General features: G+C 71.9%; 101 protein-coding genes (2 of these 101 running past the window's edge). 51 read left to right on the top strand and 50 right to left on the bottom strand.

What is annotated here, in order from left to right; translation table 11 throughout:
• The 5 genes in view from AB0B33_RS18855 to AB0B33_RS18835 are tightly spaced (at most 51 nt apart) and all read left to right on the top strand, a layout consistent with a single transcriptional unit that may run on beyond the window.
• Positions 1 to 1,512, top strand: partial view of a carboxyl transferase domain-containing protein gene (locus tag AB0B33_RS18855; RefSeq protein ID WP_360773166.1) — the 3' portion only. It extends 87 nt beyond the left edge of the window; the window shows 1,512 of its 1,599 coding nt (coding positions 88–1,599); its start codon lies beyond the left edge, outside the window; it ends in the stop codon at positions 1,510 to 1,512.
• Positions 1,513 to 1,519: 7 nt separating this feature from the next.
• Complete coding sequence (locus AB0B33_RS18850; RefSeq protein WP_360773163.1) at positions 1,520 to 3,469, top strand: biotin carboxylase N-terminal domain-containing protein; 1,950 nt, start codon at positions 1,520 to 1,522, stop codon at positions 3,467 to 3,469.
• Positions 3,466 to 4,632, top strand: a complete 1,167-nt coding sequence (locus AB0B33_RS18845; RefSeq protein ID WP_247011386.1) for an acyl-CoA dehydrogenase — start codon at positions 3,466 to 3,468, stop codon at positions 4,630 to 4,632. The genes AB0B33_RS18850 and AB0B33_RS18845 overlap by 4 nt, the downstream gene beginning before the upstream one ends.
• A 51-nt stretch (positions 4,633 to 4,683) precedes the next feature.
• Positions 4,684 to 5,520, top strand: a complete 837-nt coding sequence (locus AB0B33_RS18840) for an NAD(P)-dependent oxidoreductase (protein ID WP_360773160.1) — start codon at positions 4,684 to 4,686, stop codon at positions 5,518 to 5,520.
• A complete protein-coding gene (locus AB0B33_RS18835) occupies positions 5,517 to 6,128 on the top strand; it encodes a TetR family transcriptional regulator (protein WP_360773157.1) in 612 nt (203 codons plus the stop codon). The genes AB0B33_RS18840 and AB0B33_RS18835 overlap by 4 nt, the downstream gene beginning before the upstream one ends.
• Here the strand turns inward: AB0B33_RS18835 and AB0B33_RS18830 are convergent.
• From AB0B33_RS18830 to AB0B33_RS18820, 3 genes are read right to left on the bottom strand one after another with little or no spacing between them, the layout of a single operon-like run.
• Complete coding sequence (locus AB0B33_RS18830) at positions 6,112 to 9,267, bottom strand: tetratricopeptide repeat protein (RefSeq protein WP_360773154.1); 3,156 nt, start codon at positions 9,265 to 9,267, stop codon at positions 6,112 to 6,114. The two genes, AB0B33_RS18835 and AB0B33_RS18830, sit on opposite strands and share 17 nt — an antisense overlap.
• On the bottom strand, positions 9,264 to 10,004 hold the full coding sequence (locus AB0B33_RS18825) for a 5'-methylthioadenosine/S-adenosylhomocysteine nucleosidase (protein ID WP_360773151.1): 741 nt from the start codon (positions 10,002 to 10,004) through the stop codon (positions 9,264 to 9,266). Before AB0B33_RS18825 ends, AB0B33_RS18830 begins: the two co-directional genes overlap by 4 nt.
• On the bottom strand, positions 10,001 to 10,738 hold the full coding sequence (locus AB0B33_RS18820; protein WP_360773148.1) for an NUDIX domain-containing protein: 738 nt from the start codon (positions 10,736 to 10,738) through the stop codon (positions 10,001 to 10,003). Before AB0B33_RS18820 ends, AB0B33_RS18825 begins: the two co-directional genes overlap by 4 nt.
• Positions 10,739 to 10,831: 93 nt before the next feature.
• On the opposite strand from AB0B33_RS18820, the gene AB0B33_RS18815 reads away from it, so the two are divergent.
• The 5 genes from AB0B33_RS18815 (at position 10,832) to AB0B33_RS18795 (ending at position 14,325) form a co-directional block, all read left to right on the top strand.
• Complete coding sequence (locus tag AB0B33_RS18815) at positions 10,832 to 10,990, top strand: hypothetical protein (RefSeq protein ID WP_247011379.1); 159 nt, start codon at positions 10,832 to 10,834, stop codon at positions 10,988 to 10,990.
• Positions 10,977 to 12,548, top strand: a complete 1,572-nt coding sequence (locus AB0B33_RS18810; RefSeq protein ID WP_360773144.1) for an AAA family ATPase — start codon at positions 10,977 to 10,979, stop codon at positions 12,546 to 12,548. The genes AB0B33_RS18815 and AB0B33_RS18810 overlap by 14 nt, the downstream gene beginning before the upstream one ends.
• 49 nt (positions 12,549 to 12,597) lie before the next feature.
• Positions 12,598 to 13,038, top strand: a complete 441-nt coding sequence (locus AB0B33_RS18805) for a peptidase inhibitor family I36 protein (RefSeq protein ID WP_247025023.1) — start codon at positions 12,598 to 12,600, stop codon at positions 13,036 to 13,038.
• Positions 13,035 to 13,907 carry a hypothetical protein gene (locus tag AB0B33_RS18800; RefSeq protein WP_360773140.1) on the top strand — a complete coding sequence of 291 codons (873 nt, stop codon included), beginning with the start codon at positions 13,035 to 13,037 and terminating at the stop codon, positions 13,905 to 13,907. Before AB0B33_RS18805 ends, AB0B33_RS18800 begins: the two co-directional genes overlap by 4 nt.
• 160 nt (positions 13,908 to 14,067) lie before the next feature.
• Entirely contained in the window at positions 14,068 to 14,325 is a 258-nt protein-coding gene (locus AB0B33_RS18795; RefSeq protein ID WP_247025021.1) for a hypothetical protein, read from the top strand.
• Between the two features lie 28 nt (positions 14,326 to 14,353).
• On the opposite strand, the gene map is transcribed toward AB0B33_RS18795, so the two are convergent.
• Positions 14,354 to 15,145, bottom strand: coding sequence for a type I methionyl aminopeptidase (map, locus tag AB0B33_RS18790; RefSeq protein WP_247025020.1), 792 nt, complete (start codon positions 15,143 to 15,145; stop codon positions 14,354 to 14,356).
• Positions 15,146 to 15,267: 122 nt separating this feature from the next.
• On the opposite strand from map, the gene murJ reads away from it, so the two are divergent.
• Together murJ and AB0B33_RS18780 are read left to right on the top strand one after the other, a co-directional pair.
• A complete protein-coding gene (murJ, locus tag AB0B33_RS18785; protein WP_360773136.1) occupies positions 15,268 to 17,049 on the top strand; it encodes a murein biosynthesis integral membrane protein MurJ in 1,782 nt (593 codons plus the stop codon).
• Between the two features lie 127 nt (positions 17,050 to 17,176).
• Entirely contained in the window at positions 17,177 to 17,665 is a 489-nt protein-coding gene (locus AB0B33_RS18780; protein WP_247025018.1) for a hypothetical protein, read from the top strand.
• Here the strand turns inward: AB0B33_RS18780 and AB0B33_RS18775 are convergent.
• Complete coding sequence (locus tag AB0B33_RS18775) at positions 17,629 to 19,002, bottom strand: cytosine permease (protein WP_360773132.1); 1,374 nt, start codon at positions 19,000 to 19,002, stop codon at positions 17,629 to 17,631. The genes AB0B33_RS18780 and AB0B33_RS18775 overlap by 37 nt on opposite strands.
• A gap of 467 nt (positions 19,003 to 19,469) precedes the next feature.
• Positions 19,470 to 20,429 (bottom strand): chitinase, encoded by a 960-nt coding sequence (locus tag AB0B33_RS18770; protein ID WP_360773129.1) that lies wholly within the window; start codon positions 20,427 to 20,429, stop codon positions 19,470 to 19,472.
• A 229-nt stretch (positions 20,430 to 20,658) separates the two neighbouring features.
• Here AB0B33_RS18770 and AB0B33_RS18765 point away from each other — a divergent pair, with 229 nt between their 5' ends.
• Positions 20,659 to 21,930 (top strand): GGDEF domain-containing protein, encoded by a 1,272-nt coding sequence (locus AB0B33_RS18765; RefSeq protein WP_360773126.1) that lies wholly within the window; start codon positions 20,659 to 20,661, stop codon positions 21,928 to 21,930.
• Between the two features lie 42 nt (positions 21,931 to 21,972).
• Here AB0B33_RS18765 and AB0B33_RS18760 read toward each other — a convergent pair whose 3' ends face one another.
• Positions 21,973 to 22,935: a 2-oxoglutarate and iron-dependent oxygenase domain-containing protein gene (locus tag AB0B33_RS18760; RefSeq protein WP_360773123.1), complete on the bottom strand. Its 963-nt coding sequence runs from the start codon at positions 22,933 to 22,935 to the stop codon at positions 21,973 to 21,975.
• 25 nt (positions 22,936 to 22,960) lie between these two features.
• The gene (locus AB0B33_RS18755) at positions 22,961 to 23,419 is read right to left on the bottom strand and encodes a nucleoside deaminase (protein ID WP_360773120.1); all 459 of its coding nucleotides are present in this window, start codon (positions 23,417 to 23,419) and stop codon (positions 22,961 to 22,963) included.
• Between the two features lie 111 nt (positions 23,420 to 23,530).
• Between AB0B33_RS18755 and AB0B33_RS18750 the strand changes: the two genes are divergently transcribed.
• Positions 23,531 to 24,487: a YafY family protein gene (locus AB0B33_RS18750; RefSeq protein ID WP_360773117.1), complete on the top strand. Its 957-nt coding sequence runs from the start codon at positions 23,531 to 23,533 to the stop codon at positions 24,485 to 24,487.
• Here the strand turns inward: AB0B33_RS18750 and AB0B33_RS18745 are convergent.
• Together AB0B33_RS18745 and AB0B33_RS18740 are read right to left on the bottom strand one after the other, a co-directional pair.
• On the bottom strand, positions 24,484 to 25,572 hold the full coding sequence (locus AB0B33_RS18745; RefSeq protein ID WP_360773114.1) for a winged helix DNA-binding domain-containing protein: 1,089 nt from the start codon (positions 25,570 to 25,572) through the stop codon (positions 24,484 to 24,486). The two genes, AB0B33_RS18750 and AB0B33_RS18745, sit on opposite strands and share 4 nt — an antisense overlap.
• A complete protein-coding gene (locus AB0B33_RS18740) occupies positions 25,569 to 26,132 on the bottom strand; it encodes a DinB family protein (protein WP_360773111.1) in 564 nt (187 codons plus the stop codon). The genes AB0B33_RS18745 and AB0B33_RS18740 overlap by 4 nt, the downstream gene beginning before the upstream one ends.
• Positions 26,133 to 26,185: 53 nt before the next feature.
• Here AB0B33_RS18740 and AB0B33_RS18735 point away from each other — a divergent pair, with 53 nt between their 5' ends.
• Positions 26,186 to 27,409 (top strand): WYL domain-containing protein, encoded by a 1,224-nt coding sequence (locus tag AB0B33_RS18735; protein WP_360773108.1) that lies wholly within the window; start codon positions 26,186 to 26,188, stop codon positions 27,407 to 27,409.
• Here the strand turns inward: AB0B33_RS18735 and AB0B33_RS18730 are convergent.
• The 3 genes from AB0B33_RS18730 to AB0B33_RS18720 form a co-directional block, all read right to left on the bottom strand.
• Positions 27,399 to 28,019: a TetR/AcrR family transcriptional regulator gene (locus AB0B33_RS18730; RefSeq protein ID WP_247025008.1), complete on the bottom strand. Its 621-nt coding sequence runs from the start codon at positions 28,017 to 28,019 to the stop codon at positions 27,399 to 27,401. The two genes, AB0B33_RS18735 and AB0B33_RS18730, sit on opposite strands and share 11 nt — an antisense overlap.
• A gap of 516 nt (positions 28,020 to 28,535) precedes the next feature.
• A complete protein-coding gene (locus tag AB0B33_RS18725; protein WP_360773104.1) occupies positions 28,536 to 30,044 on the bottom strand; it encodes an MFS transporter in 1,509 nt (502 codons plus the stop codon).
• A gap of 34 nt (positions 30,045 to 30,078) precedes the next feature.
• Complete coding sequence (locus AB0B33_RS18720; RefSeq protein ID WP_360773101.1) at positions 30,079 to 30,522, bottom strand: hypothetical protein; 444 nt, start codon at positions 30,520 to 30,522, stop codon at positions 30,079 to 30,081.
• 169 nt (positions 30,523 to 30,691) lie between these two features.
• Between AB0B33_RS18720 and AB0B33_RS18715 the strand changes: the two genes are divergently transcribed.
• Together AB0B33_RS18715 and AB0B33_RS18710 are read left to right on the top strand one after the other, a co-directional pair.
• Positions 30,692 to 31,054 (top strand): TetR-like C-terminal domain-containing protein, encoded by a 363-nt coding sequence (locus tag AB0B33_RS18715; RefSeq protein WP_360773542.1) that lies wholly within the window; start codon positions 30,692 to 30,694, stop codon positions 31,052 to 31,054.
• Positions 31,055 to 31,083: 29 nt separating this feature from the next.
• On the top strand, positions 31,084 to 31,254 hold the full coding sequence (locus AB0B33_RS18710; protein WP_360773098.1) for a hypothetical protein: 171 nt from the start codon (positions 31,084 to 31,086) through the stop codon (positions 31,252 to 31,254).
• A 241-nt stretch (positions 31,255 to 31,495) separates the two neighbouring features.
• On the opposite strand, the gene AB0B33_RS18705 is transcribed toward AB0B33_RS18710, so the two are convergent.
• Complete coding sequence (locus tag AB0B33_RS18705; RefSeq protein ID WP_360773095.1) at positions 31,496 to 32,581, bottom strand: hypothetical protein; 1,086 nt, start codon at positions 32,579 to 32,581, stop codon at positions 31,496 to 31,498.
• Positions 32,582 to 32,957: 376 nt separating this feature from the next.
• Here AB0B33_RS18705 and AB0B33_RS18700 point away from each other — a divergent pair, with 376 nt between their 5' ends.
• The gene (locus tag AB0B33_RS18700) at positions 32,958 to 34,238 is read left to right on the top strand and encodes a hypothetical protein (RefSeq protein ID WP_360773092.1); all 1,281 of its coding nucleotides are present in this window, start codon (positions 32,958 to 32,960) and stop codon (positions 34,236 to 34,238) included.
• Between the two features lie 454 nt (positions 34,239 to 34,692).
• On the opposite strand, the gene AB0B33_RS18695 is transcribed toward AB0B33_RS18700, so the two are convergent.
• Positions 34,693 to 37,203, bottom strand: a complete 2,511-nt coding sequence (locus tag AB0B33_RS18695) for an FtsX-like permease family protein (protein ID WP_360773089.1) — start codon at positions 37,201 to 37,203, stop codon at positions 34,693 to 34,695.
• Positions 37,203 to 37,949, bottom strand: a complete 747-nt coding sequence (locus AB0B33_RS18690; protein WP_360773539.1) for an ABC transporter ATP-binding protein — start codon at positions 37,947 to 37,949, stop codon at positions 37,203 to 37,205. The genes AB0B33_RS18695 and AB0B33_RS18690 overlap by 1 nt, the downstream gene beginning before the upstream one ends.
• Positions 37,950 to 38,076: 127 nt before the next feature.
• Between AB0B33_RS18690 and AB0B33_RS18685 the strand changes: the two genes are divergently transcribed.
• Positions 38,077 to 38,751 (top strand): response regulator transcription factor, encoded by a 675-nt coding sequence (locus AB0B33_RS18685; protein WP_360773086.1) that lies wholly within the window; start codon positions 38,077 to 38,079, stop codon positions 38,749 to 38,751.
• A 10-nt stretch (positions 38,752 to 38,761) separates the two neighbouring features.
• On the top strand, positions 38,762 to 40,231 hold the full coding sequence (locus AB0B33_RS18680; RefSeq protein ID WP_360773083.1) for an ATP-binding protein: 1,470 nt from the start codon (positions 38,762 to 38,764) through the stop codon (positions 40,229 to 40,231).
• 813 nt (positions 40,232 to 41,044) lie between these two features.
• Here the strand turns inward: AB0B33_RS18680 and AB0B33_RS18675 are convergent.
• Complete coding sequence (locus AB0B33_RS18675) at positions 41,045 to 42,568, bottom strand: S1 family peptidase (RefSeq protein WP_360773080.1); 1,524 nt, start codon at positions 42,566 to 42,568, stop codon at positions 41,045 to 41,047.
• A 770-nt stretch (positions 42,569 to 43,338) separates the two neighbouring features.
• Complete coding sequence (locus tag AB0B33_RS18670; protein ID WP_360773077.1) at positions 43,339 to 44,292, bottom strand: NADP-dependent oxidoreductase; 954 nt, start codon at positions 44,290 to 44,292, stop codon at positions 43,339 to 43,341.
• 93 nt (positions 44,293 to 44,385) lie between these two features.
• On the opposite strand from AB0B33_RS18670, the gene AB0B33_RS18665 reads away from it, so the two are divergent.
• On the top strand, positions 44,386 to 44,961 hold the full coding sequence (locus AB0B33_RS18665) for a helix-turn-helix domain-containing protein (protein WP_360773074.1): 576 nt from the start codon (positions 44,386 to 44,388) through the stop codon (positions 44,959 to 44,961).
• Positions 44,962 to 45,078: 117 nt separating this feature from the next.
• Here AB0B33_RS18665 and AB0B33_RS18660 read toward each other — a convergent pair whose 3' ends face one another.
• Complete coding sequence (locus tag AB0B33_RS18660) at positions 45,079 to 45,264, bottom strand: hypothetical protein (protein WP_360773071.1); 186 nt, start codon at positions 45,262 to 45,264, stop codon at positions 45,079 to 45,081.
• A 214-nt stretch (positions 45,265 to 45,478) separates the two neighbouring features.
• On the opposite strand from AB0B33_RS18660, the gene AB0B33_RS18655 reads away from it, so the two are divergent.
• From AB0B33_RS18655 to AB0B33_RS18645, 3 genes are all read left to right on the top strand, one after another.
• The gene (locus tag AB0B33_RS18655; RefSeq protein WP_360773068.1) at positions 45,479 to 46,057 is read left to right on the top strand and encodes a hypothetical protein; all 579 of its coding nucleotides are present in this window, start codon (positions 45,479 to 45,481) and stop codon (positions 46,055 to 46,057) included.
• Between the two features lie 72 nt (positions 46,058 to 46,129).
• Complete coding sequence (locus AB0B33_RS18650) at positions 46,130 to 46,714, top strand: DM13 domain-containing protein (protein ID WP_360773065.1); 585 nt, start codon at positions 46,130 to 46,132, stop codon at positions 46,712 to 46,714.
• 200 nt (positions 46,715 to 46,914) lie between these two features.
• The gene (locus AB0B33_RS18645; protein ID WP_360773062.1) at positions 46,915 to 47,451 is read left to right on the top strand and encodes an SRPBCC family protein; all 537 of its coding nucleotides are present in this window, start codon (positions 46,915 to 46,917) and stop codon (positions 47,449 to 47,451) included.
• A gap of 395 nt (positions 47,452 to 47,846) precedes the next feature.
• On the opposite strand, the gene AB0B33_RS18640 is transcribed toward AB0B33_RS18645, so the two are convergent.
• Positions 47,847 to 48,212, bottom strand: a complete 366-nt coding sequence (locus AB0B33_RS18640) for a hypothetical protein (RefSeq protein WP_360773059.1) — start codon at positions 48,210 to 48,212, stop codon at positions 47,847 to 47,849.
• A 504-nt stretch (positions 48,213 to 48,716) separates the two neighbouring features.
• Here AB0B33_RS18640 and AB0B33_RS18635 point away from each other — a divergent pair.
• Both AB0B33_RS18635 and AB0B33_RS18630 read left to right on the top strand, forming a co-directional pair.
• Positions 48,717 to 49,322, top strand: coding sequence for a sigma-70 family RNA polymerase sigma factor (locus AB0B33_RS18635; protein WP_360773057.1), 606 nt, complete (start codon positions 48,717 to 48,719; stop codon positions 49,320 to 49,322).
• A complete protein-coding gene (locus AB0B33_RS18630) occupies positions 49,279 to 50,010 on the top strand; it encodes an anti-sigma factor (protein ID WP_360773055.1) in 732 nt (243 codons plus the stop codon). The genes AB0B33_RS18635 and AB0B33_RS18630 overlap by 44 nt, the downstream gene beginning before the upstream one ends.
• A 12-nt stretch (positions 50,011 to 50,022) precedes the next feature.
• On the opposite strand, the gene AB0B33_RS18625 is transcribed toward AB0B33_RS18630, so the two are convergent.
• Positions 50,023 to 51,387 carry a DUF2867 domain-containing protein gene (locus AB0B33_RS18625; RefSeq protein WP_360773052.1) on the bottom strand — a complete coding sequence of 455 codons (1,365 nt, stop codon included), beginning with the start codon at positions 51,385 to 51,387 and terminating at the stop codon, positions 50,023 to 50,025.
• Positions 51,388 to 51,587: 200 nt separating this feature from the next.
• Between AB0B33_RS18625 and AB0B33_RS18620 the strand changes: the two genes are divergently transcribed.
• Entirely contained in the window at positions 51,588 to 52,154 is a 567-nt protein-coding gene (locus tag AB0B33_RS18620) for a hypothetical protein (protein WP_360773049.1), read from the top strand.
• Positions 52,155 to 52,262: 108 nt separating this feature from the next.
• Here the strand turns inward: AB0B33_RS18620 and AB0B33_RS18615 are convergent, their stop codons facing one another.
• On the bottom strand, positions 52,263 to 52,859 hold the full coding sequence (locus AB0B33_RS18615; RefSeq protein WP_360773046.1) for a TetR/AcrR family transcriptional regulator: 597 nt from the start codon (positions 52,857 to 52,859) through the stop codon (positions 52,263 to 52,265).
• A 117-nt stretch (positions 52,860 to 52,976) separates the two neighbouring features.
• On the opposite strand from AB0B33_RS18615, the gene AB0B33_RS18610 reads away from it, so the two are divergent.
• Positions 52,977 to 53,594, top strand: coding sequence for a stage II sporulation protein M (locus tag AB0B33_RS18610; protein ID WP_360773043.1), 618 nt, complete (start codon positions 52,977 to 52,979; stop codon positions 53,592 to 53,594).
• A 2-nt stretch (positions 53,595 to 53,596) separates the two neighbouring features.
• Positions 53,597 to 54,235 carry a hypothetical protein gene (locus tag AB0B33_RS18605; RefSeq protein WP_360773040.1) on the top strand — a complete coding sequence of 213 codons (639 nt, stop codon included), beginning with the start codon at positions 53,597 to 53,599 and terminating at the stop codon, positions 54,233 to 54,235.
• Here the strand turns inward: AB0B33_RS18605 and AB0B33_RS18600 are convergent.
• From AB0B33_RS18600 to AB0B33_RS18580, 5 genes are all read right to left on the bottom strand, one after another.
• On the bottom strand, positions 54,152 to 54,673 hold the full coding sequence (locus AB0B33_RS18600) for an ATP-binding protein (RefSeq protein WP_360773037.1): 522 nt from the start codon (positions 54,671 to 54,673) through the stop codon (positions 54,152 to 54,154). The two genes, AB0B33_RS18605 and AB0B33_RS18600, sit on opposite strands and share 84 nt — an antisense overlap.
• A 110-nt stretch (positions 54,674 to 54,783) precedes the next feature.
• Entirely contained in the window at positions 54,784 to 55,137 is a 354-nt protein-coding gene (locus AB0B33_RS18595) for an STAS domain-containing protein (RefSeq protein ID WP_360773034.1), read from the bottom strand.
• 126 nt (positions 55,138 to 55,263) lie between these two features.
• Positions 55,264 to 57,090, bottom strand: coding sequence for a SpoIIE family protein phosphatase (locus AB0B33_RS18590; RefSeq protein WP_360773031.1), 1,827 nt, complete (start codon positions 57,088 to 57,090; stop codon positions 55,264 to 55,266).
• A gap of 75 nt (positions 57,091 to 57,165) precedes the next feature.
• Entirely contained in the window at positions 57,166 to 59,349 is a 2,184-nt protein-coding gene (locus AB0B33_RS18585; protein WP_360773028.1) for a SpoIIE family protein phosphatase, read from the bottom strand.
• Between the two features lie 241 nt (positions 59,350 to 59,590).
• A complete protein-coding gene (locus tag AB0B33_RS18580; RefSeq protein ID WP_360773025.1) occupies positions 59,591 to 60,463 on the bottom strand; it encodes a LysR family transcriptional regulator in 873 nt (290 codons plus the stop codon).
• A 74-nt stretch (positions 60,464 to 60,537) separates the two neighbouring features.
• Between AB0B33_RS18580 and AB0B33_RS18575 the strand changes: the two genes are divergently transcribed.
• Positions 60,538 to 61,362, top strand: a complete 825-nt coding sequence (locus AB0B33_RS18575) for a TIGR03620 family F420-dependent LLM class oxidoreductase (RefSeq protein WP_360773022.1) — start codon at positions 60,538 to 60,540, stop codon at positions 61,360 to 61,362.
• Positions 61,363 to 61,389: 27 nt separating this feature from the next.
• Here AB0B33_RS18575 and AB0B33_RS18570 read toward each other — a convergent pair whose 3' ends face one another.
• Together AB0B33_RS18570 and AB0B33_RS18565 are read right to left on the bottom strand one after the other, a co-directional pair.
• On the bottom strand, positions 61,390 to 62,127 hold the full coding sequence (locus AB0B33_RS18570) for a GAF and ANTAR domain-containing protein (RefSeq protein ID WP_247024973.1): 738 nt from the start codon (positions 62,125 to 62,127) through the stop codon (positions 61,390 to 61,392).
• Positions 62,128 to 62,170: 43 nt separating this feature from the next.
• Positions 62,171 to 63,370 carry an FAD-dependent monooxygenase gene (locus AB0B33_RS18565; RefSeq protein ID WP_360773019.1) on the bottom strand — a complete coding sequence of 400 codons (1,200 nt, stop codon included), beginning with the start codon at positions 63,368 to 63,370 and terminating at the stop codon, positions 62,171 to 62,173.
• A gap of 56 nt (positions 63,371 to 63,426) precedes the next feature.
• On the opposite strand from AB0B33_RS18565, the gene AB0B33_RS18560 reads away from it, so the two are divergent.
• Positions 63,427 to 63,939, top strand: a complete 513-nt coding sequence (locus tag AB0B33_RS18560) for a MarR family transcriptional regulator (protein ID WP_360773017.1) — start codon at positions 63,427 to 63,429, stop codon at positions 63,937 to 63,939.
• Positions 63,940 to 64,032: 93 nt separating this feature from the next.
• On the opposite strand, the gene AB0B33_RS18555 is transcribed toward AB0B33_RS18560, so the two are convergent.
• The 6 genes from AB0B33_RS18555 to AB0B33_RS18530 all read right to left on the bottom strand — a co-directional run bounded on the left by AB0B33_RS18555 (position 64,033) and on the right by AB0B33_RS18530 (position 69,420).
• A complete protein-coding gene (locus AB0B33_RS18555) occupies positions 64,033 to 64,641 on the bottom strand; it encodes a DUF3618 domain-containing protein (protein ID WP_360773014.1) in 609 nt (202 codons plus the stop codon).
• A complete protein-coding gene (locus AB0B33_RS18550; RefSeq protein WP_360773011.1) occupies positions 64,638 to 65,081 on the bottom strand; it encodes a phage holin family protein in 444 nt (147 codons plus the stop codon). Before AB0B33_RS18550 ends, AB0B33_RS18555 begins: the two co-directional genes overlap by 4 nt.
• Positions 65,081 to 65,845 carry a hypothetical protein gene (locus tag AB0B33_RS18545; protein WP_360773008.1) on the bottom strand — a complete coding sequence of 255 codons (765 nt, stop codon included), beginning with the start codon at positions 65,843 to 65,845 and terminating at the stop codon, positions 65,081 to 65,083. The genes AB0B33_RS18550 and AB0B33_RS18545 overlap by 1 nt, the downstream gene beginning before the upstream one ends.
• A gap of 209 nt (positions 65,846 to 66,054) precedes the next feature.
• Entirely contained in the window at positions 66,055 to 67,353 is a 1,299-nt protein-coding gene (locus AB0B33_RS18540) for an FAD-dependent oxidoreductase (RefSeq protein WP_360773005.1), read from the bottom strand.
• Positions 67,343 to 68,197, bottom strand: coding sequence for an alpha/beta hydrolase-fold protein (locus AB0B33_RS18535; RefSeq protein ID WP_247024964.1), 855 nt, complete (start codon positions 68,195 to 68,197; stop codon positions 67,343 to 67,345). Before AB0B33_RS18535 ends, AB0B33_RS18540 begins: the two co-directional genes overlap by 11 nt.
• Complete coding sequence (locus AB0B33_RS18530; protein ID WP_360773002.1) at positions 68,194 to 69,420, bottom strand: amidohydrolase family protein; 1,227 nt, start codon at positions 69,418 to 69,420, stop codon at positions 68,194 to 68,196. Before AB0B33_RS18530 ends, AB0B33_RS18535 begins: the two co-directional genes overlap by 4 nt.
• Before the next feature lie 51 nt (positions 69,421 to 69,471).
• Between AB0B33_RS18530 and AB0B33_RS18525 the strand changes: the two genes are divergently transcribed.
• Positions 69,472 to 70,038: a TetR/AcrR family transcriptional regulator gene (locus AB0B33_RS18525; protein ID WP_360772999.1), complete on the top strand. Its 567-nt coding sequence runs from the start codon at positions 69,472 to 69,474 to the stop codon at positions 70,036 to 70,038.
• Between the two features lie 194 nt (positions 70,039 to 70,232).
• Here the strand turns inward: AB0B33_RS18525 and AB0B33_RS18520 are convergent, their stop codons facing one another.
• From AB0B33_RS18520 to AB0B33_RS18510, 3 genes are all read right to left on the bottom strand, one after another.
• Positions 70,233 to 72,812 carry a tetratricopeptide repeat protein gene (locus AB0B33_RS18520; RefSeq protein WP_360772996.1) on the bottom strand — a complete coding sequence of 860 codons (2,580 nt, stop codon included), beginning with the start codon at positions 72,810 to 72,812 and terminating at the stop codon, positions 70,233 to 70,235.
• Between the two features lie 310 nt (positions 72,813 to 73,122).
• A complete protein-coding gene (locus tag AB0B33_RS18515; protein ID WP_360772993.1) occupies positions 73,123 to 75,066 on the bottom strand; it encodes an NB-ARC domain-containing protein in 1,944 nt (647 codons plus the stop codon).
• Positions 75,067 to 75,196: 130 nt separating this feature from the next.
• A complete protein-coding gene (locus AB0B33_RS18510) occupies positions 75,197 to 75,691 on the bottom strand; it encodes an SRPBCC family protein (RefSeq protein ID WP_360772991.1) in 495 nt (164 codons plus the stop codon).
• 138 nt (positions 75,692 to 75,829) lie between these two features.
• On the opposite strand from AB0B33_RS18510, the gene AB0B33_RS18505 reads away from it, so the two are divergent.
• Genes AB0B33_RS18505 through AB0B33_RS18485 form a run of 5 tightly spaced genes read left to right on the top strand, consistent with a single transcriptional unit; the run spans position 75,830 to position 80,979 of the window.
• Entirely contained in the window at positions 75,830 to 76,330 is a 501-nt protein-coding gene (locus AB0B33_RS18505) for a helix-turn-helix domain-containing protein (protein ID WP_360772988.1), read from the top strand.
• 15 nt (positions 76,331 to 76,345) lie between these two features.
• Positions 76,346 to 76,696 carry a hypothetical protein gene (locus AB0B33_RS18500; protein WP_247024955.1) on the top strand — a complete coding sequence of 117 codons (351 nt, stop codon included), beginning with the start codon at positions 76,346 to 76,348 and terminating at the stop codon, positions 76,694 to 76,696.
• A gap of 12 nt (positions 76,697 to 76,708) precedes the next feature.
• Positions 76,709 to 77,737 (top strand): alpha/beta hydrolase, encoded by a 1,029-nt coding sequence (locus AB0B33_RS18495; protein ID WP_360772985.1) that lies wholly within the window; start codon positions 76,709 to 76,711, stop codon positions 77,735 to 77,737.
• A gap of 40 nt (positions 77,738 to 77,777) precedes the next feature.
• Positions 77,778 to 79,868 carry an MFS transporter gene (locus AB0B33_RS18490; RefSeq protein ID WP_360772982.1) on the top strand — a complete coding sequence of 697 codons (2,091 nt, stop codon included), beginning with the start codon at positions 77,778 to 77,780 and terminating at the stop codon, positions 79,866 to 79,868.
• Entirely contained in the window at positions 79,810 to 80,979 is a 1,170-nt protein-coding gene (locus AB0B33_RS18485; protein ID WP_360772979.1) for a serine/threonine-protein kinase, read from the top strand. Before AB0B33_RS18490 ends, AB0B33_RS18485 begins: the two co-directional genes overlap by 59 nt.
• Positions 80,980 to 81,327: 348 nt before the next feature.
• Here AB0B33_RS18485 and AB0B33_RS18480 read toward each other — a convergent pair whose 3' ends face one another.
• A complete protein-coding gene (locus AB0B33_RS18480) occupies positions 81,328 to 81,957 on the bottom strand; it encodes a TetR/AcrR family transcriptional regulator (protein WP_360772977.1) in 630 nt (209 codons plus the stop codon).
• 68 nt (positions 81,958 to 82,025) lie between these two features.
• Here AB0B33_RS18480 and AB0B33_RS18475 point away from each other — a divergent pair, with 68 nt between their 5' ends.
• Positions 82,026 to 82,910 carry an NAD(P)H-binding protein gene (locus AB0B33_RS18475; protein WP_360772974.1) on the top strand — a complete coding sequence of 295 codons (885 nt, stop codon included), beginning with the start codon at positions 82,026 to 82,028 and terminating at the stop codon, positions 82,908 to 82,910.
• Positions 82,911 to 83,149: 239 nt separating this feature from the next.
• A complete protein-coding gene (locus tag AB0B33_RS18470; RefSeq protein WP_247024949.1) occupies positions 83,150 to 84,031 on the top strand; it encodes a transporter substrate-binding domain-containing protein in 882 nt (293 codons plus the stop codon).
• Between the two features lie 7 nt (positions 84,032 to 84,038).
• Here the strand turns inward: AB0B33_RS18470 and AB0B33_RS18465 are convergent, their stop codons facing one another.
• Positions 84,039 to 84,767: an FCD domain-containing protein gene (locus tag AB0B33_RS18465; RefSeq protein ID WP_360772970.1), complete on the bottom strand. Its 729-nt coding sequence runs from the start codon at positions 84,765 to 84,767 to the stop codon at positions 84,039 to 84,041.
• 179 nt (positions 84,768 to 84,946) lie between these two features.
• Between AB0B33_RS18465 and AB0B33_RS18460 the strand changes: the two genes are divergently transcribed.
• From AB0B33_RS18460 to AB0B33_RS18445, 4 genes are read left to right on the top strand one after another with little or no spacing between them, the layout of a single operon-like run.
• On the top strand, positions 84,947 to 86,290 hold the full coding sequence (locus tag AB0B33_RS18460; RefSeq protein WP_360772967.1) for an extracellular solute-binding protein: 1,344 nt from the start codon (positions 84,947 to 84,949) through the stop codon (positions 86,288 to 86,290).
• Complete coding sequence (locus AB0B33_RS18455; RefSeq protein WP_360772964.1) at positions 86,287 to 87,165, top strand: sugar ABC transporter permease; 879 nt, start codon at positions 86,287 to 86,289, stop codon at positions 87,163 to 87,165. The genes AB0B33_RS18460 and AB0B33_RS18455 overlap by 4 nt, the downstream gene beginning before the upstream one ends.
• Positions 87,155 to 88,030, top strand: a complete 876-nt coding sequence (locus AB0B33_RS18450; RefSeq protein WP_360772961.1) for a carbohydrate ABC transporter permease — start codon at positions 87,155 to 87,157, stop codon at positions 88,028 to 88,030. Before AB0B33_RS18455 ends, AB0B33_RS18450 begins: the two co-directional genes overlap by 11 nt.
• A gap of 1 nt (position 88,031) precedes the next feature.
• Positions 88,032 to 89,957, top strand: coding sequence for a hypothetical protein (locus AB0B33_RS18445; protein WP_360772958.1), 1,926 nt, complete (start codon positions 88,032 to 88,034; stop codon positions 89,955 to 89,957).
• Positions 89,958 to 90,012: 55 nt separating this feature from the next.
• Here AB0B33_RS18445 and AB0B33_RS18440 read toward each other — a convergent pair whose 3' ends face one another.
• The 3 genes from AB0B33_RS18440 to AB0B33_RS18430 are packed head-to-tail and all read right to left on the bottom strand — an operon-like array spanning position 90,013 to position 92,840.
• Positions 90,013 to 90,765 (bottom strand): ATP-binding cassette domain-containing protein, encoded by a 753-nt coding sequence (locus tag AB0B33_RS18440; RefSeq protein WP_360772955.1) that lies wholly within the window; start codon positions 90,763 to 90,765, stop codon positions 90,013 to 90,015.
• Positions 90,762 to 91,730 carry an ABC transporter permease gene (locus AB0B33_RS18435; RefSeq protein ID WP_360772952.1) on the bottom strand — a complete coding sequence of 323 codons (969 nt, stop codon included), beginning with the start codon at positions 91,728 to 91,730 and terminating at the stop codon, positions 90,762 to 90,764. Before AB0B33_RS18435 ends, AB0B33_RS18440 begins: the two co-directional genes overlap by 4 nt.
• A 12-nt stretch (positions 91,731 to 91,742) precedes the next feature.
• Complete coding sequence (locus AB0B33_RS18430) at positions 91,743 to 92,840, bottom strand: substrate-binding domain-containing protein (RefSeq protein WP_360772950.1); 1,098 nt, start codon at positions 92,838 to 92,840, stop codon at positions 91,743 to 91,745.
• 198 nt (positions 92,841 to 93,038) lie between these two features.
• Here AB0B33_RS18430 and AB0B33_RS18425 point away from each other — a divergent pair, with 198 nt between their 5' ends.
• Genes AB0B33_RS18425 through AB0B33_RS18410 form a run of 4 tightly spaced genes read left to right on the top strand, consistent with a single transcriptional unit; the run spans position 93,039 to position 97,982 of the window.
• A complete protein-coding gene (locus tag AB0B33_RS18425; RefSeq protein WP_360773536.1) occupies positions 93,039 to 94,352 on the top strand; it encodes an enolase C-terminal domain-like protein in 1,314 nt (437 codons plus the stop codon).
• A gap of 46 nt (positions 94,353 to 94,398) precedes the next feature.
• A complete protein-coding gene (locus AB0B33_RS18420; RefSeq protein WP_360772947.1) occupies positions 94,399 to 95,445 on the top strand; it encodes a sugar ABC transporter substrate-binding protein in 1,047 nt (348 codons plus the stop codon).
• Between the two features lie 22 nt (positions 95,446 to 95,467).
• A complete protein-coding gene (locus tag AB0B33_RS18415) occupies positions 95,468 to 96,964 on the top strand; it encodes a sugar ABC transporter ATP-binding protein (protein ID WP_360772944.1) in 1,497 nt (498 codons plus the stop codon).
• Entirely contained in the window at positions 96,957 to 97,982 is a 1,026-nt protein-coding gene (locus AB0B33_RS18410; RefSeq protein ID WP_360772941.1) for an ABC transporter permease, read from the top strand. Before AB0B33_RS18415 ends, AB0B33_RS18410 begins: the two co-directional genes overlap by 8 nt.
• An 18-nt stretch (positions 97,983 to 98,000) precedes the next feature.
• On the opposite strand, the gene AB0B33_RS18405 is transcribed toward AB0B33_RS18410, so the two are convergent.
• The 5 genes from AB0B33_RS18405 to AB0B33_RS18385 all read right to left on the bottom strand — a co-directional run bounded on the left by AB0B33_RS18405 (position 98,001) and on the right by AB0B33_RS18385 (position 103,061).
• A complete protein-coding gene (locus tag AB0B33_RS18405; RefSeq protein WP_360772937.1) occupies positions 98,001 to 98,435 on the bottom strand; it encodes a DUF6228 family protein in 435 nt (144 codons plus the stop codon).
• A gap of 63 nt (positions 98,436 to 98,498) precedes the next feature.
• Positions 98,499 to 99,206 carry a FadR/GntR family transcriptional regulator gene (locus AB0B33_RS18400; protein WP_247024935.1) on the bottom strand — a complete coding sequence of 236 codons (708 nt, stop codon included), beginning with the start codon at positions 99,204 to 99,206 and terminating at the stop codon, positions 98,499 to 98,501.
• Positions 99,207 to 99,361: 155 nt separating this feature from the next.
• Positions 99,362 to 100,285 carry a MerR family transcriptional regulator gene (locus AB0B33_RS18395; protein WP_360772934.1) on the bottom strand — a complete coding sequence of 308 codons (924 nt, stop codon included), beginning with the start codon at positions 100,283 to 100,285 and terminating at the stop codon, positions 99,362 to 99,364.
• A gap of 56 nt (positions 100,286 to 100,341) precedes the next feature.
• Positions 100,342 to 101,706 carry a glycoside hydrolase family 43 protein gene (locus AB0B33_RS18390; protein WP_360772932.1) on the bottom strand — a complete coding sequence of 455 codons (1,365 nt, stop codon included), beginning with the start codon at positions 101,704 to 101,706 and terminating at the stop codon, positions 100,342 to 100,344.
• The gene (locus AB0B33_RS18385) at positions 101,691 to 103,061 is read right to left on the bottom strand and encodes an endo-1,4-beta-xylanase (protein ID WP_247024932.1); all 1,371 of its coding nucleotides are present in this window, start codon (positions 103,059 to 103,061) and stop codon (positions 101,691 to 101,693) included. Before AB0B33_RS18385 ends, AB0B33_RS18390 begins: the two co-directional genes overlap by 16 nt.
• A 378-nt stretch (positions 103,062 to 103,439) precedes the next feature.
• Here AB0B33_RS18385 and AB0B33_RS18380 point away from each other — a divergent pair, with 378 nt between their 5' ends.
• Positions 103,440 to 105,758, top strand: coding sequence for a beta-L-arabinofuranosidase domain-containing protein (locus tag AB0B33_RS18380; RefSeq protein WP_360772928.1), 2,319 nt, complete (start codon positions 103,440 to 103,442; stop codon positions 105,756 to 105,758).
• A gap of 635 nt (positions 105,759 to 106,393) precedes the next feature.
• Here the strand turns inward: AB0B33_RS18380 and AB0B33_RS18375 are convergent.
• Together AB0B33_RS18375 and AB0B33_RS18370 are read right to left on the bottom strand one after the other, a co-directional pair.
• A complete protein-coding gene (locus AB0B33_RS18375; RefSeq protein ID WP_360772926.1) occupies positions 106,394 to 107,476 on the bottom strand; it encodes a ricin-type beta-trefoil lectin domain protein in 1,083 nt (360 codons plus the stop codon).
• A 13-nt stretch (positions 107,477 to 107,489) separates the two neighbouring features.
• Positions 107,490 to 109,847 (bottom strand): ricin-type beta-trefoil lectin domain protein, encoded by a 2,358-nt coding sequence (locus tag AB0B33_RS18370; RefSeq protein WP_360772923.1) that lies wholly within the window; start codon positions 109,845 to 109,847, stop codon positions 107,490 to 107,492.
• A gap of 198 nt (positions 109,848 to 110,045) precedes the next feature.
• Between AB0B33_RS18370 and AB0B33_RS18365 the strand changes: the two genes are divergently transcribed.
• The 3 genes from AB0B33_RS18365 to AB0B33_RS18355 form a co-directional block, all read left to right on the top strand.
• Complete coding sequence (locus AB0B33_RS18365) at positions 110,046 to 110,780, top strand: FadR/GntR family transcriptional regulator (protein ID WP_247024927.1); 735 nt, start codon at positions 110,046 to 110,048, stop codon at positions 110,778 to 110,780.
• 207 nt (positions 110,781 to 110,987) lie between these two features.
• Positions 110,988 to 112,154, top strand: a complete 1,167-nt coding sequence (locus AB0B33_RS18360) for a ThuA domain-containing protein (protein WP_360773533.1) — start codon at positions 110,988 to 110,990, stop codon at positions 112,152 to 112,154.
• Positions 112,155 to 112,186: 32 nt separating this feature from the next.
• A protein-coding gene (locus tag AB0B33_RS18355; RefSeq protein ID WP_360772920.1) for a PQQ-dependent sugar dehydrogenase crosses the window boundary here: on the top strand, positions 112,187 to 112,905 show its beginning. 2,152 nt of this gene lie beyond the right edge of the window; the window shows 719 of its 2,871 coding nt (coding positions 1–719); its start codon is at positions 112,187 to 112,189; its stop codon lies off the right edge, out of view.

The raw sequence follows: 112,905 nt of genomic DNA, 5'->3' as shown, positions 1-112,905 counted from the left end.
GGCACCGAACAGGCCAAGGCCGTGGCCGGTGGCGGCGAGAAGTACGTCGAGCGCCACCGCAAGCGCGGCAAGCTCCTGGCCCGCGAGCGGATCGAGCTGCTGCTCGACCAGGACTCGCCGTTCCTGGAGCTCTCGCCGCTGGCCGCGTGGGGCACCGACTACCGCGTCGGCGCGAGCCTGGTCACCGGCATCGGGGTCGTCGAAGGCGTCGAGTGCCTGATCTCGGCCAGCGACCCGACGGTCAAGGGCGGCGCGAGCAACCCCTGGACGACGAAGAAGTCCTTCCGGGCGGCGGACATCGCCGCGCAGAACCGGCTGCCGTCGATCAACCTCGTCGAGTCCGGCGGCGCGGACCTGCCCACGCAGAAGGAGATCTTCATCCCGGGCGGCCGGATCTTCCGCGACATCACGCGGGCTTCGGCCGCGGGCTGCCCGACGGTCGCGCTCGTCTTCGGCAATTCCACCGCGGGCGGCGCTTACCTGCCGGGCATGTCCGACTACGTCGTGATGGTCAAGGAACGCGCGAAGGTGTTCCTCGGCGGGCCGCCGCTGGTCAAGATGGCGACCGGCGAGGAGTCCGACGACGAGTCGCTCGGCGGCGCGGAGATGCACGCGCGGACGTCCGGCCTGGCCGACTACCTGGCCGTCGACGAGCAGGACGCGATCCGGCTCGGGCGGAACATCGTCAAGCGGCTCAACTGGACCAAGCAGGGGCCGACGCCGAAGCCGGACTACGCCGAGCCGCTGTACGACACCGAGGACCTGCTCGGCATCGTGCCGACCGACCTCAAGGTGCCCTTCGACCCGCGCGAGGTCATCGCCCGGGTCGTCGACGGCTCCGACTTCGACGAGTTCAAACCGCTGTACGGCTCTTCGCTGGTCACGGGCTGGGCGAGCATCCACGGCTACCCGGTCGGCGTCCTCGCCAACGCCCAGGGCGTGCTGTTCGGCGAGGAGTCGCAGAAGGCCGCGCAGTTCATCCAGCTGGCGAATCAGATCCACACGCCGCTGGTGTTCCTGCACAACACGACCGGGTACATGGTCGGCAAGGAGTACGAGCAGAGCGGCATCATCAAGCACGGCGCGATGATGATCAACGCCGTGTCGAACTCGAAGGTGCCGCACCTGTCCGTCCTCATGGGAGCTTCCTACGGCGCCGGGCACTACGGGATGTGCGGCCGGGCCTACGATCCCCGCTTCCTGTTCGCGTGGCCGAGCGCGAAGTCCGCGGTGATGGGCCCGGCGCAGCTGGCCGGCGTGCTGTCCATCGTGGCCCGCGCGGCGGCCGAAAGCCGCGGCCAGGAGTACAACGAGGAGCACGACAAGGCCATGCGCGCCATGGTGGAAGGCCAGATCGAGGCCGAGTCGATGCCGATGTTCCTCTCCGGCATGCTCTACGACGACGGCATCATCGACCCGCGCGACACCCGCACCGTGCTGGGGCTGAGCCTGTCCGCGATCCACAATGGACCAGTGAAGGGCGCCGAGGGCTTCGGCGTCTTCCGGATGTGAGTGAGCGATGATCCAGAACCTGCTGGTCGCCAACCGCGGCGAGATCGCCCGCCGCGTCTTCTCGAGCTGCCGCGACGCCGGGATCGGCACGGTCGCCGTGTTCTCCGACGCCGATGCCGCCGCCCCGCACGCCCTCGAAGCCGACGCGGCCGTCCGGCTGCCCGGCAACGCGCCGAGCGAGACGTACCTGCGCGCCGAGCTGCTGGTCAAGGCCGCGGCCGACACCGGCGCCGACGCCGTCCACCCGGGCTACGGCTTCCTGTCCGAGAACGCGGCCTTCGCGCGGGCTGTGCTCGACGCGGGTCTCACCTGGGTCGGGCCGCCGCCCGAAGCCATCGAGACCATGGGCTCCAAAGTGGAGTCGAAGCGGCTGATGGCCGCCGCCGGCGTGCCCGTGCTGTCCGAACTGGACCCGGCGTCGGTGACCGAAGCCGACTTGCCGTTGCTGGTCAAGGCGTCCGCCGGGGGTGGCGGGCGCGGGATGCGCGTGGTCCGCGAACTCGGTGAGCTGGCCGAGGCGGTGGAAGGCGCGAGCGCCGAGGCGGGGTCCGCGTTCGGCGACCCGACCGTCTTCTGCGAGCGGTACCTGGAGACCGGGCGGCACATCGAGGTCCAGGTCATGGCCGACCGGTTCGGCACGGTGTGGGCGGTGGGCGAGCGGGAGTGCTCGATCCAGCGCCGTCACCAGAAGGTCGTCGAAGAGGCACCTTCGCCGTTCGTCGACGACGCGATGCGTGCGGAGCTCTTCGACGCCGCGCGCAAGGCCGCCCAGGCGATCGACTACGTCGGCGCGGGCACGGTCGAGTTCCTCGCCGGGCCGGACGGGCGGTTCTACTTCCTCGAGATGAACACCCGGCTGCAGGTCGAGCACCCGGTCACCGAGAACGTCACGGGGCTGGATCTGGTCGCGCTGCAGCTGCGCGTCGCGGAAGGCGAGCGGCTTCCGGCCGAACCGCCCGCCACTCAGGGGCATTCGATCGAGGTCCGGCTCTACGCCGAGGATCCGGCGGCGGGCTGGCAGCCGCAGAGCGGCACCCTGCACACCCTGGACGTGCCCGAGGTGGACCGTGCGTTCACCCACGGTCCCGGGCTGCGCCTGGACTCCGGCTTCGAGAGCGGGTCCGTCGTCGGCGTGCACTACGACCCGATGCTGGCCAAGGTGATCACCTGGGCCCCGACCCGCGCCGAGGCCGCCCGCCGGCTCGCCAAGGCACTGGCGGCGGCGAAGATCCACGGCGTCGTCACCAACCGCGACCTGCTGGTGACCATCCTCCGGCACGAAGCCTTCCTGGCGGGGGAGACCGATACGGCGTTCTTCGACCGCCACGGCCTCGACACCCTGGCCGCTCCGCTGGCCACTGTGGACACCGAGCGCGTCTCGGCGCTGGCCGCGGCACTGGCGGACGCGGCGGGTAACCGGGCGTCGGCGACCACGCAGGGCCGGCTGCCCAGCGGCTGGCGCAACGTCCGCTCGGCCGGGCAGCGCAAGGTCTTCACGGTGGCCGACCGCGAATACGAGATCGTCTATTCGCTGACGCGGGACGGTCTGAAAGCGGACGGTTTCGAGGCCGAGCTGGTCACCGCCGAACCCGGCCGGGTCGTCCTGGACGTCGCCGGAGTGCGGCGCACCTTCGACGTCGCCCGCCACGACGGCGTGTCCTACGTGGACTCCGCGCTCGGCTCGGTCGCGCTGACGGCGGCGCCGCGGTTCGCCGACCCGGACGCCGCGCTGGCCGCCGGGTCGCTGGTGGCGCCGATGCCGGGCACCGTCGTCCGGCTGGCCGTGCAGGCCGGGGACCCGGTCAAGGCCGGCGATCCGCTGCTCTGGCTCGAGGCGATGAAGATGGAACACCGGATCGCCGCCCCCGCCGACGGCGTGGTGACGGAACTTCCGGTGACGGTCGGACAGCAGGTCGAAGTGGGCACGATCCTCGCGGTGGTAGGAGAAGAAGCATGAACGCGATGAACTTCATCGAGCCGGAGGAGCGGATCGCGCTTCGCAAGGCCGTCGCCGAACTGGGCACCAAGTACGGGCACGAGTACTACGCGCGCAAGGCGCGGGCGGACGAGAAGACCCACGAGCTGTGGGACGAGGCCGGCCGGCTGGGCTACCTCGGCGTCAACATCCCCGAGGAGTACGGCGGCGGGGGCGCGGGCATCGCCGACCTCGCCGCGGTGCTCGAAGAACTCGCCGCGGCGGGCTCGCCGCTGCTGCTCATGGTCGTCTCGCCGGCCATCTGCGGCACGGTGATCTCCCGGTTCGGCACCGACGAGCAGAAGAAGCAGTGGCTGCCCGGGATCGCCGACGGCAGCAAGCGGATGGTCTTCGCGATCACCGAACCCGACGCCGGGTCGAACTCGCACAAGATCACCACCACCGCCAAGCGCGACGGTGACGGCTGGGTCCTCAGTGGACGCAAGGTCTACATCTCCGGCGTCGACGAGGCCGACGCGGTGCTCGTCGTCGGGCGCATGGAGGACTCGAAGACCGGCAAGCTCAAGCCGGCGCTGTTCATCCTGCCGACCGGCACCGACGGCTTCGAGTACACGAAGATCCCGATGGACATCATCGCGCCGGAGAACCAGTTCTCGCTGTTCCTCGACGACGTCAAGCTCCCGGCCGAGGCGCTGGTCGGCGAAGAGGACGCGGCCATCGCGCAGCTGTTCGCGGGCCTCAACCCCGAACGCATCATGGGTGCGTCGTTCTCCCTCGGCATCGCGCGCTATGCGTTGAGCAAGGCCGTCGGCTACGCGAACCAGCGGCAGGTCTGGGGCACCCCGATCGGCTCCCACCAGGGCCTCGCGCACCCGCTGGCGGAGATCAAGATCGAGCTGGAGCTGGCGAAGCTGATGACGCAGAAGGCGGCGTCGCTCTACGACTCCGGCGACGACTTCGGCGCGGGGGAGTCGGCCAACATGGCCAAGTACGCCGCCGCCGAGGTCGCCATCCGCGCGACCGACCAGGCCGTGCAGACCCACGGCGGCAACGGCCTCGCCACCGAATACGGCCTCGGCACCCTGGTCACGGCGGTGCGCCTGGGCCGGATCGCCCCGGTCAGCCGCGAGATGGTGCTCAACTTCGTCGGCCAGCACAGCCTCGGCCTGCCCAAGTCCTACTGACCCGAGGCGGCACTTTCACGTGAAAGTGCCGCTTCTTCACGGAGGTTTCACATGGCTGGATTGGACGGCAGGACGATCATCATGTCCGGCGGCAGCCGGGGGATCGGCGAAGCGATCGCGCTGCGGGCCGCGAAGGATGGCGCGAACGTGGCGCTGCTGGCCAAGACCGCCGAACCGCACCCGAAGCTGCCCGGCACGATCTACACGGCCGCGGAAGCGATCGAGAAGGCCGGCGGGCACGCCCTGCCGATCCTCGGCGACGTCCGCGACGACGAGGGTGTCGCGGCCGCCGTGGCGAAGACCGTCGAGCAGTTCGGCGGCATCGACGTCGTGGTGAACAACGCCAGCGCGATCGACCTGACGCCGACCGAGCAGGTCGGCATGAAGCGCTACGACCTGATGCAGGACATCAACGCGCGCGGCACGTTCCTGCTGTCCAAACTGGCCATTCCGCACCTGCGCGCTTCGGAGAACGCCCACATCCTGACGCTGTCGCCGCCGATCAGCCTCGACGAGAAGTGGTTCACCGCCGGGCACCTCGCGTACAGCATCGCGAAGTACTCGATGAGCCTGGTGACCGTCGGGCTGGCGGCGGAGCTGAAGGGCGACGGCGTCTCGGTCAACTCGCTGTGGCCGCGCACGACGATCGACACCGCGGCGATCCGCAACGTCGTCGGTGCGGAGCTGGCTTCGCGCAGCCGCACGCCGGAGATCATGGCCGACGCCGCGTACGCGATCCTGACGAAGCCGAGCGGCGAGGCCACCGGGAACTTCTTCCTGGACGACGAAGTGCTGCGCGCGGAGGGCGTCACCGACTTCGCGAAGTACCGCGCCGGCGACACCGCGGAGGAAGACCTGCAGCTCGACTTCTGGGTGGACCCGGCTTGACCGGCGTCCGCGAACCCCAGCAGGAACGCAGCCGCACCACGCGGCGGCGGCTGATCGAGGCCGCGCTCGACAGCTTCGGCGAGCGCGGCTGGCACGGCGTGACGGTGGCCGGGATCGCCGAGCGGGCGGGCGTTTCCCGCGGCGCGGCCCAGCACCACTTCCCGGCCCGCGAGGACCTCGTGGTGGCGGCGGTCGACCTGCTCGGCCAGTCCCAGATCGACGAGCTGCGCGCCCAGGCGGCGGACCTGCCGACCGGCGCGTCCCGGATCGAGCGCGTCGTCGAGATGGTGCTGAACCTCTACACCGGCCCGCTGTTCCGCGCGGCCCTGCAGCTGTGGGCGGTCGCGGCGACCGACGACGCGCTGCGCGAGGTGCTGGTACCCCTGGAGGCCCGGGTCGGCCGCGAGGCGCACCGCGTGACGGTCGAACTGCTGGGCGTCGACGAGTCCCGGCCCGGGGTGCGCGAGCTCGTCCAGGCCACTTTGGACCTGGGCCGCGGGCTCGGGCTGGCGAACCTGCTGACCGACGACACCAAGCGGCGCAAGCAGATCGTGCGCGAGTGGGCGCGGACGCTGGAGCTGCGGATCGCGGTCACCGGAAGCGCTTGAGGTCCTCGAGGGCGCCCGTGGTTTCGGGGTGCTCCGGTCCGAGCACGCGGCGCAGAACCGGGATCAACTCCTCGAGCGCCGCCACGGCTCCGGACGGGTCCCCGGTTTCGCCGCGCAGGGTGGCGTGGGTGTGGCGAGCCGTCAGCGTGGTGGGGTGCTCCGGCCCGAGGACGCGGTCCAGGTCCGGCAGGAGGTTCTCCAGTGCCGCCAGGGCTCCCGCCGGATCTCCCGCCCAGCTGCGGAAGCGCGCGAGGTTGTGCCGGGTGGTCAGCACGTTCGGGCTGCCCGGCCCGAACACGCGGCTCAGGTCCGGCAGCATCTCTTCGACGACGGCCGCCGCTCCCGCGGGATCCCCGGCTCTGGCCCGCAACGCGGCCAGGTGGTGCCGGCTGGTGAAGAGGGCGGGGTGGTCCGGGCCGAGAACGCGCTGCTGGTCCTGGAGCAACGTCTCGTAGGCGGCCACGGCCGGCGCCGGATCGCCGGCCAGGCCCCGGAACCACGTGAGGTGCTGGCGCGTGTCCAACGTGTCGGGGTGGTCGGGACCGAGTACGCGTTGCTGGTCCTGCAGCAGGAGTTCGAGCCGGGCGGTCGCTCCGGCCAGATCCCCCGACTCGGCCTGCAGCACGGCCGAAGCATCGCGGGTGGTCAAGGTGGCGGTGTGCTCCGGCCCGAACACCCGCTCCAGGTCCGGCAGGAGGCTCTCGTAGGCGGCCAGCCCGCCGGTGAGGTCCCCGGTGGCGGCCCGGAGCCGGGCCGCGGCGATGCGGGTGCTGAGGGTATCGGGGTGGTCCGGTCCGAGCGCGCGATGCCGATCCTGGGCCAGCCGCTCGACCTCGGCCAACCCGGACGGGTCGCCGGCGGCGTCCCGCATGACCGCGAGGTTCTGCCGGCTGGCCGAGGTGGCTTGGTGCTCGGCCCCGAGCACCCGCTCGAGGTCCGGCAGGAGGCTCTCGTACACCGCCACCGCCCCGGCGAAGTTCCCCGTCTCGCCCAGGTACCTGGCCAAGGTGCTGCGCGCGGTCAACGTCAGCTGGTGCGTCCGCCCGGGGACCCGGTCCAGATTCGCGAGGAGGGCGCTCAGCGCCTCGACAGCTCCGCGCGGATCGCCGGCGGCGCCCAGGGAAGCCGCCAGGTCGTAGCGTGCGATCGAAGTGTCGAGGTGCTGGGCGCCGAGCCGATCCGCCGCGGTGCGGCCGAGCTGCCGGAAGTACGTGATCGCCGGGCCGAGTTGCCCGTTCTCGCGGAGACTCCGTCCCGCCTGCAGGAGCACCACGTGGCACCCCCGGCGCCAGAGCTGCTGGGGGTCACCGGTGGCCTGCAACGCGAAAGTGCTGCGCCGCAACGCCTGCGCCAGCGTCCGGTCCGACTCGATCTCCGGCCACGCCTGCGTCAGCGCGTCCGCGGCGGCCCGCGTGATCCGCGCGAAGTCCTTGGGGCGCAGGTCGTCCCGGGCCGCGCGCTGCACCAGTGCGTGGACGCGGACCGCGTGCGGGTCGAGGCCGACGAGGTTCAGGCGGTGCAGGCAGCCCAGTGCGTCGCGGGCGTCTTCCGCGGTCGGGCGCCGGCGGGTCGTTTTGCGCAGGAAGTCCAGCGCGGCCGGCGCGGTGAGCACGGAATGGGGGATGCCGTGGGGATCGAGGACGCTCAGGAACCGCAGCAGCGGGCCGGCCAGGCCCGCGGGTTCGAGCCGGTCGGCGTGGGCGATCGACAACGCCCAGGTCGCCGTCACCGTGGCCTGGTGGTCGTCGGGCAGGACCGCCGCCAGCTTGCGTTCCCGGAACCGCTGACGGTACGCCGAACAGGGCAGCTCGCGGTCGAGGACGTACGCCGCGGCCTGGGCGAGCGCCAGCGGCAGGTGCCCGAGGTCGTCGGCCAGCCCGGCGACGTCGTCGGCCAGGTGCGGGCGGGCGGCGAGCTTGCGGTTCAGGTACGCCCGCGACTCCGCAGCGGTGAACTGGCCGACGTCGACGATCCGCCGCCGGTCGCCGGCGAGTGCGGCGTCGCGCCGCCGGGTCGTGAGGACCACCCGCCCGGCGGCCGGTGGCCAGAGGCCGTGCAGGTCCGCGGGGTGCTGCACGTCGTCGAGCACCAGCAGCCAGCGCTTCGGGGTCGAGGCGAGCCACTCCAGGAGACGGCGCGCGCCCTGCTCCGGGTCGGCGTCGTCGATGCCGGTGAGCGTCTTCGCCAGCTGCGCGTAGGCCGTCAGGATCGCGTCGCGGGACTCCGCGGTGATCCAGGCCAGGAGGTCGACTTCGCGGGCGGCCCACGCGCGTTCGGCGAAGTCCGCGGCCAGCTGCGTCTTCCCGACGCCGCCCAGTCCCGACAGCACCGTGATGGCGTCGAGCGTGACTTCGCGGTCTTGGAAGCCGTCCGCGCGGGCGGGGACCACGCCGGCCCGGTGCGGCCAGTGCACGCCCGTCGTCACCCCGCCGGGCCGGGCCGGGACTTCGACGGCGAGGGCCAGCGCGAACGCGGCGGCGTGCGCGGCCGCGGTCACTTCGGCGCCGTCGTCGCCGATGCCCCGGACGGTCAGCACCGGCAGGCCGTGGTTGAGGTGACCCGCTTTGGCGACGCCGGCGCTTTCCATTTCGATCGCGGCCGCGTCGTCGTAGGCGGTGCGCAGCCGGGCGGCCAGGGGAGCGGTGCGGGAGCCGAGCACGACTTCCCCGGCGGCGATCGGCCGGAAGTGCACCGGCGGCGGAGGTCCGGGGGAGTCCGGGAGCCAGCGCCCTTCGCGGGCGACGTGCCGGGCGATCTGGTCGAGCTCGTGCGGGATTTCCCAGGCCTGCGGCCGGTTCCGGAAGCCGTCGTCCTCGTCCTTGCCGCCGTGGTAGCCGTAGACCTTGGTCGCCACGACGACGTCGCCGGGGCCGAGGTCGTCGTGGAGCGCCCCGGCGATGCCGACGAACAGCAGCGCGCTGGGCGCGAAGGTCGCGATCGCGCGTTCGGTCAGGACGGCGGCGCCCTGGTTGCCCTGGCCGGTGAGCGCGAGCACGATCGTGGCCCCGCCGGCGGGTGGCACGCCCACCTCGAACCGCGTGCCCGACGGGTGCGCCGTGACGCGGCGGTCGCCCAGCACCGCCCGCACGGCCGCGTATTCCGTTTCGAGGGCGGTCAGCACCACGACCGTGGGGGTCACGGGAGCTCGGCGGCGAGGGCGAAGGCGAAGGCCGCCGCGTTCGCCGCCGCGACGGGCTGCCAGCCGGCCTGGTCGGCAGCGTGCTTGTGGCCGTCGGCCTTGTCGCTGATGCCCCGGACGGCGACCACGGGCAGGTTCCGGTTGAGGTGACCGGCCTTGGCGACGCCGGCGCTTTCCATCTCGATCGCGGCGGCGTCGTCGTAGTTCGTGCGCAGCTGCTCGGCCAGGGGAGTGGTGCGCGAGTTGAGCACGACCTCCCCGGCGGCGATCGGCCGGAAGTGCACCGACGGACGGCGCCCCTCCGGGAGCCAGTCCTCCTCGCGGGCGACGTGCCGGGCGATCTGGTCGAGCTCGTACGGGATCTCCCACGCCTGCGGCCGGGCGCGGAAGCCGGTGTCCTCGTCCTTGCCGCCGTGGTAGCCGTAGACCTTGGTGCCCACGACGACGTCGCCGGGCTCGAGGTCGTCGTGCAGGGCACCGGCGACGCCGACGAACAGCAGCGCCCGCGGGTCGTAGGTGGCGATCGCGCGTTCGGTGAGGATGGCCGCCGCCTGGTTGCCCTGGCCGGTCAGCGCGAGGACGGCCGAGCCCCGGCCGCGCGGCGGGCGGCCCACCTCGAACCGGGTGCCCGAGCGGTGGGTCTCCACCCGGCGCCCGGCCAGCAGCGCCCGCACGGCCGCGTACTCCACCTCCAGCGCGGTCAGCACCACGATCGTGGGTTCCGGAACGTCGTTCACGCGATCTCGCTTTCTGCGTCGTTCAGGTTGTGCCCGCGCAGGATCGGCGGGTGCAGGACCGTCGCCGGGCCACGCCGGTAGAGCGCGGCGGGCCGGCCGCCGTCCCGGGCCGTGCGGTCGCCGGTGGGCACCAGGAACCCGGTCACCCCCGTGATCTTGCGGTGGAAGTTGCGGTGGTCGAGCCGGTGGCCCCAGACGATTTCGTAGACGCGCCGCAGCTCGCTGATGGTGAACTCGGGCGCGCAGAACGCCGTGGCGAGCGTCGTGTACTCGAGCTTGCCGCGCGCCCGCTCCACCGCGTCGGCGATGATCGCCCGGTGGTCGAAGGCGACCGGCGCGTCCGTGCCCTCGACGTCGGCGACCGCTTCCCAGCGCGCGGCGCGCGCGTCCCCGCCCGCCGCCGGGATCGGCAGGTCGGGCACCAGCGCCAGGTAGCACACGGTCACCACCCTCCCCCGAGGATCACGGTCCGGCCCGCCGTAGGTCCGCAACTGTTCCAGATGCAGCCGATCGGCCGCCAGGCCGGTCTCTTCGGCCAGCTCGCGGGCGGCCGCGACGTCGATGTCCTCGTCCTCGGAGGCGATGAACCCGCCCGGGAGCGCGAGCTGCCCGCGGTAGGGCGCTTCCGCGCGCTCGACGAGCAGGATGTTCAGCCGCTCTTCGCGGACGGTGAGGATCGCGAGGTCGACGGCGACCGCGACCTTGGGGATCTGCCATGTCGTGTCCTGGGCCACGCCGCAAGCCTAGCTTCATGTCAGCTTGACGCAAAGTCGGCTCGGGTTCTAACCTGAGTGCACTTAATGTCGAAACGACGAAAAGGGTCCGCGATGTGTGTGCACCTACCGGTCTCGCTCGCCTGCAAGCTGGCCGCCGTCCTCCTGTTCGCGGGGCTGGTCAGCGGGTTCTGCCTCGCCTCGGCCTGGCAGGCGCCCACCGCCACCGCGAGCGGCTCGCCCGGGATGGCGGTGGGTCATGCCGCGCGCTGAGAAGCCCTTGGCGCCGGACGGCTCCGCGCTGACCGCGTTCGCGGCCGGCCTGCGGGCGCTGCGGGAGAACGCGGGGAACCCCTCCTACCGCGAACTGGCGCGCCGGGCGCACTTCTCCGCCACCACGCTGTCCGACGCCGCGGGCGGGCGCCGGCTGCCGAGCCTGGCGGTGACCCTGGCGTACGTCCGGGCCTGCGACGGTGACGCCGGCGAGTGGGAACGCCGCTGGCGCGCGACGGCGGCCGAGCTGACCACCCCGGCCCCGGCCGAAGCCACCGCTCCCTACCGCGGGCTCGACGCCTACGACCGCGAGGACGCCGGCCTGTTCTTCGGCCGGGACCGGCTCGTCGACACCCTGGTCGCCGCCGTCGCGGCCCACCGCTGCGTGGTCGTGACCGGTCCGTCGGGCGCCGGGAAGACGTCGCTCCTGCGCGCCGGCCTGCTGCCGCGCTTGAGCGGCGCGGTCGTCTTCACGACCGCGGGGGAGCGGCTGCCCGAGGGGGACGCGCTGGTCGTCGTCGACCAGTGCGAAGAGCTCTTCGCGCCCGGCCGCGACGACGACCGGGCGCGGTTCGCCGCCGCGCTGCGCACGGGCGGGCCGCGGGTCGTGCTCGCCGTGCGCGCGGACTTCGCGGACCGCTGCGCGGAACTGGCCGGCCCGCGCGAGACGCCGGCCCGCGTCGAGGTCGGGCCGATGACCGCCGACGAGCTGCGGCAGGCGATCACCGCCCCGGCCGCGCGCGCCCGCTGCCTGGTCGAGACGCCGCTGCTGACCACGGCCGTCGCCCTCGCCCACGGGCGGCCCGGCGCGCTGCCGTGGCTGTCGCACGCGCTGCTCGAGACGTGGCGGCGGCGCAGCGGCACCCGGCTGACCCTCGCCGGTTTCCAGGCGGCGGGGGAGTTCGGCGGACCGGCGGCCGGCGCGGCGGAGGCCGTGTTCGACGCGCTCGGGCCACCCGGGCGGGCCGTCGCCCGCGACCTGTTCCGCCGGCTCGCCGACCCCGGGGAAGGCGCCAGGGCCGTCAGCGCCGACGAACTCGACGACACCCCGCTCGCCGCCGGCGTCGTCGAGCGGTTCGTCCGGGCGCGGGTGCTCGTGCGCGACGCCCACCGGCTCCGGCCGGCCCACGAGACGCTGCTGGGTGCCTGGCCGCGCCTGGCCGCGTGGCTGGAAGAGGACGGCGCGGGGCGGCGCACCCACCGCGAACTCACCCAGGCGGCCGCCACCTGGCGCCGCCACCACCGGGACCCGAGCCTGCTCCTGCGCGGCGCTCACCTCGCGGCCGTTCGTGCGTGGGCCCGGCACCCGCGGCACCTCACCGTCCACGAGCGGGCTTATCTCGACGCCAGCACCGCCGCCGAGACGCGCCCCCGGCGCCGGGGATGGCTGGCCGCGCTGCTCGCGGCCCTGTGCGTCCTCTCCGCCGCGGCCGGGCTCGGCGGCCAGCCGGTCTGCGGTCCGGTCGCCCTGCCGCGCGCCGATCGTTGTCCGGACCTTTGTCGTCCGGCGGCCGCGGCCCCGGCGCCGGACAACGCCGAGGCCCTAGACCTGGGTTAGCAAGCCCGGTCCGCGGGGGGCGGACCGGAACGGAACGAGGGAGGAAACCATGAGAGCAGCAGCAGTGGTGGCCGCGGTGGCCGTGGCGGCGACGGTGGGGGTCGGCGCCGCCGGGCCGGCCGAGGCCGCGTGCCAGGCGCAGTACGCGTGCATGTACTCGAACTCCGATCTGGGCGGCTACAAGTTCGAGAACTTCAACAGCCAGGCCAACTGGGGGAGCCTGCGGTACGCCGGCACCAGCATCCCGCTGTGGGCGGGCGACGGCACGTACAACAACGTCAGCTCGATGGAGAACAAGGACACCAACTCGCCGATCGCCGTCTACTACAACTCCCAGTACCGGGGGTCGTGCTTCACGATCCGGTCGAGCGGCACGGTGCGGAACTTCGCGAACGTCCGGCTCTCCGGGGACAACCACGACGGCTGGGTGGCCAACGACGTGATGAACTCCCACCACTTCAACATCGCGTGCGGCACGTACTACGGGTGAGGGCGGCGCGGATCGCCGCGGCGGTCGCCGTCGCGGCGCTCGGGTGCGGCGTCGCCCTGTCGGCGGGCGACGCCGCGGAGCCCGGGCCGCCGCCGATCGGGCCGGTGCGGCCGGTGGTGTCGGGCGCGGACGTCGTGCTGCCGTTCGACGCCTACCGGCACCCCGCCGCCGAGGTCAACGTGATCGAGCGCGCCACCGCCGCGCTGGCGGGGAAGTGCCTGGCGCGCTTCGGGTACGACTGGACGCCGCCCTCGATCGACGCGGTCGACACGTCCCGGCCGGCGGCGGGGGGCCGCTACGGGATCGTGGACGCCGCCGAGGTCGCCCGCCTCGGCTACCACGCGGCGCAGCCGCCGGACCGCGCGGCGCGGGCGCAGCCCCCGCTGGACGTGCTGGTGGTCTACACCGGCAAGGGCACGTCGGAGGTGCGCGGCCGGCCGGTCCCCGAGGGCGGCTGCGTCGGGGAGGCCCGCCGCCGGCTCGAGGAGGGCGTGCCGGCGGCCTTGCCGGGGGAGGCGTTCGCGGAGCTCGACCGCGAGCTCTACCTGACGGCGCAGGCCGATCCGCGGGTTCAGGCGGCGATGGCCGGCTGGCGTGCCTGCATGGCGGAAGCGGGGGAGCGGTACGCCGACGTGTGGGCGGCCAACGACGACGTCCGGTGGAGCGGCCCCGCGCCGGCCCCGGCGGAGATCGCGGTCGCGAAGGCGGACCTGGCGTGCCGGACGCGGACCGCGTTGCCCGGGACGTGGCTGGCGGTGGAAACCGCCTACCAGCAGCGGGCGATCGCGGACCGGCGCGGCGAGTTCGACGCGCTGGCGCAGGCGCTGCGGGCGCGGCTGGCCAACGCCCGGCGGGCGCTGGAGCGGTGAAGGAGGGGGCGGGGACCGGGACACCGGACCCCGCCCCCTTCGGCGTGCCCGACCCGGCGGAACCGCACTGGCACCCGAAACGTCATAGTGCCGTAAGTAACACAATCAGCCCAACGGGCGAATGACTATGCGTAGTGGTTCCGAGGAGAAAGGCAGTCCGGTGTCCGGTTCAGGAGTCGAGCTCACCCACCGCGCCATGGCGATGCTGAGGGCGGTGGCGGCGGGACGCGCGCAGATGTCGTGCAGCTGCGAGCCCGACCTCTTCATCGACGGATTCGCCTGCTGCGATCAGATGACCGCGCACGCACTCGCCCACGGCGGCTACCTGCGGCCCGCCGCCGAAGCCGCCACCGGGCGCGTTCCGGCCGAGCTCACCGAGGCCGGCCGGGCCGCGCTGGAGATCGTCGTCGCCGCCTGAGCGACGTCACCGAGCGTCGCCGGTTCGCTCATCCGTTCCCGTCGGCGAGTTCCGCTTCGCGCCGGGTGAGCACGAGGGGAGCGCCCTCGGTGACGGCGATCGTGTGCTCGGAGTGGGCCGTGCGGGAACCGTCGGCCGAGCGGATCGTCCAGCCGTCGGGATCGAAGACGATCCGGTCGGTCGTGGCCGCGAACCACGGCTCCAGCGCGAGGGTCAGCCCCGGCCGCAGCTTCATCCCGCGCCCGGCCGTGCCCTGGTTGGGGACGTGCAGGTCCTCGTGCATGGTGCGGCCGATGCCGTGCCCGCCGAACTCGGTGTTGACCGGGTAGCCGTACTCGCGGGCCACCGCCCCGATCGCCGCCGAGATGTCGCCCAGCCGGTTGCCGGGGCGCGCCGCGTCGATCGCCGCTTCCAGTGCCACCTCCGTCGCCCGGATGATCCGCAGGTCCGCCTCGGCGGGGGTGCCGACGATCACCGTGCGTGCCGAGTCGGCCGCCCAGCCGTCGATGCTGACCGCGAGATCGGCCGTGACCACGTCACCGTCGCGCAGCACGTAGTCGTGCGGCAGGCCGTGCAGGACGGCGTCGTTGACCGACAGGCAGATGACGTTGCGGAACGGGCCCTCGCCGAAGGACGGCGCGTAGTCCCAGTAGCACGACTCGGCCCCGCGCCGCTTGATCATGCCGCGCGCGTGGTGCTCGAGGTCCATGAGGTTGACGCCCACGTCGGCGAGCCGGCCGACCTCGGTCAGGATCTCGGCGACGAAGCGCCCGGCGACGTGCATGCGGTCGACTTCCGCAGGCGTCTTCAGTTCGATCACGAAAACCTCGCGTTACCAGAGTCGGTATAGTTATACCGGAACGGTAGCACGTTTCCGGTATAGAAATACCAGTCGGGTCCGGAATGGGGACGAAAACCCGCCCGACCTGGCAGGCTTGGGCCATGGCGGAACCCCCACCACCGGTCGACGACGACGCGACGGTCTTCCTCCCCAGCGAGCTGCGCGGCCCGCATTGGCCGACCCGTGACCTCGACGTCTCGCACCGGCCCTACGACGAGTTCGCCACCCAGATCGTCGCGCGCCCGCCCGCGTCCCCGGTCAGCGCCGGGCGCGGCGAGGGCGCCGGGTCGTCGCTGGCCCGCTCGAGCGGGCGGATGGCGGTCGCGTCCGCGGTCAGCCGGGTCACCGGGTTCGTCGCCAAGCTGCTGCTGGCCGCCGTGGTCGGGACCGGGGTCGTCAACGACTCCTTCACCGTCGCGAACACGCTGCCCAACATCGTCTTCGAACTGCTCTTCGGCGGCGTGCTCGCCAGTGTCGTCGTGCCGCTGCTCGTGCGCTCCCACGACGACCCGGACGGCGGCCGCGCGTACACGCAGCGGCTGATCACGATGGCGCTGGTGCTGCTCACCGTCGGCACGGCGGTCGCGGTGGCGATCGCCCCGGTGTTCACCGCGCTCTACGTCGACAAATCGTCCGCGACCGCCAACCCGGGGCTGACCACGGCGCTCGCGTACCTGCTGCTGCCGCAGATCCTCTTCTACGGCCTCTTCGCGCTGCTGTCGGCGATCCTCAACGCGCAGAACGTCTTCGGCCCGCCGGCGTGGGCGCCCGTGCTCAACAACGTCGTCGTCACCGGCACGCTCGTGGTGTTCGCCGTGGTGCCCGGCGAGCTGGTCCTCGACCCGGCCCGGATGAGCGACCCGAAGCTGCTCGTGCTCGGCCTGGGCACCACGCTCGGCATCGTCGCGCAGGCCGTCGTGCTGATCCCGGCGTTGCTGCGCACCGGGTTCCGGTTCCGCTGGCGCTGGGGCTTCGACCCGCGGATCAAGGAGTTCGGCGGGCTCGCCGCGTGGATCCTCGGCTACGTCGTGGTGAGCCACGTCGGGTTCGTCGTCACCACCCGGGTGCTGACCGGCGGCACCAGCGGCGGGGTCACCGCCTACAGCTACGCGTCGCTGCTCTTCCAGCTGCCGTACGGGATCCTCGGCGTTTCGCTGCTGACCGCGCTGATGCCGCGGATGAGCCGCGCGGCCGCGGACGGTGACACGGGTTCGCTCGTCGGCGACCTTTCGCTCGCGTCCCGGATGTCCACGGTGCTCTTCGTGCCCATCTCGGCGGTGCTGGCCGTGGTCGGCACCCCGATCGGCATCGCGATCTTCACCTGGGGCCGCGGCACGCTCGAAGACGCCGAGCGGCTCGGCCAGACCCTCGCCGTCTCGGCCGTCGGGCTGCTGCCGTTCGCGCTGGTCATGTTGCAGCTGCGGGTGTTCTACGCGATGAAGGACGCCCGGACGCCGACGCTGATCATGCTCGTGATGACCGCGGTGAAGATCCCGCTGCTGCTGCTCTGCCGGGGATTGCTCGACGGCGAGCACATCGTCTACGGCGTGATGCTCGTCAACGGCGCCGGGTTCGTGGTCGGCGCCGTGCTCGGCCAGGTCTGGCTGTGGGTCCGGCTCGGGCACCTGCGCAGCAAGCGGTCGCTGCGGGTCGGCCTGATCGTGCTGGGGGTCAGCGCGCTCGGCGTCGGGGCGGCGGTGCTGGCCGGCTACGCCGTGCCCGGCTCGCTCGGCCCGATCCCCGCCGCGTGGGTGAAACTGCCGGTCCAGACCTTGCTCGGGATGGCCGTCCCGTTCGGGTTGCTGGCGCTGCTGAAGCTCCCGGAGTTCACCCCCGTGACCCGGCGCGTGGGCGCTCTCCTGCGGCGGTTCGCGCCTCGTTGACGACTACGGCCGGGAAGGCGATCCGGATGTCTCGGAACGATTACGAGACCGCTGCGATCAGCGCGTTTACAATTCCGGCGCGGCTTCCTACGATCCACCCGGTGCAGCTACGGGGCGGAGGTCGTGCATGACGCGCAGTGCGCGCAGGCGGCGGGATCGGGTCACGGTCGACGAACTGCTGCGGGCGGCGGGCGCGCGGCCGCGCAAACCCGGTTCGCGCTCGGCCGAAACGGCGGCGCGGCGCGGCACCGAGCCCGGGCCGCGCGGGTCGGGCGGCCGGTTCGCGCTGGCGGCGGCGGTCTTCGTCGTGCTGGGCGGGCTGGTGCTCGCGCTGGCGACGCGGCCGGAACCCGTGCCCGGGTCGACGCAGTTCCCGCAGCTGCAGCCGGCCACCGGCGCCCCGTCGTCGAGCGCGGTCGCCGCGCCGACGAGCACGACCACGCCGTCCCCGGTGGTGATGCACGCGCGCCGGACGCCGACCGCCACGCCGGCGCCGACCGTGACGGTGGAGCTGCCCCCGCCTTCGACGGCCACGGTCACCCTCCCGCCGCCGACGTACGACTGGGGCCGGTGCTCGCCCTACGGCTGCCGCCGCGACGGCACGCCGGTGCGCTGACGGCGCAGCAGCAGGTAGGTCCCGGCGGCGAGCACGAACCCGGCCGCGAACGTCAGATCACCGGTGCCGGGCACGGCTTCCGGGATCGGCGCGGTGTAGAGCGCCTGGTTCGCGAAGAGGCCGACGGAGACCACCAGGCCGACCAGGAACGCGGTGAACCCGGCGGCGTTGCGGTGGTTCTCGTCGGCGAGCAGCGCGCCGAAGTCGGTGCCGCGGCGCAGGTGGTGGTCGGCCAGCAGAACGCCGAGCCACGGGCCGATCCAGTAGGCGATGACCAGCAGGAAGTTCTCGTAGGCGTGCCCGGCGTCGCCGAGCCCGAGCCAGGCGAGCACGAACCCGACCGCGCCGAAGGCGAGCGCGACGGCCGCGCGGCGCCAGGCCGGCGGCAGCCGGACGCCGAGGGCGAGGAAGGCGAGCGCTCCCGAGTAGACGTTCAGGACGTTCGCCGCGACCGCGCCGAGCGTGATGGCCAGCAGCGTCGCCGCGGCGAGGAACCCGGGCAGGTGCCCGGTGAACGCCGTCGCCGGGTTGGCGTCGGCCGGGCCGCCGATGGTCGTCGACGCGGCGCCGGCGAGCATCAGCACGGTGGTGGACAGGAACAGCCCGAGCCCGGCGTAGCGGCCGATCGCGCGTTTCGACGCGGTCTTCGGCAGGTAGCGCGTGTAGTCGGCGGCGTAGGGGTTCCAGCCCGCGGTGTAGCCGAACGCGGTGCCGACGGTGAGCAGGAACCCGCCGACGCTCCCGGTGTTCGGCGTGGCGCCCGACTTCGTGAACACGACCACGCTCGCCGCGGCGAACACGACGGCGAGGACGGCGAAGACGTACTTTTCGTAGGCCTGCACGAGGTTGTGCCCGAAGAAGGCGATGACGATCTGCAGCGCGACGACGAGCACGAGGCAGGCGAGCACGGGCAGCCCGGTGAGACCGGCGAGGGCGAAGGCGCCGCTGACGCTGTTGACGGCGAACCACCCGATGCCCGCCATCACCGACATCAGCGCGGCGGGCAGGAGGTTGCCGCGGTAGCCGAACGCGGCCCGCCCGAGCACCATCTGCGGCACGCCGTAGCGCGGCCCGCGCGCGGACAGGACGCCGTGCGCGAGCGCGCCCAGCCCGTTCCCGACGACGGCGGCGAGCGCGGCCTGCCAGAACGTCAGCCCGAACGCCGTGACGGCGAGGACGCCGACGAAGACGGTGGCGAACTCGAGGTTGGGAGAGGCCCAGGTCCAGGCCAGTTGCCGCGGCGTCCCGTGCCGGTCGGCGTCGGCGACGGGCTCGACCCCGCCCGGCTCGACGGCCACCACCTTGTCGCCGTAGCCGGCGCTCTCGGTCCTCGTCATGGAAGGACGGTAAGCGGTGAAAGTTGCGGCGGTGTGACGGTTCCGGCCGCCGGACCGGCCGTGAATGCCACATTGACGGCCTTGGTGTCCGGGGGACCGGCAAAGTCGTCGGCGTGGTGGGCGGCCTGCCCGGCGTCGCGGGTCGTCATGAACGGGTCGTCATGACGTCCGGCGACAGGGCTCCGGCAAAGTCGCGTTGGTGCAGTTCGCAGCGTTGCACCGGACGTGGGGCGAGCGGGGTCACCGGCGGCAGGGTGGCCTGGCCGCGTGAATTTGCCGGGACCCCGGCCGTGATGTCGTGAACGACTCGTTCATGTCGTCTGGTGCGGTGAACGACTCGTTCATGACAGTGCGGGCCGCCGGACTTCGCGAGAGGCCCGATTCCCGGTGACCGGTACCCGCGAAGGCCCCCTCACCGGCCCCGATGCCGGTGAGAGGGCCTCCGACAGCCCCACTACGGGCCGGTGTCAGCCGGTGTAGCCGGCGACGATCTTGGTGAACGCGTACTTGTCCTGCGTGATGCCGCTGCATTCGCCGCCGCCGCTGCAGTCGCGGTTGGTGGCCCAGAACGTGAAGCGGGCCAGGTGGTGGCTCGTCGCGTAGCCGCGGATGGAGGTGAAGTTCGCGACCGTGACGGTCTCGCCCGCGTTGTCGGTCTTGCCGTTCATCGAGGAAAGGCCGCTGTGCCGGTAGGCGGTGTCGTCGTTCCAGCCGAACGTGGTCTTGAGCTGGTTCTTCAGCCCGTCGACCGCGGACTTCGTCAGGGCGGCCATGTCGCCGCCGCTGGAGAAGTCGAACGGCATGACCGACCAGACGTCGACGCCGGCGCCGATCGCCTTGGCCTGGTTGATCAGGCGCTTGCCCCACGAGTCGGGGCCGGTCGTGGTGGTGCCGATGGTGATGACGACCTTCAGGTCCGGGTTCTTCTGCTTGGTCAGCTTGACCGCGTTGAGGATGCGGTCCTGCACCGTGTTGTTCTGGAACTCGTCGGTGTTCTCGATGTCGAGGTCGATCGCCTTGAGGCCGTAGGCGTCGATCACCTTCTGGTACGCACCCGCGAGCGCCGAGGCCGACGTGCACTTCGAGCCCAGCTTGGTGCCGGACCAGCCGCCGAAGGAGGGGATCACGTCCCCGCCCGCGTTGCGGATGTTCTGGATCATCGTCTTGTCGGAGCCGGTCAGCGAACGGCTGCCGTCCCACTTCGGGTTGCAGGTGCCGTCCGACAGGACGAAGGCGAGGGTAAACGCTTTCACACCGGTCGCGGACATCGCCGCGGTCGGGCTGGTCTGCCCGCCCCACTGGTACAGGTACGGGGAAGCGAGCACCGGGTCCACCGCGGCCATGGCCTGCGGGGCGAGACCGACCGCCGTCGCCATCGCGGCTCCGGCCGCGAACGCGAGGGTCACCAGACGGCGCAGGGATTTCATAGGGGTCCTCCAAACGAGCAGGTTGGAGCACCTCCGGTTTGAGGCGGCGGGATCATCCCGGGAGGAGCGTTGTGTGCCACCCCACAGTGGACTAGACCAATGTTGTGTGTCAACCCTCCTTCGGCCGGAAAATGACGCACGGTGCGCGCGCGGCTCCCGAGCGTCGGCGGGTGTGAGATTCCCCTGAAGGCGGATCGACAGGGCCGGGCATTCCGGCTACTTTGCCGAAATGGTGGGGGATTCGGTCGCCGCCGGCGGAGGACGCCGCCCGGGCCGGTTCCTGCCCGCCGTCGTGCTGGCGCGCTGGGCGCTGTGGCGGCTGCCGCGCCGCGGTCAGGTGCTCTACCTCGTCGCGGTCGACGTCCTCGCCGTCGCCGCCGTCGCGCTCGCCGCCGTCCGGTTCCCGCCCCTGCCCGCGATGCTGGGGCCGTTCGCGCTGCTCCTGGGCGGGCTGCTGGTGTCCGCCGAGCTCGCGCGGCCGGTGGAGCGCCACCGCGAGGACACCCTGCTCGGCCCCGGCGTCGACACCCCGTGGATCTTCGCCGGCGTGCTGGTGCTCCGGCCCGGCCTCGCGGTCGCCCTGGTCGTGCTGTCGGCCGTGCACCAGTGGTTCCGGGTCCGCAGAAGACCCGTGTACCGGCAGGTGTTCGGTGCCGCGTCGACGGCGCTGGCCGGGCTCGTCGCGGGCGCGTTCCTCACCGCGACCGGCGTCCGGCCGCTGGGCGCGGTCCTCGACTCCCGCACCGTCCTCCTGCTGACCGCCGCCGTCCTGGTGTTCCTCGCGGTGAACGCCGCGCTCGTGACCGCCGCCGACGGCCCCCGCCGCCCGCGCGAAGCCGCGCCGGGCCACGCTTTCGACGCCGCGATGACCGCGTTCGGCCTGCCGCTGGCCTGGGCCACCGCGGCGGCCCCGCTCCTGGTGCCGGTGCTGGCCGGCGCCACGGTGGTGCTGCACCGCGGCGGCCTCGGCCTCGGCCGCCGCGACCACGTCACCCTCGACCCCGGCACCGGCGTGCTGACCGCGGCGTCGTGGCGCGGCGCCGCCGAAGCCCGGCTGGACCGCCTCGCCGGAGCCGGCCCCGGCCCGGCGGTGCTGCTGCTCGACCTCGACCACTTCCGCCGCCTCAACGACCGCTACGGCGCCCGCATCGGCGACGCGGTCCTGCGCGCGGTGGCCGACACCCTGCGCGACGAGGTCCGTTCGGCCGACCTGGTGGGCCGCTCCGGCGGCGAGGAGTTCGCGGTCCTGCTGGCCGGCGCCGGCCGCTTCGACGCGATGGCCATCGCCGAACGCATCCGCCTGCGCATCGCCTCGACCCTGGTGGCGCTGAAGTCCTCGGCCGACGGCCCCCAGTTCGTCGGTGTGACCACGTCGATCGGGGTCGCGGCGTGTGCGGCGGACGGTCGCTTGTCGGGTGCGCTGCTGGCGGCGGAGGCGGCGTTGCTGCGGGCGAAGGCGGCGGGGCGGAACCGGACGATCTGCGCCGACCCCGGCTCGTGAGTGTTCCGGGCGGTTCCCACCGCCCTGAACACCCACGACGACTCAGCCGACGGTGATCGCGGTCAGCTTCTCCCGCAGGTACTCCGCCGCGATCACCTCGGGGTACGTCCGCTTGCCCAGCGGCGGCGCGAGCGACGTGATCCGGGCGTCGTGGTCGGTCTCGTAGAAGAAGATCAGCGACACCAGGTCCTCGTCCGGGGCGGTGGCCGCCGGGGGGAGGACGCGGTGGCGCGTCGATCGCCAGCGGTCGCCGGTCCAGCGGGCCATCAGGTCGCCGATGTTGACCGTGAACGCGTCCGGGTGGAACGGCGCGTCTTCCCACTCGCCGTCGGCCGTGCAGACCTGCAGGCCGCCCACGCCGGCCTGGCGGTCGAGCACCGTCACCGTGCCGAAGTCGGTGTGCGGGCCGATCCGGAACTGGTCCGCCTCCGGCGCGCCGACGTGCGTCATCGGCGGGTACCAGTTGATGTTGAACGTGTACGTCGGGTGCGCCGTGTGCCGCGTGAAGTGGCTCTGGGCCAGGCCGAGCGCCGCGGCGAAGATCTCCAGCAGGTGGTCCGACAGCGCGCGCATCCGGCGCATGTACTCCGTCGCCGTCTCGGCGAAGCCGGCCACCTCGCCGGGCCAGACGTTGGGCTGGAACCAGAACCCGTCGATCTCGGCGACGCCCACGCCGTCGTCCGCGCCGGCGGAGTAGGACTCCTTGAGGTCCGGCGGGGTCTCGGTGCCCTCGGCGTAGCCGTTGGCCTCGACGCCGGGCGGCAGCCAGCCGCGCCCGCCGACCGTGACCGCGTAGCGCTGCTTGACGTCCTCGGGCAGCGCGAAGAACTCCCGCGCCAGCTCGCGCGTCCGGTGGCGCAGCTCGTCCGGCACGCCGTGCCCGGTGACCAGCAGGAAACCGGACTCCCGCAGCGCGTGGTCGATCTCGCCGGCCACGTCGGCGCGGCCTTCGGACGTCCCCCCGAACCACGGCGAAAGGTCCACGAGCGGAACGGATGACGGCATACCGGCTCCTCGCAACAGCACTGTCCTATTCGGACTTCTCGACCCCGATGTCCTCGAACCACAGGTCCGGGCGCGCGGCGATGAACTCGGTCATCAGCGCGGTGCAGGCGGGATCGTCGAGCACGGTGATTGCCACGCCGAGCCCGGCGAGCCAGTCGTGCCCGCCGTGGAACGTCGTGGCCTCGCCGATGACGACGCGCCCGATCCCGAACTGACGGACGAGACCGGAGCAGTACCAGCACGGCGACAGCGTCGTGACCATGATCGTGTCGCGGTAGTGCGGGCGCCGGCCGGCGTTGCGGAACGCCGCTGTCTCGGCGTGCGTCGACGGGTCGGCGTCCTGCACGCGCCGGTTGTGCCCGCGGCCCAGCAGGGTGCCCGCGGTGTCGAACAGCGCGGCCCCGATCGGCACGCCGCCTTCGGCCTTGCCCAGCTCGGCTTCCTCGCGGGCGACAGCGAGCAGGGCGTGCGGGTCGATCGGCATGCGTCACTCTTTCCGGCCGGGGCGGTGCCTGGCAAGTGTTTGACCGCACGGCTGCACCATCCGGCGGATCGAGGACCGGAACTGTCCTCGATGTCTGGCACACTGCGTGCCATGTACGGCACTTCGGAACGCCTGCTCCGGTTGCTCTCGCTGCTCCAGGCGCGGCGCGACTGGCCGGGCGCGGACCTCGCGTCGCGGCTCGACGTCGACGTCCGCACGATCCGCCGCGACGTCGAGCGGCTGCGTTCCCTCGGCTACCCGGTGCACGCGACGCCCGGGGTGGCCGGCGGCTACCGGCTCGGCGCGGGCGCCGCGCTGCCGCCGCTGCTGCTGGACGACGACGAAGCCGTCGCGGTCGCGGTCGGCCTGCGCACGGCGGCGAGCGGCACGGTCAGCGGCATCGAGGAGACGTCGGTGCGCGCGCTGGCGAAGCTGGAGCAGGTGCTGCCCGCCCGGCTGCGGCCGCGCGTGGGCGCCGTGGCCGCGGCGACGGTCTCGCTGCCCGGCGCCGGGCCGATGGTGGACGCGTCGGTGCTGACCGCGATCGCGGCCGCCTGCCGCGACCACGAGCGCCTGCGCTTCGGCTACGGCGACCGGTCCGGCGCGGAGACGGAACGCTCGGTCGAGCCGCTGCGCCTGGTCCACACCGGCCGGCGCTGGTACCTGGTCGCCTTCGACCTCGACCGCGCCGGCTGGCGCACCTTCCGGGTCGACCGGATCACCGGGGTGCCGGCGGCGAGCTTCCGCTTCACCCCGCGCGAACCCCCGGCCGAAGACCTCGCGGCGTACGTCTCGCAGCAGATCTCGATGGCGCCGTACCCGCACCAGCTCGTGCTGCGCGTGGCCGCCCCGGCCGACGTGCTCGCGCGCCGCATCCCGCCGACGTCCGGTGCCGTGGAGGCGATCGACGAGCACAGCTGCCGGGTGCGGACCGGGGCGAACACCCTCGACACGGTCCCGTACCACCTGGCGCAGTGGGGGTACGACTTCGTGGTGGAGGAGGCGCCGCCGGGGCTGGTGGAGCTGCTGCGCGAGGTGGCGGAGCGGTTCGCCCGCGCGGTCGGTTAGCCCGCTTCGACCCGGACGCGATCGCTTTCGCCGTCGGAGAGGAACGACGCCAGCTCACCGCCTTCCACCGTGACGGCGGCCCGGTCGGCTTTCGGCAAGCGCCCCAGTGGCTTCACGACCACCGTGCCGTCCGCCACCTGCCACGTCGCCGCCACGCGGCCGTCGACCAGCACCACCCGCTCGCCGGCCACCGAAAGCCCGCGGTGGGCGTCGTCGATGATCCGGCTCCGGTCGTCGTAGCCGAGGATCGCGTTGTCGAACGCGGGCAGGAACCGCACCGGCGCCGGGGTGTCCGGGTCCGGGCGCGGGGCGTCGGGCAGGTCCAGCAGCTCGCGCCCGCGTTCGTCGCGGAACACGACCAGCTCCTCGCGCACGGCCTTCACCGCCGCGGGCAGCCCGGCCAGGCCGCTCCACGCGCGCAGGTCGGCGGTCGCCGCGGGACCGTACGCCGCGAGGTAGCGCCGCACGAGCGCCTGCCCGGCCACGTCGTCCGGGGCGAGCGGGTCGACGTCGCGGCCCAGCCAGGCCGTCAGCGGCAGGTTCCGCACGCCGGCCTTGACGCGCCACAGCCCGCGCGGCGGCAGCTGGGCCACCGGGATGAGCGCGGCGACCAGCATTTCCCCGAGCGGCCGCGGCCCGGCGCCGGGCCAGCGTCCGGCGACCGCGCGGGCGAGGTCGCCCATCGAGCGCGGCTCGCCGTCGGCCAGCACGGCGCGGCCCGCCGCCGCGAGCTCGCCGAGGTCGACCCCGGCGAGCTCGCGGCGGTAGGTGCCCAGGACGCGCTGGCGCAGCATCGCGTCGAACCGCGTCCGCCACGCCAGCACGTCCTCGGCGGCGAGCAGGTGGACGGTGCGGCGCATCAGGTGCGTCCGCACCACGCGCCGCCCGGTCAGCAGCTCCGAAAGCGCCGCCGGGTCGAAGGCGCGCAGCCGCGACCACAACCCGGTGAACGGCTCCTGCGGCTCCTGCGCCTGCAGCCCACCGAGGTGGGCGACGGCGTCGTGCACCGGCAGTCCGGCGCGCTCGAGCAGCAGCTGACGGGCGAGCGTGGCGCGGTTGAGCGCCCGCGTGTCCAGGACGGTCACGTCGACTTCTGACCGTCCAGCGCCTCGCGGATGATGTCCGCGTGCCCGGCGTGCTGCGCGGTCTCGGTGATGACGTGCAGCAGCGCCCGCCGCGCGCTCCACGTCGTGCCCGGCTGGTTCCACGGCGCGTCGGGCAGCGGGTGCGTGACCGACAGGTCGGGCAGGCTGGTGATGATGTCCTCGCTGCGCTTGGCGACGTCTTCGTAGCGGGCCAGGATCCCGGCGAGGGTGTCGCCGGGCTGCATGGCGAACTCGTTCTGGTGGTCGATCGCCCACTGCGGGAACTCGCGAGCGGTGCCGGCCGCCATGTCGGCCCAGGTCACGCCCTCGGGGAGGTCGTAGCGCATCGCGGAGGGGCCTTCCAGGGCGAAGCGCAGCCAGTTTTCTTCCATGGAGGCGACGTGCTTGAGCAGGCCGCCCAGGCACAGCGCGCTGACGGTCGGCCGCGCGCCGGCCTGCTCGTCGGTGAGATCGCGCGCCGGGGTGGTGAGGGCGGCGCGGGCGGCCGCCAGTTCGGCGATGAGGTCGTTGCGTTCGGTGTCGTTCTGCACGAGGACCACTCTGGCAAGGGTAGCGGACAGGGTGTGTCCGCTATTCCTGGGAAGATCGGCGCATGCCGAAAACTTCCGGACGGCTGCTGGCTCTGCTGTCGCTCCTCCAGGCCCGCCGCGACTGGCCTGGTGCGCTGCTGGCGTCGCGGTTGGAGGTCAGCGAGCGCACGGTACGCCGCGACGTCGACCGCCTGCGAGAGCTCGGCTACCCGATCGCGGCGGTGAAGGGCCCGGACGGCGGGTACCGCCTCGACGCGGGTTCGCAGCTGCCGCCGTTGTTGTTCGACGACGACCAGGCGGTGGCCCTGGCAGTCGCCCTCCGGACGGCGAGTGGCGCGGGAATCGAGGAGGCGGCGGCGCGGGCGTTGAACACGGTCCGGCAGGTGATGCCGGCGCGGCTGCGCCATCGGGTGGACGCGCTGCGGGTGACGGCTGCGGACCGGGCCGGGCCGCGGGTGGACCCGTCGGTGCTGGCCGCGTTGAGTTCCGCGGTGCATGCCCGGGAGGTGCTGCGGTTCGACTACGTGAGCGGTGGGCGGGCGCGGGGGACTGGTGAGGTGCCGCGCGCCGACTCCGCGGTCGCCAGGGTTGCGGTGCCTGGCTCGAACTCTGCGGCCGGTGGGGCGCCCCGAGCCGGTGAAGTGCCTCGCTCGAACTCCGTGCCCGACGGAGCTCCCCGCGCCGGTGAGGTGCCCCGCTCGGACTCCGTGCCCGCTGGGCCGCCGCACCGCGAGGTGCCCCACGTCGACTCCGTGGCCGCCGACTCGCCGTCCCGGGGCGAGCCGCGCGTCGAACGTGTGCCCGCCGGGCCGCCGCGCCGGGTCGAGCCGCACCACGTCGTCACCTGGGGCGGCCGGTGGTACCTGGTGGCGTGGGACCTCGACCGCGCGGACTGGCGCACCTTCCGCGCCGACCGGATCACCCCGCGCGTGCCGGCCGGCCCGCGGTTCTCCCCGCGCGAGCTGCCCGGCGGCGACGTGGCGGCCTTCGTCGCGAGCCGCTTCACCGGCAAGGACCTGTCGGGGGACTGGCCGTGCCGTGGCGAAGTGCTCCTCGACCTGCCGGCGCACGTGGTGTCCGAGTACGCCCGCGACGGCGTCGTCGAGGAACTGGGCCCGGACCGCTGCCGCCTGGTGCTGGGTGCCTGGTCGTGGATCGGCCTGGCCGCGACGATCGGACGCTTCGACGCGGACATCGAGGTCGTCGGGCCACCCGAGCTCCGTGAAGCGTTTGCGCGCTTGGCACGTCGTTACACGGCCGCTGCTGACCGACCGCTCAGTCTGTGACTGGCGTCACGCCGAGCATCCGCAACACGAGCCCGCCGTACTCCTTGCCGAGCGCGGTGGGCGTCTGCCGGGCGCGCTCGCTGTACCAGCGGGCGACGTCGACGCCGAGCGAGAGCACTGCTCTCGCCGAGATGTGCGGGTCCGAAACGGTGAAAACGCCCTCTTCGACGCCGTCCGCGATCACCTTGCGCACGATCCGCTCGATCCGCCGCCGCAGTTCGGCGACGACTTCGAACTCCTGCTCGGGCAGTGCCTGCAGTTCGTACTGCACGACCCGCGCGACGGTGTGCCGCCGCGCGTGCCAGGCCACGAAGTCCTCCACGATCAGCCGGATCCGCTCGACGGGATCGGACACCTTCGCGACGACGTTCTCGACCAGCGCGAGGGTCTGCTCGTGCCCGTACCGGCTGATCGCGAAGAGCAGCGCGGCCTTCGAGGGAAAGTGCACGTAGAGCGCGGCGGGCGACATCCCGGCAGCCCCGGCGATGTCCCGCGTGGTGGTGGCGTGGTATCCCCGCTTGGCAAAGGCCTCCACCCCGGCGAGCATGAGCCGCCGAGCGGTCTCCGGCTGCACGTCCGGCCACAGTTCGGCCGAGAGCGACATCGTCATCCGGTGATCCTTCCAGAGAGCCCCACCGCAAGTGGCGGCCCCGACGGCCGGCCGGGACATGCCCATTGTAAGCAAGCGCTAACCTTCGGATCTGAGGGATGTAATCCGCAGAACGGGATGACCAGCCAGCGGGCCACGGCCCCGGTCAGTCGTGGCCGAGGTCCGCGGACAGTTCAGCCACGAGCTCACCGTGGGCCGCTGCGCTGCCGAGTCGCGTCGCAGGTGAACCCGGGCTGCGCACCCGGCCGCCGGCGACGCTCGTCTTCGACCACCCGAACCCGCGGGCGCTCACCAGCGCGTGACCGCACGACTCGCTGTCCGGCCCGGATGCCGCCCTGCTCGGCGACGGCCGGGTCGCCGACCTGCTCCGGGCACGCCCTGCGCTCACCGTGCCCGGGATCGACTGGCCGCCGGTCGTCGGCTCCGCCGCGGAGATCATCATCGGCGTCGAGGAATCCCACGCCCTCAACGAAAGCGTCGCACCCCTGGGAGGAGGGTGACGCCGGACCACCTCCGTCACTCCAGGTCGACGGAGGTGATCCGGTCCGTGTCCGCCGGCGCGGGGACGGGCACGCTGTGCACCACGCCCGCGGCGGCGGACGTCGGGCCGCCCGGGCGGGCCGGGCCAGGGCGGTACCGCCCGTAGAGCAGTCCGAGCGCGACGCCCGCCCCGGACACGATCGCCATGAGCAGCGCGGTCCGGGCCACGCCGTCGACGAGTGCGGCGCCCCGGTTCGCCCCCTCGATCGAGGCGGCGCCGCCGTAGATCGTCGCTGTCACGGCGGTGAGCAACGCGGCCCCGACGTACCGGGCCATGTTGGAGATCCCGGACGCCCCGCCGACGTCGTTGCCGGGTACGGAGGACGTCGCCGCGGCGGACGCGCATCCGTTGGAGAGCCCCATGCCAGCCGCGATGGCCACCAGCGGGAGGACGAACACCCCGTAGCCCCAGCTCTCTTCGAGGAACACCAGCGCCACGAAGCCGCCGGTCGTGATCGCGAACCCGAGGACGATCACGCTCCGGGAGCCGATCTTCTTCGCCAGGCTGCCGACGAAGGGCGCGATGAGAACGATGCCCGCCGCCGCGGGCAGCGTCGCCAGGCCCGCCTGGAGCGGGGACATCGCGAACGCCGCGGGGTCCTGGAAGAACAGGCTCATGACGTACATGAGGCCGTTGATGGCCCCGGCGACGATCAGGATCACCAGCGTCGAGCCGACCAGCACCTTGTTGCGCAGGAGCCGCAAGTCGACCAGCGGCGCCCGGACCCGGCGCTCGACGGCGGCGAAACCCCAGCCGGCGGCCGCGGAGACGATCAGGCACGTCCACGTGGGCGCGGACAGCCAGCCCCAGTCCGAGCCGCGGCTGAGCGCCAGCACCAACGGCACGAGGCAGGCGGCGACGAGCAGCATCCCGGCGAGGTCGAGGGACCGCGGCCGGGTCTCGTCGCGCGACTCCGGCACGGTGGCCAGGGTGAGCGGGATGCACGCGGCCGCGATCGCGGCGTCGATCCAGAAGAGGCCCTGCCACCCGGTCGTGTCGACGAGCAGGCCCCCGGCCAGTGGTCCGGCGGCGGCGCCGACCGCCGAGGCGGCGCCCCAGAGCGAGACGGCACGGACCTGAGCGGTTCCGCTCGCGGCGACCGAAAGCAGGCTGAGGCCGCAGGCCAGCAGCGTCGACCCGGCCGCACCCTGGATCGCCCGGCCCGCGATGACGGCGGCGCCGCTGCCCGCGAGCCCGACGACGACGCAGGAGAGCACGAAGAGCAGCAGCGCTCCCGAGAAGACCCGGCGCCGGCCGGCGATGTCGCCGAGCGCGCCGCCCGTGACGATCACGGCGGCGCCCACGAGCGAGTACCCGGTGACGGCCCACTGCAGCGTCGTGGCCGAGGCGCCGACGTCGTGGCTGATGGCGGGCAGCAGGATGGTCACCGCCGAGGTGTTCGCGTTCACGACGAGCGCCGAAATGCAGGTGACAGCCAGTACTGCACCGCCGGCCGGTGCCGGCGACGTCGATTCGGAAGCCATGCCGGCATGGTTGCCGCGGGATCGCCGGACCGCGTCACCTGTGCGGGGTGAGCCCGCCGGGCAGCCTGCAGCCGAGCGCCGCTCGCGCCTGCTCCGGTTCGCCGAACGAGCAGACGGTCGGCCGCCGGCCCTCCGGGGACGAAGCGGGGGTCATCCACCACGGGTGACGACGCGGGGGCGCCCGGCCCGCAAGGTGGGCGGCGGAGGTGCGGTGATGGCGGATCGGGCGGACGGGCGGCCGTCGGTCGGCCGGCGGGTGGGTGCGGGGATCTCTTCGGTGGCGCTGTTCGCGGCGTTCGCCGTGGTGTCCGGCGCCCTGATCCGCCATCCGGTGCACCTGGTGCTCGCGGTGCTCCTGCTCGGGGGCGTGCTCGGCGGGGGCTGGGCGGCACTGGTGCGCCGGAGCTTCCCGCAGGTGGCCGCGGCGGCGCTCGGGGGCGTCGCCGCGGTCCTGCTCGTACTGCGGCCCGGTGTGCACGTCTACGCCTTGATGGCGACCGCGGCCGCGCTCGCCTGGGTGTCGCTCGCGATCGCCGGGGCCGTGCTGGGCCAAGACCTCCCGCAGCCACCCGGAACCTGCCGCGCCGAACCGGCGCGGACCGGGGTGCTCCTGCTCAACCGCGACCTTCGGTGCCGATGCCGCGCCGCTGCACGATTCCGGCGACATCGATGCCGACCTCGCCGGCTTCCTCGAAGCCCTCGCCGCCGCGACCGCGAGCCCGCAGGGCCGGGCTCTGCTGACCGTGGTGGCCTCGGCCCGGGAAGACCCCGAGTTGCGGGCCGTCGTCGACGAGGTCTTCGAACGGCGTCTCGGTGCGCTCGACCGCCGGCTGCAGGTGGCGATCGAGCGTGGTGAGCTGCCCCCGGTCGAGAGCTCCTTCGTCGCCGAGTTGCTCGCCGGGCCGGTCCAGCTGTTCGTTACCCGAGGGGCCCGTGCGTTCACCCCTGCCGACGCCGTCCGGGTGACCGGCGTCGTGCTCGCCGGCATCCGGGCCACCCACAGCACCTGACACCGGCCGTCCTGGCGCCGGACCCGGTGATGCTGCTCGCGACGCCCACCTGGTCAAAAGCGCTCCGAACGTCATCCCGCCTGCTAAGGGTCATCGAGCGCGGTTCGCGACCGGATGGTCGCCGCGCGATCCTGAAAGGACTCCGGATGCTCACCCGCTACGAACTGACCTCGCACGGGCTCACCCTGCGCCAGCTGTGATCCGGGTGCCGTCGTCCGCTCGTCGGCGTGAGCGGACATCAGGGCTACGAGCAACCCAGTAACTCCATGACGATTCCAACTCAGCAGCCTGATGACGACCGCTCAGCGGTATGAGAGTGCGTCCGGCAACGGTGGGAGCGAGGATTTGGACTCGGCCGGCCGCCAAACCCGGCGCGCACATGGGGGCTGCGGGTCGCGATCGGCGGCCGAAGTCAGCGGCCGGGCCGCGGGGGAGGTTCGCTCAGGCGTACCGGGTCGGCCTGGGAAACGGGGCGGTCATCGAGGCGGAGAGTACCGCTTCGAAGTCGGGCGGTGGTGTCCATGATGGCCCTGCGGCCGGAATGGGCTCGCCGCGCGCGGCTTGGCACAGCGAGTACTGCGCGAACGTGACGAGGGCGTGAGTTTCCGGGCCGGGATCGCGTAGCTGCCGCAGCGCGGTGCGGTACCGCTCGGCGAGTCCGGCGTCCTTGACGAGGTGCAGCAGCGGGTCGTCGCCGTCGGGCAGCCTCGCCTCACGCGTGAAGCTCGTCAGCCGGCGCAGCATGAACACCGCGACGGCTTCGCCGGTGAGCTGGTCGGTGATCTCCTGGACGTCGTCGGGATCGTAGACGTCGATCGCTTGGGTGTTCCCGTTCATGGCGGCGGCCCGGGGCACGAAGGCATCGCATCGGACGCCGAGTTCGTCCGCGATCACGGGCACGTCGTCGGCGGGGACTTCCCACACCGCGGCGACTTGCGTGCGCCGCCACCAGCGGTCGCGGGTGGGATTGACGCGGTCGACGACCTTCCGGTGTTCGACCTCCACGCCGGGCAGGCTGCTCAGCCACTCCGCCAGGGTCCGGGCGTCCACGTCGATCCGCTCGGCGCCCCGGACGGTCTCGTCCGCCGTGCGGACCTCCACTTCGACACCGGCGGGTTCGGCGAGCTTCACGTGTTCGATGACGGCGACCGACCGCAACGCACTGGTTCGCGTCGCCCCGGACAGCCGTTTGACGAGCACCCGCGCCGGGGTCAGCTCGATCCACCGCGCGTCGGAACGCAGGCTCCACGGCATGGCGACCGACAGCACCAGACCGAGCGCAGCGAGGCCGCCGCCGAGCACCAGGGCGGTGTGCCCCATCGTGGTCCACCCGAAGAAGACGGCTACCACGGGCAGGACCACGAAGGCGAGCAGCGGGCCGGCCACCGCGAACGGGATGGCCAGGCTGCCGGCCCACGTCTTGGTCAGCAGGCGCGTGACGCGCGGCACGAACACCAGCCGCACCGCTCCGGACGACGTCGTCACCACCGGGCGCAGCTCCTCGGGAACGGCTGAGGAAACGTCCACCGGCATCTCCCTCGATCGGGGCCACGGGTCGCCAGATTACCTCGATCAGCCCGGTCCGTTGCCGAATTCCGGGTGCAGGTAACGGCTCCGTCAGTACAAGACGTGACGCGCGCCGAGTCGGTCGCGGGGAACGTGGCCTTGCTCGGGCTGCGGCGCCATTCCGGTCGCAGCGTCGCCCGCGTTCGCCTGCTGCGCCCCACGGTGGCGCTCGACCTGGCCTGCGGCTCGGCGAGCTGCTGTGCACCTGGGCGCCGCCGGCTGGACGGCCCATCCCGATGACGAACCTCGCTCTGATGGACCGCTGACACCAGCGGCCGGGTGAGTCCCGATGTTATTCGCTGGCCGCAGGACGGGCGTCGGCTCACACTGGCGGACGATGACCGACGACACGGACGCTGAGAACGACCACTGGTACTACGCGCCCGCCAAGACGTTGCGGGGAGCTCTGCAACGCGGCTGTGGTGCGGCCGGCGCATGGGTTGCGGCTCATCCGGTCGCACCGGAACTCGTGGTGGACTGCGTGCGCCGGGACTACCGGTGGGACCGGCAGGTCGACGAGCGGACGGTGTATCTCGTCCGGCTGGTCCTCGACGTCGAGTTGTCCATCGACCCCATCGTCGACCAGCTCTGGCGAGCTGGGCGGAACACCGGCTACGACGGCAACCGGTTCGGCCAGAGCGTCGAGGTACTGGCTGCCCTTGCCCGGACGGGCGTTACCGCGGCGGTGGACGCTTTGCGCCAGTACGTGTGTGAGGGTGAACGGTGGGTCGAGGTCCTGCAGGCCGTGGCCGGCCACTGGCCCGGCGAATGGTGGGACGACCTCGCTCCGATCGTTGCCGGCCGTGCGGCGAACGCCTCGCCGGAGGACGTCTTCCCCGGTCGGGAACCATGGTCGAGGTGGGCGGGCAGCGACCGCCGGATCGACGTTCTGATCCAGCGGGACCGACCGCCGGTCGACTGGCGGTGCCCGAGTCTGCCCCATCGAGGCGCTCCGGTCTCCGGGTTGCTCAGCCTGCTCGCGGATCCGGATGCTCCCTCCGAGACGCTCTCGGCGGTGCTGCACGAGTTCGCGCGGCACCGCGATCCGGAGCGGCGGTTGCTCGACGTCGCCGACCAGTTGGCCGCCCGCCCGGACGCCCGGGCGATCGGATTGGTCCACGCGCTCACGAAACTGGGTCCGCAGACCGTGAGGCATGCTCGCCAATGGGCCCGCAGCCCGTCCCATCCACTGTGGTGGAGAGCGGTGGTAATGCTTACCGAACACGGTGATGCTGCCGACGTTCCCGCACTACTGGACGCCCTCGACCGGCTGGACAGTGACAAAGACGAATGGTGTGGCTACGACGACCTGGCTCGCGGGTTCGCACGCTGGGGTGTCACGGAGTCCGCCCCACGGCTTCGCTCGTTGTGGCGCCAGAGTCCGCACTCTTACGAACGGACCGCCTATGTGAACGCGTTGCTGACTCTGGATCCTGACAGCACAAGGCAATGGCTGCCCGATGCGCTCGCAGACTGCGAGGGCGGCGTCCGGGTGCTGGCCGCACGACACGCGCCGCTCACCGGCGAGGTCCGCCGACAGCTCGGCCGGCTGCGTGATTCCCCCATCGAGAACACGGACGTGCGAGAGTCCGCCGCCGAGCGGCTCGCCTCGGCGTAGGCGATCACGACGGTACGACCGATGGAAAGAGTGCTCGATGCGGCGCCAGTCGGTTTCGGCGTCGCGAGAAGGGCGTTGGGAAGCCAGTCCGTTCTCGTCCAGTGCGTTGGAGATGTGGAGGTCGCAGCTACCTTCTCCACCGTCGCGTCCGCGATCATCGCGAGTACGGGATGCGCCGCCTGCCGCTATTCCAGCGGCCACTCGACCCAGGCCCTCGGTGTGACCGTCACGTCGATGGTGTTCCACGTGAGGGAGAGGTCGTCGAACTTCTCCCGGCACACTTCGAGCCGCGGTCCGTGATCAAGGCATGGCCATCCCCGCACTTCCCGGAGTTCGAGCTCTCCGCGTGCTCCCGGCTGGCGGGAGCACTTCTCTGCGAGGTGTGCTTCCCGGCGGAGCTCGCCACACGAGCGGCTGAGCAGGCTCAGACCACGACCGCGCACCGGCCCGGACGTCACTGTTCGGCCATCGCGGCCGTAAGCGAACCTCGTGCCGCTCGGCGGGCGGGGACCACGGCGGCCAGCGGTGCCGCGATTATTGCCGCACCCAGTAGTACTCCGAGCCTGGCCCAGGGCAGGGTGAACAGCACCGGCTCACCGCCGCCGGAAGTCACGCGCCCGACCAGCCAGGCGGAGCCGATGCCGAGCAGCAGACCGCATCCGGCGCCGAGCAGCGCGATGAACACCGACTCCACGGTGAGTGTGGCGCGGAGACCTCCTCTGGTCAGCCCGAGCGCGCGGAGCAGGGCCGATTCGCGGGTCCGTTCCAGGACGGACAGCGAAAGCGTGTTGGCGATACCGGCGAACGCGATCAGCACGGCCAGCGCGGTGAGCGCCCACAGCAGGTTCAGGGTGCTCCGCAGCGGCACGGACATCTTTTCCTTGATGTCGGCGGCGCTGTCGAGCTCGGCGAGCGGCGCGGCCGAAAGCGCGCGTTCCAGCGCGGGCCGGACCTGGTCCGCTTCGGTGCCTGCGGCGAGTTTCACCAGAACACTGCTGTCGTAGCTGTGGTCGTCGAGGGCGATCGCGGGTGCCTGCGCGAGGTCGACCATGGCGAGTCCGAGGCCGGCGCCCGGGGCGTCGAGGCTGTCGTAGACCGCGACGACCCGCAGCGGGACCGGGTTGGTGCGGGACCCGGCCTTGACGACGTCGCCGACCGCGAGCCCGGTCTCCTTCGCGACTTGCTCGTGGATGGCCAGTTCACCCGGGCCCAGCCGGTCGAGCCGGCCGGAAAGCACTGCGGGCCGCAGCAGCGTGCCGACCGCGTCGCCGCGCACGGCCGTCATGCCCCAGGACCCGTGCGTTCCCAGGCTGCCGGAGAACGAATGCCGGGGTGCGGCCGCCTCGACGCCGGGCACGGTGGCGAGAGTCTCCGCGAGCGCGAGCGGCAACGGCTGGGTGGTCACCACCGACCTGACGGCGAAGTCGGCCTTCACCTGCTGGTCGAAGCCCGTGCTACGGCCCGCTTCGACGCCGGCCATGACCGTGGTCGCGAGCGTGACGACGGCGAGCCCGATGGTCAGCGCCGCCGCACTGGCCGCAGTACGTTTCGGGTTTCGGGCGGCGTTGAGCGCGGCCAGCTTCGCGGGCCTGCCGAGCACCGGGGCGCAAACCGCGCCGAGCGCGCGCATGACAGGTCCGGCGAGCAGCGGGCCCGAGGTCAGCGCCGCGGCCAGCAACGCGACCATCGCGACGACGGCGAGCGCGGCGCCCACCTCGACGTCCACGCTCAGCGCCAGCACCGCCGCGCCGAGGCCCACCACCAGCAGCGCGAGCGCGATCACCGCCCGGAGCCATCCGGTGCGGGCCGGCTTGCCTTCGACCGGCGTCCGCAACGCTTCGACAGGGGCGACGCGCGTCGCGGCGCGGGCCGGGAGCGCCGCCGCGAGCACGGTCACGAGCACCCCGACCGCGAGAGAAGCGACGACGGTCCGGGTCGCGAGGGAGACGTGCACGGTCGTCTCGCCGCCGTTGAGCGCGCCTACGATCACCTGCAACACGGCGGCGATGCCGAGGCCACCGAACAGCCCGGCGACCGACGCGAGGACGCCCACCACCGCGGCCTCGGTGAGCACCGAGGCGAACACCTGCCGTTTCCCGGCTCCGACGCAGCGCAGCAGCGCCAGTTCCTTCGTCCGCTGGGCAACGAGGATCGTGAAGGAGTTGGCGATGACCATCGCGGCGACGATCATCGCGAGGACAGCGAACGCGGTGAGGAACTTCGTCAGGCTGGTGTCCGGGGCGATTTCGCTCAGCAGCCGTGCGGCGGCCTCGTCACCGGTCATCACGGTGATGCCCTTGCCGCCGACGACGCGGGTGAGATCGGCGACGAGCCTTTCGGGGGAGGTGCCCGGCGTCGCGCGCACCGCGATCTGGCCGAACGCCGCCTGTGGCCGCACCTGACGCAGTGCCCCGGTCCGCAGCACCAGGTCGGCTCCGCGCAAGCTGGAGTCGGATGCCCGGTCGAACGTGCCGACCAGGGTGAAGGAGTGCTCGCGGCCGTCTTGGCCGAAGACGGTCACGCGCTGCCCCAGCGCGTAGCCCGAAGCCGTTCCCCGCGCCATCGCGATTTCGCTGTCGCTACCGGGAAAACGGCCCTCGACCAGGTCGAAGGGACGCAATGCCGCGTCGGTGGGCAGGTTGACGGCGGCCGCGTCCCTCGGGAAGCCGTCGAGACCACGCAGCGGGGCGCTCACCGAGGTACGGCCTTCCGCCGCGGCGACACCGGGCACGCGGCGGACGTTCTCCAAGAACCGGTCGTCGAGATCGGGCCCACCGCGGCCGTTGCCGATCGACGCGTCCACCCGGCGGGTTTCGGCTGCCACGACGTCCCGCACCCCGGCGTGGACGGAGTCGGAAAGGACGAACGACCCGGCGACGAAGGCCACGCCGAGCGCGATGGCCACCGCGGACAGCAGCAGCCGCAGGGGACGGGCCTTCAGCCCGGCGATGACGGTTCGCAGCATCACGCCCCCAAACCGGTCAGCGCCGCCAGAACCGTGTCGGCGGTGGGACGCGCGAGGTGCCGGACGATGCGCCCGTCAGCGAGGAGTACGCCGTGGTCGGCGTACGACGCGGCGACGGGATCGTGCGTCACCATCACCACGGTCTGGTCCAGGTCGCGGACGGAGGTGCGCAGGAAGCCGAGCAGTTCGGCGCCGGTCCGGGAGTCGAGACTGCCCGTGGGCTCATCGGCGAAGACGACGTCCGGTTTGCCCACGAGTGCGCGGGCGCAAGCGACCCGCTGCTGCTGGCCGCCCGAAAGTTCCGCAGGCTTGTGCTTCAGGCGCGATCCCAGGCCGAGTGCGTCGACGACGGTGGTGAACCACGTCCGGTCCGGCCGTCGGCCCGCGAGCGAAAGGCCGAGCAGGATGTTCTCCTCGGCGCTCATGGTCGGCAGCAAGTTGAACGACTGGAACACGAACCCGACCCGGTCCCGCCGTACCTTGGTCAACGCGGCATCGGACAGGCCGACGAGATCCGACTGCCCGATTCGGACGCTTCCGGAGTCCACTGTGTCCAGACCGGCGAGGCAGTGCATGAGCGTCGACTTGCCCGAACCGGATGGCCCCATGATGGCGGTGAACTGACGGGCCGGGAAGTCGACGGACACGTGGTCCAGCGCCCGTACCGCCGCGTCACCGCGGCCGTAGACCTTGCTGACGTCCTTCATGCCGGCCGCGATGTGGTTGTCCGCGTCGTTCTCGCGCATTGTTCCCCTTGATCCCTGATGCTGACGTTCACGCCTCGTCGAGCATCGCGGGAAACGGCTGAGCGACTCCTGAAGCACTCTGAAGAACGCTTCAGGTACCGCGCCGCGGATATGGGAGGATCGCGGTATGCGGGTGCTCGTGGTGGAAGACGAAATGCGGCTGGCCGAGGCCCTCCAATGGGGACTGGAAGCCGACGGACACGCGGTCGATCTCGCCACCGACGGGGAAGAGGGGCTCGAACTCGCGCAACTGCACCCGTACCAGGTGATCGTGCTGGACATCATGCTGCCGAAGGTCAACGGCTACCGCGTCTGCGCGACGCTGCGGGAACGCGGCGTGACGACCCCGATCCTCATGCTCACCGCGAAGAACGGCGAATACGACGAAGCCGAGGCGCTCGACACCGGCGCCGACGACTTCCTGAGCAAGCCGTTTTCGTACGTGGTGCTCACGGCGCGGCTGCGCGCGCTCACCCGCCGCGGTGCGGCGGGTGCGTCCGCGACGCTTGCGTTCGGCGATCTGGTGCTCGACCCGGCGAAGCGGACGTGCCACCGGGCCGGGCAGCCGGTGTCGCTGACGACCAAAGAGTTCGCGGTGCTGGAATGCCTGCTCGGGCACGGCGGACAGGTGGCGGCGAAACGCGAGATCCTGGAACAGGTGTGGGATATGGCCTATCAGGGCGACCCGAACATCGTCGAGGTCTACGTGAGCGCGCTGCGCCGGAAGCTGGACGCGCCGTTCGGCCGCCGCACCATCGCCACGGTGCGGGGCGTCGGCTACCGGCTGGTGAACGATGCGTAGGTGGTGGCCGGTGTCAGTCCGGCGAAGCACCGCGCTGACCGCCGCGTTGCTCTGTCTGGTCGTGTTCACGCTGGCGTGGCTGGGTATGCGCGCGTTCGTGAGCACGCGGCTGACCGGCAACGCCGTGAACGCGACGCGGACCGAACTGGCGGGGATGGCCGACGCCTACCGGGCCGCCGCTCTCGGCGGTGGACGGGCTGCGCTTGCCTCGAGCACCGGCTCCGGCGACGCGATGTTCGAGGTGGTCTCGGACACCGGGGAGGTGGTGGTGCGCAGCAGCAACCTGAACGACCTGGATCCCGGGCGAATCCCGCTGCCGCCCGCCCCGGCCGGGGCGCCGCCGGGCTGGACGACCACTGCGAGCGCCACACTGCGATCCACCGTCCATCCACAGTGGCGTGAGTACCGCACCTACACCGTGCTGGGCAACGTTGTCGACAACGTGGCGGCCGATCTGGTGGAGCCATTCGGCCGCCAGGGGTACACAATGGACGCCGGGCTGGCCGGCGCGAGCCGAGACGCGGCGAAGCACTATCGGCTCACCCTGTACCGGTTCGTGCTGCCGTGGGACACGCTCCGCGCGGTGACCGCGTTCGACGAAATGCTGCAGGTCTTCATCCCGCTCGCGGTTGTGGTCACGGCGCTGGTCGCGTGGTTCGCGGCCGGGCGCGCGCTGCGGCCGGTGGAGGCGATCCGCCGGGAACTGGCCGAGGTCACCGTGCACCAGTACGACCGGCGTGTGCCGGTACCGCTTACGCGTGACGAGATCGCGCGGCTGGCGCGGACCACGAACACGACCCTCGACCGGCTGCAGCGGGCACACGACCAGCAGGAGCGGTTCGTCGCCGACGCGAGCCACGAACTGCGCAGCCCGCTGGCGAACGTGCGAGCCGGGCTCGAGGTCGCGCTCGCGCATCCGGACCGGGCGGACTGGCCGTCGGTGGCCCGCCGGTCGCTGGTCGACGTCCAGCGCCTGCAACGCATCACGGCGGATCTGCTGCAGCTCGCCGTCGACCCGGCCGAGGCTCCGCGGCCGTCCGAGGTGGTCGATCTCGCCGACGTGGTCCGGGAGCAGGTGGCCGAACGCGCACTTGTTCTCGATGGCCCGGCGATCCGGTCCGTTGTGGATGGTCCGGGGCCTGTCTCGGGCGACCCCCTCCAGCTCGAACGACTGCTCCGCAACCTGCTGGACAACGCGGTGCGGCACGCCGCCACCTCGGTCACCGTCCACATCGGCTGGTCCGCCGGCGACGTCGTTCTCGAAGTGCTGGACGACGGCCGGGGGATCCCGGCCGAGGAGCGTGAACGCGTCTTCGACCGGTTCACCCGCCTGGATGACGCCCGCACCCGGGACGCCGGCGGTTCCGGCCTCGGCCTGACCCTCGCCCGCGACATCGCCGCCCGGCACGGCGGAACCCTCCGCGTGGAGGACAGCGAGACCGGTGCCAGGCTGGTGGCGAGGCTGCCCGCCCACCGGTGACGACAGTCGTCACCGGAAGAGCACCGCGACCTGGACACGGTCTCCGAAGCCCCGACAGTCTCGGTTCTCACTCCGGTATCTACTCGCTCCGCGCCTTCCAGTGACCGGGCGCTCGCAGGCGGGCCTGGATTCGGCCCGGGAGGAGATCGGACAGGACGCCGTTGTGGTTTCGGGCGACGCGCGTTCGTTGACGGACTTCGACGCTCTCGCCGATCGGGCGAAGGCGGAGTTCGGCACCTCGGGCCTGCTCTTCGTCAACGCCGGGTTCTCGGCGGCGTCGACTTCCCGGTGTGCTCCACCATCACCTCGAGGGCGACGTCCACCCACCGCTGGTCGACGCGACCCCACGGCCGACTTGCTGCGCGATCGCGTTGGCGTGCAAGGCCGGCTTCTCCGTTCTGCCGCAAGTCCGCTACCCACCTCTGCAGCGTGCGCACACCGGCGCCCAGCTCGACAGCTTCCGCCTTGTGATGGCAGGTCGGGGAAGGTGCGGCGCGTACCGCGGCCGCGGCTCACCCGTGACCGCCGGCTCGGACGACCCCGCGCGGTAGCCCGTGAGCACCTCGCGCACGTGCGCGGCTCGTGTCTTCCAGCCGGCGCCCGTGGACGTGCTGGCGGAGCTGGAAGCAAGCAGATCCCGGCGACGCCTCCGGAGCCGCCGCAGGCCAAGGGCGCAGGCGTCGCGGGGATGGCCACGATGACGAGCACCTCGTCCAGCGCCGAAGTCACGAACGAAAGATTGCTCCGGCCGGTAGCCCGTGATCGCAAGGGCCCGCGCCATCGATTCGGCGCGGGCCCTTGCGATCGCCGCGGCTATTGGCTCAATTCGGTCCAGGGACCTTGCAGATTGCCGTCCTTGACCGAGATTCGTCCGTCTCGGACGACGGCGATCCTCGGGCCGGTGATGCCGAACGCCGTGGTCCGGTCGGCCTCGGCGAACCAGCTCGTGTTCGCCGACTGGTCGTCCTTGACCTGGACGACGCCGTTCGCCAGCAGGAGGCCGATGCGCGCGCCGTCGATGTCTACCTTGGTCACCGCGCCGTCCTGCGGATCCCACTGGGTGCTCCAGCCGCCGAACAGGTCGCCGTCCTTCAGCAGGGCGAATCCGTCGCGGAGCACGGCTATCCGGCTCCCGGACAGGTCGAACCCCGTGACACGGTCGGCTTGGTCGGTCCACGGCGAGTGGGCAGCGTCGTCCCTCACGCGCAGGTGCTGGTCGGCGGTGAGGACGCCGACGCGCGCGCCGTCGACACCGACCGCGGTGACCGCCCCGGACCGGGCGTCCCATTCGGTCGTCCAGCTCCCCTGGAGGTTGCCCTCCTTGAGGTACGCCGAACCGGCCCGCACGGCGGCGACCCGGTCGCCGGACAGAGCGAAGTCGGTGACGGCGTCCGATTCGGGGACCCAGCCGAGAGCCGGCACGTTGTCGTCCTTGACCCACAGGTCACCGTTCGCCAGCAGGACGCCGGTGCGGGCACATTCTGCGCGCAGCTTCGTCACCGCACCGGAGCGGGCGTCCCACAGCAGGGACCAGGCTCGGTCGTTCACGTCGTCCAGCAGGTACGCGGAGCCGTTCTGCAGCCGGGCGATCCGGCCACCGGTCAGCGAAACATCGGTGACGCGGGTGATCTGCCCGATCCAGCCCGCCACGTCGTCGACGCGGACGGCGGTGGTGCCCTGCCGGGTTTCCGTCTCGCCGAGGCAGCCGTGCTGCCACGACGCGCTGCTGATGGCAGCCAGCTCGACCCGGCCACCGCTCTCCCGCACCACCGGGCCACCTGCGTCGCCCTTGCAGGTGTCGGCCCCGCCGTCTCCGGCGAGCGCCGTCGTCGTGGCGGCAGCGGACGTCACCGCGAAGGTCGCGGTGTGCAATCTGCTCGGCACCCACTCGGTTGCGGTCCGCCCGAAACCAGCGACGCGCAGCTTCTCACCGGCAGCCGGCGGAGCGGTGGCGAGTGCGGCCGGCTCGACGTCGGTGACCGCGTCGGCGAGCTTCGCGAGCGCGAGATCGCGGTCGCCGCGCACCGCGACCGCGGAGACCGTGGTCTGGTGCCCGCTGGTGCCGTTCAGATCGGTGCGGCCGACGATCGCCGTCACGGCGGTCGCCGGTGCCCCGCCGTCGGCCGTGCCGGGAAAGCAGCTCGCGGTGGTGAGCACCCAGTTCGGCGCGACGAGCACACCGCTGCAGGCCCGGCCGCTCGAGGTGAGCTTCGCGGCAAAGGCGTAGGCACCGTCGACGGCGGGCGCGCCTCCGGAGACGGCCTGCGCCGGAACGGTGGTGCTGAGCCCACCGAGGACGACCGCGCCGAGGAGCAGCGCGGGTTTGAGACAACGCATCGATCCCCCCTGGATCTTCGATGCCGGATTCGGACCGGCACGACAATCTTGTCGATCGAAGCGGGAGTGTCAGCGTGATAATGCTCTCTGTAACGAATGACGAGCCAAGGCGAATCGCCGACCGCAATCGGCCTGGTCGTATCCGTTCGGGGGTACAAGACGCCAGGGCAGCCGAGCGATGGGTTGGGAGGAAGCGAAGATCCTCGACCGGGTGTCCGGCTACGCCCGGCGGCTGGATCAAGGGCTACGTCCGGCGGTGCCGAGGCGTCGCCGGCGCAGGCCGCCGACGACACGCACTACACGACCTCGGCGACGCTGACCCGGGAGTCCTGCACCATTCACGCCCGGTCCGACACGGCCATCCACTGGGGGTTCACGCCCGTCGGCTGTGTGGATCCGGGGTACGCCAGGGACACCCACGCCACCAGCGCGGGTTCGCTGCGCAGTGAACCCGCAGTCGGTCGTGGTCGGCAACGTCGGTGACGGCGACGACTTTCCGCATCAAGACGGCCCACTGCGGCTCGCGCGGTCGAGCGGAGGACCGCCGGCGACGTCATCGGCCACTGCGGGCCGATCGACGGCGGGCGGGGATGTGGGGGAGAAGCGGATCCGGCGTTCGAGTTGCCGCGCACCGCTTTCCGCCGTGTGCTGGACAAGGTCGGACTCGGTGAGGCCGGGTGTGAGGAGGTGGCCGCAGTTCGTGAAGCCACCCTGGTGATGACAAGACCGCTGTGGCCCGATCGGTCTCGGCGTGGAGAACGTCGTCGGGTTCACCGTCGCGAGAGGTCGATGACCACCTTGCCGTGTACGTGCCGGCCCGCCTGGAGTTCGGCCGCTCCGCGGATCTGCTCGATCGGGAAGCCGGCCGCGATGGGTACCCGGAGCCGGCCTTGCGCGACCAGGCGGGCGATCTCCTCCAGGGCCCCGGGTTCGGCGTTCGCGCCGTTGGCCGCCGGTACGCCGTCGATTTGCGTGGCGATGGTGCAGATGCGGTCGTCCGGGACACCGAGTTCCCGTGCGGTGTGCGCTGTTTCCGTGCCGTGCAGGTCGATGGCGGCGGTGATGCCGCCGGGCGCGAGGGCTCGGACCCGGTCGGCCAGGCCGTCGCCGTAAGCGACCGGCTCGGCTCCGAGGTCGCCAAGGAAACCGGCCGATGCCGCCGATCCCGTGCCGAGCACGCGCGCTCCCGCGATCCGGGCCAGCTGGACCGCGAACACCCCGACCCCGCCTGCCGCGCCGCCGATCAGGACGGTGTCGCCCGGGCCAGGGGCGATCACGGCGAGAGCGGCCGATGCCGTGCGGCCGGCGATCGTGAGGGTGGCGGCGGTGCGGTCGTCGACGTCGTCGGGGGTGTGGTGGACCTCGTTCGCCGCGGTCACCCCGGTCGCGTCGACCACCACGAAGTCGGCGACCGCGCGGGACAGGGCGCCGCCGAACACCCGGTCGCCCGGGGCGAAGCCGCTCATCCCGGCGCCGACCTGGTCGACCACTCCCGCGTAGTCGGTCCCGAACCCGGCCGGGAGGCTCAAGCCGAACCGGGCGGCGGTGTCCGCGTCGGCGGTCATGATCCAGTCCATCGGGTTCAGGCCGGCCGCGGTGACCCGCACCCGGACCTGTCCCGGGCCGGCTTGCGGAGCGGGAACCTCGCGGACGTCCAGGACTTCCGGGCCGCCGAACGAGTCGAGCTGGACCGCCCTGCTCCTGGCCGGCGGGTGATCGCTCATGATTTCCGGTCTCCTGAGGTCGAGGGAACGCAGTGAAACGGACTATGCTCCGTTTACTCGGACGACCCTAACACAACCGGAGCGTGATCCGTTTTGGCTGAGGTGGAGGTGCGCGGACCGCGGGCGGATGCCACTCGCAACCGCGACCAGTTGCTCGCGGTGGCGACCCGCATGTTCGTGGCGGCCGACGCCGAGCCGTCGATGCGGGCGATCGCCCGCGAGGCCGGAGTCGGCATCGCTACGCTCTACCGGCACTTCCCGACCCGCGAGTCGCTGGTCGACGCGGTCTACCGCGACCAGGTCGTGCGCCTGACGACCGGCGCCCGCGAACTGCTCGGCCGGCTGCCCCCGGCCGCGGCGATGCGGCGCTGGATGGACTTGTTCGGCGACTGGATCGCGACCAAGAACGGCATGCTCGACACGCTGCTCGCGATGATCGAGTCGGGCGAGATCGCTCACGCCCGGACCCGCACCGAGCTGCTGGCGGCCATCACCACGATTCTGGATGCCGGCGGTGCGGCGGGTGATCTCCGCTCCGACGTCACCGCCGACGACATCGCGGCTTCCCTCATCGGGATTTTCACCGTGGCCCCCCGGCCCGAGCACGAAGCCAAGGCCGGTCGCCTGCTGGATCTCCTCATGGACGGCCTTCGCCCGCTGCCCGGCTGAGCCGCCTCAAGTCCGGCCCCAGTGGTGTGCGGGGTGTGTGCCGCCGGCCTGCTACGCGACGAACGCGTGCGGCGGCCACGCACTTTCGCGCCCGGCTCGATCAACTCGGGACGCTGTTCAAATGCGCCGCAGTGCAAGCCTCCGCGTCGCCGGCAGGAGCACGGTCGCGAGCAGGGCGAGCACGAGAAGCGACAGCGCAAGCTTGACCGTCGCATCGGACACCGCGGCGGCCGCTGCAGCCAAGGCGAGCATGCAGATCGTCGCCCCGGTCAACAAACGACGGACCATGATTTCCTTCGTCATGTCCGATCGTTCTTCCCGTCGCGTCAAGCTGGTCAACCTTGATGTTCTCCATGCGAAATTACCTCGCTGACGACACGTTGCCTTCGGTGTAAAACCACACGAATACTGTGGATTTGCCGTAACAGACCGGGCGGCGTACGTGCGGCGGGCCGCGGACGCGCGACGTAAGGGTTCGTTAATCTTCCGGCGCGGTGATCGGGGTTAGGGTCGCCCGGTGCTCAGGTCACCATGGCAGCGACGTGCGCTCCTCGCCGCGCCCGGGTTGCTGCTTGCGGGGTTCGGTGTGGTGCATCCGGGGCAGCTCGACGCGGCCAGCGCGTCCTGGTGGGCTGCGCTGCACGTCGTCCTGCTGCCGGTCTTCCCCTTGCTCGCCGTGGCGCAGTGGTCGTTGCTGACTTCGGCGCCGCCGTGGCTGCGGTGGCCTGGGCGGCTGGCCGCGTTCGGGTTCGCGGCCTTCTACGGGGGTCTCGACGCCGTCGCGGGGATTGCCGCCGGGACGGTGGTGCACGCCCAGCACGGGGCCACGCCGGTCGTCGGTGCCGTGTTCGCGGCCGGGGACCGGCTCGGGTACGTCGGGTCGGCGTGCTTCCTCGTCGCCAGTGTCCTGATCGTCGTCGCGGCCGCCCTGCGCGTGGGGTGGCGGGCGGCGCCGGGTGCCGTGGTTCTCCTGCTCGCGAGTGTGTCGTTCGTGGACAGTCACATTTTCTGGCCGCGTGGCGTTTTCACGATGGCCGGCGTCGCCGTCGGGATGTTCCTGCTGGCTCCGGCCGAGGAGCCCGTAAGGGATCGGTAACCGCGCACGGGGGTGCGGCTGGGTGATTCGTCCGGTTGACTACGGCATCGACGGACGACGGAGGAGAACGAGATGAACCGCGCGCGGCGCCTGTTCACCCGGCCCTGGTTCGGCGGTGTTCTGGTAGCGGGGCTGGTCGCGGTGGCGGCGGGCCTGTACTGGTTCCAGCCGTGGCGGCTCTGGGTCGACGAGACGGTGCAGGATGCTTTCCCGGTCGCCGCATCGGAGCCGCTGCCCGCGCCGGAACCGCGGCTCCCCGCGTCGCCGCCTCCCGGGTCGGTCTCGCGGCCGGCTGGGCCGGTGGAACTGGTGACCGGCACGCTGATCAGCCACGAACACCCGACCAGCGGCACCGTCCGCGTCCTGCGCGCGGCCGACGGATCACTGGTGCTGCGCCTGGAGGACCTGGCCACCAGCAGCGGCCCGGACGTGCGCGTCTGGCTCACCGACGCGCCGGTGAAACCGGGCAAGGACGGCTGGGCCCTCTTCGACGACGGCAAGCACTTCGACGCGGGCAAGCTCAAAGGCAACAAGGGTAACCAGAACTACGCGCTTCCGGCGGGTACCGACCTGTCCGGGTACACCAGCGTGAGCCTGTGGTGCGACCGCTTCAACGTGTCGTTCGGCGCGGCGGAACTGGTCGGCCCGCGAGGCTGAGAATCGATCCGGCGCCTGTTTTGCATCGTGGTTGCATCGCGCGTCGCCGGTTCCTCATCATGGGGTCATTCATGCTGGTGGGGACGCATGAACGGCGTGGTTTCGGCACAGGGCCGGCCGAGAACCGGTCAGCGCCGGAAGGGGGATCTGGCTACGGTTCGGTGGCGAAACGACAAGCCGATCGGATCCTTGGAGGCACCGTGGGAACCGTCGTTCAGGTCGAGACCGCCGTGGCGGTTCCGGCCGACATCACATTCAAGTGGTTCACCGACTTCAGCCATTACCCGAGGTTCATGCGTTCGGTCGAGCAGGTTTTCCCGGTCGAAGGGCATCCCGCGCGTTTCCGGTTCGTGTACACACTCGCCGGGATTCCCCGCCGGTACAGCATCGACGTCGCCGCCGATCCGCAGCGCAGGACGCTGGACTGGGTCAGTGCGAGCGGCCCGCGCCACCGGGGGCACGCAACCGTGACCCCGGCGGGCGACGACGCGGCCGCCGTGACCCTCGAGCTGGAACTGGAACTGGACGCGCTCAGCGAGCGCATCGCGCTGGCATCGGGACTCATCACGACTCGAGCACGCGCCGATCTGCGGCGGTTCGCCCGGTTCGTCGAGGACGTCCACAACGCTGCCGATCCGTCCGAGGCCAAGGAAATCGCCGACGGGGAGGAGTCGCACCGGACGCCGTTGCAGTGGCTCTTCGACGCTGTCTTTCCCACCGACGAATCCCCGCGCTGACCTGCCCGGCTCGATTTGACCGCCGCCGGATGGGAAATCGTTGTCCCGGTAGTTCCGCGATGCTTTGTCGAATGTGCCACCGCAGGTGAAAGGGTGACGCGGGGACTGCCGTCGGTGTCGGAGTACGGCTGCAGGTCTATTTCGGACTTGGGGATCCGGGGCGGAGCCGGCGCAGGCGGAAGAAGGCGCCGGGGCCGGGAGCAGTGCGGCCCGGGTCGATGCCGTCACCTCGGCCGGCGGGTCCGGTCGCCGAAGGGGCGCGCCGGCGACCGATGGCCCAGGGGCCGTGGCCACCGTGCCCGGGACGGCGGCGATGACTCCCGCGAAGACGAGCGCGGTGCCGGTGCGGCGGTGTGTCCCGGCCGGGCGGGACACACCGCGTCGTGCCGGTCGGTTCACCGCGACGCGGGTTCCGGTCGGCGGCGGATCAGCAGGGCGGCGCCGAGGACCGCGACGAGCACGCCGCCCGCGGTCAGGAGGAACCACCCGGTGGCGTCGTCCTCGGCGGCCAGGCCACCCGAGCCGGTCGGCATGGACGAGGGGGCGGCGCCCAGGTTCTTGATCGTCTGCGCGGCGAGGGTGAGGGTCTTCGCGTCGGCCGAGCCGATGGCGTAGACGATCGTCGCGGTGCCGGCCGCGAGGTCCTTCGGCCCGAGGCCGACGGTGGCGGTGCCGGCCACGCCGGCGGGGAGGTCGGCCATGGCTTCCTTCGGGTTCGTGAGCCCGGTGAAGGCCGGCTTGCCCCCGGCGCGCACGTCCACGGCCGGTGCGGCGGCGGTGTGCCGGACGACCAGGCGGGCTTTGCCCGGCGCGGTCCGGCTCGCGTCGATGGCGAACGCCTTTCGGTCAGCTTCAGGGGGCCCGCCACGCTCGCGGGCTGGAAGTTGCCGAGGGTCTTCTTCCCGTTGACGTACACGTCGACCGGCTGGCCGTGGACGACCGAGACCACGGACTCCGCGGCCGCGGCCGCGGAGGCGGGAAGCGGGACCGGCAGCACGGCCAGCACGCCGGTGGCGACGACCACGGCGAGCGAACGCGGGGTTCCGGGCATCGGCTGCTCCTTCGGGACAGGTGGCTCGTGCAGCCGGTGGTTCGCCGCGAGGCTGGGAAACGGAGGCACCGCCGGCGGTGCATCCGCGGGGACCGCCGTGGGCGTATCCCCGTTCGCCGGGTGTCTGCGGCGAGGGGGACCGGACTCGAGGTGCGCGAGGATGCTGCTGGTGGAAGGTGTTGCGTCGGCCGGGCGTGCGGTTAGGGTGTCGGCCGTGCCCGATGACGCCGAGACGGCTGACGAGCTCGCGCGCCGGTTCGCCGGCGGTGAGCCGGCGGCGTTACGGGCGGTGTTCGATCGGCACGGGCCGGCCGTGCAGCGGCTGGTGCGCGCGAGCCTGCGCGATCCGGCGGACGTCGACGACGTCGTGCAGGCCACCTTCGTGTCCGCGTGGAACGGGCGGCACAGCTACGACCCGGACAAGGCCGGCCTGCTGGCCTGGCTGCTGGGCATCACCCGGCGCCGCATCGTCGATCTGCTGCGCGCCCGCGGCCGACGGCAGCGCGACACCGAGGCCGTCGCCGCGACCACGCCGGCCGAGGCGACGGCGGCGGAGTCCCCCGAGCGGATCGTGGACCGGCTGCTCGTCGCGGACGGCCTGCGACGCCTGCCGGACGCGCAGCGCGAGCTGCTCGAGCTGGCCTTCTATGCTGACCTGACCCACACCCAGATCGCCGAGCGGACCGGCCTGCCGCTCGGCACGGTGAAGAGCCACCTGCGCCGCGGCATGCAGAAGCTGCGCTCCGAGCTCGACAGCGTGCCGGAGGAGGTGACCGATGACGCACCTCGATCGCGATCACCTCGTCCTGCTCGCCCTTGACGACCAGGAGCCGGGCACGGCGGACACCGAGCACCTCGGCGGCTGCGCCACCTGCCGGGAGGAGCTCGAATCGCTTCAGGCGGTAGCGGGCCTGGGCCGGGAAACCCGCGCGGAGACGGAACTGCCGCCGGTGGCCGCGGCGGTGTGGGAGCGGATCGCGGCCGAGACCGGTCACCTGCCGCACGATGCCCAGGACAAGACGGCACCACCGCGCGTGGACGCCGCTCGGGGGAGCGTCTCGCGGCGTCGTTTCCGTTCCGCCGCGCGCTACGGCGTGGTCGCGGCAGCCGCCGCGACCGTGGCCGCCGTGGTGACGGTGGCTCTCACGCCCGGCAGCCCGGACGAGAGCCGGGTGGTCGCGCAAGCGCAGCTGAACCGGCAGGCGGCCGCACCCGCCGGCGCCGCCGGCCGAGCCCGGATCGTCGACAGCGGCTCCGGGACGTTGCGGCTCGAACTCGAACTGACCGGAATGCCGGCGCCGGCGGGTCTTTACGAAATCTGGCTCTACGACGGCAAAACCACCATGATCCCCCTCGGCGTCACCGCCGGGACGTACGCCGACGTTCCCATCCCTCGTGGCGTGACGGTGCAGGCTTTCCCGGTGGTCGATGTTTCGGCTCAGCGCATCGGGCAGCAGGAGCACGGGACGAGCATGGTGCAGGGGACCATCAGCGCCGGAGGTTCCTGACTCGGCGGTCGCTCACCGTTGTTCGGCCGCGCGGACGATCGAGCGCGCGAGCAAGCCGAACACGAGGTCGTGCCCGGGTTTCTGGACGTGCCAGTAGACGTCGCCGACGATGCCCGCCGGGGTGAAGCGGACCTGTTGCCGCAGGCGCGTTCCGGCGCCGGCGGGCTCGGCGCGCAAGCTCAGCTCGGCATCGCCGGGCAGGCGCATCTCGGCGCCCAGGACCAGTTCGCGACGGGCGTCGTCGCGGCGGCGGACGGTCCAGAAGTCCAGCACGTCTCCCGGTCCCGGCCGCGGCGAACGTCCGCGGTAGAGGCCGACGCCGCCCAGCGCGTGGTCCAGCACGCCGCGCAACGCCCACGCGAACCCGGGCGGGAACCGGCCTTCGTCGCCGCCCAGCCGCGTGATCGCTTCCCACACGGACTGCGGGCTCGCGCGGGTGTAGCGGGTGTGCTCGCCGACGTGGGCCCGGCCCTCGGGCGCGACGGCCGCGGGGGTGCCGAGCGCGGCGCGCAGGGCGTTGTCGAGGCTCGTCGGCCCGCCGGGCGGAGCGGGCAGGACCGCCTCGACCGGGGTGTCGGCGGGCAGCAGGTCGTGGTCGAGCGAGGCGAACAGCGGTGCGGCCACCGACGCGGGGACGGGAGTGGCCAGGCCCGTCACGAGCGCGGCGAGCGGGTGCGACCACAGCGGGGCGGGCACCGCGAGTGCCTCAGGGCGGCGCAGGACGCGCCCGCATCGCCGGACCAGGTCGTGGTAGCTGATCCGCTCCGGGCCGGTCACGTCGAACCGGCCGTTCGCGGGCGCGGCGTCGGCGGCTGCCCGCAGGAAGTGCCGGATGTCGGCGAGGGCGACCGGGCGGCTGCGGCGGGCGGTCCACCGCGGCCGCGGCCGGATCGGGAGCCGGGCCGTGCGCACCAGCAGTTCGAGCCCGGCGGAGCCGCGGCCGATGATCATCGACGCCTGCAGCACGAGGGCCGGGACCGGGCCGGCGAGCAGGATGTCGGCGACTTCCGAGCGCGAGGCCAGGTGCGCTGACGTTTCCGCGGCCGGGCGCGGGCCGCCGAGGTAGACGAGCTGCCGGACACCGGCTTCCGCGGCCGCCGACGCGACGCGTTCGGCGATGACGCGGTCGCGGTCGGCGAAGTCCGGTTCACGCAAGGAGTGGACCAAGTGGAAGACGACGTCGGCCCCGGCCATGACGGCCTTCAGCGCGGCGGGGTCGGCGGCGTCCCCGCGCGTCACCTCGACGTCGGCGGGGAAGGTGTGCCGGGGCGCGCGGGCCAGCACCCGCACCGGGTGCCCGGCGGCGGTCAGGTCGGCCACGAGCGCGGTGCCGACGAACCCGGTGGCGCCCAGCACCGCGCACCGCCGTTTGCTCACCACTCGTGGACCGCCTTCCGTGCCGACTCAGGATCGATGCAAATCTAGGCCGGAAAACCGGCGGACGCTGGCTGGGTAACCCCATCGCCGGGTTTGCATCGCACCTGAAGCGCATAGCTCCCGGTCTTCCGTGTTTCGGGTGCATCCGAAGCCGGCCTCGCCGGCGTAACCCCAGCGTCCACCATCGAGAAGGAGCCTTCATGCGTGTTCGCGTGTTCGGAGTGGTGATCGCGGCGGCCGCGATCATGACGGGTGCGGCGGCGGTCCCGGCCCAGGCGGCTCAGCCGCACGGGGTCTCGGCATCGGCGCACCACACCTGGCAGGGTCACGGATTCCACTTCGGGAAGGGCCGCACGGATCTGACGCTGGACCCGGCGGCGGCCGGCGCGCTCACCTCGCTCGGGGTGCGCGTTTCGCCGGTGCTGGCGCGGGTCGGCCACCCCGGCGGCAAGACCGTGTTCGGGTTCACGATCGTCGGCAACCCCACCGACGGCACCATCGAGCACGTCGGCGGGCTGTTGCTGCGCGCCGGCGGAAAGTGCCTGTACCTGACCAGCTACACGATCGACCTCGACCGCGGCGTGCTGAGCGGCCGGGTCGACTTCCGCACCCGGGCGGACCTGTTCACCATCGGCGCGGCGACGCCCGACGGCGTCACGCTGGCCCTGACCGCACCGGCGGCGGCGCTGCTGAACAAGACCTTCGGCGTCACCGCCTTCACGCCGGGCCTCGTCATCGGTTACGGCAACCCGATGGTCCGCGGCTAGCGGGTGCCGGGCGGTGCCTCGGTCGGGGTGACCGCGGCATGCGGGACGGCCGTTCCCGTCGGCGAGGTGGTGCGCTTCGGTGCCCCGTCCGCCGCGGGAACGGCCCCGTCAGGCGCGCTTGTCGAGGACGTGGTCGACGGCGTCCTGCAGGATCTCCGTCTCGTTGGTCAGGATCGATTCGCCCGAGGGAAGGGCTCGTGCGATCGAGAGTCCGTTGAGGACGGTCACGAGGTATCGGGCCCGCCGGGCGTTGTCGCCCGGGGCGAGGGCGCCCTCGTCGCCGAGCACGGTCAGCCAGTACTCGACGCGGCGGTGCGCTTCCTGGTCGATGGCGAAGTAGGCGGCGCGGTTTTCGTCGGTCGGTTCGGGCTCGATGAACGTCTTGAAGATCTCACTCCAGCCCGCTCGGGCTTGGTCACCCACTCCGGCGGCGGTGAGCACTTGGCGGAGGCAGCCGAGCAGCCGGTCCGAGGCCGGCGCGGACCGGTCGTGGATCAGGTCTCCGGGGATGATCGCGTCGTAGATGACGGCGAGGACGGTGTCCTGCAGGATCCGCTGGGTCGGGAAGTGGTACCTGAGTGAACCGGTGCTCACCCCGGCCCGTGCCGCCACCGCCCGGACGCTGAGCTTCGCTCCCGAATCCTCCGCGAACATCGCCAGTGCCGCCTGGATGATCCTGTCCCGGCTGCCGGTCTCCTGCGTCATGGCCACACCTCCTCTAACACACTGTACTAGCACGCTGTGCTACAGTCGCGTCCGACCTTCTCTAACACAGTGTGTTAGTGGCCTCCAGCTCGACAAACGAAGTGGACGTGACATCCCATGGACCGCCTCCGAAGGCCGTTCCGGATCATCCGCGCCGACCGCCGCGCGTACCTTTTCATCACCGGCTTGACCTATGGAGCGTTCCTGCTCGGCATGGCGCTGGGCGCGCTCTTCCCGGGCCTGCGCGCCGCGCGGACCGCGTCGTTCGCCGACGGTTCGCAGGGGGCGCTCGTCAACGCGGTCGTCGGCAACGGCTGGCTGTTCGCCGTGGTCATCTTCCTGGTCAACGTGTTCCCGACCGCGTTGCTGTTGATCACCCTGCCGTCGATGGTCGTCCCTTTCGCGGGGCTGGCGGTCTTCGCGGTCAAGGCGATCGACATCGGTATCACGCTCGCTCCGGTCGACCGGACGAGCGGGCTGACCTTGATACCGCATTCGCTCACGCTGCTCATCGAGTTCCAGGCGTACGTGCTTGTGGTCTTCGGCGCGTACCTGCTCGGCCGGTCCTGGCTCCGGCCGGCCACGGTCGATGCCGGCACGCGCGGGCAGGGATACCGGCGAGGCTTGCGACTGCTCGCCTCGCTCTGGCTACCGGCGCTCGCGTTGTTCGTCGTCGGCGCGGCGTACGAGGTCTTCGAGATCTACTTCCTCGTTCCCCGCGTGCTGGGGGTCTGACCATGGGTGAGTGGCGCCGGCGTCGCGCGGCCAAGCGGATCAAGCCCGGTACCGGACGGGAACTGCAGCCGTTCCGATGGTGGCAACCCTTCGCACGCTCGCTGTACTCGATCGACCTCGGCCGGAACGTCTACACCGTCGACGTCCGCCATCGCCGCCGGTTCTTCTCCGAAGACGGCAAAGGTACGGCGGACCTCTACCTCGACGGACGGCATCACGCCGAATCCAAGCTTCCCGTGGCTTTTCCCGTTCCGGGCGGCACGATCGAAGTCGCCGATTCGCCGTTCGGGCTGAAGCGCTGCCACTACGTCAGCGACGAAGGAGGTGAACGTCAGCTCGTCCCGGATCGCGCCTCGGCCGAAGGGCGGCGGGAGCACTTCGCCCGCGCTCATCCCGTGCTGAGCCGGGTCATCGGTGTCACGTCGGTCGCGGTGCTGGTGATCTCGGTGCTGCTGCTGATCCCGCAGCTCGGCGAGGTCGTTTTCAAGATTCCGCCGGTCGCGGAGCGCTTCGGGACCTTCGTCTCACCGGTCGCGCTTCCGGTGTGGCTCAACACCTCACTCACCGCCGGCGCGGTGCTGGCCAGCATCGAGCGCGCGCTCCGGCTGCGGCACAGCTGGTTCCTCGACCGGCTCGGATGACGGCGCGGCGCAGGGTGACGCGTCGAGACCGGCGCAGGACACTTCGGCCCACACCGTCTTGCTGCCCGCCGGGTGCGCGAGCACACCCCAGGTGTCCGCGAGCTTGTCGACGATCTGCAGACCACGGCCGCCGAGCCGCTCGCGGGACGGTGCCGCCACGACGGGCAGGTCCGGAGAACTGTCGTCGACTTCGAGCCGCACCCGGCACGGCTCCGCGGTGTGGCTCATGCGGATCTGCAGCGGCCCTTGCCCGTGGTCGTAGGCGTTGGTCACCAGCTCGGTGGCGACCAGCAGCACGTCGCCCAGGTGCGCATCGTCCACTTGCGCCAGCGTGCGGGAGGCCCAGCGGCGGACCTCGACCAGGACCGGTGCCGTGGTGCCGCGGAGATCGAGCGCCCACGGCGCTGTCCCGCCCCCGGTGACGCTTCCTTCGGGCATGACCGATCATCCCTTTCCGGGCTTCCGTCCTCCCTGCTGAAGACGTCCGCACCCAGGCGATACCCAGGCCGCGGTGAAGTCAATCGCCGCCGGTGGCCTGCCGGGCGCTCCTAGCCGGCGACGGCCGGTTCGATGTCGGCGTAGGTGGTGAACTGGGCGCTCAGACCGGTCAGGTCGAGCACGCGCGTGACGGCGCGGGTGGTGGCGACGAGCGCGATCGCGACACCGGTCTCGGTGGCCCTGCTGCGGTGGTCGGCCAGCAGCTCCAGGCCGACCGAGGCCAGGAAGGTGACCGCGCGGAGGTCGATCACGAGCCGTCGGTGTGCCGCGGCGGCTTCGTCGTGGGCCCGCGTGGCGATGGTGCGGGCGTCGGGGGCGGTCGCGAGATCGAGTTCGCCGGTGAAGGCGAGCACGACCGCTCCCGCCCGCTGGGTGATCGAACCGAAAAAGGACGGGGTGGTCACGAAGGACCTCGTTCCGGGCCGGGGATGTGGTGACCGGCGGTGTGCGGGCCGCGAATCGTGCGGGATGGCGATCTCCCCGGCAAGGGCTTGTCACCACGTGCGGCCGACGTTACTTCCCGCGACCGGTCACCGCCGATCGGCGGCGGGGATGTGCGCGGCGAGCACGACGACGTCGTCGTCGTGCGGTGTGCCCCGGCCCAGCATGCGGCGGATGGTGTCGTCGACGAACCGCGCCAGGTCGGTGGGGTCCAGCGCGGCGGCGGTCTCCCGCAGGCGCTGGATGCCGGCGTCCAGGTCGGTGCGGCGGCGCTCGACCAGGCCGTCGGTGTAGAGCAGCACGGTGTCCCCGGGCCGCAGCCGCACCTGGTGGTCGACGAGCGGGGTTTTGCGCAGTCCGGGGTAGCCGAACATCATGTCCACCCCCGACAGGACCTCCGTGGTGCCGTCGCGGTGGCGGACGATCGGCGGGAGGTGCCCGGCGCTCGCCCAGCGCATCAGCCAGCGGTCCCCGGTTTCGGGGCGCAGGTGAGCCTGCAGCACGGTGCCGGTCGCCCCGACTCCGGTGGCCGCGCAGGCCTGCTCGACCGCGGCGAGCACGGCCGAGGGCGGTCCGGCGGGTCGCTCCCAGCTCGCTTGCCTGCCCATGTTGCGGACCTGGCCCATCAGCGTCGTGGCCTGGATGTCGTGCCCGGTGATGTCGCCGACGACCAGCGCGAGGGCGTCGTGGCCGGCGCCGGTGAGGTCGACGGCGTCGTACCAGTCGCCGCCGACCTGCTCCAGCCGGCCGACGGGGAGGTAGCGCGCGGCGAGGCGCACCCCGGCAGGCTCCGGCAGCCGGGTCAGCATCGCCTCCTGCAGCTTTCGTGCGACGGTCACCCGGTCTTCGAGGAAGCGGGCGCGTTCCAGGGCCTGCCCGACGTAGCCGGCCAGCGTCGTGATCACGGCTTGCTCGTGGACGTCGACTTCGTGGGCGGTGTCCCACCCGAACAGCAGGACACCGGCCACCCCGGCCGGCCCGGGCAGCGGGACGCACGCGATCGAACACAGGCGCAGTTCGGCGTAGCGGCGCTGAGCGGTCTCGGGGAACGCCGCGGCGATCGCTTCCGGATCGGTGTAGAGCTGCAGCCTCGCTTCCCGTGCGGTGAGCGCGATGGGGGTGTCGTCCTCGACGTGGGAGAGCTCGTCGCCGGATTCGGGCCCGAGCGCCTGCAGGGGGTCGTCGATGCGGTGCAGGTCGCCGGCGCCCTCGGCGAGGGTGAGCCCGATGTAGGCGGGTTTCAGGTCGCCGGAGACCAGGTCGGTGACGATCTCGCGCAGCTGGGAGATGTTTCCGGCGTGGGCGAGGGACTGCGAGGCGGTCAGCAGCAGCTGGGACCGGGTGAACGCCTCGCGCAGCATGGCTTCGGCCGTGTCGGTGCGGGCTCGTTCCCGTTGGGCGTCGCGCGTGGCGATGCGCAGGCGCAGTTCCAGCGAGCAGGCGTGCGCGAGGTCGGTCAGCACGACGAGCTCGTCCGCGTGCCACCGGCGAGGCCGGTGATCGATGGCGCACAGGCTGCCGAGGACGCGTCCCGCGGTGTCGGTCAGCGGGAAGCCGGCGTAGGCGCCGATCGCGAGGGCCGCGACCAGCGGGTTGTCCCGCGACCGCGGATCGGCGCCGCTGTCTTCGATGATCAGCGGAGCACCGGTCACCACCTCGTGGCGGCACAACGACGAGTCGAGGGCCGTGCGGCGGGTGCGGGCCCACGGCTCACCGAGACCCGCCAGGCCGGGGAAAACCTGTTCCCGGTCGGTGATCAGGGAGACCAGCGCGATCGGGGCACCGAGGCGCCGGCGTGCCCGTTCGGCCAGCGCGTCGAGCGCCGGGTCCGGCTCGCCGCCCAGCCCGGTTTCGGCCAGCGCCGCCAGCCGGCCGGGATCGGCCAGCGCCGCGTTCCCATCGTCGTCATCGGTCATCGCATGAGCACCCGCACCGTCGAAGTCCGCGTCCGTTGGCCGTATCGCCGTCCAGATACCCAACCGCGGTCCCGGTCAAGCGGGTGCGGTGGTGCCACCGGGATCGGCGGTGAGAACGAGCGCGGCCTGGTCGTCGTCGACGGCGGCGTCACCCGCGAAAGCGGTGACCGCCGCGGTGATGCGCCGGATGACGTCCCGTGCGCGCGGGTGCGCGGGCGCCGCGGTGAGGGTTTCGAGGAGGCGGTCTTCGCCGAACTCCTCGCGGGCACCGTTGCGGGCCTCGAGGAATCCGTCGGTGTACAGGACCAGGCTGTCACCGGGGTTCAGGTGCAGCTCGTACGCGGTGTGGTGGACCGCGACCGAGGCGCCGAGCAGGGTGCCGGGGACCCGGATCTCGTGGGCCCGCCGGTCGGTCGTGAGCAGCACGGGGAAGTTGTGGCCGGCGCGCACCAGGGTGATGTCCACACCGGACGGAGTGGGTCTGAGGTGGCCGTAGACGAGGGTGACGAAGTCGGTGCCGTGCGCGTGCGGGCGGTTGCCCAGCGCGCGGTCGATCGCCGCGACGATCGCGGTGGGCTCGGCCAGCAGCGGCGCGACGGCCCGCGCGGTGTGGCGGACGAGCGCGGTCGTGGTCGCCGCCGTGGCGCCGCGGCCGCAGACGTCGCCGAGCATGAACGCCCACACCTCACCCGCGAGCGGGAAGACGTCGTAGAAGTCACCGCCGATCTCCAGCCCCGCCCCGGCGGGGTGGTAGACGGTGGCGAGGTCGACGCCGGGTACGTCGGGCAGATCCGGCATGAGCAGGCCGGCCTGCAAGTCGCGGGCGAGGGCGGCACGCTGGCTGTACTGGCGGGCGTTGCGCGCCGCCGATGCCGCCCGGCGGGCGACCTCTTCGGTGAGGGCGACGGCGTGCCCGTCGAGTTCGCGGTCGCCGGTGCTGAGCAGGCGCAGCACGCCGAACGTGCGTTCGCGCTCGGTCAGCGGGACGCAGACGTAGCCGGTGACGCCCAGTTCGTCCCACGGTCCGGGCGTGGCCGGGGCGCGGCGCGCGATTTCGGTCGTCCCGGTCGCGAGGACGCGGGTGACCGTCACGTCGTCGCCGGGCGGCGGAAGCCGGCCCCCGGCGGTCCCGGCGGTGGCGACCCGCCGGAGGTGGCCGTCTTCGACGATGTCGACGGTGCACATCGGGGCGAGGGCCGGCACGCAGAGCGCGGCCAGGTGCTCGAGCGTCCGGACGTGGTCGAAGGTGCCGCCGAGGACGGTGCTGGCCTCCAGCAGGAAGGCCAGGTCGGCGCGAGCGGCCGCTTCCTTGGCTTCGGCCGCGAGCCTGGCCTGGTCGCTCAGGTGCCGTTCGATGGCGAGGGCGGCGGTGCTGGTGAAGATCCCGGCCAGGGCGAGGTCGCTGTCCTTGGGCGCGCGGGGGCTCCGGTGGTACATCGCGAAGGTCCCCAGCAGCCTGCCGTCGCGGCCGAGGATCGGGGTGGACCAGCACGCGGCGAGGCCGGCCCGGCCGGCGAGGTCGCGGAAGTCGTCCCACAGCGGGTCGGTGGCGATGTCGGTCACGATCACCGCGGTCCGGCGGTGGGCCGCGGTCCCGCAGGAGCCGACGCCGTCGCCGGTGGTGATGCCGTCGATGGCGTCGTTGTAGAAGGCGGGCAGGCTGGGCGCGGCGCCGTGGCGCAGGCGCCGGCCGTCGTCGTCGGCGAGCAGGACGGACACGAGCACGTCCGGCACGAGTTGCTCGATCGTGCGGGCCATGCCGTCCAGGACCCGCTCCAGGGGCGCTTGACGGGCGATCTGCTCCAGCAGCAGCCGGTGCTCGGCGGCCAGCCGCTGGGCGTGCCGGACCTGGGTCGTCTCGACGCCGATCACCTGGACACCCAGGACGTTGCCGGCGGCGTCGCGCCGGGGCTCACAGGTGAAGTCGAAGAAGGCTTCGCGGGCGTCGCCGCCGCTGCCGATCACCACCCGGGTGTTGCGGCCGGTGACCGGCGTTCCGGTCCGGAACACCCGGTCGAGGTGGCCCAGCAGGCCTTGCGCGGCCGGTTCCGGCATCAGCTGCCCCAGGGGAACTCCGGTGCGCACCCGGTCACCGCCGATCGCGGCGGAGAACGCGGGGTTCGCGGCCTCCAGCACGTGGGCCGGGCCGGCCAGCGACGCGAACACCGCCGTCGACTGCCCGAAGAGGGCCTGCAGGTCCGCGTCGGCGGCAGGGGAGGGCCCGCGGGGGACCACCGGTGCACTGCCGGGCTGGGTCATCGTCGGTCCGCCTGTCCGTCACGGTTCGTCCGGCCGGGGCCCCGTGACCCCACGCACCGACAGCGGGACAGCGTCCGGCCTGGTTGCTCAAGCCGGTTCGGTGGGACGAACGAACATGGTCGGCTGCGTGACCACCCGCGAAGCATATCGCCGAGCAGGCCGCCGACGCAGTTTCAGCGGCCGGCGGACGTCTCGGCACCGGCCCCAGCGGACGCGCCCGGCTGACGCCCCCGCGTCGAGGTCAGTCCGTCGCTTCGTCGCGGAAGGCCGCCACCGCGCACTCGGCCCCGCTGCTCACCTGGTCCGGGGCGACGACGACGCTGCCGGGGATCGTGATCGCCGGCTCGAGCGGGAGCGCGCGCACCCGGGTCGAGCGGATCTCGGCGACCTGGTCGGCGGGCAGCACCGTCCAGCTGCGGGGATCCGAGCCGACCTCGACGAGCGTGTCCTGGAGGGTGCCGGCCGGCCGGCCGTCCTTCGGGCACAGCCCGGTCTCGCGCAGCGCGTCGACCAGGACGTCGTGCAGTGACGGGTCGTGCTCGCGGGAGGGGACGCGCAGCGCGTCGCCGGCCAGTTCCGCGAGCCCCGCGGTGGGCCGGCCGGCGGCCGGGTGCCGCCGGGACACCACCGCGAACAGCCGTTCGGTCCAGGCCGGCAGCACCGCGAGCCCGGGCACGGACCGCACGCCCCGGGTCAGCGCCAGGTCGAGGTCACCCTGCCGGAGCGCGTTGAGCCGGGCCTCGAGGGGCAGGTCGACCAGCACCACGTCGAACTCCGGCGCCCGCTCGCGGAGGGCGTCGATCCCGCGTTCCAGGCGCGCGGTCAGGCCGGCCGCCGTGCCGATCCGGACGGTCGTCATGACCGGCTTCGCCGCCGCCTGCACCCGGCCGGCGGCGGCCAGCGTGCCGCGGGCGGCTTCGAGCACCCGCTGCCCGGCCGCGGTCAGCCGGACCCGCCGGGGGGAGCGGTCGAGCAGCCGGACCCCGAGCTCGCGCTCCAGCCGGGCGATCTGCTGGCTGACGGCGGGCTGCGCGACGTGCAGCCGCTCGGCCGCCCGGCCGAAGTGCAGTTCGTCGGCGACCGTGACGAAGTACCGCAGTGCCCGCAGTTCCATGATAAGGCGAGCTTATCGCAGCACGTGCCGGTTGGGGCTGGTTCGCCGCGGCGGCCGGTGCTGAAGTCGTGATCATGACCATCGAACTCGGACCGCTCGGCGCCTACCTGACCGCCGCGGAGGCGACCGCGGCGGACGCCGTCGCGCTGGAGGAAGCCGGCTACGGCGCGATCTGGCTCGCCGCGTCGCCGGCCGCCGACCTGCTCGCCGCGGAGCGGCTGCTCGACGCCACCGGCCGGATCGTCGTCGGCACCAGCGTGCTCAACGTGTGGCAGACCGACGCCGGCACCGTCGCGGACTCCTACCACCGGATCGCGGGGAAGCACCCCGGCCGGCTGCTCGTCGGCATCGGCGCCGGCCACCGGGAAGTCGACGCCGGGTACGCGTCCCCGCTCGCGAAGACCGCGGGCTACCTGGACACCCTGACCGCGGCCGGCGTCCCCGCCGACCGCGTGCTGCTGGCGGCGCTCGGCCCCAGGATGCTCCGGCTGGCGGCCGAACGCGCCGCGGGCACCCTCACGCTGCAGGTGACGCCCGAACACACCCGCCGGGCCCGGGAGGCCCTCGGCCCGGGCAAGCTCGTGGTGCCCGGCCACGGCGTGCTGCTGGACACCGACGTCGACCGCGCGCGGGAAACCGGCCGGGCCGGGGTGCGGCCCATCCTCGGGATCGCCAACTACGCCAGCAACCTCCGGCGGATCGGGTACACCGACGAGGACCTCACCGACCCCTTCAGCGACCGGTTGATCGACGCGCTGGTGCTGCACGGGGACGAGGACGCGGTCGTGGCGGGCGTGCGCGCCGAGCTGGCGGCGGGCGCGAACCAGGTCGGCCTGCACGCACTGGGCGCGGATCCGATCGCCACCCTGCGCGCGATCGGCCGCGCCGAGCGGGGGTAGCGGCGGCCGCGGCCCGCCCGCGGTGGGTCACTGCCGGTGCGTGGCGGAAGTCACGAAGTCCTGGGCGACGTCGCGCAGTTTCACGTTCTGCTCTTGCGAGGCCTTGACGAGCAGCTCGAACGCGTCTTCCGGCGGGATGCAGTGCAGGGCCATGAGAATGCCCTTCGCCTGGTCGATCACCGCGCGGGTGGTCAGTGCGCTGCGCAGCTGTCCCATGGTCTCGTGGGCGGTCCGGTGCCGCCGGGTGCTGCGCAGCGCGGACTCGGCGGCGGAGGTGTACAAGTCCAGCAGTGCCGCGTCCAGCGCGCCGAAGCTGTTGCCGCCGGTGTCGTACAAGTTGAGCGAGCCGTGGTACTCGTGGTCGACGAACAACGGGGCGGAGAGGTAGGCGACGATCCCGGACCCGGCCGCGGCCGCGGCGAACTCGGGCCACTGCCGCGCCGCTTCGGTCACCTCGACCCGCTGGAGCTCGCCGGTCCGGGCGGCTTCCAGGCAGGGGCCCCGCCCGGCGTCGTACTGCGCCTGATCGACGACGTGTGCGCTGTCCCCGGTCGCTGTCGCCGTGTACGGGGAACCGTCGCGCAGCAGCGTGATGCTGGCGATCTCCGCGTCCGGCACCGCGTGCATGACCTGCCGGCACACCCGCTGCAGGACCACCAGCAGGTCCTCTTCCTCCGCGAAGGCGTCGGCCAGCTGATCCAGCGCGGCGGTGACGTCGTCCACTCTCCGGGCGGCGTCCCGCTCGTCAAGCAGTGTCTCGTCCATGCGGTGCTCCTTCTGTGCGCGGCGGCGGGCTCGAGGTCCCGGGTCATTCTCCCGGCGAGCTGGGTACCGCGAGGGGTGGCAGCGGTCGTTCGGTGGCGGCGACGGTGGTGAACTTGGCGGCGACGGGCGCGAACAGCCGCGAGGTGAACACCTTGTCACCGAGGCGCCGCAGCCGCAGGCCGGCCCGGGTGCGCGGGTAGGCGATCGGGACGATCCAGCGCGGGAGGTGCTGGACGTCGTCGACGAGCGGGCGCATCCAGTCCTCGTAGGCCGCGAGCGCCTCTTCGGGTTCGGCGGTGGACAGGCAGGCGGCCAGGACGTAGCCGCTGGTGAGCGCGAGCGACGCGCCGCCCCCGCCCATCGGGGTGACGCACCAGGCCGCGTCGCCGGCCAGGCAGACGCGGCCGCGGTGCCAGGCCGGCATGCGGATCTGGGTGAGGTCGTCGACGTAGACGTCTTCGGCGGAGTCGAAGGCGTCCAGCACCCGCGGCGCTTCCCAGCCGACGTCGCCGAACAGCTGCCGGACCCGGCGCAGGGCTTCGGCGCGGCCGAGCCGGGCGAGGTCCGCCGTCCGGGCGGCGCTGAGGATGGCGCGGGTGGTGCCGTGGTTGTCCGGCCGCAGGTGGACCTGCCGGCCCCCGACGGTGGTGTACCACCGCCACCGGTCGTCGTCGGCGTCCGTGCGGGGGATCGTGCCGAACACCATGGTGACGCCGAGCTCGCGGCGGTCGACGAGGTCGCCGAAGAGCCGGTCGCGGGTCGAGGACCGCACGCCCTCGGCGATGACCAGCAGGTCGGCGCGCAGCCTCCGGCCGGCCGCCGTCGTCACGGTGACCTCGCCGCCGCCTTCCTCGACAGCGGAAATCGTTTCGCCGTAGGCGACTTCGACGCCGTCGGGCAGGTGCTCGAAGATCGTCCGGGCGAAGTCGCCGCGCAGGATTTCCAGCTCGGCGGTCGCGCCGCCGTCGGGGCCGCCGGAGGGCAGTTCGGCGAGCACCCGCCCCCGCTCGTCGACGAAGACCGTGCCGGCTTCGGTGGTGTTCTGCGCCCGCACCGCCTCGGTCAGCCCCATCCGCGTCAGCACTTCCCGTGCGACACCGCGGACGTCGACGTTCTGGCCACCGTCGCGGAAGGCCTCCGCCCGCTCCAGCACGGTCACGTCCCACCCGGTCCGCCGCAGCCAGAAGGCGGCCGAGAGGCCGGCGATGCTCGCCCCGGAGATCACCGCGTGTCGTGTGCTCATCGTCGCTCCGTCCAGATAGCTTTATAATAAAGCTACTATGCTGTGAAGGAGTCCGCATGACGGATCCGCTGACCGCCGAGTGGGCGCCGGCCCAGGTGGCGGTGATGCACGGGCTGCGGGACTGGGTGGTCGGTTTCACCGAGCTGAACCAGCACTTCGCCACGTGGCTGGACCTGCCCGGCTCGGACGCCAACGCCCTCGGCCAGATCACCTGGGCCGCGGAGACGGGTGCGCCGCTGTCGCCGGTGCGGCTGGCCCGGCGGATCGGCCTCACCACCGGAGCGACGACGGTGCTGCTGAACCGGCTCGAAGCGGCTGGTCACGTCCACCGCAGCCGGGAAAGCGCCGATCGCCGCCGGGTCACCCTGCGGCCGTCCGCCGGCGCGCGCGAACGCGCCCGCGAGTTCCTTGCGTTCGCCGGGGCCGAGATCGCGGCCACCCTGCGGGCGGCGGACCCGAACGAGCTGGATGTGGTCATCGGGTTCCTGACCCGGATCACCGCCGCGGCCGCGGAAGCCAACCAGCGCCTGGGCCGGCCGGCGGGTTCCCGCGGTGGGCGAGGATCGTGAGCGTGTCGTCGGTGGTGGCTGCGCGCCTTGACGTCGTGCGGATACCCGGACGGGCACGGCGCGAACCCCGCGGCGCGCGCCGTGCCCCGGAGCTCACGACGAACGGACGTTCCGCCGGCCCTCCTGCGCCCGGTCGGTGACGTCGCCGGTCGCCGAGCGCGCCTCCTCCTTGACCGTCGACGCGCCGTCCGCGGCTTCGGAGCGCACCGACTCGGCCGCCCGCTGCACCGGTTCGCGCAGGTTCTCCTTGACCTCTTCGGCCGCGTGCTTGGCCACCGGCGCGAGCTGTTCGCGCGCGAGGTCGGTCGCCTGGCCCGCCAGCTTGCGCTCCGGCTCGCTGGCCGGCAGCAGGGATGACACGAGCCAGCCGGCACCGAACGCGATCAGGCCGGCGGCCAGCGGGTTGCCCTGCGTGCCGCGGCGGATCTGCCGCGGGGCGTCGGACACCACGCCGGCCGCGGTGCTCACCTTGTCCTGCGCGGAGGCGGCGACCGAGCCGGCCTTGTCGCCGGCCGTCGACGCGTGGTCGTTCGCGGTGCCCATCACCCGGTCCTTCGCGCTGCCGACCGCCGTGCGCAGCCGGCCGACCCGGCGTTCCACGATGCGGCCGGGGCTCACCTTCTCGGTCAGCGCGTTGACGTCGGTGCTCAGGTTCCGTTGCGTGCCTTCGATCTCACGGCGGATCCGGTCGGGTTCGGTCATGATCGCTCGCCTTTCAGTGCGTCCGGAACCCGTTGCAGGGTCTCGACGGTGCGTTCGGGTATCGGGTTGACCCGGCGGAGCTCGCTGCGCCCGGTCACGAACAGGACGGCGCCGGCGATCGCCCACACGGCCGCGACGATCAGCGCGGCCCAGCCGCCGTCCATGACGTTCTCGAGGCCCTGCCAGAGCGCGACGGACAGGAACAGCACGACCATGTAACCGGCGAAGCCGGCGCCGCCGAACATGCCCGCGCCCTTGGCCGCCTTCGCGGCTTCGGCCTTCGTCTCCGCCTTGGCCAGCTCCACCTCCTGGCGCAGCAGGGTGGAGACGTCCTTCATCACGTTGGACAACAGCTCGCCGACCGAGGAATCGGCGACGTCGACCGGCGGGGGCGCGACCGGCGGGGGCGCTTGCGGCGTGGGGCCGGGAGGCTGCGTCATCACGGCACCTGCCCGGGCGTGGAGTAGCGCGTGGGCTGCGGGAGCGGTTCCGGCGGCGCGGCGTACCCGCCCGGAACCGTCTGCTCACCGGGCTGGGGCGCGTAGCCACCCGGCGGCGCGTTCAGCCCGCCGGCGCCCGGCTGCGGGGCGGTGAACCCGCCCGGCGCGGCCGGCGGCGGCGAGCCGGCCACCCCCGGCTGCGGCGTGGAAGCCGGGGGCACGGGCGGGATCCCGGCGGCGGGCGGCCCGTCCGGCGAGCTCCCGGAGTTCTGCTGCTGCTGGGCCACGACCCCGCGCGTGAGCCGTCCGACGAGAGCACCCGCGACGGCCGCGCCGACGAGGAACGCGCCCGGACGACGGCGCGCGAACCGCCGCACCTCGCCGAGCAGGTCGCCGGGTTCGCGGTGCTCCAGCCAGTCCGCGACCGTCCGGGTGCGGTCCGACACCTGCCGCACGACGTCGGCGGCGACGCCGGGGGAGTCGGTCTGCTCGGCCATCCGGTCCAGCTGGCCGGCCAGGTCGTGGAGGCTTCGCGCCGCCTTCCGCTGACCGTCCTTCGCCTGGGACTCCAGCTGTTCCCGGCCTTCGCGGAGCAGGTCGCGCGCTTCCCGTTGAGCGTGCTCCGCGACGTGTTTCGCTTCCTGCGCGGCGGTCTGCGCCACCTCACCCCCGCGATCGACGGCCGTGGTGGCCACCTCGCGGGCTTCGTCCTTCGCGGTGTCCGTCGTCGACGGCGGCGACTGGCCGCCGGATCCCTGTGTCATCTCGACCTCCTGGCGGGTGTGGCACTTCCGGTGCCCCGGTTGCTCAGGGCGGCGGGCTACCCGGGCGCTCCGGCGGTAAACGGGCGCGAGTGTCCGGCGTGAGGGAGTGACGGGCGGCCGTCGGTGCTGGGGCAGCCGTCCGGTCGCGCTGCCGGTGGAAGGGAACTTCGCCCTCGGCGTCGGCGAATTCCCGGGCTGACCCCCACGGCTCAGCCCAGCACCGTGCCCGAGTTCGCGGTGTTCCGGTTGCGCCGCCGCGAGAACGCACCCAGGTCGATCTCCAGGCCGGTGCGCGGGGCCCGGAACCGGACGGGCACCGCGTCGTGGTCGGCGCCGTTCTCCACCCGGTCGATCAGCTCCGCCATCAGCTGCCCCACGACCGGTGCGTTCTTGAACTGGTTGCCGCTCGTTCCGATCGCGAGGTAGAAGCCCTCGAGCCCGGTGCGGTCGTAGATCGGAGTCCAGTCGTCGGCGACGTCGTAGACGCCTGCCACGCCGCGCGCCCGGTTGGGCACCCCCAGGCCGGGCAGCCGGCGCGCGGCCCGCGTGACCTGGGCCTCGAAGACCGCGGCCGTCGGGTGGACGTCGGCCGCGTCCGGGTCGTCGGTCCACTGCATCGGGTCGCACTTCGGTTCCGTGCCGCCGACGAGCAGGCCCCCTCCTGCTTCACCGCGGAAGTAGGTGCCCAGATCCATGTCCGCCACCACCGGCCCTCGATAGCCCTCGAGGACCGGCACGTGCGCCACTTCCTGCCTCATCGGCCGCACCCCGACGGTGAAGTCGGCCCCCACGCCGGCCAGCCGGTTCACCGCGCCCGACCACGGACCGGCGGCGTTGACCACGACGGCGCAGGGAATCCGGGTGCCGTCCGACAGCCGCACCGACGTCACGCGCCCGCCCGCCTGCTCCACCGCCGTCACGGTGCTGCGGAAGCGGAACTCCGCCCCGCACGCCGAGGCCGCGGCGGCGAGGTTCACGGCGGCGAGGGCCGGGTCCGAGACGTAACCGGCGTCCGGGGTGTACACGCCACCGAGCGAGTGGGTTGCGTCCGCCCAGAACTCCTCGTCGTCGAGCCGCTTCGGCGGCCAGTAGCGGCCGACGTCGATACCGGGAACGCGCTCGGCCAAGGTGGCGCTGTCCCATTCCTCGTAGGGGACACCGATCTCGTCGAACAACGGGAGCCACGACGCACGCGGAGCCGCCTCGACGTCGAGCATCACCAGCCCGCTCTTGCGGAACACGGCGAGGTCGCCGACGTCGTGCCCGAGGTGCCCGGCCCAGTCGAGCCAGCCGAAGTGCGCCTCCCACGCCGTCGCCACCCCGGCGCGGGTGGAGAAGGTGAACCGGACGACCGCACTCGAAGCCGAGGTCGACCCCTGGCCGGGCCCGGCGGCCCGGTCGAGTGCGGTGACCCGGTGCCCCGCCCGGGCGAGCTCGAGGGCGATCGACGAACCGATCACCCCGGCCCCGATCACGACCACGTCGGTGCTCGAGCGCTCACCGGGCACGGCAGGTCCTCAGGTAGCTGAGGAACGAGGCCTGCAGGCCGGTCACGTGCGTTTCGCGCAGCACCGCGCTGGTGACGGCGCCGCCGCGGGCGGTCAGGCGGTGCAGGACGGTGGCCGCGTTCTTCGCGAGGTTCTGGTAGACGGCCAGGTCGCCGAGCAGCTCCTGGTCGTTGACGGTCAGGTGGAGCTTGGCGGCGGGCAGGCTGTCGCCCAGTTCTTCGAGCCGCGCGAAGATCTGGCTGTCTTCACCGACGACACCGGGACTGCCCGCGCCGATGCTTTCGAAGAGCGTGCTGCCGCTGAGCCAGGCGTAGAGGCCGAAGAGCCCGCCGTAGGAGTAGCCGAAGAGGCCGTGACCGCTCGCGGCCGTGCCGTAGTCGCGTTCGATCCGCGGGTGCAGTTCCGCGGTGAGGAAGTCCAGGAACGCGTCGGCGTGGGTTTCGTTCAGTTCGGCGAGGTAGGCGTCGGCTTCCTCGCGGGTCATCGAGCCCGTCCGGATTCCCGTTTCGACGGCGTCGACGAACTCCCGGGCGATGGGCTCGCCGGGCGGTACGAGGTCCCTGTTGCGCAGCCGTGCCCAGTGCGGTGCGTCCTCGCCCGCGTAGCCGACGCTGACCTGGATGTAGGGCCGGATCTGCTGCATGGGGTCCTTCTGGGTGACGATGAGCGGAGCCGTCATGCCCACGGCCCAGTTGCCGTCGAGCACGTACAGGGCAGGCGCTTTCGTCGTGGCGCGGTCGTAGCCCGGTGGCGTGGTGACCCAGACGCCGTAGTCGTGCCCTGCGCCGGAACGCAGCTCGAAGTAGTCGGTGTCGGCCAGACAGCCCTGCCACATGGTGCTCATCGGAGGTCCTTCACGATTCGGCCGGCCTTGAGGACGAGGACGGCATTGGCGGGATCGGCGAACAGCTCGGGGTCTTCGACCGGGTTGCCGTTCCACAGCACGAGGTCTGCCTGCGCGCCGGGAGCGATGACGCCGGCCTGGCCGGCCAGGCCGAGGATCTCGGCGTTGGTCCTGGTGGCCGCCACGAGCGCGGCCATCGGGGTTTCGAGCTCCGCGCGCAGCCTGAGCTCTTCGCCCCGGCGGTCCTGGGCCGGGCCGATGAGATCGGAACCCAGCCCGATCCGCACCCCGGCCTCCTTGGCGACGGCGAGCGCTTCGGCCATCCGCTCCCGGACACCCAGCACGCGGTCGCGGGTCGAGGCGTCGAGGCCGGCTCCGGCGGTGTCGTGCAGCAGCTGCTCGACGACGGCGAACGTGGGCACGAGCGCGACGTCGTGAGCGGCCATCAGGGTGGCCGTGGCTTCGTCGAGGCCGGTGCCGTGCTCGACGCACCGCACCCCGGCCTCGACGGCGTTGCGGATGCCGTCGTTGTTGTGGGCGTGCACCGTCACGTAGGTGCCCCGGGCCGCGGCTTCCTGGACCGCGACCGCGATCTCCTCGACGGTGAACTGGGTGTCGGTCAGCCGGTCGTGCGCGCCCACCACACCGCCGGTCACGCAGAGCTTCAGGAAGGAAGCTCCGCGCCGGAAGGCCTCGCGCACGTTGCGCCGCAGCTCGTCCGCGTTGCCCGACATCGTGGACAGGGCGCACAGGCCGGGGAGGTGGTGGCCGCTCCACAGCTCGGTGGGTTCCCAGTCGGCCCCGTAGTAGCCGTGCCCGCCGATCTGGCACTGCACCGGTCCGCACGACAGCACACGCGGGCCCCTGACCTTGCCCTTCGCGATCGTGGTCACGAGGCCGCCGTCGACCCCGCCGGTGTCCCGGACGGTGGTGAAGCCGGCGTCGAGCGTCGCCCCGGCCGCGGCGAAGATGTCCGCCGCGAGCTCGGCGGCGCTGATCCGGAACGAGAACTGCGGCTGGATCGGGCTCGCCAAGCCCAAGTGGACGTGGGCGTCGATCAGGCCGGGTGTCATCGTCAGGCCGCCGGCATCGAGGCGCATCCCCGCTGCGCCGGAGGCGCCGACCTGGGCTATGCGCCCGTCTTCGATGCCGACGTCGACGTCGACCGGGTCGCGACCCGATCCGTCGACGACGGTCGCGCCGACCACTGAACACCGTTCCACGAGTCGTTCCTTCCACTGGCGCATCTCTTTTCCAATGGATAAACTGTGGGAGTGACCTTGTCAAGCACGGAACGCACCGGCGACGCACGCGAGCGGCTCCTGGCCCGGCTTCTCGACGCCTTCGCGGAAGGGCTTCCCTCGCCGGAGGTGTCGCTCCGCGAGATCGCCGTCAGGGCCGGAACCAGCCATGCTCTCTTGCGGTACCACTTCGGGTCGCTCCCCGGTGTCCTGGCCGCGATGCTCAAGGCGCAGCGATCCCGTGACAACGAGGCACTGCTCGAGACCGCCCGGCAAGGCACCTTCGACGACCTCGTCGTGGCGATCTGGCGGGCCTACACGCGCCCGGAGCGGCTGTCGCGGGTCCGCGGCTTCTTCCACGTCGTAGGACTCGCCGCGTACCGCCCGGAGGACTTTCGCGAGTTCGTCGACTCGCTCGACGACCTGACCGGGATGCTGGCCTCGCTCGCGGAACGCAAAGGGCACGGCACCGAGGAAGCGCTGACGGTGGCCACCGTCACCGTCGCCGCGATCCGGGGGCTGCTCTTGCAGGAGGTACTGAGCCCGACCGCCCGGCCGGAGGACGCGGTCGCCGTGATCCTGCGCATGGGCGCGGTGTGACGGGCGAGGCGAAAGGGCTGTTCGAGGTCGGCCTCGTGGCCGCGGTCGGTGCCGGTGAAGGTCGCGGACCGCCCCGGCGAACTGGGCCCGACGAGCACCGACGACGCCCTGAACGAGGGCTGAACAGTTGCGGTGGGGTAGCGGCTGAGAGCTTTGCCGACGTCCGGTAGCGACGTCCCGCAGTGACGCCGTTGTCAGCTCTCGGCGCGTGGCAGGTCGTCGGCGAAGTGAGCACGGGCAGTGCTGTCCGAAAGCCGGGAAAGCACGTCGAGGAGTTCCTTGGGTGAACGCATCAGCCGCGGGTCGGTTCGCAGCACTCGCATGGCTTCTGCGGTGGGTACCCAGCAGGTGATCCGACCGTCGACCTTCACGAGCACTGTCGAACTGGTGCAGAGGACGATCTCGTCGTGAACCTGGCACGCATCGAGCAACCGGGCGATCGCGTTGGCTTCCTGTTCGTTCTGCCCGGCGCCTGGCTCGTTCCGGATCGAGACGTCCCGAGCTTGGACGACCTTGCCGTTCACCGTACCGGCCAGGTGGTTGGCCACCGCGGTCGCGACGATCCGGCCGAGCTCTTCCCCGGCCTGCGGATCCTTTTTCGTGACGAACAGCCGCTGGAACCACGACCCGTGCTCGGGTACGTCACGGGAAACGATGGAGAATCCGGCGATCTCCAGGAGATCGACCAGAGCGTCCCGTACCGGTTGGCCCTCGTCGCCGGAGGTGAAGACGGTGATCTCCTCGGCGTCGCTTGCCATTTCCCGGCGCGACGCGTCCATTCGGTGCCGCGTGTCCGCGGCCTCGTCCAGCCGGCCCTGCGCGGTGAACAGTTCACCGGCCTCGGCCCAGCAACGCCGAGCAGCGTCGAACTCACCGGTGTCCGCGTGGATCTCGCCGACGATACGCAGGGTGTTGGCGACCTGGTAGAAGTCGCGCAGATCACGGCGCAGTCGCAGGGCATCGCCATAGAGAGTGAGGGCTTGCCGGTACTGGTCCGAGTGCCGGGCGAGGTAGCCCAGGGTGTCCAGCGTGTCGGCCTCCCCGGCGCGATCGGGGTGGTAGCGGTGCAACTCCTGCGCCGCCGAGCAGTGATCGCGAGCCTGGTCGAAGTGCCCGAGCCGGGCGGCGTACCGGCCGACGGCGTTGAGCACCTCCGCTTCGGAAAAGCCGTCACCGAGCGAACGGACGCGGTCGAGCGCTTGAAGAGCGTGGTCGAGCGCCCGGCGGCGGTTTCCCTGGCGTTCCCAGATCATCGCCAGCGTTCGATGGGCGTCGGTTTGCTCGGTGGCACCGACCGATTCGGACAGGTCGAGACATCGCTGCGCGAAATCGAGCGCTTCCGCGTGTCGGCCGGACCTGGAACAGGCATCGCCGAGGACGCGGAGCGCGAGCGCCAGCGGTCCCGGCTCGCCGAGCTGCTCGGCGGCCTCGAGCGCCGTCCGCCAGCTCGCGAGCCGGTCGTCCAGGCTCCCCTTGCGCTGGAGGTAGGTGTCCATGGCGATGGCCAGCTGCCACACGGCGTTGTACCGCCCCAGCGTCGAGGCAAGCCGTTGCACCGGAAGCAGGCAGTTGTACTCGGTGTCGAACCACGCCAAGGCTTCAGTCGCGTCCGCCAAGGGCAAAGGGATGGTTCCGGGCGAGAGCTGACCGAGTTCGAGACGTTCTTTGCGTTGTGACAGCTGCTGGTTCGCGTCCTTGGCCGTGTGCAGGTAGAAGTCGATCACCCTGTTCCGGGCGTCCGATCGCGCGGCTTCGCCGTCCAGCGAAAGGGTTTGTTCGAGAGCATAGGCACGGATGAGATCGTGCAGTCCGTATCGACCGGGCACCTGACTGGTGACGAGGCTGCCCAGTTCCAGCGCTTCCAGCACGGCCCGAGCCTGGTCGATGCTCCGCTCGCCCAGGGTGGCGGCGGCGTTGATCCCGAAGTCCGGCCCGGGTAGCAGGCTCAGGAGCCGGAAAGTACGCGCGACCTCGGCCGGAAGAGCTCGGTAAGACCAGGAGAGTACAGAGCGGACACCGAGCTCGGGTTCGTCGTTCTCGAGTGCGGGTACGGCGCGCAGCTCCGCAGCGAGCTCAGCCAGCGGCTGCCGGCCGCGTGAACGGGCGGCGCTGGCGACGAGGGACAAGGCCAGTGGAAGGCCGGCGCAAGCCCTGCTCAGATCGTCGATCGCCTGGGGCTCGGCGGCGACGCGTTCCGCGCCGACGAGGTGGGCCAGCATAGCCCGGGATTCCGCCGCCGGCAGCAACTGCAGATCGAATCTGCCGGCGCCGTAACGTGCAGTCAACTCGGTGAGTGGTCGGCGGCTGGTCACGACAACGGTGCTCGAGGCAGTCCGCGGGAGCAGCGGGATGATCTGAGCGGCTGTGCTCGCGTTGTCCAAGATGATGAGCATCCGTTTGCCCGCGATCAAAGAACGGTACAGCCCCAATTGGGCGGCGGGATCTTCCGGCACCCGGGACGAGGGTACTTCGAGGTCGTCGAGCAAGCCACGAACGGCCGTACCCGCGGGCAGCGGCTCGGCGGGCGAATATCCCCGGAGATCAACGTACAACTGCCCGTCGGGGAACTGGTCGATCCGTCGCCGTGCCCATTCCACAGCCAGCGAAGTCTTGCCGACTCCCGCCATCCCGGTGATCACCAGCACCGGGGTTCCGGCGGCCCGTTTCGCATCGAGGGTGGTGAGTAGTTCTTCTCTCGCGAAAAACGAGTCGGCAGCAGGAGGGAGCCGGTGCGGAACGGGAGCCGGGCGGGGCGTTTTCGATTCGCGCTGCAAGGGGCCTCCTTCTCCGGTCGCCCTCCCACTATGCACTGCAGTGCGCCCCGGCGACACCGCGCCGCACCCGCGGGCCGGGACCGGAACGATGCTGACCCCGGCGTCGCTCGCGGCCTCAACCGCGAGAATGCCCGCGGGATTCTGCGCCGGTGATCAGCAGGACGGCGCTTCCCGGAATCGGATTCTGTTCGAAAGGCTGCCAGGATGATTGGTCGACATTCCCTCGCCGGGGCCGTGCACCGGTCTCAGCGATCTGTGCGAGGGGAGTAGGTGGTACCGGGCCGGCCCGTGCGTCCCCTCATCTGCCGGATCATTCCTGGAGCCGGGCGAACAGTTCTCTTGCCTCCCGGGATCTGGCTTCGGCTTCCTCGTCCCGGCCCAACGCGCGCAGCGGGGTGGCCATCCTGTCCAGGGTGTTGGCTATGTGCCTGAGGTAGCCGTGGGCGCGGCGCAACGTGAGCGCCCGCTCGTAGTGCTCGACCGACCTGTCCGGCCGGCCGGCGCGGTCCTCGACGTAGGCGAGGGTTTCGCGGCCGGACGCCTCGCCCTCCGGGTTGGGACGCAGGGCGAGAGCGGCCTCGCCGAACGAGCGAGCCCGGTCGAGGTCGCCGAGCCGGGCGGTGAACCACGCGACCGCGTTCAGGGCGTGGGCTTCGCTGGTGGTGTCGTGCAGTTCTCGCGACAGCCTCAGGTTCTCCTGGGCGTGGTTCAGCGCGTCGGCGTCCTCGTCCTGGCGGCCGAGTGCCCAAGCCAGGGCGCGATGGGTGTGCGAGAGCTGGTACAGGTCCTCCGACTGCTCAGCGAGGACGATCGCTTCCCGCAGGTGTGTCAGTCCCTCGGAATCCCGGAGGGCCCGGGTAAGCGCTTCGCCGAGCCGTCGGTGGGACGTGATCAGGGTCGGACCGGGTGTCCGCGCGCGCAGTGCGAGTCTCCAGGTGCGGATGTCGGCGTCCGGGTGATCCCGTCGGTGGTGGTACGTCGTGAGTGTGCGTGCCAGGTGCCAGACGACGTCGTGCCACTCGTGCTCCGCGGCGGTGTCGACGGCGGCGAGCAGGCACTGGTGTTCCGCGTCGAACCAGGCCAGCGCCGCATCGAGGTCCGCGGGTGCTTCCGGCCGGCAGTCCGGTGACATCGGCGGCAAGACCGCGGGCGCGCCGTACGGCTGGAGGTGACGGTCTGCCGAGTGGGCGGTGTACAGGTAGTGGTCGGTCACCCGCCGCGTTGCCTCGACGTCTTCGGCACGGACCTCGGCACGGATGAGGTCGTGCATGCGGTAGCGCCCGTCGGCCACCGTTTCCAGCAGGCTGAGGCGCGCCAAGGCAGGCAGCTCGGAGACCGACCCGGTGAGGCCGGCCGCGGCGGCGAGGCCGATGTCCGGTCCCGGTGCGGTGGCGAGCAGCCCGAGGACGCGCGCCTGCGGCCCGGTCAACTCGCGCAGCGACCAGGACAGCGCCGCGGGGAAGCTGTTGGCCGGGTCCTCGTCGTCGAGCCGGCCCAGCTCGTCCGCGATTCGTGCCAGGGACATCTCAGGACTCGTCTCGACGCGGCTGGCGACGATCGCCAGTGCGAGTGGCAGTCCCGCACAGTGCTTCACGATCCGCTGCACGGCCGCGGGATCCGAGGCGATCCGGACGGATCCGAGGCGCGCGCGCAGCAGGTCGTGGGACTCGGCGTCGCCGAGCACGCCGAGTATCCGGTGCCGGGCGCCGTGCCGGGTGTTCAGCGAAGTGAGCCGACGGCGGCTGGTCACCAGTACGGTGCAGGAGGACCCACCCGGCAGCAGTGACTCCACCTGGGCCGCGTCGGCAGCGTTGTCGAGGACCACCAGCAGCCGCTTGTCCGCGGTCAGGCTTCGGTAGAGCGCGACTTGAGCATGCGGATCCGGCGGTATGTCGACGGCTCCGAGCGCGTCGAGGAACCCCCGTACCGCGGCGGCGGGAGCCATCGGTCGATCCGGGGAAAATCCGCGCAGGTCGACGAACATCTGACCGTCCGGGAACCGGTGTCCGTGGGTGTGGGCCCACTGCACCGCCAGCCACGTCTTGCCGACGCCGCCGCTCCCTACGACCGCGTGCACCCCGGGCTCGTCGGCCAAGCCGGCCAAGTCACCGGCCCGGCCCACGAAACGTGCCGGCGACGCGGGCAGCTGCCGGGGTGCAGGTCGTCCACGCGCGATGACGACCTCTCCGGCCTGCACGACCGTCCCCGTCACGTCGCCGTTGACGACGTTGTGCACCCCGGGCCGGTCAGGCATGCCCACCAGCATGCACCGGCCGCCGCGGTACCACCAGATCTCCGCGCGGCGACCACCGTTGCCGGCGACTCGCGCCGGACGCCGATCGACGCTCCCGAGGGGGATCGGTCCAGTGTGGACGCCGGCTGCGTCAGGCCCCTGCGGCGTCCCGGTGCGTCGCGGCGTGGAACCGGTCGAGGTAGAGCGGCCAGCCCGATCCGGAGCCGAGGCTCGTGAAGCTTTCCCAGTCTTCGCCGTGCCGGTCCAGGTGCCGGTGTTCGAGGGTGACGCGGGTGCGCTCGGCGCCATCGGCGATGAAGCGGATTTCGACCTCGCTGGTGTGACCGGGGTCGGATTCCAGTTGCCAGCGCGGGCTGATGTCCCAGCTGAGGAGCAGCCGGTCCGTCGGCTCGCAGGCGAGGACCCGCGCCCAGGCGCAGCGGCTGCCGTCGGTGCCGACGTCGTGGACGGTGCCGCCGGCGCGGGGCTCGAGGACCGTCCGTTCGATCGGCACCGCGAGCAGGTTGTGCTCGCGCGGCTTGATTTCGTCGAATCGCTCGGTGAACACGCGGAAGGCCCGCTCCCGGGGGACATCGACGGAGATGGCGGCTCGCACCGTGGTCGAGGCTGGTGACGTGCTGCTCATGGGCATCCTTCCGGGTCGGCTCACCGGAGGACGACCGGCTGCCCGGCTTCTCGACAGTCCCAGCACCTTTCCGAGGCTCTGATTTTTGAGGAACGCTCGTTCTTGACTGATCGTTCCTCAAAACGCTACCGTCGTGGCATGGGCAGGCAACGGGCGTTCGACGAGGACGAGGTGGTGCGCGCCGCCGTGAAGTTGTTCGGCGGGCGTGCTTACGACGGGGTTTCCATCGACGACCTCGTCACCCACCTCGGCGTGCACCGCAACAGCCTGTACAAGACTTTCGGCAGCAAGCGGGGCCTCTACCTGGTCGCCGTGCGCCGCCACCTCGCCGAGGACGTCCGTCCCCTGGCCGAAGCGCTTACCGCGGCACCGGATGCCGCGGCCGCGCTGGAGCTCGTCACGTCGGCCGACCTCGGGCTGCTGCTGCTCGCGGTGGTCGAACGGGCGCCGGTCGACGAGGAGGTGGCCGCCGAGGTCGCCGCGGCGCTGGCCGCCGTCGACCAGGCGATCGCCGACGCGCTCGGCATTCCCACCGCCCTGGCCGCCGCTCTCACGGCGGCCGCGCTGGGCATTCTCCTGCGCGGCAACCCCGACGGTGTCGGCGCCGCGCTGACCCACCGCCTCGATCCCCTCGACTGACAAAGGAAAACCGAAATGGCACTGGTCACCATCGATGGCGACGACCTCGTCGTCGTGATCAAAGGTCTGGACAAGCTCTGGGCGTTCAAGAGCAGCCTGACCATCCCGCTGGCCAACGTCCGCGGCGCGACCGCGGACCCCGGCATCGCCGCCGACCCCAAGGGGATGCGGGCGCCGGGTGCCCACGTGCCCGGTGTGATCACCGCGGGCACGTTCCACCTCGACGGCGAAAAGGTCTTCTGGGACGTCAAGGACGCGTCGAAGGCCGTCGTGATCGAACTCGCCGACGAGCGCTACACCCGCCTCGTCCTCCAAGTCGACAACCCGCGTGCGACCGTCGCGCTGGTCGAGAACGCCCTGCGCTGAAAGAGGTTGCCGATGTTTTCCCACCTCGCCGCGGTCACGGTGTCGCTGGCCGTCGTGACCGCCGCCCCGGCCGGGGCAGCACCCCGCCTCGTGCCCGCCGCCGACCGTGAAGTCGTCTTCACCGCCGACGGGACGACGACGTACGGCACGCTGCACGTACCCGCGCACCGCGCCGGGCACCGGCTGCGCGCCGCGTTGGTGCTGCCCGGCAGCGGACCCACCGACCGCGACGGCAACCAGCCGGGCGCGCTGCCGAACACCCTGGCGCAGGTGGCCGGCGTGCTCGGCGGCGACCGGGTCGCCACGCTGCGGTTCGACAAGTACGGCACCGGCCGCACCGGGCTCGGCGCCTACCGCGACCACCCGGAGGCCCTCGACTACCCGGCGTTCGTCCGCCAGGCGAGGGCCGCCTACGAGGTGTTGCGCGATCAGCCGGAGACCGACCCGCACGCGCTGATGGTCCTCGGGCACAGCGAAGGCGCGATGACCGCGCTGCTGCTCGGCGGCACCGTCCACCCGCGCCCGATCGGCGTGGCACTGCTGCAACCGCAGGCGATCCGCCTGCTGGACCTGGTCGCGCTGCAGCTGCACGCCCAGACCGCCGAGGCGGTCCGGCAGGGCCAGTTCACCCCGGAGCGGCAGTGGGTGATCGACGCGGCGATCGACGCCGCCGTGACCGCCCTGCGCGCACACCGGCCGGTCGGCACCACCGACCTGCCGCCCGCCGTCGCGCAGCTCTTCACGGCCTTCCAAGGACCGAGCGGCCGGTTCGTGGACAGCGACGACGCCGTCTACCCGCCGTCCGCCGCCGCGGCCCTGCGGCCGGGGACCGGGGTGCTGCTGACCTGCGGCACGAACGACACCCAGGTCCCTTGCGCCACAACGGATGCCTTGACGTCCGCGCTGCGCCGCGCGCACGTCGGCGGGCCGGGCCGGGTGCGACTGTCCGGTGTGGACCACCTGCTGCACGACGCCGATCACCCGGACACCCCCGCCCCGGCCGTGCTCGACGCCCTGCACCGGTTCGCGGGGAGCGAGTGACGTCGGAATCGCTGATCTCCCGCAGGGTAGGGTGCCTCCGATGACCGCCCCGGGCTTGTCCCTGCCGCAGCGAGTACGCCGGGTGCTGGCGATCCGGCCCTTCCGCCGGCTCTGGGGCGTGACGTTCCTGTGCAGCACCGCCGACTGGCTCGCCTTGCTCGGCGTGGCCGATCTCGTCTCCAGCGCGGCCGGCAGCTACGCGGTGAAGAGCTTCGCGTTTTCCGGTGTGGTGTTCAGCAACCTCCTGCCCGGGTTGCTGTTCGCCCCGGTCGGCGGGTTGCTCGCCGACCGGTTCGACCGGCGGAAGGTGATGGCCGTCGGCGACGTGCTGCGGTGCGTCCTGCTGCTTTCGGTCGTGGTGGTCGATCTGCCGTGGTGGCCGTTCGCCGGCGCCTTCCTCACCAGCAGCGTCGCGATGCTGTGGATCCCGGCCAAGGACGCCGCCGTGCCCAACCTGCTGCCTCGGCCGGATCAGGTCGAAACGGCCGGCCAGCTCGGCTTGGTGATGACGTACGGCATCTCGGTCGTCGCCGGCGGCGGGCTCTACGCCCTCGCCGGCATCGGGCCTTCACTGCGGCTGCCCGACGACGTGCTGGGCACCAACGGTTCCGTCAAGGTGGCCATCGCCCTCGCGGCCGGGCTCTACCTCGCGAGTTCGTTCCTGATCGCCCGGCGGATACCCGAGCTGTCGGGAACGACGGACCGCAACCGCGTCGGCAAGGGTGGAGCGGACCGCCCCGGCGTCGCCGCGATGGCGCGCGACGCCGGCCGCTTCATCCGCACCACGCCGTTGGTGCGCGGCCTGCTCGTCGGTGCGGTCGGCGCGTTCGCCGCCGGGGGAGCGGTCGTCGGGTCGGCCCAGTCCTACGCCAAGAGCGTGCTGGCGGGCCAGGCCGGGTTCGGGTTGCTGTTCGCCGCGGTGTTCGTCGGCCTCAGCGCCGGGATCGCCGGTGCGCCGATGGTGGCGGCGCGCCTGGCGCACGAGCGGTTGTTCGGCGTGGCGATCGTGGGCGCCGGGCTTTCCCTGGTCCTGGTGGCGTTGTCACCGCACCTGTTCGTGTCGCTGGCCGGCGTCCTGCTGGTCGGCGCCTGTGCCGGCGCCACGTTCCTGACCGGCGTGACGATCATCGGGTCCCAGGTCGCCGACGAGGTGCGCGGCCGCGTCAACGCCCTCTACCAGTCCCTGCTGAAGATCGTCCTCGGCGTCGCGGTCGCGGTCGTCCCGCTGCTGGTCGGGCTGACCAACGCGCGGGCGGTCCACTTCTTCGGGAACGAGGTGCTCGTCGACGGCACCCGGCCGGTCCTGCTCGGCGCGGCGGCCCTGGCGTGTGCGGCGGGCGTGCTCGCCCACCGCCAGATGAACCCGCACCGGCCGGGCCGCCTGCTCGCCGACCTGCGCGGCAGCCTGTCGCGCCGTCCCCGCCGCCCGGCCGGGTTCCTCATCGCGGTCGAAGGTCCCCCGCGCGCCCGCACGGCGGGTCACGCGGCCGAGCTGGCCGGCTGGCTCCGGCGCTCGGGGGAGCACGTCGTGGTGCTCGCCACGGACCCCGGACGTGACGACCCCCGCTTCGAGGAGCTCATGACCAGCGCGGCGTTGACCGGCCCGCGCGCTCGCGCGCTGGCCGCCGCGGCGATCCGCGCGGACACCATCGAGCAGGAAGTCCTTCCCGCGCTCGAGTCGGGAGCCGTCGTCGTCGTGGAACGGCTGATCGACTCGCCGCTGGACCGGTCGGCGAGTTCGGCCGGGATCGGCTCGGACGTGATGGCCGGCCTGGCCGGCTGGGTCACCGGGCGGCTCCGTCCCGACCTCACCGTCCTGCTCGACCAGGACACGGGCAGTCCCCCGCGGTCGGCCGACGACTGGAGCGACCGGATCCGCGGCCTGCTGAGCGATCTGGCCGCGACGTCACGGTGCGTCGTCATCGAAAGCGCGGAAGTCACCGCGAGTCAGGACCAGATCCGCGCCGCGGTCGGCGAAGCGCTCGCCCGGCCCCGCCGGCCGCAAGTCGTGTTTGCGCGGGCCCGGACGACGGGTACCGGTACGGCAGCCGAGCCGGACGGGGTGCCTGTCGATGAACGAGCTGCCGGACGTGATCGCCGGGCGGTACGAGATCGGGTCGCTGATCGGTGAAGGGGCCACCGCCCGGGTGTACCGGGCCGTCGACCGGGAACTGGGCCGGGCGGTCGCGGTCAAGGTCTACGACCGCCACGCGGTGGCCGTGGACCAGCTGCGCCGGGCGCGGGAGAAGCGGCTGCTGGCCAGCGTCCAGCACCCGCGGATCGTCGCGTTGCACGACAGCGGCACCGAGGGGGACCGGCCGTACCTGGTGATGCAGCTCGTCGACGGGGAGAACGTCGCCGAACGGCTGCTCGCCGGGCCGTTCACCGCCGAGGAGGTGGGCGAGCTGGCGATCCGGCTGGCGGACGCGCTGGCCCACGTCCACGCCCGCCAGATCGTGCACCGCGATCTGAAGCCCGCCAACGTCCTGCTCGGTCCCGGTGGTCCGGTGCTCACCGATTTCGGCATCGCGCACGCGCTGGACTCCACGCGCATCACCGGCACCGGGCTGGTCACCGGCACTGCCGCGTACCTGGCGCCGGAGCAGATCCTGGGGGAGCAGGCCGGGCCGCCGGCCGACGTCTACGCCCTCGGCCTGATCCTGCTCGAGTGCTTGACCGCGCAGCGTGAGTTCCCCGGCACCCTGGCGGAGTCGGCGATGGCACGGCTGCACCGCGCGCCGCGTGTTCCGGCCGGTACCCCGGCTCCGCTCGCGGACACGCTCCGCCGGATGACCGCCCGCGAGCCCGCGGACCGGCCGGCCGCCGCGGAGATCCCGGAGCTGCTGCGCGAGCAGCCCCGCACCGTCCGGGCGGTCCCGGTCGTGGCCCCGGCACCGTGCCGACGGGCGTGGGCCGGCGGCCTGGCGGCGGTGGCCGCGGCTGCGGTGCTGGCGGCGGTGCTCGCGAGGCCGGCCGATCCCGGGCCCGAGCCGGCTGTCGTGCCCGAGGCCGTGCCGCCCACCGGTTCCGTCGTGGTCCCGGTTCAGGTCACCTCGTCCCCGGCGACGGCGCTGGTGGTGGCATCCTCCCAAGCCGCCCCACCGGCGGCGGCTGGAGTGGTCGCCGCACCGCCGAAGGCCGGCCCGGAGAAGCAGGCGAGTGGGCCGGCGAAGCCGCATGGCGAGCCGCATCAGGATGTCAAACAGGCGAAGGGGCGGGGCGGGCCGCCGGGGAAGCCGTGATGTGGTTGCGATGCGGTGGGGAGCACCTACGTCCGCTCGGTGGCGGGTCGCGGTGGAGGAGCCTGCGTGTGGGCCGGTGAGGCCGCGTGGCGGTCCGTACCGGGATGTCAAGCAGGCGAAGGGGCGGGGCGGGCCGCTGGGGAAGCCGTGATGTGGTTGCGGTGCGGTGGGGAGCACCTACGTCCGCTCGGTGGCAGGGCGCGGTGGAGGAGCCTGCGTGTGGGCCGGTGAGGCCGCGTGGCGGTCCGCACCGGGATGTCAAGCAGGCGAAGGGGCGGGGCGGGCCGCCGGGGAAGCCGTGATGTGGTGGTTCGGTGGCGAACACCAGCGTCCCGTGGGGACGATGGTTCAGGACTGTTCGCGTCCGTCCGGTGGCAGGACGCGGCGCAGGAGCCGGCGGATGCGGTCGAGGTCGACGTCGGCCGCCAGGCGGGCCTGCTCCGGCGGTTGCTCCGTGAGGGCGTCGACGCCGAACAGCAGGCGGGGGAGTGCCGGGTGGACGGTGAGGCCGATCAGGTCGCTCGCCGCGGCGTGCGCCTCGCCGGGCGCGAGCCCCAGCGTCTGCACCAGGTGTGACGCGAGGTCGGCGGTCGTGACCTCGAAAAGGACGTCGTAGAACCCGGCCGCCAGGTCCGGCAGGCGTTCGGCTTCGGCGATCCCGAGGCGGAGCATCCGGCCCACCGACGACCAGCGCAGCAGCTGCACGAAGCGCCCGCAGTACCGCACGACCGCTTCCAGCGGGTCTTCGGCGTACGCCGCGGGCGTGCCCATCCGCTCGCCGAACAGGGCGCGGATGCGCTCGACGACCGCGAGGAACAGCGTGTCCTTGGTCGGGAAGTGCGCGTACAACGAACGCTTCGACGTCTCCGCGCGCGCCGCGATGGCGTCCATGGAGGTCCGTTCGAAGCCGGCTTCCAGGAACGCGAGCTTCGCCGCGTCGAGGATGTGCTCGCGCAGCGCTGCCCCGCGTCGGGCCATGGCGTCCACCTCAAAGTATACGGTACGGTAGAGTTTACTTCTGGTTCCGCTGAACGGAGACATCATCCATGATCGTGGTCACCGCCCCGACCGGGCAGATCGGCAGCAAGCTCGTCGCCACCCTGCTCCAGCGGCGCGAGCCGCTTCGCCTCGTCGTCCGCGACCCCGGGAAGCTGCCCGCCGGAGTGCGGGACCGGGCCGAGATCGTCGTCGGGTCGCACCGCGATCGCGACGTGCTGGACCTCGCCCTCGAGGGTGCCGGCGCCCTGTTCTGGCTGATGCCGGCGGACGCGACCGCGAGCAGTCCCTACGAGGCCTACGTGAGCGCCTCGATCCCGGGTGCCGACGCCGTCGTGCGCCACGCGGTTCCCCGGGTCGTGGTCGTCTCCGCGCTCGGCCGCGGCTCGGGGATCTACGCCGGGCACGTGTCGGCCTCGCACGCGATGGAGGACCTCTTCCGCAGCACCGGCGCGCACCTGCGGGCGCTGGCGCTGCCCGCGTTCATGGACAACTTCCTGAGGCAGGCGGCCGGCATCGGGGCCGGGGTCCTCTCCGGCACCCTCCCCGCCGGCTTCGCCACGCCCTGGATCGCGACCGAGGACATCGCGGCGCTCGCCGCCGGGTACCTCCTCGACCGCGCTTGGACCGGGCAGGACACCGTCGACGTCCTCGGTGGCGAAGACCTTTCGCACCACGACATCGCCGAAATCCTCACCGACGTCCTCGGAGCGCCCGTCGCGTACCGGCCCGGGGACCGCGCCGCCGTCGAGCGTTTCCTCGTCGGCCGTGGTTTCTCCGAGGCGATGGCCCGTTCCGTGACGGACATGGACGTCGCCGGCGAACGCGGCATCAACAACGGCACGCCCCGCACCGCCGGGAACACCACGCCCACCACGTTCCGCGAATTCGCCGTCGAAGTGATCAAGCCGGCGGTGGTCGCTGCCGGGCGCTGACGGCGAGAGCACTTCCGGCGGCGGTCGGCGGGTGGGACGTCACCAGTCTCGCTGACGAGCTCGATGCGGCAATGGACTTGTGCGGGTCGGTCCGAAGAAGACCGAAGTGAAGCGGGTTGAACTGGGCGACAGTTTGTGCAACGATCGCCGCCGTCTCAGCAACCTGTTATTCGCCGGAGTGACCTCAGCCAAGGAAGAAACGCACTATGCGATCCGCTCTTCGTCGACGAAGCCGAAGCATGATCCTCGCGGTCGCCGTCATCGGAACGGCCCTTGCCGGGTGCACCGTGGGTTCCGGGTCCGCGACCTTGGCCACCGCGACGAACCTCGCGGTCGTGCCGACCCTGCACGACGCGCTGCCGCAGGCGATCAAGGATGCCGGGGTGCTCAGGTTCGCCGGTGATTCCCATCCGCCCTACCGCACGGTCGCCCAGGACGGCACGGTCACCGGGATCGACGCCGACTTCCAGGCCGCGATCGGGCAGGTGCTCGGGGTCAGGACGCAGACCGTCGTCGTCGCCGGTCTGCCTGCCGCGCTGCAAGGCATGCTGGGCAACCGGTACGACGCGTTCAACGGCCCGGTCAAGGCCACCGCCGAGCGGGAGAAGCAGTTCGACACGATCACCTGGATGACCACCCGCACCGCCTACGTCTTCCCCGTCGGTTCGACGGCCGGGATCGCGCGGGTCGAAGACCTCTGCGGCAAGCGCATCGCGGTGGTGACCGCCAGCGTCGTCGAGGAGCAGCTGGGCAAGCTGTCCCGCTTCTGCACCGATCACCGGCACCCGGCGACGCAGACCGTCGGCCTCGACGACACCGACGCCACGCTGCTGGCCACCCGCTCGGGCCGCGCGGACGCCGCCGGGATGACGGAGGCGGCCGCGATCGACGTGACGCAGCGGCAGGGCGGGAACAAGTACGTCACCCAGACCGAGGCGCAGGGGGCGACGAAGGACGATCTGGCGTTGTACGTCCCCAAGTCCTCGAAGCTGGGCCCGGTCCTGCAGCAGGTGTTCGAAGAGCTGTTCCGGAACGGCACTTACGTCGGGATCATGTCGCGCTGGGGGCTGAACCAGGTCTCGGTCCCGAAGCCGGTGCTCAACGCGGCCACCTCGGGCTAGGCACGCGCTAGCCGAACACCCGGCGCTGGATCTCGCGGCGGTAGTCCTCCAGGGTGTTGTCGAGGTGGACCGCGGCGGCTTCGGCGGCCGCTTCCGGGTTGCCGGCGCGGATGGCCTCGAAGATCGCCGCGTGTTCCTCGACCGCCTCGGCCGCGTGGCCGCCGACCGTGCCGTGGAGGCCGATGGTGCTGGACTGGCGTTGCAGCCGCCGGGCTTCGCGGACGGACGCCAGGAAGAACTGGTTGTGCGACGCGGCCGCGATGCCGAGGTGGAAGTCTTCGTCGCCGCGGTCGAACAGGGCGGCCTCGCCGGTCAGGTGGCCCTCCCGGCAGGTTTGCGCGGCCGCCTCGATCGTGCGGAGCTCGGCCGGCGTGGCCCGGGTCGCGGCCAGCCGGGCGGCGGTCGTCTCCTGGACGCGGCGGAACTCGAACAGCATGTAGACGTGGTCGAGGTCGGTGGGCAGGAAGAAGCCCGACCAGCGGGCCGAGCCGAGCATCCCTTCGTCGTCGGCCACGTAGAGGCCCCGGCCCTTCTGGGCGCGCACCCGGCCGAGGGCGGAGAGGATCTTGATCGCCTCGCGCACCACGGTGCGCGAGGTGCTCAGCCGGGCGGCGAGCTCGTTCTCCGTGGGCATGCGGTCCCCGGGCCGCAGCCGGAGCTCGGCGATGAGCTCGAGGACCCGTTCGGCGACGAGTTCGTACCCCGGCCGGTACGGGGCCGACGGCGGCTCGTCCACCGGCTCACCTCCTTCGCGCTCAGTGGTCGGAGTGTAGAGGGCCGCCGATGAGTATGACTCATTCTGACTCGCCTCTTGACGAACCCCCGGCCAAGACGCTGAGATGGTGCCGCCGAAGCAGCCGTCTGCCGAAGATGTGTCTGACACATATCAGGTGCCACGATGAAGTGGAGTACCTCATGACAGTTCGTGCGCGCGCCACCGCAGCCCGTCGGCGGGCGGGCCTGGTCCTCGGTGCGGTAGCCACCCTCGCCGCGGTCACGGCCTGCGGGAACGGGGGGAGCGGCGGCGCCCAGGGCGGGTTCCAGCCGGTGCCGCAGACCGGCGGGAAGATCGTCGTCTGGGTCGACTCGACGCGGCTGCCCGCCGCCCAGGCGTACCAGAAGCAGCACCCCGCGGTGCAGCTGGACATCGTCACCTACGACGGCGACGCCAACGGCTCGAACTACCTGCAGACCAAGGTGGGCCTGTTCAACCGGACCCGCAGCGGCTGGCCGGACGTCGTGTTCAGCTCGCAGAACAACGAAGCGACGTGGGCGGTGCCGGCCGGGTTCACCGCGCCACTGGACAAGGGCCAGGTCCCGGCCGCCACCCTGAACGGCTGGACCGCCGGCGCCAACGACCCGTGCACGGTCGACGGCACGCTCTACTGCCTGCGCAACGACCTCGCCCAGACCGTGCTCTGGTACAACGCGTCCCTGATGCGGTCCTGGGGTTACCAGGTCCCCAAAACCTGGGAGGACTACCAGGCGCTGGGGCAGCGCGTCGCGGCGGAGCACCCGGGCTACCTCGTGGGCGCGGCCGGCGACAGCTTCGCCCCCGAGATCTACCTCTGGGCCGGCAAGTGCGGCGCCAACGAGATCACCGGCCCCAAGAAGGTCAAGGTCGACACCACCAGCCCGGCCTGCACGCGGATGGCGGCCCTGCTCGACACGCTCGTGCGGAACAAGACGATGTCGACCGGGAGCGTGTTCAGCTCCGACTTCGCCAAGAACGCCGCGGACAAGATCCTCATGCTGCCCGGGCCGTCGTGGTTCGGCGGGTCGGTGTTCCAGGAGTCGCTGAAGACCCCGGCCGGGCAGATCGCCGCCGCCCCGCTGCCGCAGTGGGCCGGCGACCCGGCGCCGTCGGTGGGCAACGTCGGCGGCGGCACCTGGCTGCTGTCCGCCCACAGCGCCAACCTCAAGGACGCCACCGACTTCCTCACCTGGGTCACGACTTCCGACGAGTACCAGGGCAAGACCGCCCCGGGCTACCCGGCGTACGGCCCGGCGGCCAAGACGTGGCTGGCGAAGCAGGCCTCCGGCGGGTACTACGCCAACGACATCACCGGCCCCCTGCAGGCGGCGGCCCCGCAGGTGTGGCGCGGGTGGGGCTACGGTCAGTTCAGCCAGGAGGCGATCTGGGCCGCGACCGTCACCCCGGGCCTGACGGCGGGCAAGCCGATCGTCTCGATGCTCCCGGAGTGGCAGACCGCGATCACCGACTACGCGCAGTCGAACGGGTACGAGGTCAGCCGGTGACGCGACGGCGGACGTTCCGGCCGGGCCGGTCCGGGCACCTGTTCGTCGCCGCCTACGTCGTCCTGCTGATCGCGTTCGGCGTCGTCCCCACGGTGTACGCGGTGTACTTCGCCTTCACCGACGCGGGCGACGAATTCGCCGGCGTGGCGAACTTCGTCGAGGCCGCGAGCGACTTCCGGTACCTCGCCGCGGTCGGGCACGTGGCGCTGTACCTCGTGCTCTGGCTGGTGTCCCTGGTGGTGTTCGTGGTCGCGCTGGCGCTGCTGCTGCACCGCCTGGGAGCGGCCGCCGTCAGCAGGGCGCTGCGGTTCCTCTACTACATCCCGGGCGCGCTGGCCGGGGCCGCGAGCGTCATGGTGTGGCTGTTCCTGCTCGACCCGGCGGTGAGCCCGGTGAGCGCGCTGCTGCGCGCGTTCGGGTTCGACACCTTCGGCCAGGTCGTCGCGCCGGAGCACCTCCCGGTCCTGTTCACGCTGATCGCCTTCTGGACCGGGGCGGGCGGCTGGATCGTCGTGCTGTACGGCGCGCTGAACACCATCTCGCCCGAGCTGCTGGAGGCCGCGCGGATCGACGGCGCCGGGGCGTGGCAGACGGCGTGGCGGATCCAGATCCCCCTGCTGCGCAAGTGGATCGTCTACATGGTCATCCTGGCCTTCGCCGGCGGGACCCAGCTGTTCGTCGAACCGCAGCTGCTGTCGCAGGCGAGCGTCGGCGTGGCCGGGCGCGACTACTCGCTCAACCAGCTCTCCTACGACTTCGCCTTCCAGAACGACAACGTCAACACCGCCGCGGCGATCTCGGTGGAGCTGCTGGTGGTCGGGCTCGTCGTCGCCGGGGTGTTCGTCGCGCGATCGGGGTTCTTCGATGCCGACTGAGGGCGCCCGCCGGCGCGTGAACCCGCTGCCGGCCTTGATCCTGGTGCTGTTCCTGGTGTTCTTCGTGCTCCCGCTGCTGTGGCTCGTGCTGGCGGCCACGAAGACCGACGACCAGCTCGTGCACGGGAACCCGCTGTCCTTCGGCTCGTGGCGGGCGCTGGCGGACAACTGGAGCGCGCTGACGTCCTTCCAGGACAACGCGATCTTCCACTGGCTGGGCAACTCCGCGCTCTATTCGTTCGTGGCGCTGGCGATCACGCTGGGCGTGGCGATCCCGGCCGGCTACGCGCTCGCCATGACCGAGTTCCGCGGCCGCAAGACGCTCCTCGTCGCGACGCTGGTGGTCATGCTGATGCCGAACGCCACCCTCGTCGTGCCGCTGTTCCTCGAACTCAACGCGGTGCGGCTGATCGGCTCGATGTGGTCGGTCGTGCTGCCGTACGCGTTCTACCCGTTCGGCGTGTACCTGACCTACATCTACTTCACCACCGCCGTGCCCCGCGACCTGCTCGACGCGGCCGAGCTCGACGGCTGCACGCAGTTCGGGGTGTTCCGGCGCGTCGCGCTGCCGCTGGCCGCGCCGATCGTCGCACTGGTCGGGTTCTTCAGCTTCGTGGCCAACTGGACGAACTACTTCCTGCCCTACGTCCTGCTGCCGCAGAGCGACCAGTTCCCGGTCCAGGTGGGCCTGGGCACCCTGCTGAACTCGGTGCCGCAGTTCAACCCGACGGTCGGCACCGCGGCGGTGCAGCGCCCGGAGCTGGCGCTGGCCACGCTGCTGGCGATCACGCCGGTGCTCGTCGTTTTCCTGTTCTCCCAGCGCTTCCTGGTCGCCGGGATGCTGGCCGGCGCGACCAAGGAGTGACGTGCACCCCGTCATCACGGCCTCGGTGCCGCTGCTCGAACCGCCGGGCTGGGCGCTCGCCCAGCGGGAGCTGTTCGCCCTGCTCGACCGCGCCTGGCGGCAGTTCGCCCGCGACTTCACCGGCCCGGACGGGCGGCTCGCCTACGCGGACGCGCTCACCACCCGCGACGGCGTCGACGACTTCTACGAGACGTTCTTCAACTGGCCCCAGCTCTACCTGCTCGGCGGCGCCGACGACCTGCTCGCCGAGTCGGAGCGGCACTGGGAAGGCATCACCCGGCAGCTGACCGAGCTGGGCATGCTGGCCGGCGGGTACGAACGCGGCTACGACTGGTTCCACCAAGGCGAAAGCCTGCTGCTGCTGTACTTCCTGTGCATGGCGGCGCCCGGGCGGTGGCGCGCTCGCGCGCTGCGGTTCGCGGAGCTCTACGTCGACCCGGCCCACGGCAACTACGACCCCGCGCACCGGATCATCCGCCGTCCGCACAACGGCAGCGACCCCGCCCGCGAAGGACTCTTCGACGGCGGCTCGTACCCGTGGCTGCCGCACGAAGCCGAGCTGTACGGCTTCCCGCTCGAATGGCTGCTGCCGGCGGACGCCGGGGAGCCACCGCGAGAGCGTGATCCCCGCCTGGGCGAAGAGATGCGGCGGCGGATCGGGGTGGGGGACACCGCGGTCAACCTCGCCGCCTCCGGGCTCGTGTTCAACGCGCTGCTGCTGTCCGGCGAAGAACGCTACCGCGAGTGGCTCGCCGAGTACGTCGGCGCGTGGCGGGAGCGCGCGGCGGCCAACAACGGCATCCTCCCCGACAACGTCGCTCCCGACGGGACCGTCGGCGGGCTGCTGGACGGCCGCTGGTACGGCGGGCACTACGGCTGGTCCTGGCCGCACGGCTGGTACAGCGTCGGGCACGCCGCCGTCGTCGCCGCCCTGTCCGCCGCGCTCGCCACCGGCGACGACACGTTCACCGACCTGGTGCGCCCGGCGCTGGACGAAATCATCGCCCACGGCAAGGTAATGGCGTTCACCGAAGCGGACTCCAGCCTCGCGTCCAAGTGGACGGTGCAGCTGCGCCAGGACGTCGACACCCCGACGCTGCACGTGCCTTTCCGCCACGACGACCGGGGCTGGTTCGACCACAACCCGATGCTGATGGGCGTGCCGGTCGCGCTGTGGCACCACTCGGGCGCGGCCGTCGACCGGGACCGCCTCGACCGGCTGCGCGCGGCCGGCGGCCACGACTGGCGGACCGTCCGGCCGTTCCGCAGCAAGGAGGAGGCCGGGCACGAGGAGCCCTGGTTCGCCTATCTGGCCGGGGACAACCCGGAGTACCCGGAGCGGATCCTCGCCGCCGCCCAGGCCCAGGTCCGCCACCGGCTGGCGCGGATGGCGCGGTACCGCGGCCGCCCCGTTCCCGAGGCCGACATCCACCTGTGGCAGCAGTCCAACCCCGTGGTCACCGAAGCGCTGGTGCAGCTCACGTGGGGCGGTCCGCAGGTGATCTACAACGGCGGGCTGCAGCAGGCCCGCGTCCGCTACCACGACGCGGGGGCGCGACGCCCCGGCCTGCCCCCGTCGGTGGCGGCGCTGGTTTCCGCCATCGATCCCGGGGCGACCGTGGTCGAGCTGGTCAACCTGGACCCGGCAGCGCCGCGGTCGGTCGTCGTCCAGGCCGGCGCGTTCGCCGAGCACCACTTCCGGACCGCGAGCTACACGACGTGCGACGACCCGTCGTGGATCGGCGGCCTGTACGACTACGGCCACCGCGAACCGGTCGTGACGCACCGCTCGATCGACCTCGACGGCCCGTGGCTGCGGGTGGAGCTGCCGCCCTCCACCCGGATCCGCCTGACGCTGCGGCTGGCGCTGCGGGCCCGTCCGCCGTCGTACGCGACTCCGTTCGAAGAGCCGGAAGGGACGGGGTGACCCGGCCGTGGCCCCGTCCGCGAGCGGGCCACACCCGCCCTCGCCGTCGCCCGGTCTACTGGCCGCCGCCGAGGCGGTACTCCGCGTTCACCAGCTCCAGCAGCTCGGCCACCGACGTGTCCGCGGATGCCCGGTCGAACGTGATTTCCCCGTGCTGCACCAGGTTCACCCGGTCGCAGACGTCCACCACCTGGCCGTAGTTGTGGGCGATGAGGATGATCGCGATGTCCCCGCGCTGCTTCAGTTCCTGCAGCAGGCGCAGGATCACCGCGCTCTCCTTGGCGCCCATCGCGGCGAGCGGCTCGTCGAGCAGCAGCAGCTTCGCGTTCGAATACACCGACCTCGCGACCGCGATCGCCTGCCGCTGGCCGCCGGAGAGCATGCCGACCTCGGTGGTCACCGACGGGATGCTGATGCCGATCGAGTCGAGCGCCTCGCGCGCGCGGCGCTTCATCTCCCCGCGCCGCAGGAACGGCAGCGGGCGGTGCGTCAGCTCGCGGTTGAGGTGCAGGTTCAGGTACACGGGCAGGTCGTCGACCATCGCCAGGTCCTGGAACACCGTCTCGATGCCCAGCGACCTCGCGTGCACCACCGACTTCAGCGTCACCGGCTCGCCCTCGAACAGGAGACGGCCGCCGTCGGGCTGGTGGTAGCCGGTGAGGATCTTGATCAGCGTCGACTTGCCCGCGCCGTTGTCCCCGATGAGCCCGAGGATTTCGCCGCGCCCCACGTGCAGGGAAATGTCGGTGAGCGCGGCGACCGGCCCGAAGCTCTTGCTGATGCCTTCGGCACGGATGACGTCGGTCATGCCACCTCCCGGGAGCCGACGCGTTTGCGCACCACGATCAGCGTCACGTTCAGCACCATCGCGCCCAGGATGGCGGCGCCGAGCACGACGTTGAACGCGTTCGCGCTGATCCCGGTCAGGTTGAACCCGTCGAACACGATGCCGAGCAGCAGCGCGCCCAGGAACGCACCGGCCACCGTCCCCGATCCGCCGAGCAGCGCCGTCCCGCCGATGACGGCCGCCGCCACCGCGAAGAACATCGTCGTGAACCCCCCGTTCGTCGGGTCGTACGAGCCGACCCGGGTGCCCTGCAGGATGCCGGCGAGCCCGGCCAGGGTGCTGGTGACCGCGAAGTTGACCACCTTCACCCGGTTGACCGGGATACCGGACTCCGCGGCGCCGACCGGATTGCCGCCGGTGGCCTGCGTGTGGATGCCGAAGCGCGTCGCCGAGAGCACCACCTGCATCACGACGACCACGCCGATCGCCCACAGGAACTCCGTCCAGCGCGCGCCGCCGAACACCTCGAGCACCGCGCTGTCCTTCGGCGCCCCGACCGGCCGGGCGTTGGAGATGACGAGCACCAAGCCCTGCAACAGGAACGCCATGCCGAGGGTGGTGATGAAGGACGGGATCGTCAGCACGGTCCGGATCAGCCCGTTCACCACGCCGATCAGCGCGCTCAGCACGATCGCGGCGAGCAGCGCGAGCCACAGCGGCCAGCCGTTGACGAAGAACTGCATCAGCAGGAACGGGGACAGGGTGAAGACGAAGCCGGCCGACAGGTCGATCTCCCCGCAGATCAGCAGCATCACCTGCCCCGCGGCGATGATCGACCACGGCGCCACGTACTGGGCGATCGTCTGGTAGTTGTCCGCGGAGTTGAACGCGCCGGTCGTCACCGTGAAGTAGATCCCGGCGGCGATCGTGACCAGCAGGATGCTCAGTTCCTTGACCCGCATCACGCCGAGCAGCAGCGATCTCACGTCGTCGCCCCGCTACCGGCTCAGCACCGACGCGGGCGGCAGCGGGATCGAGCCCGGCATCGCGATCACGTCCTTGTTGTCGCCGCCTTCGAACCGGCTCTTGGCCGTCGCGTACGGGCCGACGTTCTCCTTGGTGACGAACGTGAGGCCGGTGTCGGTGACCGGCGGCGCGACCAGCGTGCCGGACAGCCGGAACAGGTACAGGTAGAGCACCGACAGGAAGCCCTGCAGGTACGGGGACTGGTCGATGGTGAAGTCGAGCGCGCCGGCCTTCACCCCGGTGACCGTGTCGTCGAGCAGGTCGAACCCGCCGCCGCCGATCTTGCCGGTCAGGCCGCGGTCGGCGATGAGCTTCGCGCACGCGGCGGTGCTGCCCGCGTCGACCGCGTAGATCCCTTTGGCCGCGGTGTTCCCGGTGTAGGCGGCGGTCATCGCGTTGAGCTCGCCGGCCTGCTCGGCGCCGGTGTTCACCGACTGGACGCGCACGCCGGGCGCGGCCTGCTTGAGGGCGTCGGTGATGCCGTCGAGCCGCGGCTGGACGTTGTTGCCGCCCGGCTGGGAGATGCCGACCAGGATGTCGCCGGAGGTGACCTTCTGCGCGATGCGCTGCCCCATCCGGAAACCGGACAGGTACAGGTCCTGGCCGACGTAGGTCAGCGGGTAGTTGCCGGCCGCGTTGGCGTTGTATGCGATGACGGGAATGCCTTGGCCGAGCGCGCGTTTGGTGAGGTCGACGAACGCGTTGTCGTCGGTCAGGGCCACGGCGATCCCGTCGGCCTTGCCGGTGATCGCTGTCTCCATGGCGCTCGCCATCTGGGCGACGTTGCCGTTCTCCGAGCCGGTCCACTGTGGCTCGGGCACCCCGAGCAGGGCCGCGGCGTCGGCGAGGCCGGTTCGCGTCGGCACGAAGAACGAGTTCGTGGTGACGTGGTTGACGAACACGAACCGCCACTGCGGTGTGCCCGGGAAGGGCCCGGACCGGCCCCCGTTCTGGCCGTTCTGGCCTTCTTGGACGCTCGTGCACGCGGTGAGCAGCGCGCTCGCCGCCACGCCCCCGGCCCCCAGGTACTTGAGCGCGGATCTCCGGGAAGTGCCTGTTCCAGCTGTCATGGTGACCCCGAATCCATCTCAGCGGCAGTGCTTCGGCTACGACGGGTCTCTCGCGGTGAGGCGTCAAAAACGGTAGCAGACGTATGATGTCTCGACCAGACTTTTGTGGACACGACCTTGCTTCTGGACTTTTTGGCGGCGAAAGCGTAGCCATACGTATGTTGTCTGTCCGGAGTGTTCGAGGGAGAGGTGGCGACCTTGCCCGAGGTGATCAGCGCGATCGAAGCCGTCGACGTCCGCTTCCCGACGTCGCTGAGCCTCGACGGTTCCGACGCGATGAACCCGGAACCCGACTACTCCGCCGCCTACGTGACCATCCGCACGAGCACGGGGGAGGAGGGGTACGGCCTCGCGTTCACCGTCGGCCGCGGCAACGACGTGCAGGTCGCCGCCGTCCGGGCCCTGGTGCCGTTGGTCGCGGGGATGCCGGTCGAGGACGCGCTCGCCGATCTCGGCGGTTTCTCGCGCCGCCTCACCGGCGACAGCCAGCTCCGGTGGCTGGGCCCCGACAAGGGCGCGATCCACATGGCGGCGGCGGCGATCGTCAACGCCGTGTGGGACCTGCGGGCGCGCCGCGAAGGCAAGCCGGTCTGGCGGCTGCTCGCCGGGCTGCCGCCGGCGGAACTGGTCGACCTGGTCGACTTCCGGTACCTGCGGGAAGCGCTTACCCGGGACGAGGCCCTCGACATCCTCCGCCGCGCCGAACCCGGCCGGGCCGCGCGGCAGGCCGAGCTGCTCGCGTCGGGTTATCCCGCCTACACCACGACTCCCGGCTGGCTCGGCTACGCGCCGGAGAAGCTCACGGCGCTCGCGGCGGAGGCGGTCGAGGCCGGGTTCACCCAGATCAAGCTCAAGGTCGGGGCCGACCTCGACGAGGACGTCCGGCGGCTCCGGCTGGCCCGCGAGGTCGTCGGCCCGGACGTGCGGATCGCCATCGACGCCAACCAGGTGTGGGGTGTCGACCAGGCCATCGCGTGGCTGCGGCCGCTGGCGGAGTTCGACCCGTACTGGATCGAAGAGCCGACCTCACCCGACGACGTGCTCGGCCACGCCGCGATCCGCCGGGCGGTCGCGCCGATCAAGGTGGCCACCGGGGAGCACACGCACAACGCGGTGATGTTCAAGCAGCTGCTGCAGGCGGAGGCGATCGACGTCCTGCAGCTCGACGCGAGCCGGGTCGCCGGCGTCACCGAGAACATCGCGATCCTGTTGCTGGCCGCGAAGTTCGGCGTGCCGGTGTGCCCACACGCCGGCGGGGTCGGGCTGTGCGAAATGGTGCAGCACCTGGCGATGTTCGACTTCGTCGCGGTGAGCGGGACGCGGCACGACCGCGTCATCGAGTACGTGGACCACCTGCACGAGCACTTCGTCGACCCGGTGCGGGTCGAGCGCGGGAGGTACCTGGCTCCGGAGCGGCCCGGCCTCGGCGCCCGGCTGCACCCCGGATCCCTCGCGCGCTACCGGTACCCCGACGGTCCGGCCTGGCAAGAAGAAGCGGTGGTGGTCGCATGAGCACCGGCACGCACACCCGTCCGCAGCCCGTCAACGAGGAGAGGTCATGAAGATCCGCTACCTGTGCGCCGTCGCGCTCGTCGCGGCCGGCGTGCTCGCCGGCTGCAGCAGCGGCGGCACGACGGCGTCCGGCGGCGCCGTCGTCGGCGTCGACTACCCGCGCTCGGACACCGACTTCTGGAACGCCTACATCAAGTACGTGCCCCAGTTCGCCGGGCGGTTCGGGCTCGACCTCAAGACGACGAACTCGCAGAACGACGTCGCCACGCTGACCGCCAACGTGCAGACGATGATCAGCCAGGGCGTCAAGGGTGTCGTCATGGCGCCGCAGGACACCGCGGCGATCATCCCGACGCTGCAGCAGCTGGCGGGCAAGAAGATCCCCGTCGTGTCCGTCGACACCCGACCCGACCAGGGCAACGTCTACATGGTCGTCCGGGCGGACAACCGCGCCTACGGGGAAAAGGCGTGCCGGTTCCTCGGCACGAAGCTCGGCGGCCGCGGCAAGGTCGTGATGCTGCAGGGCGACCTCGCCTCGATCAACGGGCGCGACCGCACCGAGGCCTTCGACGACTGCATGAAGCAGAACTTCCCCGCCGTCACGGTGTTCGGCGAAGCCACCAACTGGGACGCCGGCACCGCGGCCCAGAAACTGCAGACACGGCTGACCGCGAACCCGGACATCAAGGGCGTCTACATGCAGTCCAGCTTCGCGCTTTCCGGGACGCTGCAGCTGCTGAAGCAGCGGGGCCTGCTCGTGCCGCCGTCCGATCCGAAGCACGTGTTCGTCGTGTCCAACGACGGTATTCCCGAGGAGCTCGAGAAGATCCGGGCCGGCGAAATGGACGCGACGGTGTCCCAGCCCGCGGACCTGTTCGCCCAGTACGCGTTGCAGTACGTCAAGGACGCGATCGACGGCAAGAAGCCGGTGCCGGGCCGGACCGACCACGACAGCACCATCGTGGCCGTGCGCGACGGCCTGATGGAGGACCAGCTGGCCGCGCCGCTGGTCACGGCCGACGGCGCGGTCTTCGGGCCGGTGGCCAGCGTCAAGGTCGACGACAAGTCGTTGTGGGGCAACAGCAAGAGCTGACCGCCTCGGGAAGGAGGTGACCATGAGCACGGTGCCCGTCGTCGAAGCGCGGCAGGTGGTCAAGCGCTACGGCGCCACCACCGCGCTGGACCACGCCGACCTCACCGTCCTACCGGGACAGACGCACGCCCTCGTCGGCCGCAACGGCGCCGGGAAGTCGACGCTCGTCGCCGTCCTCACCGGCCTGACCGCGCCGGACTCCGGATCGCTGCTGATGAACGGCGAGCCCGTGCCCCGGCTGTCCGAACGGGACGGCTGGCGGTCGCGGGTCGCCTGCGTGTACCAGCGCTCGACGATCATCCCGGACCTTTCGGTGGCGGAGAACCTGTTCCTGAACCGGCAGGAGACGCTGCGCGGGTTCGTGCGCTGGTCCGCGGTGCGGCGGGCGGCCACCCAGCTGCTCGAACGCTGGTCGGTGGACGTCGACGTCCGCCGGCCGGCGGGGGAGCTCGGCGTAGAGCAAAGGCAGTTCATCGAGATCGCCCGATCGCTGTCCTTCGGCGCGCGGTTCGTCATCCTCGACGAGCCGACCGCGCAGCTGGACGGCGGCGCCATCACCCGGCTGTTCGGCCACATCGCCGAGCTGCAGCGCCAGGGCGTGACGTTCCTGTTCATCAGCCACCACCTGCAGGAGGTCTACGACATCTGCGACACGGTCACGGTCTACCGCGACGCCCGCCACGTCCTGACCGCCCCGGTCGCCGACCTGCCGAAGCCCGACCTCGTCGCGGCGATGACCGGCGAGAACGCCGTCGTGGCCGAAGAACGCGCGTCGTCGGCGCGGCCCGGCCCGGCCGTGCTCCGGGTGCGCGAGCTGAGCCTCGCCCCGCACTACGCGGGCGTGTCCTTCGAAGTCGCGCCCGGCGAGATCGTCGGCCTGGCCGGCGCCGGCGGCAGCGGCAAGACCGAGGTCGCCGAAACGCTCGCCGGACTGCGGGCGGCCGATTCGGGCACCGTCGACGTCGGTGACCACCGCCCCCGCCCCGGCGACGTTCCGGCGGCACTCGCCGCCGGGCTCGGCTTCGTCCCGGAAGACCGCCACCACCAGGGGCTCGTGCCCGGGATGTCGGTCGCGGACAACACCACGTTGTCCGTCATGGACCGGCTCGGCCCGGGCATCTTCGTCCGGTCCGGGCTTCGCGACCGGCTGGCCGGGACGATGATCGACCGGCTCGAGGTGAAGACACCCGGCCCCGGGCTCGCGGTGTCGGCGTTGTCGGGCGGCAACCAGCAGAAGGTCGTCATGGCCCGTGCCCTCGCCGGTGATCCCCGGGTGCTCGTGCTGATCACCCCGACCGCGGGCGTGGACGTGCGGTCGAAGGAATTCCTCCTCGGCAAGGTGGCCGAAGCCGCGGCCGGGGGCACCGCGGTGCTGATCGCGTCGGACGAGCTGGACGACCTGCGCCTCTGCGACCGCGTGCTGGTGCTGGTCCACGGCCGGCTCACCACCGGGCTGGCCGCCGGCTGGCGGGACCACGAGGTCGTGGCCGCCATGGAAGGAGTCGACCTCGATGCCTGAGAGCCCCACCGCGTTGCGTGCCGCGGCGCAGACCGGATCCGCTGCCGCGCGACCGCCACGGCGTATCGCCTTCGCCCGCCTGCGTGATTTCGCCCTGGTGCCCGGGATCCTCGCGATCGCCGTGGTCGGCCAGCTGGTGAACCCGGTGTTCCTGCAGTACGACAACGTGCTCAACATCCTGCAGACCATGTCGGAGATCGCGTTGCTGGTGCTGGCGCAGACCCTCGTCCTGGTCGTCGGCAAGATGGACCTGTCGCTCGAATCCACTTTCGGCCTGGCGCCCGGCGTCGCGGCCTGGCTGACGATCGAGGGCGGCCACTCGCTCGGCCTCCTGCCCTCGTGGACCGCGGTTCCCGTGGTGCTCGCGGTCGGCGTGCTGGTCGGGGTCCTCAACGCCCTGCTGATCGTCCGGTTCGGGCTGAGCGGGTTCGTGGTCACCCTCGGCATGCTGATCGTGCTGCGTGGCCTGCTCACCGGGATCTCCGGCGGCCAGACGTTCTTCGGCATGCCCGAGTCGATGCTCTACCTCGGCACCACGCTGTGGGCCGGGATCCCGGCCTCCATCTGGATCTGCGTGCTGCTGTTCGCCGGCGGTGCCGTGCTGCTCGGGTACACCCGGTTCGGCCGCAGTCTCTACGCGATCGGCGGCAACGAAGACGCGGCGAAGGCCGGCGGGATCCGGACCGACCGCATCGTGTGGATCGTCCTCATCGGCGCGAGCGTGCTGGCCGCGCTCGGCGGGCTGCTGCTTTCGGGCCGGCTCGCTTCGGTGGCCGCCGGCCAGGGCAACGGCTACATCTTCACGGTCTTCGCCGCAGCGGTCATCGGCGGCGTCAGCCTGAACGGCGGCCGGGGCACCGTGTTCGGCGCCTTCACCGGGATCCTGCTGCTGTACATGATCCAGAACGTGCTCACGCTGGCCGGCGTGCCCGCGCAGTGGATCGGGGCGCTCAACGGCACGATCATCCTGGTGGCGCTGGTGATGTCCCGCATCACCAGCGGTAAACGGCAGGGTTGAGAGGCGGTCTCGCCGTTGCTACCCGACCACGCTCGTGAGGAAGGTGCGGACTTCGGCGGCGAGGGTGCGCATCTCCTCACCGGCCGCGTGCACGGTGGTGGTCTCGAAGCGCCACTCTTCGGCCGGCGGCCGGTCGTGGATGCCCCACGTCAGGTGGACGTGGCCGCCCGAGCGGTGTTCGGCCGAGATCGTCAGGTCGTGTTCCAGGGAATGCCAGGCGCGCGCCCCTTCCCAGCCGCGGAAGTCCTCGGCCAGCGTGGCGAGGAAGGCGTCGAGGCCGTCGCCGTCCCACGTCCGCACCCGGGTCTCGACGCTCACCCGTGTCCCGCGGGCTTTCACCAGGAAGTCGAGCGCGGGATCGTTCCCGAACGGCCTCGCCGGCTCGGACAGGAGCAGGTGGACCGGTCGTGGTCCGGGATCTCCCACGTGGACCGTCGGGCCGTCTCCGATCATTCGAGCAGGTTGGAAGCCGTGAGACTCGATGACCAACTGCCGGCTTGGCGTCGCTGGCACCCGCTAAGCGTCGTCCAGGGTTCGCAGCTCGGCCAGGTGGTCGCGCAGCCAGCGCTCGGACGTGTCCACGTGCATCAGCGCGGCGGCGGTGGCCACGGCGGGGTCGCGGCCGGCCAGCGCGTCGTAGATCGCCTGGTGCTGGGACAAGGTCTCGTGCGTGGCGCCGCGGTCGACGGTGCCGCGCCAGATCCGCGCGCGCAGCGTCCGCGAGGAGATGCCGTCCAGCAGGGCGGTCAGGGTTTCGTTGCCCGCGGCGGTGATCACCTCGCGGTGGAAGGCGGCGTCGAGCACGGTCAAGCGCTCGACGTCTTCGACCGCTTCCTGCATCGCGTCGAGCAGCTCGGCCACGGTCCGCAGCCGGTCGTCGGTGATCCGGGTGGCGGCGAGGCCGGTGGCCGCCGGTTCCAGGAGCCGCCGCACCTCGGTCAGCTCCAGCACGGTGCCGTCCTGCATGAGCGAGACCGCGTTGCCGAGGCCTTCCAGCAGCAGGCCGGGCGCGAGGCTGGTGACGTAGGTGCCGTCGCCGCGGCGCACTTCGAGGACTCGCGCCAGCGCCAGCGCCTTGACGGCTTCCCGCGTGGGACTGCGGGAAATCCCGAGTTCGGCGGCCAGCTCGTGCTCGGGCGGCAGCCGCGAACCCGCCGGGAACCGGCCGGAGCGGACGAACTCCCGGATCCGGTCGATCGCTTCGTCGGTCAGGGACCTCGCCATGGTGCTCCTCGGACAGTGCTTGGCGAGATCCTATCAGTCATGTGATGAATGATTGCGGATCGCGGCGTTGTTCGCCTTATTCGACGGATTCTCCGGCAGATGATCACCAGACGTATGATGTTCACGCTGCTGTCGTCAAATCAGGCCGGTCGGTGTCACCGCCGGGCGGCGGCCAGCCACTCCCGCAGCGCGGCCGCCTGGTCCGGGTCGGCGTCCGGCACCGGCGCGCCGCTGATCGTCGCCACCAGCGTGTGGTACTTCTTCAGCAGCTTCAGGCCGGTCGACTCGGCCGGCCACCGCGCGGCCCTGCCGTCCGGGGTGGCGTAGGCGGACTCCTGTGGGCCACGCTCCCCGGTCATGGCGGCGACGAGGTCGGCGGCGCCGTCGGTCGCGCGCTCGGCGAGCTCGCGGGCCCGCGGGGAGTCGGCGGCGACGCCGGCCTGCCGCGCCGCTCGGGCTTCGAGCAGGAGCTTCCGGTGCTCTTCGAAGCGGGCCAGCATCTCCGGCGTGGTCATCAGCCGGCCGCGATCGGCGGCGAAGGTGCGGTGGTAGAAGTCCCGCACCGACGTCCGGAAGTCCTCGTCCCGCACGAGATCGGCCAGCTCGATCCAAGCTTCGAGCTGCTCGACGTACGCGGGGTGGACGTCCAGCCCCTCGGTCACGAACTCCCAGAACGCGGCGACGAGCCGGTCCCGCTCGTCGTCGGACAGGGAGACGAGCTTGTGCAGCAGGCCGACCTGGTCCGCGGTCGTCTCCTGCCGCACGATGGTCCGCAGCACGGCGCGGCGGGCCCGGAACTGCCGCAGCCGGTCCTCCACCAGCCGCAGGTGCGCGCGGGCCAGGTCGGGCAAGGTGGTCTCCTCGGCCAGCACCCGGCGGATGTCGGCCAGCCCGGCACCGAGGTCGCGCAGGGTTCGCACGAGCTCGAGCCGGGAGATGGCCTGCACGTCGTAGCGCCGGAAACCGCCTTCGGTGCAAGCGGTGGGCGCGACGACGCCTTCGTCGGCGTAGAACCGGATCGCGCTCACGCTCAAGCCGGTGCGGTGAGCGACGTCCCCGATGGGGTACAGCTCGGTCATGACACCACTATGGGAGCTCAAGTGGCTTGAAGGTCAAGGACTCCGCTACCGGCCGGTCAGGTGGCGAACTGCCACCAGTTCACGTTGAACAGGTAGCCGCTGCCGCCGGTGAAGCGCAGCACCAGGTCCTGGGTGCCGGTGGCGCCGGTGACCGGGCAGGACACCGACGTCCACGTCTGCCAGCCGCCGGTCCCCGCGACCGTGCAGCGGCCCACGACCGTGCCGGTGGTGCTGCCCAGGCGCAGCTCGATCGTCCCGCCGGCGGCCGCGGAAGCGACTCGCGCGGTGAACGTCTTCGCGCCCGCGCCGAAGGCGACGTTGCGGACCTTGATCGAGTCGCCGTTTTCGAGCCACCCGACGTCCATACCGCCTTCGGCAGCCGGTTCGGTTTCGATGCCGGAGCCCCAGGCGATCGTCTCCGCCTCCTGCCGGGTGTACGGGTTCAGCGTGTCGGCCGGTGGCGGCCCGGCGCCGGTCATGGTGATCGCCGGGATGCTGCCGTCGGCGTTGTAGGCGAACTTCTCCACCGCCACCGAGCGGGTGTAGCCGCCCCCGCCGGGGAGGGCGCCGTTGTGGTAGAAGAAGTACGAGCCGCCCTTGAAGTCCACCAGCCCCGGGTGGTTGGTGAAGCTGCTGCCCTGCGTCGGCATCACCGTGCCCCGGTAGGTCCACGGACCGGTGGGGCCGGGCGAGGTGGAGTAGCCGATGAACTCCGAGCAGCACTTGGCCGCGAACACGTTGTAGTACAAGCCGTTGCGCTTGAAGACCCACGGGCCTTCCTCGTACAGCGTCGGGCGGCTGGCGTTGCCGGTCCGCGTGCCGAACCCGGCCGTGGTGAGCGGGATCTGCGTGGGACCGCTCGAGATCGACGTCATGTCGGCGTTCAGGCGCACGTACCAGAGGTTGGGGTTGCCCCAGTACAGGTACGCCTGGCCGGTGTCGTCGATGAACACCGTGGGGTCGATTTCGCCGTTCTCGACGAGCGGGTGGCCGAGCGCGTCGCGGAACGGCCCGGTGGGGCTGTCCGCGACGCCGACGCCGATGGCCATCCGGCCGGTGGCGCGGTCGACCACCGGGACGTACCAGTAGAACTTGCCGTTGCGCTCGACGGCCTGCCCGGCCCAGGCGTCCTGCTTCGCCCAGCTGAACGTCGCCAGGCTCATCGGCGAGCCGTGGTCGGTCCAGTTGACCATGTCGGCGGACGACCAGACGCGCCAGTCCTTCATGGTGAAGTACGTGGAGCCGTCCTCGTCGTGCCCGGTGTAGAGGTAGACCCGGCCGTTGTGCACCAGCGGCGCCGGATCCGCCGTGTAGATGTGCTGCACGATCGGGTTGTCCGCCCGGGCGGCGCCGGGCAGGACGGCGACGGTGGCGACGACGGCGGTCGCCCCGGCGAGCAGGCGGGTCAGGCGGCGGCGCACGTGGACGTCACCCCTTCGGCGCTGCCGGTGCCCTGGAAGCCGAACTCGGTGGACTGCCCGGCCGCGACGGTGCCGTTGTAGCCGACGTTGGCCCACGTGACGGTGCCCGACGTGCCGCTGTTGCCCGCGCTCCACGAGCTGGTGACGGCGGCACCGGACGGCAGGACCGTCGTCACGCGCCAGCCGGTCAGGCCGGCGGCGCCCGCGGTGACCTTGACGGTCGCGACGAAGCCGCCGTTCCAGGAGTTCAGGGAAACCGACGCGCTGCAGCTGCCCGGGACCGGTGTGGTCGTGGTCGTGGTGGGCGTCGTCGGGGTGGTCGGGGTCGTCGGCGTGGTGGTCACGGTCGGGCCGCCGGCGTTCAGTGCGTCGAGAACGCTGTTGTACGCGGCTTTTTTGTTGCCGTTGTTGTCGAAGAGCAGCGGGTTCTGGCCGGTGCGCCACGAGTCGCTGTCGCGGATGCCCCAGACCGTGATGCCGGCGCAGCGCGAGACGGCGAGGCAGGCGCGGGTGACCGTGCCGTAGACCGCGGCCTGGTTGGAACCGGAGATGTCCAGCTCGGTGATCTGGACCTCGACGCCGAGGTCGGCGAACCGCTGCAGGTTGGCCTGGTAGTCACCGGGCGCGGAGTTGGTCAGGTGGGACTGGAAGCCGACGCAGTCGATCGGGACGCCGCGGGACTTGAAGTCGCGGACCATGTTGTACACACCGGTGCTCTTCGCGTTGACGCCGTCGGTGTTGTAGTCGTTGTAGCAGAGCTTCGCGCCCGGGTCGGCGGCGCGCGCGGCGCGGAAGGCGGCTTCGATCCAGTCGTTGCCGGTGCGCTGCAGGTTGGAGTCGCGCCGCCCGCCGCCGCCACCGTCGGCGAACGCCTCGTTGACGACGTCCCACGCGTACACCTTGCCCTTGTAGTGGGTGGCGACCTGGGTGACGTGGTTGAGCGCGGCCTGGCGCAGGTCCGAGCCGCTCAGGCCCTGGGCCCAGCCCGGTTGCTGCTGGTGCCACAGCAACGCGTGCCCGCGCACCCGCTTGCCGTTGCCGACCGCCTGGTTGAGGATGCGGTCGCCGCCGCTGTAGTTGAACTGCCCGCGGTTGGGCTCGGTGGCGTCCCACTTCATCTCGTTTTCCGGCGTGACCATGGTGAACTCCCGGTTCAGGAGGTTCACGTAGGTCGAGTCGCCGAGCTTCCCGGCCGAGACGGCGGTGCCGAAGTACCGGCCGGTCTGGGCGGCCGACGCACCGAGCGTCGTGGCCGCGCCGGCGGAGGTGGCCAGCGCCAGCGAAATCCCGAGTGACGCCGCGAGCAGCGCCGAGGCGAGTGCCGCGCGGGACAGGGACCGCGATGTCAGCTTCATGGTGGGCTCTTCCTGGGGAGCACCTGGGGTGGGCCAGGCGGGGGTGGGCAGGACGCGGGGTCGGCTGGGCTGTTATCGCTAACACCTTCGGCTCAGCCTGAGCTTCCGGCCGGACGGGTGTCAATCACCGCGGCCGGGGCGCCGGGAGGCCGGGCGCCGGTCCGGACGGGCGCGCACTTCAGGGCGCGATCGTGCGTCCACGACGGACAGTCCGGCCGTGAAAGTTGCATGCGCGGCAACGCCGGGCCCGCCCGGGCCGAGAGGTCCGGTCCGCGTCTCCGGGCGTGAAGCTCCCCCGAACGCACCAAGACAGGACGTGATGTTAGCGCTAACGTCATCGTGCCCTCCCGACCGCAGTGTGGCTGAACGGAGATTCCGGTGACCTCGTCCTTCACCCGCCGGCAATGGCTGCGCGCCGCCGGCGCCGCCGCGATCGCTTCCGCCGCCGGACCCGCCGTCGGAGGCGCTTTCGCCGACGCCGCGGCCGCTCCGGCCCGCGCGGCGGCGGCCGGGGCGGCCGCGTCCCCCTTCGGCCTCGGCCAGGTGCGCCTGACCGCGAGCCGGTGGCTGGACAACCAGCAGCGGACGCAGAACTACCTGCGGTTCGTCGACGCCGACCGGCTGCTGTACAACTTCCGGGCCAACCACCGCCTGTCCACCGGCGGCGCCGCCGCCAACGGCGGCTGGGACGCGCCGGACTTCCCGTTCCGCAGCCACGTCCAGGGCCACTTCCTGACGGCCTGGGCGCAGCTCTGGGCGGTGGCCGGCGACACCGTCTGCCGGGACAAGGCCACGTACGTGGTGGCCGAGCTGGCCAAGTGCCAGGCGGCCAACGGGTCCGCCGGGTTCGCCGCCGGCTACCTGTCGGGCTTCCCCGAGTCCGACTTCGACAACCTCGAGGCCGGCCGCCTGTCGAACGGCAACGTGCCGTACTACTGCATCCACAAGACCATGGCCGGCCTGCTCGACGTGTGGCGGTACTGCGGGAGCACCCAGGCCCGCGATGTGCTGCTGAACCTGGCCGGGTGGGTCGACCGGCGGACCGCCCGGCTCGACCAGAGCCGGATGCAGTCGGTGCTCGGCACCGAGTTCGGCGGCATGAACGCCGTGCTGACCGACCTTTCGCTGGACACCGGTGACACGCGGTGGCTGGCCGTCGCGCAGCGGTTCGACCACGCCGCCGTGTTCGATCCGCTGGCGGCGGGCCGCGACCAGCTCGCCGGGCTGCACGCCAACACCCAGATCCCCAAGTGGATCGGCGCCGCGCGGGAGTACCAGGCCACGGGCACCACCCGCTACCGGGACATCGCCACCAACGCGTGGGCCATCACCGTCGGCGCGCACACCTACGCCATCGGCGGCAACAGCCAGGCCGAGCACTTCCGCGCGCCCGGCGCGATCGCCGCGTACCTGAACCAGGACACGTGCGAGAGCTGCAACACCTACAACATGCTGAAGCTGACGAGGGAACTGATCACGCTCTACCCGGACCGAGCCGACCTGGCCGACTACTACGAGCGGGCACTGCTCAACCAGATGATCGGCCAGCAGAACCCCGCCGACAGCCACGGGCACGTCACCTACTTCAGCTCGCTGAACCCGGGTGGCCGGCGCGGGCTCGGCCCGGCGTGGGGCGGCGGCACGTGGAGCACCGACTACACCTCGTTCTGGTGCTGCCAGGGCAGCGGGCTGGAGACCCAGACCAAGCTCTCCGACTCGATCTACTTCCGCGCCGGCACGACGCTGATCGTCAACCAGTTCCTGCCCTCGGTGCTCACCTGGACCGAGCGCGGCATCACCGTCACCCAGACGACGTCCTTCCCGGCCGGCGACACGACCACCCTGACGGTCACCGGGACCGTGAGCGGAACCTGGGACCTGCGCCTCCGCATCCCGGGCTGGACCAGCGGGGCGAGCATCGCCGTCAACGGAGTGACGCAGAACGTCGCCACCACCCCCGGCAGCTACGCGACCGTGACCCGGTCCTGGGCGACCGGCGACACGGTCACCGTCCGGCTGCCGATGAAGGTCGTGCTGCGGCAGGCCAACGACAACGCGAACGTCTCGGCGATCACCTACGGACCGGTCGTCCTGGCCGGCAACTACGGCACCGGCACGCTCAGCGGCCTGCCCGCCCTCGATCCGGGCTCGGTCACCCGGACCAGCGGCAGCGCGCTCACCTTCAGCGCCAAGGCCAACGGTGCCACCGTGGGCCTGGTGCCCTTCTACGACGCACAGGGCTTCAACTACACGGTCTACTGGAAAACCGGCGGGTCGGCGACCTACCGGTTGGTCAACGCGGGCAGCGGGCTGCTGCTGGGCATCGAGAACATGTCCACCGCCGACGGCGGCCGCGCCCTGCAGTGGACCGACAACGGCACGGCGGACCACGAATGGGAAGTCGTCACCGACGGGACGGCCGTCCGGTTCCGCAACGTCAACAGCGGCAAGGTGCTCGGCGTCCGTGACATGTCCACAGTGGACAGCGCCCAGGTCCTGCAGTGGGCGGACAACGGCACGGCCGACCACCGGTGGACGGTCGCCGACCAGGGCGACGGCACGGCGAAGATCCGCAACGTCAACAGCGGCAAGCTGCTGACCGTCGCGGGCGGCTCGACCGCCGCGGGCGCGTTCGCCGTCCAGGGACCCGACAACGGCGCCGCCGCGACCCGGTGGCGCCTCGTGCGCACCGGCTGATCCTGGCGACCTCGCCGGGTCAGCGTAGGGACCGTTGCTGGTTTGGTTGTCCGCTGTAGGTTCAGAGGATTAGTGCGGTGTTGTTGGTCGTGTCTTGTCTGGTCGCGTCGAGGCACAGTCCGGGTTGGGCTCCTGTGGTGGTGTCGTTCGTGGTGGGCTCGTTGGTGGGTGTCGGGTCAGCGTAGGGACCATTGCTGGTTTGGTTGCCCGTTGCAGGTTCAGAGGATTAGTGCGGTGTTGTTGGTCGTGTCTTGTTTGGTCGCGTCGAGGCACAGTCTGGGTTGGGCTCCTGTGGTGGTGCTGTTCGTGGTGGGCTCGTTGGTGGGTGTCGGGTCAGCGTAGGGACCATTGCTGGTTTGGTTGTCCGCTGCAGGTTCAGAGGATTAGTGCGGTGTTGTTGGTCGTGTCTTGTTTGGTCGCGTCGAGGCACAGTCTGGGTTGGGCTCCTGTGGTGGTGCTGTTCGTGGTGGGCTCGTTGGTGGGTGTCGGGTCAGCGTAGGGACCATTGCTGGTTTGGTTGTCCGCTGCAGGTTCAGAGGATTAGTGCGGTGTTGTTGGTCGTGTCTTGTCTGGTCGCGTCGAGGCACAGTCCGGGTTGGGCCCCCGTGATCGTGCCGTTCGCGGTGGGTGCCGGATCAGCGCAGGGACCACTGCTGGTTCGGTTGCCCGCCGCAGGTCCACAGGATCAGTGCGGTGCCGTTGGTCGTGCCTTGCCCGGTCGCGTCGAGGCACAGCCCGGACTGGACCCCCGTGATCGTGCCGTTCGCGGCGACCGTCCACTGCTGGTTGGCTTGGCCGTGGCAGGCCCAGACGATCACCGGGGTGCCGTTCGCCGTGCCGTGGCCGGATGCGTCGAGGCACTTCGAGCCCGCGACGACCAGCTGCCCGCCGGCCGGGGTCCACGCCTGGCCGGTCTGCCCGCCGCAGTCCTGCAGCCGCACCGGGGTGCCGTCGGCCGCGCTGCCGGCGTCCGCGCAGCGGCCCGATTGCGCGCCGACGATCTGCCGCGCACCGCTGGTGCCCGGGGAGCCGATGCTGCCGGCCACGGACCGCAGCGCGGCGAACCAGGCGGCGGCCATCTTGTCGTAGCCGGCCGCCGTGGGGTGGATGCCGTCGACCAGGTCGGCGGCGGTCAGCGCCGCGTGCATGTCGACCAGGTGCACGTGCTTGCCGGTGTTCTGCTTCGCCTGCACGATCCCCGGGATGGCGGAGTTGAAGGTGCGCGCCGCGGACTCCTGGCCCGCGTTGGCGAGCGGGATGATCGTCGCGACGAAGACCTCGGCGTCCGGCGCCGTCGCCGTGATGTGGTCGACCAGCGCGGACAGCCGGGCGGGCGCACGGGTGACGTCGTAGTTCTGCAGGACGTCGTTGGTGCCGATGTGCAGCAGGACCGTGTGCGGGGTGCTCGTCCGCAGCCAGCCGGTGACGTTCGCGTCGATCTGGTCGATGCGCCACCCGGGGTGGCCTTCGTGGTCGTGGTCGCCGAGGGCGGCCGGGCCGTTGTACTGCGAGCCGGTGAAGTCGACCTGGTAGCCGCCCGCCGCGAGCCGCTGCCAGAGGCCGATCCGGTAGCCGCCGGGCACCTGCGTGCCTTCGGTGATCGAGTCGCCGAGCGGCATCACCCGGGTCCCGCCGTTCGACTCGGCGGCGGCCGGGCCGCCCGGGAGGAACGCGCTCAGGAACAAGGCCGTCACGGCCGCGAAAACCCGGATCTTCATGATTCTCCTCGAGTCAGCCGAAGGTCCACTTCTGACCGGCCTGGCCGGTGCACGTCCACAGCCGGACGGCCGTGCCGTTCGCGGTGCCGCCGTCGGTCACGTCCAGGCACAGCCCGGACTGGACGCCGGTGATCGTGCCGTTCGCGGTCGCCTGCCAGCGCTGGTTGGCCCCGCCGTTGCAGGTCCAGCTGACGACCTTGGTGCCCGGCGTGGTGCCCTGGCCGGAGGCGTCCAGGCAGCGGGTGCCGCCGAAGGTGGTGAGCTCGCCGGCGGCGGTCCGGGCCCACGACTGGTTGCCGCCGCCGGTGCAGTCCCAGAGCTGCACCCGCGCGCCGGGTGTGGTGCTCGCGCCGTCGACGTCCAGGCACTTGCCGAGCGCGCGCACCGGGCCCGCGGCCGGGCCGGTGGTGCCGGTGCCCGCGGCGGCGATGACCTGCTGGGCGCCGGACGGCCAGTTCGTGCCGCTGACCTGGACGTTGCCGGTCAGGACGTTGTTGTGGGGCGAACCGGTGGCCACCTGGGTGGCGCCGCCGTTGTACCAGTTGCCGCCGAAGGTGCTGTCGTTGGTGTTGTTGGTGCCGCTCGCGTTGGTGAAGGCCCAGACCCCGGAGTCCTGGATCACGTTGGCCGACAGCGTCACGTAGCGGGAGCCCTCGTCGAGGTACAGCCCGACCGTGCGGTTGTTGTCGAAGACGTGGTTGTGGTCGACGGAGCTGCCCGGGTCGGCCGACAGGTGGTAGATGCTGCCACCGTCGTGCATCAGCTTCTTCGTGCCGTGCACGCGGTTGTAGCTGATGACGGTGTCCCGCAACGTCGTCGGCGTCGAGTACACCGGCTGGTAGTCGTACAGGCCGCGGTTGCGGTAGTCCTGGCTGCCGCCCGGGTCGTTGGCGCCCCAGCCCCAGCCGACGTCGATCCCGTCGTAGGTCAGGTCCGCCACGTCGTTGTGCGTGATGACGGTGTGCGTCGCGTAGGTCGAGAGGATGCCGGCCATTTCGCGGTAGTCCAAGGCGACGCGGGACACCGTGTTGTACGACAGCGTGACGTCGCGGTTCGTCATCGCGGCGTTCGCCGGGTGGTGCGCGTCGGGGCGCACGCCGCCGACGACGATGCCGCCGCCCGAGACCTCGGTGAAGGTGTTGTGGTCCACGGTGATCGACGACGCGCCGAGCCCGGTCCCGGCGGCGTGCGCGTTCGCGTCGTTGCCGATGCCCAGCGCGACCTGCCCGAGGTGGGTGAAGGTGTTGCCGCTGAACGTGATCCCCGTGGCGGCCGAGACCTGGACGGCGGCGGGCACCTGCGCCCAGCCGTTGCGGGCGCCCTCGAACTGCTTGCAGCCCGACTGGCACGAGGTCAGGAAGTCGCCCGGCATCGGCGCCGCGGCCGGGAGGAACGTGCCGGTCTGCTGGTTCGCGTACCCGGCAGGCGTGCTCGGCCCGAGCCAGGTGGTGTGCTCGAAGTGCAGGCCCTGGAACGCGATGCCCCGCACCGGGTCGTCGTAGCTGCCGCCGAGCTGCAGCAGCGACGTCAGCCGCGGCAGCTCGACGTCGTGGCTGCCGGGCACCCAGCCACCCGGTGCCTTGTAGTAGAGCTTCCCGGCCGCCGGGTCCAGGTACCACTGGCCGGTGTTCTTGAGGAACGAGTACGAGATCTCGAGGAACAGCTGGCCGCCGCCGAAGGGCTTCGCGAGGGTGTCGTAGCCCCAGTTGTTGTTGTTCCACGCGGGTTGCTGCATGACGATCGAGATGCCGCTGATGTGGTCGACGGGGGAGTACCGGTCGGTGAACGAGTTCTGGCTCTCCACCTCGATCCGGTTCTGCCGGGGCAGCGTGGCCAGGTAGTTCAGCGCGGAGTTGGTGATGGTCAGGCCGGACGTCGTGACCTGCACGTCGCTGCGCGAGACCGGGATCGACGCGCGCGGCGCCAGCGCGCCGTCCACGAACAGCTGGCGGGAATCGGCGCCGGCCGGCACGGCCGCCACCCAGATGTTCTGGCTCGCGTCCTGCACGCTCCAGCCGGTGACCTGCGTGCCGCCGGACAGGACCGGCGTCTGGCCGGGCGCGGCCTGCCAGGTGACGGTGTGGCCGTTCCGGCCGGAGTCGGCGCTGGTGAACGAAAGCGGGGCGGCCAGGCGGTAGGTGCCGCCGGCGAGCTGGACGACGACGTCGTTGCCCGCCGACTGGGCGCGGGCCAGCTGCTGGGCCTTCGCCGGGGTCGCGACGGGCCGGTCGGGCGTGCCCGGGCCGGTGTCGTCGCCGCCCGGCGCGACGGCGATGGTGACGGCCGCGGCGCGGGCGGGCGGCGCGGCGAACGCCGTCACCACGAGGGCGGCGGCGAGCGCGGCGGCCAGGGATCCGGTGCGCGGCGGCATGGTGGGTACCTCTCCGGGGAGTTGATGTGTCCGACTCATTCGAAGCCGGGATGCGGGCCAGGTCAATTCCCTGGCTCTTTTCGAAGGCTTCAACTGCGGGAACACATGTAAGTTTCACGGGGTTTCGCGGGAATTGACCGGACGGCGGGGCCGCGAGGTACAGTCACCCTCCAGCACCCGGTGAGTCATACTCATCGGGTGACCCGCAACGAGGAAGCCGCACCGTACCGGCCCGGGTACGAGGTCGTGGCCGAGCAGCTGCTGCACCTGATCGCCGAGCTGCGGTTGCGGCCCGGTGACCGGATGCCGACCGAGGTCGAGCTGGCGGCGCGGATGGGAACCAGCCGGACCGTGGTGCGGGAGGCCGTCAAGATCCTCTCGGCGATCGGCCGGGTGCGCGCGCACAAGGGACGTGGGCTGTATGTGTCGGACGACGAAGGCATGCTCGGCGCTTCCCGCTGGGGCGGCTCCTTCCTGCCCGCCGACCTCGACCACGTGTACTCGCTCTTCGAGTTCCGCCGGGTCCAGGAAACCGCGGCCTGCCGGCTGGCGGCGACCCACGCCACCCCGGCGGAGCTGCGTGCGATCGAGGCCGCCGCCGAGACCTGCCGCCAGGGGCACCTGACCGGGCAGGCCGCGTTGTTCGACCGCGGCGACGACGACTTCCACCTGCGCGTCGCCACGGCGTCGCACAACCAGTTCCTCGTCGCGGCCGTGCGCGAAGCCCGCGGCCTGCAACGCCAGACGAACGTCATCGGGATGTCCGGCTCGGTCGGCGGGCACGCTCCGGGCGCGATCGAGGAGCACGCCGCCATCCACCGGGCGATCCGCGACGGCGAACCGGACGCCGCGGCCCGGGCCATCGCCGTCCACCTCGACAACACGCTGGCGGACTACCGCCGGGAGATCCAGCGGCGTCTCTTCGGCCGGTGAGCGCACCCCGCCGAACACCGTCCTTTGTGGACTCGTGCTGCCTTCACGCCGGTGGAATCCGTTGCGGGTGAGTAAGTTTCACCCCGCATTGACCTTTGCGGCCGGCCGCTTCTATCTTGGCTCATGTCCGTTCGGTCGGTGATCGGGCGAACGCACAGCGCGCACCCCGCGCGTTCCCTGCACTCCTGAGAAGGAGCACCCGTGACGATGCTGTCTCGCTCGCTCCGCGCGGCTGTCCTGCTCGCGGCACTGGTCCTGGGGCTCGTGGCACCCGTGTCCGCCGCGCCCGCGGCGGCCTTCAAGGTCCTGGTGTTCTCGAAGACCACCGGCTTCCGGCACGACTCCATCCCGGCGGGGATCGCCGCGATCCGGCAGCTGGGCCAGCAGAACGACTTCGCGGTCGACGCCACCGAAGACGACGCGCAGTTCACCGACGCCACCCTGGCCCAGTACGCCGCCGTCGTCTTCCTGTCCACGACCGGCGACCCGGTCGGCACACAGGCCGGCAAGGACGCGTTCCGCCGCTACATCCAGCACGGCGGCGGGTTCGCCGGCATCCACGCGGCGTCGGACAGCGGGTACGACTGGGCCTGGTACGGCCAGCTCGTCGGCGCCTACTTCAAGCAGCACCCCGCCCAGCAGAACGCGCTGGTGAAGGTGGAAGACCCGAACCACCCGTCCACGCAGGGGCTGCCCGCGCAGTACACCCGGTACGACGAGTGGTACGACTTCCGCGCCGACCCGCGCCCGTCCGTGCACGTACTGACCACTGTGGACGAATCCAGCTACACGGGCGCCACGATGGGCGCGGACCACCCGACGACCTGGTGCCACGCCTTCGACGGCGGCCGCGCCTGGTACACCGGCATGGGCCACACGATCGAAAGCTTCAGCGAACCGAACTTCCTGCACCTGCTGCTGGGCGGGATCCGCACCGCGGCCGGAGCCGCCCCCGCCGACTGCTCGGTCACCACCACGCCACCCCCGGCCGGCAAGCAGATCGCGGGCGCGCAGTCCGGCCGCTGCGTCGAGGTACCGAACTCCGCCACCACCAACGGGACGCAGGTGCAGCTGCGGGACTGCGTCGCCGGGCAGGCGAACCAGTCGTGGACCTACACCGCCGGCAAGCAGCTCGTGGTCTACGGGAACAAGTGCCTGGACGCGTCCGGCCGCGGCACGGCCAACGGCACGCAGGTGATCATCTGGGACTGCACCGGGCAACCCAACCAGCAGTGGGATGTTAACGCGAACACGATCACCGGCGTCCCGTCGAACCTCTGCCTGGACGCCTCCGGCCGCGGTACGGCCAACGGCACGAAGATCATCCTGTGGTCCTGCAGCGGCCAGGCCAACCAGCAGTGGTCCCTCCGCTGACCGTCCCTCCCCCGTCTCGAGGAGAGCTCGTCATGTCCGGATTTTCCGCGCTGCGCCGCGGCGCGCTGGCGGTGGCCGGGGTCCTGGCCGCCGCACTGGTCCCGGTGCTCACGACCCCGGTGGGCCCGGCGGCCGCGGCGGCGCTGCCGCCGGACTCGAAGTTCCAGAAGGTCACGCTGCACACCGAAACCGGCAACCCGATGGCGATGGACGTGGCGGCGGACGGGCGGGTGTTCTACATCGACCGCCTCGGTGACGTCAAAGTCGTCAAGCCCAACGGCACCGCGGTCCTCGCGACGCACCTGAACGTCTTCACGGCCAACGAGTCCGGCGGGCTCAACATCGGGCTCGACCCCGGGTTCGCCGCGAACCAGTGGGTGTACGTCTACTACTCGCCGAACAACGCCGGCAACGTCGACCGCCTGAGCCGGTTCACCGTCAGCGGCGACACGATCGACCAGTCGACCGAGAAGGTCGTGCTGGACGTGCCGGTGCAGCGCGCCGAATGCTGCCACCACGGCGCGGGCCTGGTGATCGACAAGAAGAACGGGAACCTGTGGTTGTCGCTGGGGGACAACACCAACCCGTTCGCTTCCGACGGGTACAGCCCGCTCGACCAGCGCTCGGGGCGCGCGTACTGGGACTCCGAACGCACCGCGGGCAACACCAACAGCCTGTCCGGCAAGGTCCTGCGGATCCACCCGGAGACCAACGGCACCTACACGATCCCCTCCGGCAACCTGTTCGCCCC

The sequence above is a fragment of the Amycolatopsis sp. NPDC049159 genome (assembly GCF_040648295.1).
Lineage (GTDB): Bacteria > Actinomycetota > Actinomycetes > Mycobacteriales > Pseudonocardiaceae > Amycolatopsis > Amycolatopsis pretoriensis_A.
Note: the sequence above shows the minus strand (reverse complement) of the source record. Positions and strands in the feature narration are given on the sequence as shown.

Excerpts from the sequence above, each read along its gene's own strand:
- AB0B33_RS18850 (WP_360773163.1), top strand. The coding sequence starts at position 1,520 with ATGATCCAGAACCTGCTGGTCGCCAACCGCGGCGAGATCGCCCGCCGC.
- AB0B33_RS18845 (WP_247011386.1), top strand. The coding sequence starts at position 3,466 with ATGAACGCGATGAACTTCATCGAGCCGGAGGAGCGGATCGCGCTTCGC.
- AB0B33_RS18840 (WP_360773160.1), top strand. The coding sequence starts at position 4,684 with ATGGCTGGATTGGACGGCAGGACGATCATCATGTCCGGCGGCAGCCGG.
- AB0B33_RS18815 (WP_247011379.1), top strand. The coding sequence starts at position 10,832 with ATGTGTGTGCACCTACCGGTCTCGCTCGCCTGCAAGCTGGCCGCCGTC.
- AB0B33_RS18810 (WP_360773144.1), top strand. The coding sequence starts at position 10,977 with ATGCCGCGCGCTGAGAAGCCCTTGGCGCCGGACGGCTCCGCGCTGACC.
- AB0B33_RS18805 (WP_247025023.1), top strand. The coding sequence starts at position 12,598 with ATGAGAGCAGCAGCAGTGGTGGCCGCGGTGGCCGTGGCGGCGACGGTG.
- murJ (WP_360773136.1), top strand. The coding sequence starts at position 15,268 with ATGGCGGAACCCCCACCACCGGTCGACGACGACGCGACGGTCTTCCTC.
- AB0B33_RS18780 (WP_247025018.1), top strand. The coding sequence starts at position 17,177 with ATGACGCGCAGTGCGCGCAGGCGGCGGGATCGGGTCACGGTCGACGAA.
- AB0B33_RS18775 (WP_360773132.1), bottom strand. The coding sequence starts at position 19,002 with ATGACGAGGACCGAGAGCGCCGGCTACGGCGACAAGGTGGTGGCCGTC.
- AB0B33_RS18770 (WP_360773129.1), bottom strand. The coding sequence starts at position 20,429 with ATGAAATCCCTGCGCCGTCTGGTGACCCTCGCGTTCGCGGCCGGAGCC.
- AB0B33_RS18765 (WP_360773126.1), top strand. The coding sequence starts at position 20,659 with ATGGTGGGGGATTCGGTCGCCGCCGGCGGAGGACGCCGCCCGGGCCGG.
- AB0B33_RS18760 (WP_360773123.1), bottom strand. The coding sequence starts at position 22,935 with ATGCCGTCATCCGTTCCGCTCGTGGACCTTTCGCCGTGGTTCGGGGGG.
- AB0B33_RS18755 (WP_360773120.1), bottom strand. The coding sequence starts at position 23,419 with ATGCCGATCGACCCGCACGCCCTGCTCGCTGTCGCCCGCGAGGAAGCC.
- AB0B33_RS18750 (WP_360773117.1), top strand. The coding sequence starts at position 23,531 with ATGTACGGCACTTCGGAACGCCTGCTCCGGTTGCTCTCGCTGCTCCAG.
- AB0B33_RS18735 (WP_360773108.1), top strand. The coding sequence starts at position 26,186 with ATGCCGAAAACTTCCGGACGGCTGCTGGCTCTGCTGTCGCTCCTCCAG.
- AB0B33_RS18730 (WP_247025008.1), bottom strand. The coding sequence starts at position 28,019 with ATGACGATGTCGCTCTCGGCCGAACTGTGGCCGGACGTGCAGCCGGAG.
- AB0B33_RS18725 (WP_360773104.1), bottom strand. The coding sequence starts at position 30,044 with ATGGCTTCCGAATCGACGTCGCCGGCACCGGCCGGCGGTGCAGTACTG.
- AB0B33_RS18710 (WP_360773098.1), top strand. The coding sequence starts at position 31,084 with ATGCTGCTCGCGACGCCCACCTGGTCAAAAGCGCTCCGAACGTCATCC.
- AB0B33_RS18700 (WP_360773092.1), top strand. The coding sequence starts at position 32,958 with ATGACCGACGACACGGACGCTGAGAACGACCACTGGTACTACGCGCCC.
- AB0B33_RS18695 (WP_360773089.1), bottom strand. The coding sequence starts at position 37,203 with ATGCTGCGAACCGTCATCGCCGGGCTGAAGGCCCGTCCCCTGCGGCTG.
- AB0B33_RS18690 (WP_360773539.1), bottom strand. The coding sequence starts at position 37,949 with ATGCGCGAGAACGACGCGGACAACCACATCGCGGCCGGCATGAAGGAC.
- AB0B33_RS18685 (WP_360773086.1), top strand. The coding sequence starts at position 38,077 with ATGCGGGTGCTCGTGGTGGAAGACGAAATGCGGCTGGCCGAGGCCCTC.
- AB0B33_RS18675 (WP_360773080.1), bottom strand. The coding sequence starts at position 42,568 with ATGCGTTGTCTCAAACCCGCGCTGCTCCTCGGCGCGGTCGTCCTCGGT.
- AB0B33_RS18670 (WP_360773077.1), bottom strand. The coding sequence starts at position 44,292 with ATGAGCGATCACCCGCCGGCCAGGAGCAGGGCGGTCCAGCTCGACTCG.
- AB0B33_RS18660 (WP_360773071.1), bottom strand. The coding sequence starts at position 45,264 with ATGACGAAGGAAATCATGGTCCGTCGTTTGTTGACCGGGGCGACGATC.
- AB0B33_RS18650 (WP_360773065.1), top strand. The coding sequence starts at position 46,130 with ATGAACCGCGCGCGGCGCCTGTTCACCCGGCCCTGGTTCGGCGGTGTT.
- AB0B33_RS18630 (WP_360773055.1), top strand. The coding sequence starts at position 49,279 with ATGACGCACCTCGATCGCGATCACCTCGTCCTGCTCGCCCTTGACGAC.
- AB0B33_RS18620 (WP_360773049.1), top strand. The coding sequence starts at position 51,588 with ATGCGTGTTCGCGTGTTCGGAGTGGTGATCGCGGCGGCCGCGATCATG.
- AB0B33_RS18615 (WP_360773046.1), bottom strand. The coding sequence starts at position 52,859 with ATGACGCAGGAGACCGGCAGCCGGGACAGGATCATCCAGGCGGCACTG.
- AB0B33_RS18610 (WP_360773043.1), top strand. The coding sequence starts at position 52,977 with ATGGACCGCCTCCGAAGGCCGTTCCGGATCATCCGCGCCGACCGCCGC.
- AB0B33_RS18605 (WP_360773040.1), top strand. The coding sequence starts at position 53,597 with ATGGGTGAGTGGCGCCGGCGTCGCGCGGCCAAGCGGATCAAGCCCGGT.
- AB0B33_RS18600 (WP_360773037.1), bottom strand. The coding sequence starts at position 54,673 with ATGCCCGAAGGAAGCGTCACCGGGGGCGGGACAGCGCCGTGGGCGCTC.
- AB0B33_RS18590 (WP_360773031.1), bottom strand. The coding sequence starts at position 57,090 with ATGACCGATGACGACGATGGGAACGCGGCGCTGGCCGATCCCGGCCGG.
- AB0B33_RS18585 (WP_360773028.1), bottom strand. The coding sequence starts at position 59,349 with ATGACCCAGCCCGGCAGTGCACCGGTGGTCCCCCGCGGGCCCTCCCCT.
- AB0B33_RS18580 (WP_360773025.1), bottom strand. The coding sequence starts at position 60,463 with ATGGAACTGCGGGCACTGCGGTACTTCGTCACGGTCGCCGACGAACTG.
- AB0B33_RS18575 (WP_360773022.1), top strand. The coding sequence starts at position 60,538 with ATGACCATCGAACTCGGACCGCTCGGCGCCTACCTGACCGCCGCGGAG.
- AB0B33_RS18570 (WP_247024973.1), bottom strand. The coding sequence starts at position 62,127 with ATGGACGAGACACTGCTTGACGAGCGGGACGCCGCCCGGAGAGTGGAC.
- AB0B33_RS18565 (WP_360773019.1), bottom strand. The coding sequence starts at position 63,370 with ATGAGCACACGACACGCGGTGATCTCCGGGGCGAGCATCGCCGGCCTC.
- AB0B33_RS18560 (WP_360773017.1), top strand. The coding sequence starts at position 63,427 with ATGACGGATCCGCTGACCGCCGAGTGGGCGCCGGCCCAGGTGGCGGTG.
- AB0B33_RS18555 (WP_360773014.1), bottom strand. The coding sequence starts at position 64,641 with ATGACCGAACCCGACCGGATCCGCCGTGAGATCGAAGGCACGCAACGG.
- AB0B33_RS18550 (WP_360773011.1), bottom strand. The coding sequence starts at position 65,081 with ATGACGCAGCCTCCCGGCCCCACGCCGCAAGCGCCCCCGCCGGTCGCG.
- AB0B33_RS18545 (WP_360773008.1), bottom strand. The coding sequence starts at position 65,845 with ATGACACAGGGATCCGGCGGCCAGTCGCCGCCGTCGACGACGGACACC.
- AB0B33_RS18535 (WP_247024964.1), bottom strand. The coding sequence starts at position 68,197 with ATGAGCACCATGTGGCAGGGCTGTCTGGCCGACACCGACTACTTCGAG.
- AB0B33_RS18515 (WP_360772993.1), bottom strand. The coding sequence starts at position 75,066 with ATGCCTGACCGGCCCGGGGTGCACAACGTCGTCAACGGCGACGTGACG.
- AB0B33_RS18510 (WP_360772991.1), bottom strand. The coding sequence starts at position 75,691 with ATGAGCAGCACGTCACCAGCCTCGACCACGGTGCGAGCCGCCATCTCC.
- AB0B33_RS18505 (WP_360772988.1), top strand. The coding sequence starts at position 75,830 with ATGGGCAGGCAACGGGCGTTCGACGAGGACGAGGTGGTGCGCGCCGCC.
- AB0B33_RS18500 (WP_247024955.1), top strand. The coding sequence starts at position 76,346 with ATGGCACTGGTCACCATCGATGGCGACGACCTCGTCGTCGTGATCAAA.
- AB0B33_RS18495 (WP_360772985.1), top strand. The coding sequence starts at position 76,709 with ATGTTTTCCCACCTCGCCGCGGTCACGGTGTCGCTGGCCGTCGTGACC.
- AB0B33_RS18490 (WP_360772982.1), top strand. The coding sequence starts at position 77,778 with ATGACCGCCCCGGGCTTGTCCCTGCCGCAGCGAGTACGCCGGGTGCTG.
- AB0B33_RS18485 (WP_360772979.1), top strand. The coding sequence starts at position 79,810 with ATGAACGAGCTGCCGGACGTGATCGCCGGGCGGTACGAGATCGGGTCG.
- AB0B33_RS18480 (WP_360772977.1), bottom strand. The coding sequence starts at position 81,957 with ATGGCCCGACGCGGGGCAGCGCTGCGCGAGCACATCCTCGACGCGGCG.
- AB0B33_RS18475 (WP_360772974.1), top strand. The coding sequence starts at position 82,026 with ATGATCGTGGTCACCGCCCCGACCGGGCAGATCGGCAGCAAGCTCGTC.
- AB0B33_RS18470 (WP_247024949.1), top strand. The coding sequence starts at position 83,150 with ATGATCCTCGCGGTCGCCGTCATCGGAACGGCCCTTGCCGGGTGCACC.
- AB0B33_RS18460 (WP_360772967.1), top strand. The coding sequence starts at position 84,947 with ATGACAGTTCGTGCGCGCGCCACCGCAGCCCGTCGGCGGGCGGGCCTG.
- AB0B33_RS18450 (WP_360772961.1), top strand. The coding sequence starts at position 87,155 with ATGCCGACTGAGGGCGCCCGCCGGCGCGTGAACCCGCTGCCGGCCTTG.
- AB0B33_RS18440 (WP_360772955.1), bottom strand. The coding sequence starts at position 90,765 with ATGACCGACGTCATCCGTGCCGAAGGCATCAGCAAGAGCTTCGGGCCG.
- AB0B33_RS18430 (WP_360772950.1), bottom strand. The coding sequence starts at position 92,840 with ATGACAGCTGGAACAGGCACTTCCCGGAGATCCGCGCTCAAGTACCTG.
- AB0B33_RS18420 (WP_360772947.1), top strand. The coding sequence starts at position 94,399 with ATGAAGATCCGCTACCTGTGCGCCGTCGCGCTCGTCGCGGCCGGCGTG.
- AB0B33_RS18415 (WP_360772944.1), top strand. The coding sequence starts at position 95,468 with ATGAGCACGGTGCCCGTCGTCGAAGCGCGGCAGGTGGTCAAGCGCTAC.
- AB0B33_RS18410 (WP_360772941.1), top strand. The coding sequence starts at position 96,957 with ATGCCTGAGAGCCCCACCGCGTTGCGTGCCGCGGCGCAGACCGGATCC.
- AB0B33_RS18405 (WP_360772937.1), bottom strand. The coding sequence starts at position 98,435 with ATGATCGGAGACGGCCCGACGGTCCACGTGGGAGATCCCGGACCACGA.
- AB0B33_RS18400 (WP_247024935.1), bottom strand. The coding sequence starts at position 99,206 with ATGGCGAGGTCCCTGACCGACGAAGCGATCGACCGGATCCGGGAGTTC.
- AB0B33_RS18395 (WP_360772934.1), bottom strand. The coding sequence starts at position 100,285 with ATGACCGAGCTGTACCCCATCGGGGACGTCGCTCACCGCACCGGCTTG.
- AB0B33_RS18385 (WP_247024932.1), bottom strand. The coding sequence starts at position 103,061 with ATGAAGCTGACATCGCGGTCCCTGTCCCGCGCGGCACTCGCCTCGGCG.
- AB0B33_RS18375 (WP_360772926.1), bottom strand. The coding sequence starts at position 107,476 with ATGAAGATCCGGGTTTTCGCGGCCGTGACGGCCTTGTTCCTGAGCGCG.
- AB0B33_RS18370 (WP_360772923.1), bottom strand. The coding sequence starts at position 109,847 with ATGCCGCCGCGCACCGGATCCCTGGCCGCCGCGCTCGCCGCCGCCCTC.
- AB0B33_RS18360 (WP_360773533.1), top strand. The coding sequence starts at position 110,988 with ATGCTGTCTCGCTCGCTCCGCGCGGCTGTCCTGCTCGCGGCACTGGTC.